The organism is Bradyrhizobium sp. ma5 (assembly GCF_042258955.1).
In the GTDB taxonomy this organism is placed as follows: Bacteria; Pseudomonadota; Alphaproteobacteria; order Rhizobiales; family Xanthobacteraceae; genus Bradyrhizobium.
The window spans coordinates 8,758,137-8,871,063 of the sequence record NZ_CP170156.1 but is presented as its reverse complement, the minus strand read 5'-3'; the positions used below and the strand labels follow the sequence as shown (position 1 = coordinate 8,871,063).

Sequence of the window (112,927 nt, the reverse complement as noted above, 5' to 3'; positions counted from 1 at the left end):
ATCGAGTTGCTCGAGATCCGCATCGCGCTCGAATGCCACGCGTTGCGCTTGGCGATCCCCGCCATGGGCGAGATCGATCTCGAGGCGGCGACGAATATCCTCCGTGCCTACGACGCCGAACCCGATCCGGCGCAATGGGGCGCCTTCAACTGGAAATTCCACGCCACGCTCTATGCGCCGTGCAACCGACCGCGCCTGCTCGGCATGATCGAGGCGAATTACGGCCACGTCGGCCGCTTCACGCGGGCGCTGGTGTCGCAGGCGACCGGCAAGGAGCGTCCGCAGCGCGAGCATTATCGGTTGCTGGAATTCTGCCGCGACGGCGAGGTCAAGAAGGCCGTCCGCCTGCTGCGCGATCACATCGAGGAGACGCAGAAGACGCTGCGCTCGGCGCAGCGCCAGGCGTTGCGCGATGCGGGCCCCGAACGCCCGGTCTGATCGACATGAGACAGTTTGAATCATTGCGGGCTCCGGTGCGGGCCGCAGGAGAATGCGCGTGAAGACCAATGACGTCGAAATCCTGGTAATCGGTGCGGGCATCGTCGGCATCGCCACGGCCTACTACCTCGCCGTCCAGCACAAGCGGTCGCGCCTGCTGATCGTCGACGAAGGCCAGCCGATGGCGCTGACCTCGGCGCAATCAGGCGAGAACTACCGCAACTGGTGGCCGCATCCGACGATGGCGGACTTCACCAATCACTCTACCGATCTGATGGAAGAGATCGCGCGCCGCAGCGACAACCGCATCCACATGACGCGACGCGGATATCTGCTGGTCACGCGTGAGGAGAAGCCTGAGGAACTGCTGCAGCAGCTCTACGCCGGCTACGGCGAGCAGGCTGCAAAGCTGATCCGCCTGCATGAAGGTGCAAGCCGCGGCTACCTGCCGCCGCATTCGGCGGACTGGCAGAGCGCACCTGACGGCGTTGACGTCCTGCTCGGCCGCGATCTTATTCAGGAGCATTACCCGACCTTCGACAAGGAGGTCGCAACCGCGCTGCATATCCGCCGGGCCGGCGACATCAGCGGCCAGCAGCTCGGCCAGTACATGCTGGAGACCATGCGCCCGCTCGGCGCGCAGTTTCAGCAGGCGAGGGTGGTCGGCATCACGAAGACCGATCGCTTCGCCGTCGACGTGCTGGCCGATGGCGTGAGGCAGACCATCAAGGCCGACATCATCGTCAATGCCGCGGGGCCGTTCGCCGCGGATGTCGCGGCGATGCATGGCGAGCAGCTTCCGATCGTCAATGTGCTGCAGCAGAAGATCGCGTTCGCCGATCGCAACCGCGCGGTCGATCGCAAGATGCCGTTTGCGATCGATCTCGACGGCCAGACGCTGGCTTGGTCCGATGACGAGCGCGAGGCACTGTCGGCGGCACCGGAATTCGCGCAGCTGCTGGCGCCGATGCCGGGCAGCATCCATTGCCGGCCCGATGGCGGCGATCATGGCGAATGGATCAAGCTCGGCTGGGCCTTCAATGCCGAGCAGACCACGGCACCGGTGCGCGAGCCGGAGCTCAACCCATATTTCCCCGAGGTGGTGCTGCGCGCTGCGAGCCGGCTGCAACCACGGCTCGCGCAGTATCTCGGCGCGTTGCCGCGCGACCGCGTGCATTACGGCGGCTACTATCCGATGACGAAAGAGAACTGGCCACTGATCGGCGCGGCGAAGACATCGGGCGTCTTCCTCGCCACCGCGCTGTCGGGTTACGGCACGATGGGCGCCTGCGCCACCGGCGACCTCTGCGCTCGCGCCGTGGTCGGCGCGCCGGCGCCCGGATTCGCCCCGAGCCTCTCGCTCGCGCGCTATCAGGACAAGGCGCTGATGGACGAGCTCGCGGCGAGCGCCAGCGGCTTGCTCTAGAGCATTTTCGGTTCTGATTGAATCAGAACCGAAGCTCTAGATTCTTGTTTTGACGCGTTTTCTTCACGCGAACCGGCGTCCACTTCGCTCGAAAACGCTCTAGCCGAGGCCGTCCATGAACGCACGCAGCCGCGGCGCCCATTTGTGCGCGTCGCGGCCCGACGCGGAGTGGCCGTAGTCGCGGTCGAGCAGAAAATAATCGGCGTCGACGCCGGCGGCTTTCAGCGCCGGCATCACCTGGGGCGCGAGCTCCGGCGGGAACAGTCTGTCGGTCCGTGACAGGACATAGAGCACCTTGGCCTTGATCCGTCCGAACTGCGCCGTGACGTCGAAGCCGCGCAGCGCCCTGGCCAACGTCAACAGCGAATTGGCGTCAAACCCCCTGGCCCATTCCGCCGCCTCGGCGCGGATCGCGGCCTCGATGTCAGCGGGGTCGGTCAGCGTGTCACGCAGCCGCGTTTCGATGCCGTAGGTCTTCAGCGTCGCGGTGCGGATCTGGATCATGCTTTCGAGCACGCCGCCGTGATCGTAATAGTCGCCGCCGTTCCAGTTCGGGTCCTGCGACAGCGCTGCCATCAGCCGCGCGACATTGCTCTCGGCGCGCTCGCGCGGCACCAGCGGCGCGGTGACGACAGCGGCGATGCCGCGCATCGCGTCCGGATAGTTCACCGCCCATTGCAGTGCCTGGAAGCCGCCATAGGACGGACCGACGATGGCAACGAGCTTGTCGATGCCGAGTTCATCGAGCAGTGCCCGTTGGGTGGCGACGATGTCGCCGACGGTGATATCAGGGAAGCGCGGCCCGTAACGCCGGCCGGTCCGCGGGTCGATGCTCGCCGCATTGGTCGAGCCGTAGGACGAGCCCAGCATGTTCGGGCAGATCGCGAAGTAGCGGTTGGTGTCGAGCGCCTTGCCGGGGCCGACGATCTCGTTCCAGCTGCCTTCGCCGGTCGATCCGCCCGGATCGATCATCTGCGGCCCGCTGGTGTTGCCGTGGGTGATCAGCACGACATTGTCGCGGTTGGGCGCCAGCGTGCCGACGGCGCCGTACGCGATGGTGACTTCGCCCAGCACGCTGCCGTTCTCCAGGCGGAAATCGGATGTGGTGAATGTCTTCAGCTCGGTTGCGATTGATTGTGCAGGCATCGGTCTTCTTTCGGAATGGTGCGACAGCTCAGCACGCCGGCGCCGGGAACGCAAAGGCAGGCGCTGCGCGTCTACCCGTTCCCGCCCTCGTTGCCGAAGGCGCCGTGGCGGCCGACGCCCGAAGCAAAGCGCGTCGCACCCGCCAGCGTTTCGCCCGACCCGATCACCTCGAGCCCGCCGCGCATCTCGTTCTTGATCGCTTCTTCTTCCTCCAGATCCCATTGCCGCAACGCCGACAGGCGGTCGGCGCGCATGCAGTTCTGCGGGAATTTCGCGATGTCCTTGGCGAGCGCGATGGCGTGCGCGCGCGTCTCGCCTTTCGGCACCAAGCGGTTTGCGAGCCCCATGCGAAGCGCCTCGGGCCCTGCGACCGGGCGTCCGGTGAGGATCAGATCGATCGCCTGCGAGTGACCGATCAGCCGCGGCAGGCGGATGGTGCCGAGATCAATGAGCGGCACGCCGAAGCGGCGGCAGTATACGCCGAAGGTGGCGTCCTCGGCGACGACGCGCATGTCGGCCCACAGCGCAAGCTCCATGCCGCCGGCGACCGCAAAGCCCTCGATCGCAGCGATCACCGGCTTCGACAGCCGCAGCCGGCTCGGTCCCATCGGCGCGATGGTGTTGTGGCCGCCGACCTCGCGCTTCTTCTCGGGATCGCCTGATGCCACCGCCTTCAGGTCGGCGCCGGCGCAGAAATATCCGCCGGTCCCGGTGAACACCGCAACCGATGCGCTTGCGTCGGCGTCGAAGGCGAGGAACGCATCATACAGCTTGCGTGCGGTGGCGCCGTCGACGGCGTTGCGGTTGTGCGGACGGTTGATGGAGATGATGGTGACCGGACCATCGCGCTCGACGAGCACGGTATCGGCATCGGACATGGGTCGCTCCCTGGCTTGTTGCTTGGCGCCAGCGTAACGTTGCCCGTCAGGCAACGCCATCACGAACGAAGGCGACTCGGATGGTCGGATCCCCAATCGCCTCGTGCGCATCCTCGAAACGAACGCGGCGGGTGATCACCTCTTCGGGGTGGAAATGTCCTGCCGTCACATGCGCGACGCAGTCGGGCAGTTCGGCGCGAACGTTGACGCGGCTGACCTTCAACGTGATGCCGACTCCATACATATGCCGCAGCGGCACCGGCGTGGTCTCGGCAAAGTCGCCATACATGCGCTGGCAGATGCCGTTGGGTTCCGTCGCGCGGAATGCCAGCAGGATGCTGGCGTCGGTCGCGGCTGCATCGATCACAATCGAAAACAGGCCGGGCGGCTCCATCGACAGGCCGCTTGGTGCTTCGATGATGTCGGCGCCGAGCGACTTCGCCTTGGCGAGGCGCGGCGCGTGGTCGTCGAGATAGACGACACGTCCCGCACCGCGCGCCACCGCCGCCTGCACTGCGAACAGCGCGAGCGACTGCGCGAAGCCGCCGATCACGAGCACGTCGGCACCGGGCTGTTGCGCGAGCCAGCGCGCCACCGCGCTGAACCCGTCGGTCGCGCCGTCGGCCAGTCCCGCCGTCTGCGACAGGGCATGGCCGTTCGGCTGGCGGACCAGCATGTGATCGGCAAACGGCACGCGGATCAGGTCCGACAGGCCGCCGCCATATTCCACGCCGCAGACCGGCTTCAACCCGTAGGAGGAGCGGAACGGCACCGCCGTGCAGGCACTGGTGTGGCCGCGCCGGCAGCGGTCGCAGACCCCGCAACTGATCTGGAACGGAACGATGACGAGATCGCCGGGCGCGAAATTCCTCACCGCGCCGCCGATGTCGACGATGCGGCCCGCTGTCTCATGTCCGAGCGCAAACGGACCTGCGAGACCTGATCGGCCATGCACGATCGCAAGGTCGAGATCGCAGCGCGTCACCGCGAGCGGCTGCACCAGCGCGTCGCGGTCATCTTGTAGCCTCGGTGGCGGAACGTCCCACCATTCAACCTTGTTGCCGCCGACATAAGTCAATTGCCGCATCGCGCACCCTCCGCTTTGCGTCGAGAGTGCAGCGCAGCTGATGCGCCGACAAAAGGTATGTCTTCAACAGGGGTGAATTGGATTCACCTAGTCTGGGTGGGATGCTGCAGCCGCCGCGCGTTCTCTCTCCGTCATCCTGAGGAGCCGCGAAGCGGCGTCTCGAAGGATGCACGGCCCCGCTGGTGGCCGTCGACCCTTCGAGACGGCCGCGTTGCGGCCTCCTCAGGGTGACGGTGATAGAGTGATCTCACCGACGATGACGCTAGACCTTCAGCTCGCTGCCCGTCACGCGGCGGTACGCCTCAAGGTACCGCTTGCTGGTCGCATCCACCACGCTGGCGGGCAGCGGCGGGGGTGGGGCGTCGCCGTTCCAGCGGCCGGCGTGGCGTTCGACGTCGAGATAGTCGCGCAGCGGCTGCTTGTCGAAGCTCGGCTGCGGCTGGCCGGGCTTGTAGGCGTCGACCGCCCAGAACCGCGACGAATCCGGCGTCATCACCTCGTCGATCAGGATGATGCGGCCGTCTCTGTCGCGGCCGAATTCGAACTTGGTGTCGGCGATGATGATACCGCGGGCGCGGCTGGTCTGTTCGCCATAGCCGTAGACGTCGCGCGCCATCTTCTCGAGCGTCGCGGCAACGTCGTCGCCCAGGATCTCGCGCACCCGCTTAACCGTGATGTTCTCGTCATGGCCGGCCTCGGCCTTGGTCGCCGGGCTGAAGATCGCGGGTTCGAGCTTCTGGCTCTCGACCAGGCCCGCCGCCAGCTTCTCACCGGCAAGGGTGCCTTCAGCCGCGTATTCCTTCCAGGCCGAGCCGGAGATGTAGCCGCGGATCACGCATTCGATCGGAAACACGGTGGTGTGCTTGCACAGCATCGCGCGGCCGAGAATGTCGGCGCGATGGTTCTTGAGCTCAGGCACCGCGCGGATGATCTCGTCGGCATCGGCGCTGATCATGTGATGCGGCACGGTGCCTTCGAGCTGCCGGAACCACCAGGCGCTGATCTGGGTCAGCACCGCGCCCTTCATCGGAATGGTTTCGGCCATCACCACGTCGAATGCCGAGATGCGGTCGGTGGTGAGCAGCAGCACGCGATCGTCGCCGACGGCGTAGATATCGCGCACCTTGCCGCGGCCGATCCGGGGCAGAGGCAAATCGCTGGATAGCATCGCGGTCATGGGCGTGGTCTTTCCGGGCTCGTGTCTCAACGCGGTGTTCAAAGACGTGCGCCCGCACGAGGCGTGCGGGCGCCGAAGATTATCACAGGAAATAGCTCACTCCGGCAGCGGAATGAACTCGTGTTCGTGCGGAACTTGCGCGAAACGCCCGGTTTTCCAGTCCTGTTTGGCCTGCTCGATCCGCTCCTTCGAGGAGGAGACGAAATTCCACCAGATGTGGCGCGGCCCCTCCAGCGCGTCGCCGCCGAGGAACATCATGCGGGTCGGCCGCAGCGTCTTCACGGTGATGCGGTCGCCAGGCCGGAAGATCAGCAGTCGCGGTCCCTCGTGCCGGTCGCCCGCGATCTCGACCTCGCCGTCGACGAGATAGATCGCGCGCTCCTCGTGATCAGGGTCGAGCGGCACCGAGGTGCCGGACTGCGCGGTGACTTCCGTGTAGAACCACGGCGAGACCATGCTGACCGGCGAGCTGATTCCGAACGCCGAGCCGGCGATGACGCGCGCGGTGAAATCGCGCTCCGAGATCATCGGCAGGTCGCCGGCGCCATAATGCTGGAACGACGGCGCGATCTCCTCTTTGCCTGCCGGCAGTGCGATCCAGCTCTGTAGCCCGAGCATCTTCTGGCCGTCGCGGCGCTGCACGTCGGGGGTGCGCTCGGAATGCGCGATGCCGGCGCCCGCGGTCATCAGGTTCATCGCACCGGGCTGGATCTCCTGGATGTTGCCCTCGCTGTCGCGGTGCATGATGCTGCCGTCGAACAGATAGGTGACGGTCGCGAGCCCGATATGCGGATGCGGCCGCACATCCATGCCCTTGCCGGCGAGATATTGCACCGGGCCGAAATGGTCGAAGAAGATGAAGGGCCCGACCATCTGCCGCTTGCCATGCGGCAGCGCGCGGCGCACGGCAAAACCGTCGCCGAGATCACGGGTGCGCGGCACGATGATCAGATCCAGCGCGTCGCAGGTCTGGGGATCGCCGAGTTCGGGATCGGTCGAGGGCTGCCAACTCATGGAAAGTCTCCTTCTCTCTTCTGTCGCGATCATACTCCAATCGTCGTCCCGGCCAAGCGAAGCGCGAGCCGGGACCCATAACCACCGATGCCGATGTTACGAAGGCTGCGGCCCCAGCCCTGCTCACCAAATGATATCGGCGGTTATGGGTCCCTGCTTTCGCAGGGATGACGAATTTATTTGTGGCTTGCACCTGTTCTCGATGGCAGCAGTACAATCCTGGAAACTGGAGCATGTGATGGTTTCTCTGATCAAGCCGGGCGCAAAGCTGTTGCAGATCGATGGCCCCGTGATCGTGACCGCGCGCCTCATCCTGCGGCCGTGGCGCGCGTCCGACATCGCGGACAACACGAAAATGCTGTCCGATCCCGAGACGGCGCGCTTTATCACGCCGGATCATCAGCCGGTCACCTCGGAGCTGAAAGGCTGGCGCAACGCCGCCGTCATCTCCGGCCATTGGGCGCTGCACGGCTTCGGCATGTTCGCGGTCGAGGAGAAATCCTCCAGCCGTTACATCGGCCGCGTCGGGCCGTATTGTCCGCCGGAATGGCCGGGCTTCGAGGTCGGCTGGGGCATCGCCAAGGAGTGTCGCGGCAAGGGTTATGCGGTGGAAGCCGCACGCGCAGCGATCGACTTTGTGTTCGCGAACTTCACCGTCGACCGCATCATCCATTGCATCGATCCCGCCAATTTCGCCTCGCAGGCCGTGGCGCGGCGGCTCGGTGCGGTGAACGAGGGCCCGGGCAAGCTCGAGGGCGATGTCGTCGATATCTGGGTCACGCAGCGCAGCCGCTGGCCGCGCGATGGTTCTTGAAAAAGCCGGCGTGACGGCCGATGTTCGAGCCGTTGCCGTTTCGAGCCCGAAGCAAACCGACCGATGACCTTTGCCGCGACCGAACTGTGCCTGCGCGCCGCCACCGTGACGCTGCTGCTGGTGCTTGCGGCCTCGATGTTCGCAGATTTCCGCAAGGTGCTGGCCGGGCGGCTCGCGATCGCCTTCGCGCTTGGCGCGGCCGCGCATGCGGTGACCGCGTCGTTTGGTGCCGGGCCGCCGGTCTCGGACTGGCATGCGCCACTGATCGCGCTCTCGACCGGCGCTATCGTGGTGTTCTGGCTGTTCACGCGCGCGCTGTTCGATGACGCGTTTGTGCTGCGCTGGTGGCACGGCCTGATCTGGGCCGCGGTCGTGGCCTACAGTTTCGTCAGTTGCATGTGGATCGCACCCGCCGGACACGCGCAGATCGCGATCACCATGGTCAATTCGCTCTCGCTCGTCTTCATTGTGCTTGCGGTGGCGCAAACCATCGGATCGTGGTCGGCAGATCTGGTCGAGCGCCGCCGCCGTGTCCGCGTCTTCATCGTCGCCGCGTCTGCGCTGTACGGCGGCATGAACGCGCTGCTTCAGATCGCCTATGCCGGCAGCCGCGTGACCGTGGAATGGGCCAATTTGCTGAACGCGGCCGTGCTCACCGCCGTCGTGGCCGCAATCACCTGGGCGATGATGCGCGTCGACGGCGCCGACCTGTTCACGGTGCCGGCGGAGGCCGTCGTGCTGACGAAGCCCGCCGCGGTCGAGGAGGCGGCGGACCAGAGACTGGTCGATGCCCTGATGCGGCTGATGGCGGACGAGCGCATCTATCGCCACGACAACGTTACGATCGGCACCTTGGCGTCCCGGTTGAAGATCCCCGAATATCGTCTCCGGCGGCTGATCAACCAGCGGCTCGGCTACCGCAATTTCAACGTCTTCCTCAACAACCACCGGATCGAGGAGGCCAAGGCCGCGCTCGCCGATCCAACCCAGGCCGAAGTCCCCGTCATCACCATCGCGATGGACGCCGGTTTCCAGTCGCTCGGCCCCTTCAACCGCGCCTTCAAGGCGACCACAGGCGTGACCCCGACCGAGTACCGGCGGCTGAAGGCGAGCGCGGCGTGATCAGGTTGCCGCGGGCTCCGCTGCACCCTCCCCCTTGTGGGAGGGTGGCTTCAATGCGGAAGCATCGAAGCCGGGTGAGGGGTCTCTCTCCGCGGATGCAGACCCCTCATCCGGCGCGGATTTCATCCGCGCCACCTTCTCCCACAAGGGGAGAAGGGAAGGGGCGTTGCGATTACAGAGCCTTGTAATCACTTCACAATTCCAGAATCGGCGAGCCTCGCGCAATCCTCGGCCAGCCCGATTCCAAATCCGGCGAGCGCTTCCCCACCCGCTGCAGCCTGATCCGCGCCACGCACTCAATGCGCCATGCCGGAGGATCCCGTGACCCGTCGAAAGCTCGCCTTCATTCTCATAGCAACCACCGCGTTCGGTGCGCTGGCGCTGTCCGCCGCCCGCGCCCGCGATGTGCCCAGGGTCGCGACCGGCTTTGTTGCGAATATCGTCTGCTCGGAGACCTTCGTCAGCGGGCTCGACCCCAGGCGAAACCTGGCCGAGACCACGGATGCAATGCCGGGGGCCGGCCTGATCACCTGGGCGATGGATACCGAGGTCGACCTCGATCGCCGCGACGTCACCGTGACGCTGTTCGGGCTCGGCCGCAGCCACGCGGTCTATCGCGAGGGGCTCGGCTGCACGCTCGACCATGGCGAGACGCTGGCCGGAATTGGGTTGCCGGCTGCGAAGCCGCAGGCCGCGCTGCTGCCCGAGATCGCCGGTCCCGCGCTCGTCGCGCCGCAGAGCCCGCAGCTTGCGGCCGCGCTCGATCGCGCCTTTGTTGAGCCGGCCGAGCCGCCGTTCCGGCGCACCCGCGCGGTCGTCGTCATGAAGGACGGCCGCATCGTCGCCGAGCGCTACGCCGATGGCATCGGCATCGACACCCCATTGCTCGGCTTCTCCGCGACCAAATCGGTGATCTCGGCCCTGATCGGAATTCTGGTGCGCGACGGCAAGCTCACGGTCGACCGGCCGGTGCCGATCGCGGCCTGGCAGGATCCGAAGGATCAGCGCCACGCGATCACGGTCGACGAGCTGCTGCGCCACACCGCGGGCCTTGCGCTCGGCAGCTCGCTGCAGGCGTCGCTGGCATCCGTGCTCGAGCCGGTCAACCGGATGAAGTTCATGGAGCCGGACATGGCCGCGTACGCCGAGAGCATTCCGCTCGAGACCGCCCCGGGCGCGGCGTGGAATTATCACGACGGAAATTTCATCATCCTCTCGCATCTGATCCGCAACGCAGCCGGCGGCCACGCCGCCGACGTGATGCGATTTGCGCGCCGCGAATTGTTCGATCCGCTCGGCATGCGCAATGTCGTGATGCAGTTCGATGCTGCGGACACGCCGGAAGGCTCGGGCTCGATGATGGCGAGCGCGCGCGACTGGGCGCGTCTCGGCCAGCTCTACCTCAATGACGGCATGGCCGGCGACAAGCGCATCCTGCCCGAAGGCTGGGTCAAGTACTCCGCATCGCCGACGCCGAACGCCTGGGTCGGCATCGGCGCCGGCTTCTGGACCAATCTCGGCGACAGCTTTGGCGCCAACTTCCGTGTCAAGCACGGCTGGCCGCGCGACGCCTTCTTCGCCAAGGGCACGATCGGGCAATATGTGATCATCGTGCCGTCGCAGCACCTCGTCATCGTGCGGCTTGGCCGCTCGCCGAACATGCCGCCCGACGCGGACGGTGTGTTCGATCTGGTTCGCGATGCCGTCGCGGCGACCTCGACCGGCGCGCGGCTCGCGGGCGGCAATTGACCGGCACGTCACACACCACCCGCGCGATCGTGAATTGAATCTCGGTTTCCGGAATTTTCTGATGTCGTGGCGTATCTCGCAGGAGGTGCGCCACGTTCTCTAAGATCGCTCAGCCGGAGACCATCATGCCGAAAGCCTACTGGATCGTGCACGTCACGGTGCACGTTGAAGCCCGCTATCCCGAATATCTCGCCGCCGCAATGCCGGTATTCGCCAGATACGGCGCCAACTTCATCGTGCGCAACGGCCCCTACGAGGTGATGGAGGGCGCGACACGCCAGCGCAACTTCGTCATCGAGTTCAAGGATCGCGCCACCGCGATGGAATGCTACACCTGCCCCGACTATCAGGCCGCCAAGGCGATCCGGCAGAGATATTCGGACGGGGATTTCGTGATCATCGATGGAGCGGAGTAGGCGTTCCGTCATTCCGGGGCATGCGAAGCTGTGCCCTCATCCTCACTTGTCATCGCCCGGCTCGACCGGGCGATCCAGTACGCCGCGGCCTCTCGGCTCAAGCATTGCTTTCTCTGGAATACTGGATCACCCGCTTTCGCGCGTGATGTCACCGCGCTGTTTGACGTCTTGAATTGCGCCCCATCCCCATCGTCGTCCTGGCGAATGCCAAGACCCATTACCCCAGATGTGGATCGTTGCGCGAGGCTGGGGCCGCGATCCCGTTCATGAGTCAATGCGGTGGTTATGGGTACCTGCTTTCGCTGGGACGACAGCGGTGGGTGTGGCGCGCGCAGCCTGCGCAGGAACGAAGGATCCGCTTACTGCCGCCCCAACTGCGTCGCCTTCGCCACGCGGTCAAACCGTTCCAGCGTCAGGATCGCGTCGGCAAGCTGGTCGGCGCGCTTGTCTAGCACCGGGCGGGCCAGCGTCAAAAACTTCTGCTGCATCGCCTGCGCATCGGGGAACGAGGTCGGTTCGCCGGAGGGATCGGCATAGAGGCGCTCATGGGTGCCGTCATCGGTGGTGATCGAGACGCGGGCGCCGAACGGATGGGTGCGGCCGATCTCGAGGCGGTCGTCCTGCACCACATCGAACTTGTCGGCGAGCGCGTCGATTGCCGCATCACCGAGCCGGTCGTAATCGTCCCACCCGAAATGGCCCTGGTCGAGCGCAATCGCACCGGTGAAGAACATTGAGAACTGGCCGCCGACCACCGAGGTCGGATGGCGCTTGGTGGCAGCGTCGCCGGTCAGCGTGATGCCGTTGCGGTGCAGGCCAATCTCGACCTTCCTGATCTGGTCCGGCGTCAGATTGTGCTCGCGCCGCATCGCGATCAGCGCGTCGATCGCGGCGTGGGTGTAGCGGCAGCTCGGATACGGCTTCACGCCGATCTTCAGCGTCTCGTAGGTGCTGCCGAGTCCGGCTACTGCCTTGTCCGGATGCGCGTCATCGGTATAGCCGACCAGCAGGCCGTGCTTGCCTTCGACCGATTCGCTCGAACCGATGAAGTCGTTGCGCGCCAGGGTCGCTGCGATCACGCCGTTCATCGCGGCGGCGCCGACCTGGTAGCGCTTGTTCCAAGCGCCATTGACCAGGAATTGCAGCGAGCCGGCGGCCTGGCTGCCGGAGACGCCGAACGCGGAGATAATCTGCTCCTTCGACAGCCCGAACAGCTTGGCCGCCGCCGCGGCGGCGCCATAGGTGCCGGCCGTCGCGGTCGGGTGGAAACCCTTGGCATAATGCGAAGTCGGGTCGAGCGCGTTGCCGAGCCGGCAGCACACTTCATAGCCGGCGACGATCGCGGTCAGCACGTCGCGGCCGGAGGCGCCGACCATCTCGCCGATCGCGAAGGCGGCGGGCACCACGGGCGCGCTCGGATGCAGCGAGGAATCGGCGTGGGTGTCGTCGAAGTCGAGCGAATGGCCGAGCGCGCCGTTGAGCAGCGCCGCCACCGCCGGCGTCCAGGTCTTGGTGTCGCCGAACACCGTGGCCTCGCCCTTGCCGTCCAGCGCCAGCGCCTCCAGCATCTTCATCAGGGAGGGGGTCGATTCCGCATCGCGGCGGGCGCGGATGGTGCTGCCCAGGAAATCCAGCGTCAAAACCTTGGCGCGCGCCAGCACCTCCGGCGGGATATCGGAGTATTTCAGGTCGGCGACATAAGCGGCGAGCGTTGCGGTTTCGTGGGCCATCGTGTTTCCTCAATTTTGCGGCGCAGGGTAGGCGGGCAGGTTTGGCCTTTCAAGCCACCTTGCCGCCGCGGGCAGCAGCCATGCTCCAGATCGGTTAGCTTCGAGTCATGTAACACGGGCCTTTCCATTGATTGCGGATCAGGGTGCATGAGGACCTTCGCAAAACGCATGTTTGCCAAGCTTTGGACCCGCAAGACGCAGCTGGCGCTGGCGGTCCGGATCGCCTCCGCCGGCGTGGCGGCCTATACCATCGCATTGGCGCTCAACCTCATGCTGCCGCTGTGGGCGGTGCTGACCTCGCTGATCGTCACGCAGATGAGCGTCGGCCGTTCGCTGAAGGCAACCCGCGACTACATGCTCGGCACCATCGGCGGCGCCATCTATGGCGGCGCGATCGCGGTGCTGATCCCGCATTCCGGCGAGGGCAGCCTGCTGGCGCTGCTGGTGCTGGCGATCGTGCCGCTGGCGTTCATCGCCGCGCTCAATCCCAGCCTGAACTCGGCGACGGTGACGGCGGTGATCGTGCTGCTGCTGCCGACGATGCATCACTCCAATCCGCTGGACTCCGCGATCGACCGCGTGCTCGAGGTCACGGTCGGCGCGCTCACCGGCCTTGTGATCTCGTTCCTGGTGCTGCCGTCGCGCGCGGTCAGCCAGATCAGGGTCAATGCGTCGAAGCTGCTGGAACTGCTCTCGGCGGCATTCGCCGAATTGCTCGCCGGCCTGACCCGCGGGCTCGACAACGATGCACTGCACCGGATCCAGGATGGCATCGGCACCGCGGTGACCAATTTGCACGCGACCGGCCTCGAGGCCGAGCGTGAACGCACCATGCATCTGTCATCCGGGCCGGACACCGGTCCGCTGCTGCGGACGGTCCAGCGGCTGCGGCACGACGTCGTGATGATCGGGCGCGCCTGCGTCGTGCCGCTGCCGGCCGATATCCAGGCCAGGCTGGCGCGGCCGTTGGCCGACGTCAGCAATGCCATCGTGACTTACATGGTGGCGGTCGCGACCGCCCTGCGCGCCGGCAGCGGTCCGGCCGACATGGCACCTGTCGATGCCGCGCTGCATGCCTATAGCGAGGAGGTTGCCGCTGTTCGTAGCCAGGGCCTGACCCGGGGCCTTCCGGTCGATGCCATGGAGCGGTTCTTCGCGCTTGGATTTTCGCTCGACCAGATGCGGCAGAATCTGAACGACCTCAAGCGCTGCCACGGCAATTGGTGCACCAACGAAGATGCTGCCGAAAAGATCGTTACCGAAACATCGGAGAAGAGCGCGGCATGACCTTCGGCTATGCCGTGCGGCGCGTCAGGCCCTTGCTCTCCATGCGCCAGATCAGGAGGTCGATACGGTCCTGACCGAAGAACGGCTCGTTCTCGAACACGAAGGTCGGCACGCCCCAATGGCCGGAGGCGGCGTGCGCATCCTCGTTGCCCTTGATGACTGATTCATAGCGATCGGGATCGGCGGCGATCGCCGTGTCCATCGCGGCGAGATCGAAGCCGGCGGCATCGGCCGCTCGCGCCAGATGATCGCCCTCGTGCCAGCCCTTCACCGAGCCGTCCCACAGCACGCGGCTGATCGCCGCTGTGAAGGCGAGCGACCGACTCTCAAGCTGGGCGGCAGCGCCGAGCCGGGTCAGGCGGTGGATGTAGGGTTGATGCGCGGCGACGTCGAGCGTCGTCATGTCCTGCACGATCGGGTCCGGTCGCGGAAAGCGGAACGGGATGTTCTCATGCTTGGCGACGCGGCTGGAATCGAGCACGACATAGCGGGCGAATTGCGGATTGGTCTTCTTGAAGAAGCCGGGCACGCGCACCGCGAGCGGATAGACCGGCCGCAAATTCACCGCAACATCGTAGTCGGCGACCATCTGCAACGTCTTCGGCAGCGCCAGATAGCTGTACGGACTGCGGAACGAGAAGAACAGGTCGACCGACAAGGTCATGCGCTAGCCTCCGCTCGGTGTGATCTCATCGACCTTCATGCGGCAACCTTCATCCGACCAGTCTGCGGGCCAGCAGGCGGAAACGCAAGATCAGGAGGGTCGCATAGACCGCGGTGCCGAGCGACAGCCCGATCCAGACACCGGGGGCGTTGAGCCCGGCCCAGAAGGCCAGCGCAGAGGCCGACGCGAAGCCGATCAGCCAGTAGCTGATGACGGCGAACAGCAGCGGCACCTGGGTGTCGTTCATGCCGCGCAGCGCGCCGGCGGTGGTGGTCTGCACGCCATCGGCGATGAAGAAGGTCGCGCCGATCAAGAGCAGCATCGCGGTGAGCTGCGCGGTGGCGTCGGAGGCCTCGCCAAGGAACAGGGCCGCGATCTCGAAGCGCGCCAGGATCACCGCGAGCGTCATGACGCTCATGAAGACGCCGGCGAGCGCGACCGCGACGAAGCCGGCGCGCTGCACCGCCTCGGTGTCGCGGCGGCCGACCGCCTGACCGACCCGCACGGTGGCGGCCATGCTGACGCCGAACGGCACCATGAACAGAATCGCCGCGATCTGCAGCGCGATCTGGTGCGCCGCCAGCGCCGTGGTGCTGATCAGCCCCATCAGCAGGCCGGCCGCGCCGAACAGACCGTACTCCAGCAGGAAGGCGATCGAGATCGGCGCGCCGACGGCGACAAGCTTGCCCATCAGCGGCCAGTCGATGCGCCAGACGCGGCTGAACACGTGATACTTGCGGAACGGGCGGCGCCGCGCCGCAAACCACACGCCGGCGAGGAAGGTGGCGAGATTGACGATCGTGGTCGCAAGTCCGGCGCCGAACATGCCGAGTTCGGGCATGCCCCATTTGCCGTAGAGCAGAAGATAGACCATCAGCGCATTGGCCGGGATCGCCGCGAGCGTGATCCACAGCACCGGCTCCGGCCGGTTCACCGCGCTCATGAAGCCGCGCATCGCGATGAACCACAGCGCCGGCAGGATGCCCCAGGCGAGCCCGAACAGATATTGCTGCGCCAGATGCGCGGTGGCCTGGGTCTGGCCGAGCGCGAGCAGGATGCGCTCGCCGTGGAACGGCAGCGCCATCAGCGGCAGCACCATGAAGAATCCCGCCCATAGGCCGACGCGGAGTGCCCGCCGCATCACGCGCGGGTTGCGGGCGCCGAACGCCTGCGCGGCCAATGGCGAGACCGCGGACATCATGCCCATGCCGATGGTGAAGCTGACGAAATACACGGTGTGCGCCAGCGCCGCCGCGGCGACATTCTCGCTGCCGAGCCGGCCGATGAAGGCGAGATCGGTCGTCATCATCGCGATCTGCCCTAGCTGCGTCAGCGCAAGCGGCACGGCGAGCTTCAGCGTTTCGGCGAGCTCAGCCGTGAGCAGCTTGCGAGGTGGGACGACGGCCGCGCGCACCGCGGCCGGGTCGATCTTGTCGATGCAGGTCATGACGGCACGCTTAGCACGGCAAACCGGCCGGAAGGATGGCCAAGCTGCCGCAGGGAGCTACGATCGCGCAGGTATCCGCTTGATCTTGGCGCCGAGCGCGTTGAGCCGCTCGTCGATCCGCTCATAGCCGCGCTCGATCTGGTCGGCATTGTTGATGGTGGAGGTGCCGTTGGCGCACACCGCGGCGAGCAGCATCGCCATGCCGGCGCGGATGTCGGGCGAGTTCATCGGCGCGCCGCGCAGCCGGCTCGGTCCGGCCACGATCGCGCGATGCGGGTCGCAGAGCACGATGCGGCCGCCCATCGCGATCAAATTGTCGACGAAGAACATCCGCGACTCGAACATCTTCTCGTGCATCAGGATGACGCCATCGCACTGCGTGGCGGTGACGATCGCGATCGACATCAGGTCGGCCGGGAAGGCCGGCCAGGGCTGGTCCTCGAGCTTCGGCACATGGCCGCCGAAATCATCCTGGATCTTCATGGTCTGGTTCGACGGCACGACGAGGTCGTCGCCCTCGACGCCGCAGACGATGCCGAGCCGCTCAAAGCCCATCCGGATCGAGCGCAAATGCTCGACGCCGGCGCGCGCGATGCGCAGCGGCGAGCGGGTCACCGCGGCAAGGCCGATCAGCGATCCGACCTCGATATGGTCGGGCTGGATCGCGTAGGTCGTGCCGCCGAGCGTCGCCTGGCCGTGCACGACGATGGTGTTGGTGCCGATGCCTTCGATCTTCGCGCCAAGCGCGACCAGGAAATTGGCGAGGTCCTGCACATGCGGCTCGGAGGCCGCGTTGCGCAGATAGGTGGTGCCGCGGGCGGCGACGGCGGCGACCAGCGCGTTCTCCGTCGCGGTGACGCTGGGCTCGTCGAGGAACACATCAGCGCCCTTCAGGCGCGCAGCGCGGAATTCTAGACGGTGCGTCGCGGTGACCGTGGCGCCGAGTTGCTCGAAGGCCAGAAAATGCGTGTCGAGCCGGCGGCGGCCGATCACGTCGCCGCCGGGCGGCGGCAACGCGACCTCGCCGCAGCGGGCGAGCAGCGGACCCGCCAGCAGGATCGAGGCGCGGATGCGCGCGCACAGCGCCGGATCGAGATCGGCGGCGCGGATCTCCTTGGCATGGATCTGCAGCGTGTTGCGCTCGGTCCATTCGGCGCTGGCGCCGACCGAACGACACAGCTCGACCAGCGTTTCGGTGTCGCGAATGCGCGGCACGTTGGTCAGCGTGACCGGATGCTCGGTGAGCAGGGCAGCTGCAATGATCGGCAGCGCGGAGTTCTTGTTGCCCGACGGCTCGATGGTGCCCGAAAGGCGGCGGCCGCCTTCGACGATGTATTGGATCGGCGGCACGCGGAATGTCCCCTAACGCATCATCCAGACTTGGATGCAGACTTGGATTTGAACTTGGCCATGCGAAATTCCGCAACGGAATCAATGGCTGTCCGGCACCGTAACACAACTCCCGGCGCAGCTTCCACACGAAAGGTAGCCGCGCGACGGTGCCGATCGCCTTGTCACGGACACGTCACTCTCGCCGAGCCATCGCGTCGGAAGCCGCATGGCCGCCGGGAGCAGGTCGTCAGATGTCGATGGTGGCGCTGAGCGAATTTTCCTGGATGAAGTCGCGGCGCGGCTCGACCACGTCGCCCATCAGCTTGGTGAAGATGTCGTCGGCCTCGTCGACCTCCTTGATCTTCACCTGGAGCAGCGAGCGCGCCTCGGTATCCAGCGTGGTCTCCCACAGTTGCTCCGGATTCATCTCGCCGAGACCTTTGTAGCGCTGCAGCGAGACACCCTTGCGGGCGGCATCCGTCACCGCCTCGAACAGGTCGATCGGGCCGTGAATGGTCTGCTCGGCATCCTTGCGCCGGAGCTTGCCGGCCCGCACGTAGATCTCCTGCAGCCTGGTCGCATACTCGTCGAGCTTGCGTGCATCGGCCGAGCCGAGAAACGCGTCGTCGATCACAGCCACTTCCTTGACGCCGCGCACGGTGCGCTCGAACTGGAAGCCCTGGCCTTCCGTGAACGTGCCGATCCAGCCGCGCTCGACTTCGTCGGCAACCGCGTCCAGCCGCTTGGCGATGTAATCGGCCGCGGAGTTGGCAGTCGCGATATCGCTGGTGATTTTCGGGGTCAGCACGCCCGCGATCGCGGCCTGCTCGATCACCGCGCGGTTATAGCGGCTGTGCAGGTTGCGCAGCACGGAGCGGATCGTCCGGGCGTCTTCGACCAGCGACAGCAAGTCACGGCCCGAGCGGTCTTCGCCGGAGGCCGGCTTGAAGACACATTCGTCGAGCCCGGTCGAGATCAGATAATCCTCGAGCGCGCGCTCGTCCTTCAGATATTGCTCGGACTTGCCGCGCGAGACCTTATAGAGCGGCGGCTGGGCGATATAGAGAAAGCCGCCGTCGATGATCGAGCGCATCTGGCGATAGAAGAAGGTCAGCAGCAGCGTGCGGATATGGGCGCCGTCGACGTCGGCGTCGGTCATCACGATGATCTTGTGATAGCGCAGCTTTTCGACCGAGAAATCGTCGCTGATGCCGGTGCCGAGCGCGGTGATCAGCGTGCCGATCTGCTCCGACGACAGCATCTTGTCGGGGCGCACGCGCTCGACATTGAGGATCTTGCCGCGCAGCGGCAGCACCGCCTGGAATTCGCGGTTGCGGCCCTGCTTGGCGCTGCCGCCTGCCGAGTCACCCTCGACGATGAACAGTTCGGACTTCGCCGGATCCTTCTCCTGGCAGTCGGCGAGCTTGCCGGGCAGCGAGGAGACGCTGAGCGGGTTCTTGCGGGTCAGCTCGCGCGCCTTGCGCGCAGCCTCGCGGGCTGCGGCCGCCTGGATCACCTTGCCGACGATTTCCTTGGCTTCCTTCGGATTCTCTTCGAACCAGGCTGCCAGCGCCTCGTTGAGGACGTTCTCGACCACCGGTCGAACCTCCGAGGACACCAGCTTGTCCTTGGTCTGCGACGAGAACTTCGGATCGGGCACCTTCACCGACAGCACCGCGGTGAGGCCTTCGCGGCAATCGTCACCGGTCAGCGCGATCTTTTCCTTCTTCGCATTGGCCTCGGCATAGCCGTTGACCTGGCGCGTCAGCGCGCCGCGGAAGCCGGCCAGATGGGTGCCGCCGTCGCGCTGCGGGATGTTGTTGGTGAAGCACAGCACGTTCTCGTGGTAGCTGTCGTTCCACCACAGCGCGGCTTCGACGCCGATGCCGTTGGCTTCCGCGCGCACCATGATCGGCGCCGGCACGATCGCCTTCTTGTTGCGGTCGAGATATTTGACGAATTCCTCGACGCCGCCGGAATAGTACATCTCCTCGCGCTTCTCGACCGCATGGCGCATGTCGGACAGCACGATGTGGACGCCGGAATTGAGGAAGGCGAGCTCGCGCAGCCGATGCTCGAGCGTCGCGAAATCATATTCGATGTTCTTGAAGGTCTCGGGCGAGGCGAGGAAGGTGACCTCGGTGCCGCGTTTGCCCGGGGCATCGCCGACCACCTTGAGCGGCGCCACGGCATCGCCGTGCGCGAATTCGATGTAGTGCTCCTTGTCGTCGCGCCAAATCCGCAAGCCCAGCTTGCTCGACAGCGCGTTGACCACGGAGACGCCGACGCCGTGCAGACCTCCGGAGACCTTGTAGGAGTTCTGGTCGAACTTTCCGCCGGCGTGCAGCTGGGTCATGATGACCTCGGCCGCGGAGACGCCTTCGCCCTTGTGGATGTCGACCGGAATGCCGCGGCCGTCGTCGTAGACGGTGACGGAATTGTCGGCATTGAGGGTGACCAGGACGCGGCTCGCATGGCCCGCCAGCGCCTCGTCGATCGCGTTGTCGACGACCTCGTAGACCATGTGATGCAGGCCGGACCCGTCATCGGTGTCGCCGATATACATGCCGGGCCGCTTGCGGACAGCGTCAAGGCCCTTCAGCACCCGGATCGATTCCGCACCATATTCGGCCGGAACGGGATGCTCAGATTCGGCAGGGGTCTGCCGGGCAGGTTCAGTCATGTGAGGCCTTCGAGGATGTCCCGAATCAGCTGCACAAAATGAGGCGCTGATTCCGCTATTTGTGCCATGAAAGAGCAGTTGCGCCTAGCGCAAAGTCTCCGTCTACAAACTATTGAATAAATAGGATTTTTTCGGCCTGTTTCAAGGCGCTCAAAGGCCGATTCCGGAGGCTCTGAAAAGCCCGATTCGAAGGCGGATTCGAGGCCCTTTCGGAGACGATTCCGCGTGCTTAGCCGCGCCGTGTGGCGCGGCCGGATTCGACGTCGAAAATCTCTCCCGTCGGGCCGATATCGACGAAGGCAGCAGGGTCGGCGCCGGTCATCCAGACCTGTGCGCCGAGCTTGGCGAGCTCCTCGAACAGCGCCCTGCGCCTATTGGGGTCGAGATGGGCGACAACCTCGTCGAGCAGCAGCAGCGGCACGATGCCGGTCATCTCCGCGACCATCGTGGCATGCGCCAGCACCAGCCCGATCAAGAGCGCCTTCTGCTCGCCGGTCGAGGCGTCGCGCGCCGGCATGCTCTTCGGCGCGTAGATCACCTGCAGATCGGTCAGATGAGGGCCGTCGAGCGTGCGCCCGGCGGCGGCGTCGCGCGGCCGGCTGGCGCGCAGGATCTCGCGGTAGCGGTCCTCCACCGCGGTCGCGGGCTCATGCAGCAGCGCGCTCTCCATCCAGCCGTCGAGCATGATCTCGGCGGACGGGAAGGCCGACGCCGCGCCGCGCTCGCGCAGCATCGCGGCGAGCTTGGCGGCGGTCTGGCCGCGCGATGCGGCGACCGCGACCGCAAGCTCGGCGGTCTCGCGCTCGATCGCATCACACCAATGGTCGTCGTAGTTGCGCACCTCGAGCAGCCGGTTGCGCGAGCGCAGCGAGCGCTCCAGCGCCGAGACCCGGCTGGAATGCTCGGAATCGATCGCCAGCACCAGGCGGTCGAAGAAGCGCCGCCGTTCGGACGCTGCGCCCATGAACAGGCCGTCCATCGCCGGCGTCAGCCACACCATGCGCAGATGGTCGCCGAACGCGGTCGCGGAGCCCACCGGTTCGCGATCGATGCGGCAGCGCCGGCTGTTGCTCGCCTCGCCGGTCGGCGGATCGATGCCGGTGCCGAGTGTGGCGAGGCCGAGCGCGCCCTCGACTTCGGCCGAGACCGCCCAGGAGCCGTCGCCTTGGTTGTCGGCGATGTCCTCCAGGGTCGCGCGGCGCAGCCCGCGGCCCGGCGACAGGAACGAGACCGCCTCCATGCAATTGGTCTTGCCGGCGCCGTTCGGCCCGACCAGCACCACCATGTCGCCCGCGACCTGCAGCGTCGCCGCCCGGTAATTGCGGAAATGCGTCAGCGACAGGCGATGAATGCGGGACGGGGTCATCTCAGCTCGTCATTGCCGGGCAGTCGTGCCCAGCCACGACGCAATCTAGTGCCAATGCGCGCCAAGAGAAGTGCGTCACACCCGCATTGGCATCAGCACGTAGAGCGCGCCTTTGCTGTCGCGGTCCTGCACCAGGGTCGGCGAGCCGGGATCGGCGAGCTTCAGCACCGCGACCTCGCCCTCGATCTGGGCGGCGATGTCGAGCAGATAGCGCGAGTTGAAACCGATATCGAGTGCATCGGAGGCGTACTCGACCTCGATCTCTTCGGTGGCGCTGCCGGAATCCGGGTTGGTGACCGAGAGCACCAGCTTGCCGGCGGACAGAGCCAGCTTCACCGCGCGGCCGCGTTCGCTGGAAATGGTCGAGACGCGGTCGACGGCGGCCTCGAAATCCTTCTTGTCGACCACCAGTTCCTTGTCGTTGTTCTGCGGAATGACGCGGCCATAGTCCGGGAAGGTGCCGTCGATCAGCTTCGAGGTCAGCACCACATTGCCGAGCGTGAAGCGGATCTTGCCGTCCGACAGTTCGATCGAGATCTCTGCGTCGTCACCCTCGATCAGCCGCTGCACCTCGCCGACGGTCTTGCGCGGGACGATCACGCCGGGCATGCCGGTCGCGCCCTTGGGCAGCGCGAGGTCGATCTGCGCCAGACGATGGCCGTCGGTCGCAACCCCGCGCAGGGTCGCCGCCTTGGCGTTGCCGGCGGCGTGCAGATAGATGCCGTTGAGGTAATAGCGGGTCTCTTCGGTCGAGATCGCAAACTGGGTGCGGTCGATCAGCCGCTTGATGTCGGAGGCCGGCAGCGAGAACGAATGCGTCATATCGCCGGCGGCAAGGCCCGGGAAATCGCTTTCGGGCAGCGTCTGTAACGTGAAGCGCGAGCGGCCGGCGCGCACCGCGAGCACCGAGCGGTCGCCGTCGGCCTCCAGCACGATCTGCGAGCCGTCGGGCAGCTTGCGGACGATGTCATAGAACATGTGCGCCGGCACCGTGGTCGAGCCGGCGGTTCCGGTCTCGGCCGGCAGCGTCTCCGTCACCTCGAGATCGAGGTCGGTCGCCTTCAGCGACAATTTGGCGCCCTCGGCGCGGATCAGCACGTTGCCGAGGATCGGGATGGTGTTGCGGCGCTCGACCACGCGGTGAACGTGACCCAGCGATTTCAGGAGTTGCGCGCGCTCGACGGTGACCTTCATTGCAATACCCGCCAGATCCCTCAGATGGAAAAGCCGGGCGGCCGTTCAGGGCAGCACCGCGGCATTGGAAACCCGATAAGCCGGATCAATACCGGATTTGATCAAACCCACGGGGGGACCGCAAGGTGGCGCGGATGGGCGGCCGGTGCAAGGGATACGGGCGCGAAACCGGCCCCGTTCCCCACGTTTTGGGCCGGAAAAAAGTTTAGCCCTCCCCTCTTGATAAAGGGGAGGGCTATGGAACGAGCCGGCCAGATGAGGCGGTCTTATACCTGCAGTCCTATTCCTGCAGCTGACGCTTCAGCGATTCGACTTCCTCCGACAGCGTCGTGTCCTTGGCGACCAGTGCCTCAATCTTGCGCACCGCGTGCAACACTGTGGTGTGGTCGCGGCCGCCGAAGCGCCGGCCGATCTCCGGCAGCGAGCGCAGGGTCAGCGTCTTGGCCAGATACATCGCAACCTGGCGCGGACGCACCACGTTGGCGGTGCGACGCGACGACAGGAGGTCGGAGCGGCTGACATTGTACTGCCGGGCGACGACGCGCTGGATGTCCTCGATCTTGATCCGCTTCGGCTCCTGCGGGCGGATCAGGTCGCGCACCTCGCGCTCGGCCATCTCCAGCGTCACCGGCTGGTTGTTGAGCTTGGAGTGCGCCAGCAGGCGGTTGATCGCGCCTTCGAGGTCGCGGCCGTTATGGGTGATGGTGCGCGCCAGATAGTCGAGCACTTCCTCCGGCACATCGAAGGTCGCATGGTGAGCGCGGGCCGCGGCGACGCGCGACTTCAGGATGCCGAGCCGCAGTTCCTCGCCGAGCGAACCCATCTCGACCACCAGGCCACCGGCGAGCCGCGAGCGCACGCGGTCGTCGAGGCTTTCGAGGTCGGACGGCGGACGGTCGGCCGCGATCACGACCTGACGGCCGGCGTCGATCAGCGCGTTCAGCGTGTGGCAGAACTCGGCCTGCGTCGACTTGCCCTGCAGGAACTGCAGATCGTCGATCACCAGCACGTCGATGCCGCGCAGCGCCTCCTTGAACGCCAGCGCCGTCTGCGTCTTCAGCGCCGCGACGAAGCCGTACATGAACTTCTCGGCGGTGAGATACAGCACCTTGCGCTCGCCGCCGGAATTGCCGGCCCAGGTCACGGCCTGCAGCAGGTGCGTCTTGCCGAGGCCGACGCCGGCATGGATGTAGAGCGGGTTGAACATCACGGGATCGCCGCGGCGACCTTCCGCGACCTGGCGCGCAGCCGCATGGGCCAGCGTGTTGGAGCGGCCGACGACGAAGCTTGCAAAGGTCAGGCGCGGATCGAGCGGCGAGCCGCCGAGCGCGTCATGGCTGGCGGACACCGGCGCGGTCGCGAACGAGCGCAGTTCAGGCGCGGGGCGGCCGTCATGGCGCTCGACACGGCGCACTTCGACCGGCGCAGCCGCTTCCTTCACTGGAGCCACCGCGCGGATCGCCGAACGCACGGTGAGGTCGATGCGATGCACTTCGGGCATCTCGGCCTGCCAGCAGGTGAGCACGCGTTCGGCGTAATGCGCCTGGATCCAGCTCTTGAGGAACCGGGTCGGAACCGACAGGTGCACGCTCTCGTCGTGCACGCTCTCCAGATCCATCCGCGCGAACCAACTCGTGTAAACGTCCTCGCCAACACTCGTCCGCAAACGTCCCTTCACCCGCGACCAGCGATCCTGTTCCGTGTTCGTCATTGCTTTCGTACTTTTCCAAATCTGAGAGATGATGATTGCGAAAGCGCCGTGCAGGGGGCCTGCAACGACGCGACCTCTAGCGGGCGCGGTCTGCTCTGGACAAAGCTCTCCCGTGTGGCGGCCATGCGCCACGCGACAGGTCAGCTGTTTGGAGAAGATGCGTCCCGCGAGGTCAGCGCGTACTCGACGGTCTCTGCGGGTAAGAGCCAGCGTCCGAGGGGTTGATTACGGCACCACAGGAAGTCTGCACTTGGGCTGTCGTTGGTTCGACTGTAGTGATGATACCGTAAGGCATAAGTCCTCCCCCTCCCACCGCGACGTATCGCGGCAAGTTGTCAGCTTGCTGGTGTCTTCAAAATCGAACTGCTGCTACCGAACACCGAAATGCCCGGCGCTTCGCCGCCGCGTGTCGTCGTCAACCTGTTCGCTTGCGCCGCGTTCCCGCTGCCAGATTCCGACTGACGCCCTGGTCTCTCTTGTTCGATCCCCCAAATTGCCGGGGACACCGCCGGAGATATTTTGACACAGGTCGACCGTCCCCATATCGCTATGAGCCGTCAATCTAGCTTCGCTTGGAAAGCGTCGCTAACGCACACACCGCCGCCGATTTGTGCGTCCGCCCTTGGGTCTCAAACCGCGCTGATCTGGAGAGCCGTGGGCGTCGCGAACAAGAAATAAATACACCAAGCGTATTTTCTGACAATCCGTGGATTCGACGGGGATCGAGACTCTTCGCGACTGTTGCGGCGGTGCCGACGCTGAGTTGCGAAAGCAAGGTTTTGAATCAGCGCGCAGATTCACGCGCGTCACAAACGACGGTGCAATACCAAAAATTTTTCATAGAAAATTTACATTTGGTCTCGCGCCGGTCATTTTTCCAATCGCTGTCCAGCGCTATGTGCATAAGTAACTCGCGAAGCGTGAGTTTTCTCGATTACTTTTGCAGGGTAACCCGCGCCGCAATTTCCGACGCGCGATGCCGCGCCTTATTCCATTTATCGCGCTTAGCGCAGAACAATCTGCACGAGTGCGGCGCGTTAAGCATATTGGGCCGGTAGAACTACGGACGCGACGAAACATGACACGCGGTTCGTCGCGCGGCAACGCCGACTCTTCTCGCGCTATGAAACTTCCACGACAAAATGTGAGACCAAAACAAAAAGCCCGGCGCGAGCCGGGCTTCGTGACAAACGTGTTCCTCAGTCAGCTCGCGCGGCGAGCTCTACTCGCTGAGCTTACGTGTTGAGCTTACTTGGCGAGCTTGGCGATGCTCTGCGTAAGGCGCGACACCTTCCGGCTCGCGAGGTTCTTGTGAATGATGTTGCGCTGCGCTGCCTTCATCAGTTCGGGCTCGGCCTTGCTCATCGCCTTGAGTGCCGCCTCGCGGTCGCCGCTCTTGATCGCTTCCTCGACGGTGCGCACCGCGCCACGCATCTGCGTGCGACGCGACTTGTTGACGATGGTGCGGCGAGCAATCTTGCGGGTCGCCTTCTTGGCGGAGGTGGTGTTGGCCATGGTTCTCTAACTGTCCTTCGGCGGTGATCGCTCGGTGGTCGGGCTGGCGCGCACCGGCCGGTTCAAATCTCAACTCTGATGTATTTGTCCAAGGTGTTGTCTTGGGTGTCCTTGAGGCGGCCATACGAAGAGCGCAAAATGCTGCCCCGGCATGCGGCACTGTCCAAAGAACAGCGGCGGCAGGATTGCACCCGCCGCCATCGGCCGGTCTTATAGATGGCGCGGCCTTAACCGTCAACGCTTTCGGGACCGAAAAAGGACCGGAAATCGGCCTCGCAAGGGCCGGATAAGCCGCTGAAGAGGTTGAATCTCCGGGGAGCGCCCGGTAAGGCCTGTCGACGCGTGGGGCGCGACTGGGAGTTAGGGTGACGCATGATCCGCGGCTTTTTCCGCCTGATCGGCCTTTTGCTGCTGGCCGGCAGTTTCATCTTCATGGTCTATGACGGGGCCCGCTACGTCGCCGACCAGAGCCTGCGGTTCACCCAATTCGGCCAGTTCTGGAACGATATCCACCAGTCGAGCCAGCAGGCGTTCCATGCCTGGGTGGATCGTTTCGCGCCCTGGCTGTGGAACGACGTGATCCGCGTGCTTCTGGAGCAGCCGGTTTTCGCGGTGCTCGGCATTGCTGGCATCCTGCTGATGATCCTGTTCCGGCCGCGCAAGCCGCTGATCGGCTACGCGCGCGACTGAGCCGGCTGCAGCCCGCTTGAGCTTCTCTTGGCCGCAGCCGTCGGTAACGGGGCTGCCATCATCCGCGTAAGGACATATATAGGTGACAGCTGGCCCGCAGGCCCAGCCCGCGTCGGCCGATGTTCCGCCCGGAGGTATCCATGTTGTTCATGCGCAAGACCACCGCGTTGCCAAGCGCCGCCGAGGCGCTGCCTGGCCGCGCGACGCCGATCCCGACCGCGACCACCCATTTCGTCAATGGCAGCAAATTGACGCCGCCCTATCCGCAAGGCCTCGAGCAGGCCGTGTTCGGGCTCGGCTGCTTCTGGGGCGCGGAACGGAAGTTCTGGGAACTCGGTGACGGGATCTACACCACGGCGGTCGGCTATGCAGGCGGCCACACGCCGAACCCGACCTATGAAGAGGTGTGCTCGGGACGCACCGGCCACACCGAGGTCGTGCTCGTCGTGTTCGACCCGAAGAAGATCTCTTACGAGAAACTCCTGAAGACGTTCTGGGAGAACCACAACCCGACGCAGGGCATGCGCCAGGGCAACGACATCGGCACGCAGTATCGTTCTGCGATCTACACGTTCAGCGATGCGCAGCACAAAGCCGCCGATGCTTCGCAGGCGATGTATCAGAAGGCGCTTGCCGCCAAGGGCCTCGGCGCGATCACGACGGAAGTGGCGCCGGCCGGCGAGTTCTACTTCGCCGAGGACTACCATCAGCAATACCTCGCCAAGAATCCGGCGGGCTATTGCGGGCTTGGCGGCACCGGCGTGTCCTGCCCGATCGGCGTCGGCGTCACCGCCTAATCGCCGTGTCGTGCGCCAAATCGAGGGGGAGGCGGGCTTTCCGGCTCCCCGCTCGGTCCTCGAAAACCCTTTATTAACCATAAGTGGTGCAAGACTGGGCTTGTCTCGCCGTTGAGGGATAGGTCCGGTGCCGGTTGCACACGCGTTACGATTGCCGATCACTGCCGTTGTGGCTGCGCTCGCGCTGTCTGGCTGCATGAGCACGTCCGGCCCCATTGCCGTCGGCCCGCAAGGTGTCGATGCCGTCACCTATGGACCGGCCTACGCACCCGCTCCGGTTGCCGACGCAGGCGGTGGTGGTGCGATCAGCGCATTGCGGTCCGCCTTCGCCAGCACTTCTCCCGGTTATGGCTATGCCGCGCCCGGCGCCGCCCCGGTGGTTTATGCCGCCGCGCCGGGTGGGCCCGCTGGCTACGACAACTCCTATCATCTCGGCCCTGGCGACAAGCTCCGCGTCGTGGTCTACGGCCAGGAAGGCCTGACCAACTCCTACGCGATCGACGCTGCCGGCTCGATCACCATGCCGCTGATCGGCTCGGTGCCGGCACGCGGCCGCACGCCGGCCGGGCTTGCCGGTGAAATCTCGGCACGCTTGCGCAACGGCTTCATCCGCGATCCTTCAGTCGCGGTCGAGATCGAATCCTACCGGCCGTTCTTCATCCTCGGCGAAGTCCAGGCTCCCGGCCAATATCCCTACGTGCCGAACATGACCGTCGAAAGCGCGGTCGCGATCGCCGGCGGCTTCGCGCCACGTGCCCGCCGCGACAGCGTGACGCTGACCCATACCGATGCATCCGGTTCCGGCCGCTTCGTGGTGCCGCTGGGCACGCCGATGAGCCCGGGCGATACGGTGTTCGTCGGCGAGCGCTGGTTCTGAGCAACATCTCTCCGCTGTCATTCCGGGATGCGCCGCAAGGCGCAGGCCCGGAATCCATTTTGCCGCAGCGTCTATTGAGAGATGGATTCCGGGCTCGCGCTTCGCGCGCCCCGGAATGACGAGTTTGGGAAAGCGGCGCCCTATTTCTTCAGATGCTTCCCGAAAAATTCCATGCTGCGCGGCCAGGCGATGTCGGCGCTTGCCTTGTCGTAGCTTGCGCGCTCGTCGCAATGGAAGCCGTGCTGCGCGCCCGGATAGATGAAGACCTCGACCTCGGGCCGCTTCGATTTGATGGTCTCGACATCGCTCAAGGGAATGCCGGCATCCTTCTCGCCGAAATGCAGCTGCGTCGGCACGGTCGGCTTGTCGTCGGCGAAGCGGATGATGGCGCCGCCGTAATAGCCGATGGCGGCCGAGAGCCCGGTCAGCTTGGTGGCCGCCGCATAGGCGATGCTGCCGCCGAGGCAGAAGCCGATGATGCCGACCGGTCCGACCGACTTCACCGCGTCGATCGCCGCCTGGCTGTCGCGCAGCATCGCGGCAAAGTCCGGATTGGCGACGAATTTCCGCGCCTCGGCCACCTCATCCGGAGAGTAGCCGCTCTGGAAGTTCGGCGTGATGCGGTCGAAGATCGCCGGCGCAACCGCGACATAGCCTTCCTTCGCCAGCCGGTCGCAAACCGAGCGGATGTGGTGGTTGACGCCAAAGATCTCCTGGATCACCACGATCGCGCCCTTCGGCGCGCCGGCGGGATCGGTGCGATAGGCACCGAGTTCAAATCCGTCCGAAGCCTTGAGCTTGATGTCTTGTCCCATGGTCCATCCTTGTCACGTTGGGGGTTGCATGAAGGTCATCGATGATGAGGGCGCCTCATATTTTGAGCATGATCTCCGCGCAAACGCGTTCGCGTTTGTCGCGAGGGAAAACCGCTTCGCACTTTTCCGGATCATGCTCTAGCGCCACATCCAGTTCTCGCCCCAGTCGCCCTTCCAGCCGGCGAGCCGGCCCTTGCGGAATTGCAGATAGAGACGGTCATGGTGCGGGAACAGCCCGCTGCCGCCGAGGTCGCGGAAGGTCAGGAAGATCTCATTGCCGGGCCGCCCGCTGACATGGGTGAAGGGGGTGCCAAGCGCGCGCTGCGCGTCCGCGACGCCCATGCCGAACACCAGCGGTGTGTTGTTCGATAGCGTCGCGGTGAAGGTCGGCGTGGCCGGGTCGGCGAACGGCCGTAGCTTCTGGGCGTTCGCTGCGGTCGCTGCCGCCGTCAGCGACAAGGCGACGACAATCGTCTTCATGAGGCGGCCTTTCCCGGCGCGCCGGCTTCAAGGCTATCCAGGAACGGCAGCACGGCGGCAATGAACGCCTGCGGCTGATCGATGTTGACGGCATGGCCGGCGTTCGGAATCACCGCCTTCTGCGCACCCGGGATTTTCGCGGCCATGTAGTCGGACGCCGCCAGGAACGGCGTGTCGTCGGCGCCGACCACAACCAGCGATGGCACCTTGATCCCGGGCAATGACTCGATCACCCGCGCATCGCGTTGCGCCAGCATGCCGCGCGCGGCGAGCGCCAGACCCTTGGCATTGCGATGCGTGACCGACGCGCGCTCGGCACTCGCCGACTTCAGCACCTCGAGCCCCTCGCGATCGAAGCGGTCGCCGGTGTCGCGGGCACGCGTGTTCCAGACCTCGCGGGCGTCGTCCTTCTTGAATCCCGGGCCGGTGTCGATGATCAACAGCGCGCGCACCCGCTCCGGATGGGCGCGGTGGAAGGCGAGCGACATGTAGCCGCCGAGCGACAGACCGCCGACGATCGCCTTCTCGGCGCCGGCGGCGTCGAGCAGGGCGGCAATGTCGCCGACCGTCGCCGCCTCGCTATAAGCACCCGGACTGTCGGGATAGTCGGACTGGCCGTGCCCGCGCATGTCCCACAGGATCAGTTTGTGCCGCTTCGACAGCGCCTCGATCTGGCCCTGCCACATCGCAGACGTCGACGAATAGCCGTGGGTGAGGATCAGGGGCGGCCCGCTGCCGTGAATCTCGTAGTAGATATCGACGCCGCTGCGGTTGAGCTTGGCCATTGACGGGCTCCTTCTGTTGTCGATCTCAGGTCCGGCAGCGTTACCGACCTTGGTAGGAGGCATCGATACGGCATCAATACTGGCATTTCAAAAGCTTCATGCCGTTACCGCATTGCACAACGGGCAGTTTCCGAAATTTATTCCTTTCGAGCAATTCCAAATTGGATTGCCTCCAGCCGGGAACCGGATCATTGTTTCGGCAACTGTCGCTTACCCGGTGGGCGCCAGCCATGACCCAACAGTGAGTTGCCGCCGTAAGCGGCTGCCTACACCGGAAGGGGAGAGAGATGCCAAATCTCAATATCAACGGACGGAATATGTCCGTCGAGGCGGCCAATGACACGCCGCTGCTTTGGGTCATCCGCGAGCAATTGCAGATGACGGGCACCAAATTCGGTTGCGGCGCCGGTCTCTGTGGCGCCTGCACGGTTCACCTCAACGGCGAAGCGGTGCGGTCCTGCCAGACCTCGCTCGCCGACGCCGTCGGCAAGAAGATCACCACCATCGAAGGCCTCTCCGCCAAGGGCGAACATCCCTTGCAGAAGGCTTGGGTCGCCGAGCAGGTGCCGCAATGCGGCTACTGCCAGTCCGGCCAGATCATGCAGGCGGCAGCGCTGCTGTCGAAGAACACCAACCCGACGAAGGAAGAAGTGGTCGCGCATATGGACGGCAATCTCTGCCGTTGCATGACCTATTCACGAATCCAGAAGGCGATCATGCGCGCTGCGTCCGACATGCGCACCGCATCGGCCACCGGATCCGAGCGGAGGGCCACATGAACAAGCACGTGAAAGACCTCGCCCCCGAGACGACCGATCTCAGCCGCCGTTCCTTCCTGGTCGGCACCGCTGCAACCGGTCTCGTGCTCGGCTACGCCGCGTCCGGCATCGACCACGCGCTCGCGGCACCCGCGCCCGCTAACGTCGAGCCGAGCGTCTGGTACTCGATCGCGCCCGATGGTCTCGTCACCGTGACCTGCGGCAAGGCCGACATGGGCCAGCACGTCGCCTCGACGATGGCGCAGATCGTGGCCGAAGAGCTCGGCGCGAACTGGAAGGACATGCGGGTCCAGCTCGCATCCAACGATCCGAAGTTCAACGACCCCGTGCTGGGCGCGCAGATCACCGGCGGCAGCTGGTCGACGATGATGAACTTCGACGCCATGAGCCGCGCCGGCGCTGCCGGCCGTATCGCATTGACCGAGGCGGCGGCAGCCTCGATGGGCGTGCCGGCCAGCGAGCTGGTGGTGCGCGCGTCGACGATCAGCCATCCGAAGTCGAAGAAGTCGATGTCGTTTGCCGAGGTGGTGAAGAGCGGCAAGGCGACCAAGACCTTCACGGCGGATGATCTGAAGGCGATCAAGCTGAAGTCGGCCGACCAGTACACCATGATCGGCGTCTCGGTGCCGCAGCTCGACATTCCGTTGAAGGTCAACGGCACGGCCAAGTACGGCATCGACGTGATGCTGCCGGGCATGGTCTACGGCGCGCTGGTCACTCCGCCGGTCCGCTACGGCGCCACCGTGAAGTCGGTGGACGATAGCGCGGCCAAGAAGGTGCCGGGCTTCGTCAAGGCCGTCACCCTGGACGACAAGACCACAACCACGACCGGCTGGGTCGTCGCGGTCGCCAACACCTACGCCAACGCCAAGAAGGCGGCGGCGGCGCTGAAGATCGACTACGATGGCGGTCCGAACGCCAAACTGTCGAGCGAATCGCTGTTCGCCGAAGCCAAGCGGCTTCAGGGATTGAGCGATTCCGGTGAGTTCTTCGTCAAGGACGGCGATCCGAACGCGGCCTTCGGCACGGCGGCCAAGGTGCTCGAGGCGGAATACACCACCAACATCAACATCCACGCGCCGATGGAGCCGATGAACGCCACCGCGGAGTTCAAGGGCGACATCCTGCACATCTATTCCGGCAACCAGTTCGCGACGCGCTCCGGTGCGATCGCGGCCGGCGCCGCCGGGATCGATCCGAAGTTCGTGGTGATGCATCAGATGTGGCTGGGCGGCGGCTTCGGCCGGCGTCTCGACGCGGACATGATGGTGCCCGCGGTGCAGGCGGCCAAGGCCGTCGGCAAGCCGGTCAAGGTCATCTACACGCGCGAGAACGACATGACGATGGATTTCTCGCGTCCGCTGACCTACCAGAAAGTAAAGGCCGGCGTGGACGGCGACGGCAAGCTCGTCGCATTGAGCCACGATGTCGTCTCGGCCTGGCCGACCCAGCGTTGGGGCATCCCCGACTTCCTGTCGCCCTCGGTCGACAAGAAGGGACCGCTCGATGCGTTCACGGTGAACGGTTCGGACTTCTTCTACACCGTTCCCAACCACTATGTGCGGGCGATCAAGAACGAGATGGCCCACAACGCCACCCCGTCGGGTCAGCTCCGTTCGGTGGCGCCGGGCTGGACGTTCTGGGCGGTCGAAAGCATGGTCGACGAGATCGCGCATGCGACCGGCAAGGATCCGGCCCAGCTTCGCGTTGAACTGCTCGACGGCAAGGGCAAGAACGACGGCGGCGCGCAGCGTCTCCGTAACACCTTGCTCGCGGCGATGGGTCTCGCCGGCTACGGCACCAGGAAGCTGCCCAAGGGCGAAGGCATGGGCGTTGCCTGCGTGTCGTCGCAGGAGCGCGCCACGGCGAGCTGGACCGCCTGCGTCGCCCACGTCGCGGTCGCCCCCTCGGGCGAGGTGACGGTGAAGAAGCTGACGATTGCGACCGACGTTGGTACGCAAGTGAATCCCGACGGCATCCGGGCCCAGGTCGAGGGCGCGGCGCTGTGGGGCATGTCACTGGCGCTGTTCGAGAAGGCGACGTTGAAGGACGGCGGCATCGAGCAGACCAATTTCGACAGCTACACGCCGCTTCGGATGAGCCAGCTGCCGGAAGTCGCGGTCAACGTCATCGCCAATGGCGAGAAGGCGACCGGCGTCGGCGAGCCCGCAGTGACGGTGGTGGCGCCGGCGATCGGCAACGCCGTCTTCAACGCAGTCGGCGCCCGCGTCCGCGGCCTGCCGATCACCGCGGAGGCCGTCAAGGCTGCGATGAAGGCGTAACGGCCTGAACCAATGAAAACGCCGGAGAGCCTAACCGCTCTCCGGCGTTTTTCTTTGCTCCGGGCACCGGCCGGGTGGTGGCGGCGTCGACGCCTTTGACGCTGCAAAAATTCACGACTCGCCGACGCTGCAGCCGTCCGCTTGCATTTGCGGTGGGCCTGATTCTGCTGGCGGATTCCGCGGTTCCTCAAATTGTATCCATTGCGCTTAACCGCCGTTCAGCATCCCCATTAAGCCGGAGGGAACGCATCGTCAGGTAGCGTCCCGGCGTCGGTCGTTACCGCGACGGGGATTGCATGACAGCCTTAGCCAACAACCAGACTTCGAAGCGCCGCCTCCTGCTGGCGTCAGATCGAAGCGATCAGAGCAACGAACTCGCCAGCATCCTGCGCTCGGTGGGTGAGGTCGACACCGTTCCGACCTCGGATATTCCCGAGCAGCCGGCCCGCGATCTCTCCGGCATCGTGGTCGACATCAATCTGCGCTCGCCCGAAGCCGTGCAACTGGTCCGCGCCAAGCTGCAGACCGACGCCTATCGCGAGATGCCGCGGCTGTTCGTGTTGGCGGATGCGCTGCATCACGCCTCGATGCAGGCCTGGGCGCTCGGCGCCACCGACACGATCTCGCGGCCGTTCGACGCACGCGGCATCCTGCAGCGCATCCGCGCCGCGTTTCCCGACAACAGTGGCTATGACGAGACCGACCGCGGCAAGGCGCTCAATCGCGGCGTCGAGGCCGCGCATGGCGTGATGGTCAAGATGTTCGAGCGGATGCGCGCCGGCGAGCCGCTGAAGTTCGAGGACATCGTTGCCGCCGAAAACAAGATCCTGAAGGCGATCAAGCACAACTCGCTGCGTGAATGGTTGACCACGGTCGGCTGCCATCACCAGGAGACCTATCGCCACTGTCTGTTCGTGACCGGCTTTGCGGTGGCGTTCGCGCAGCATCTCGGCATGCGCGACGACGACCAGCGCCGGCTTGCCCGTGCCGCGCTGCTGCACGATGTCGGCAAGGCCTTCGTTCCGGTCGCGCTGCTCGACAAGCCCGGCGCTTTCACGGTCGAGGAAATGGCCGAGATGCGCGAGCATCCGCGCCGCGGCTATGAGGCGCTGTCGGCGCAGGGCGGCTTCCCGCCGGAAATGCTCGACGTGATCCTGCATCATCACGAATTCCTCGACGGCACCGGGTATCCGAACGGCCTCAGCGGCAACCAGATCAGCGATATCGTCCGTGTCACCACGATCGTCGATGTCTATGCCGCTCTGGTCGAGAAGCGCGCCTACCGGCTGCAATTCACCCACGCCAAGGCCTTCTCCATGATGGAGGAGATGGGCGGCAAGCTCGACCAGCAATTGCTGCAGGCGTTCCGCCCGGTGGCGTTCGGGCATTATTGAGCCTCGGCGTCATTGCTCCGCCACGCCGCGCAATAGCGTGTGTGGCGCGGCGTTTAGCCAATCAACGCAAGTCGCCCTCCTTACCTCCGCCTAGATTTCGGCGATCATCGGCGCGCGACCGGTGCTTGGGCAGGTGAGGACGATCATGGACACGGCAACGACCGGGGATTTTGATATCCCCGCCAATATCGCGGAAACCCTCGTCGATCCCGTCGCCTATGCCGACGACCGCATCCACGATAGCTATCGCTGGCTGCGCGCCAACAATCCGCTCGGCATCGCGCGCCCCGAGAAGTTCGACCCGTTCTGGGTGGTGACCAAGCACGCCCATATCCAGGCGATCAGCCGCCAGAACGATTTGTTCCACAATGCCGACCGGCCGACCACGCTGACGACGCAGGCGCTGGAGGAGCGGGTGCGCAAGATCACCGGCGGGCCCAATCTGGTGCGCTCGCTGGTCCAGATGGATGCGCCCGGCCATCCGAAATACCGCGCGCTGACGCAGGGCTGGTTCATGCCGGCCAATCTCGGCAAGTTCGAGGCCCGCGTCCGCGAGATCGCGCGCGCCACGGTGCAACGCATGCTCGACCGCGGCGGCGCCTGCGATTTTGTCGAGGACGTCGCGCTCGGCTATCCCCTGCATGTCATCATGGAGATCCTCGGCGTGCCCGAGGCGGACGAGCCGCGCATGCTCAAGCTGACGCAGGAGCTGTTCGGTCCGCAGGATCCCGACACCGCGCGCGTCCGCGACGCGCTGAGCGCCGAACAGGTCTCCGCGATGCTGCAGGCGATCATCGCCGACTTCTCCGCCTACTTCCGCAAGATCACCGAGGAACGTCGGCAGAACCCGCGCGACGATCTCGCCACCGTCATCGCCAATGCGAAGATCGGCGGCGACTACATGCCGGAGCACGATCAGACCAGCTACTACATGATCGTCGCGACCGCGGGCCACGACACCACCTCGTCCTCGACGGCGGGCGCGATCTGGGCATTGGCTCGGGACCCCGCCGAATTCGCCAAGGTGAAGGCCAACCCGGAATTGATCCCGGGCCTGGTCGACGAGTCGATCCGCTGGATGACGCCGGTCAAGCATTTCATGCGTTCGGCCACCGCGGATACCGAGCTCGGCGGCCGCAAGATCGCGAAGGGCGACTGGCTGATGCTGTGCTACGCCTCGGGCAATCGCGACGAGGACGTGTTCGAGGACCCCGATCGCTTCCGCAGCGACCGCAAGCCCAACCGCCACGTCGCGTTCGGTTACGGCGCGCATCTCTGCCTCGGCCAGTATCTCGCGAAGCTCGAGATGCGCATCCTGTTCGAGGAGCTGCTGCCGCACCTCAAATCGCTGTCGCTCGACGGCGAGGTGAAGATGACGCAGGCCTATTTTGTGAGTGGCCCAAAGAAGCTGCCGATCCGGTTTGAGGTGAATTGAGGTCTGCCCGTCATTGCGAGCGAAGCGAAGCAATCCATAGTTCCACACACGCGGCTGTATGGATTGCTTCGTCGCTTCGCTCCTCGCAATGACGGAGAAAGCCTCACTCCAGCATCTTCCTCAACTCGGCCTTCGCGACCTTCTCCAGCGTCGAGCGCGGCATCTCGTCGACGAAGCGGATCTCGCGCGGCACCTTAAAGTCGGCCAGCGCAGAGCGGCAGGCGGTCATGACCTTGTCGTGCAGGTCGGCGGGCAGTGCCGCGACGCCCGTTTGCGGGATGATGAAGACGACCGGCACCTCGTCCAGCATCGGATGCTTCTTCGCCACCACGGCGGCTTCGCGCACGCCCGGCACCACCGCGATCACCTGCTCGATCTCGGAGGCCGCGACGTTCTCGCCGCCGACCTTGAGCATGTCCTTGGAGCGATCGCCGAACTTGAGATAGCCGCGCTCCAGCATCGTGACGCGGTCGCCGGTGATGAAATAGCCGTGCTCGTCAAAGCTCTCGCGCGTCGCCTTCTCGTTGTGCAGATATTCGGCGAACAGCGACAGGCCGGGAATGCCCTTGATCAGGAGATTGCCGGTCTCGCCGACGGCGGTCGGCGCGCCGTCATCATTGGTGATGCGGATTTCGTATTCCGGCGCGGCGCGGCCGATCGACATCGGCGGGTTCGGCTGGTCGACCTCGCCGATGATGCCGTGGGTGATGGTCTCGGTCATGCCCCACCAGCCGATGATCTTGATGCCGAACACGGCGAATGCCGGCGGCTCGTTCACGGCAGTGCCCCAGAGGCGGAACTTGTGGTTCTTCGGAACCTCGTGCTCCAGCAGCGCCTTCATGCAGAACGGAATCGTCGAGGTCCACGTCGAGCCGTGCTCGAGCGCCACCGGCCAGAAGCGGCTCGCCGAGAAGCGCGGCTGGATCACGCAGGTCGAGCCGACCCACAGGCTCGCCAGCATCGAATAGGCCAGCGCGTTGGTGTGGAACAGCGGCAGATAGGTCTGGTGCACGTCCGTCGCGTGCAGGTCCTGATGCGCGGCGTTGATCTTGCCGCCCCACAGCGCGTTGGCATGCGTCCATAGTACCGCCTTTGGCCGCGACGTGGTCCCTGAGGTGTATTGCACGCTGCAGGGAGCGAGCGGATCGATCGGGCGCTTCGGCCGGTCGGCGCTGTCGGCGAACAGGGCGTCAAAGCTGTCGCCGCGGACGGGCGGCTGTGCCGGCGCTTGGCCCGCATCATGCGAGGTCACCGCGATCCAGCGCAGCCCCTTGCAGTTGGCAGATATCAGTTCGGCATAGGCCGGCTGGGTGATCGCGGCGACCGCGCCGCAATGGTCGGCAAAATATTCGATCTCGGCCGCAGCCGAGCGGGTGTTGGTGGTGACGGCAATGGCGCCGAGCTCGACACAGGCGAACCACGCCATGATCGCCTCGACGCAGTTGTCGAGATGGATCAGGACATAGTCGCCCTGCTTGATGCCGCGCCTGGCGAGGCCCGCCGCGAGCGCGCCGACGCGCTCATGGAATTCGCCGTAGCTCCAGCGCCGCGCCGGCGCATCGAACGGCGCCCAGATCAGGAACGGATGATCGCGGCGCACCTCGGCGCGCATCCTGAGCAGCCATGGCACGTCGAGCCCCGCAAACGGTCCCACGATGCCCGGCACTGGCTGTGAAGTCGTCATATGTCCTCCCGCGCAGCCTTGCCGGCCGCCATTGATCTTGGTTGAGATCAGTTCTGCCATCGGCGTGCGCCGAGAGCAAATCGGGATTTGCAAAGTGATCTTGCGCTGAAGCAATCCGTTCCGCCGCGCGGAACGGATGGATCTGTTCGCGCAGCCTGTCGTCGGGCGCGCATTCGCGCGAATGGTTCGCTCGCAGTGACGAACGACAGCTAGCTTGGATCCCTCTCATACGACGAGATCTCGATCAGGCTGCCGTCGGGGTCGCGGCAATAGACCGAGCGCAGCGTGCCGCGCGCGCCTTGCTTGGCGACGGGGCCTTCCTCGATCTTGACGCCATGGGCCTTCAGATGCGCGACCACCTGGTCAGGCGTGCTCGAGGTGAGGAAGCAGAGATCGTCGCTGCCGGCCGCTTCATGATCGGCGGTGAACCACTCCACCTTGTCGGCATCGCGCGGCCGCACATTGATCTTCTGGTTGCCGAACACCAGCGAGGTGCGCGGTGTCTTGCCCTTGCCGGGATCGAACACCTTCACCTCCATGCCGAGGATCCTGCTGTACCAGGCAACCGAGCGCACCACATCGGTGACATTGATCACGAGATGGTCGAGCCCATTCACCTTGACGGACATGATCGATCCTCTTCGGTCCGGAGCGTTGCAGCTTAGTCTTTCGTCGCGGTCGGTGTCGCACGTGTCGCACTGGCCGCTTCAGACATTGTTTGTTAAAACCGCGCCGCACGCAACGCAACAGAAACGGGCAGGGGTCAAACCCTGCGGGATTGGGAGAGACTTCATGATTTCACGCCGCGCCGCGCTGGGCCTGATCGGGTCGGGGATTTCGACATTCGCGATCGGCCGCGCTTCGGCTGCCGACTATCCGGCGCGACCGGTGCGCTGGATCGTGGGTTATCCGCCGGGCGGCGCCACCGACATCATTGCGCGGCTGATCGGGCAGCGGCTGTCGGAGAAGCTCGGCCAGCAGTTCGTGATCGAGAACAAGCCGGGCGCCGGCAACAATATCGGCACCGAAGCTGCGATCAATGCCGAGCCGGACGGCTACACCGTGCTGCTGGTCAATCCGGCGAACTACATCAACGCCTCGCTGTACGCCAATCTGAAGTTCAACTTCGTGCGCGACGTCGCGCCGGTTGCTTCCTTCAACCGCGTGCCGAACGTGATGACGGTCAACAAGGACGTGCCGGCGAAGAACGTCGCCGAGTTCATCGAGTATGTGAAGGCCAATCCCGGCAAGGTGAACATGGCCTCTTCCGGCAATGGCACCTCGGTGCACCTCTCCGGCGAGATGTTCATGTCGATGACCGGCTGCAAGATGCAGCACGTGCCATATCGCGGCGCCGCGCCTGCGATCACCGACATGCTCGGCGGCCAGGTGCAGGTGATCTTCGACAACATGCCTTCCATCATCCAGCACATCCGCTCCGGCTCGCTGCGCGCGCTCGGCGTGACGACGACGGAGCGCTCCTCGCAATTGCCTGATGTGCCGGCGATCGCCGAGACCGTGAAGGGCTATGAGGCGAGCGCGCTGTTCGGCATGGGCGCGCCGAAGAACACGCCGAAGGAGCTGATCGCCAGGCTCAACACCGAGATCAACGCCGTTCTCGCCGAACCCGATATGAGGAAGCGCCTGGTCGAGCTCGGCGGCGACTCGCTGATCCAGACGCCGGACGCCTTCGGCAACGACATCAAGGCCGAGACAGACAAGTGGAAGAAGGTGGTCGAGTTCGCCGGCCTCAAGGTCGAGTAGGGCCTTTGTATGTTCAGCTCCGCTGAACCGTGCTGGGCAGGTCTGATCCACGCAGCGATGCCTGTCCTGTGAGGCAATTGCCGGGCCTTGACGCGGAATAAAATGACCTTCAGGAACCTTACCCAAGATGCCGCGCTTTAACTGCGGCATCTGAGGAGGCGGATCATGCGCGCATCACAAATGGCAATGCTTTTCTTGGGAGCGATGACGCTTGCCGGTGCGGCGAGCATCAGGCCTGCTGCCGCCGATCCCTATGATTACCCGTGGTGCGCACAGGGCCCGAGCCTGGGCTATCCCGGTGAATGCGCCTATCAGACCTACGATCAGTGCCTTGCGAGCGTGTCCGGACGCTTTCTTGCTTGCGGAGAAAATCCGCGATTCCTGTTTCGCGAGCAGCTCGAGCCGGAGCAGCCTCGGCCGCATCGTCACCGGCATCGGCACCACCGGCAGTAGCCTCCGCTGGAAGGGCGCTGCTGCCGTCCGCCTGCGATCGTCCCAATCATCCGGCGTCGTGACGCCCCGGCTTTAACGTGATCGTGATGCCGGGCGCTTGACGCCGCGCCGTTTGCGTCTATACTAAACCACATGGTTAAGTATCAAGACGAGACGCTGGACCGTACCTTCGCGGCGCTTTCCGACCCCACCCGCCGCGCGCTGCTGGCGCGGCTCGGCGAGCAGGAAAGCCTGTCGGTGAGCGAACTGGCGCAGCCATTTGCGATGTCGTTGCCGGCGATCATGAAGCATCTCGACGTGCTCACGGATGCCGGCCTGGTCGCGCGCGAGAAGACCGGCCGCACGGTGGCCTGCCGGCTCACCGCGAGGCCAATGGAGCAAGCGATGAACTGGCTCAATCGCTATGCGCAATTCTGGTCCGACAATCTCGACCGCCTTGCCGCTTTTGTGGAGGAAGACCCATGGCAATCGAATCGGCAATTAAATCAGCAACCCAATCCGCAGCCGACGCCGGCCTTGCCGCGCGCCCAAGCCTCACCCTCACGCGGCGCCTCCGCGCCCGGCCGGAAAAAGTCTACGCCGCGTGGACCGAGCCGGAAAACCTAGTGCAGTGGTTCGGCCCGGGCCAGGTCAAGCCCGGCACGACACAGGCCGAGCTCGACGTCCGTGTCGGCGGACGCTACCGGATCAAGTTCACCGGCGCCAACGGCGAATATCACGAGGTCGGCGGCATCTATCGCGAGGTGGTGCCGAACGAGAGACTGGTGTTCAGCTGGGCCTGGCATTCGACGCCGGAGCGCGAGTCCGAGGTGACGGTGTCGATCAAGCCCGACGCCGGCGGCACGTTGCTCACCTTCCATCACGCGCAGTTCGTCGACGAGACCGCGCGCGACAACCACCAGCGCGGCTGGAACGAATTCCTCGGCAATCTCGTACAGTACGTCGACGCCTGAACCGCAAGGGAGCATCTCATGCAACAGCACAAGATCGTTTCACGCGACGAATGGATCGCGGCCCGCAAGGCGCTGATGGCCCGCGAGAAGGAACTCACCCAGGCCCGCGAAGCGCTGAGCCGGCAACGCCGCGAGCTGCCGTGGGTGAAGGTCGACAAGGACTATGTGTTCGACGGACCTGGTGGCAAGGTGACGCTCGGCGATCTCTTCAAGGGCAAGCCGCAGCTCGTGGTGCAACACGTGATGTTCGCGCCGGAGTGGGACGCAGCCTGCAAGAGCTGCTCGTTCTGGGTCGACGGCTTCGACCGCATGGCCCCGCATCTGGCGGCACGGGACACCACGATGATAGCGATTTCGCTTGCGCCGTTGGCCAAGCTCGAGGCGTTCAAGCAGCGGATGGGCTGGACCTTCGACTGGGTGTCGTCGGGCGCCAACGACTTCAACTACGACTACGGTGTGTCGTTCACGCAAGGCCAGATCGATGCCGGGGACGCGAAATACAATTATGGAACGACCCCGCTCTATGGTCCCGAACTGCCCGGCATCAGCGTGTTCTTCCGCGACGAGAAGGGCAGTGTGTTCCACACCTATTCGACCTTCGCGCGCGGCCTCGACATGATGAATGCGGCCTATCACTATCTCGATCTGACGCCGCTCGGCCGCCACGAGGAGGGGTTGCCCTATCCGATGGATTGGGTGCGGCTACGTGACCAGTACCAACCGGCGCCGGTTCAGGCATCCTGCTGTCATAGCTGATGCAGCATGTCATTCCGGGGCACGCGAAGCGTGAACCCGGAATCTCGAGGTTCCGGGTCTGGTCCTTCGGACCATCCCGGAACGACGGCAAGTCGTCGGCGCAAATTGCAACGACAGCAGGAATCTCTCCATGCCTTACGTCGATGGTTTCGTCGTCGCCGTGCCGAAGAAGAAACTCAAGGCCTATGCGCAGCTCTCGAAGATGGCCGGCAAGGTCTGGCGCGAACACGGCGCGCTGGATTATCGCGAATGGGTTGCCGACGACGTCAAGCCGGGCAAGCTGACGTCGTTTCCGCAGAGTGTGAAGCTGAAGGCCGGTGAAACGGTCGTGTTCGCCTGGATCACCTACAAGTCGCGCGCTCAGCGCGACAGGATCAATGCCAAGGTGATGGCCGACCCGCGCCTGGCGTCGTCGATGGATCCGAAGACGGCGCCATTCGACGTCAAGCGGATGATCTATGGCGGCTTTACCAGCCTGGTGAAGGTCTGAGGCGGCACGGTTTCGCCGCAATCCGCGCAGTAACCGGCCATTAAGCATCGCGCGGCAAGCGGCGCGGTGCCGCTTGCGTTTGCTTGGTGATCCCGTATACTTTGCATTGCAAAGTGCGGACGAATCATGCGCGACCTCGACAAGGCGTTGGCCGATATTCTCGCGATCCGCAGCCAGATTGCGGCCGGAACCGCATTCCGCGGCTACGGTCCGGCGACCGTCGCCGCCACCAGCGGTATCGCGCTCGTCACGGCGCTTGTGCAATATCTCTGGCTTGCCGATCCCACCGGTCATCCGATCGCATTCCTTGCGGGCTGGGCGGCCGCCGCGTTGCTGTCCGCGTTGCTGATCTGGATCGAGATGCAGGCGCGCTCGCGGCGGCATCATTCCGGCCTTGCGGACGCGATGGTCCAGCAGGCGATCGAGCAATTCGTTCCCGCTGTTATCGCCGGCGTGCTGCTCGCGATCCTGCAATGGAAATTCGCGCCCGAGACGCTGTGGATGCTGCCCGGCCTGTGGCAGGTGCTGGTCAGCCTCGGCGTGTTTGCCTCGGTTCGCCTGCTGCCGCGCACGATCGCGCTCGGCGGCGCCTGGTATTTCCTGTCGGGCTTCACGGTGCTGCTGATCGCAAGCCAGAGCCACGCCCTGTCGCCCTGGACCATGGGCCTGCCATTCGCGATCGGCCAGTTGCTGCTCGCAGCACTGTTGTATTTCGCTTCCGGAGGCAATGATGTCGAAGACTGACGTGACCACCGCGCCATTCGCCTATGATGGCCTCGACCGCGTCATCCACGAGAAGGCGCGGCTTGGATTATTGACCTCGTTGATGGCGCATCCGAAGGGGCTCGCCTTCGCCGATCTCAAGCAGCTTTGCGGCCTGACCGACGGTAATCTCAGCCGGCATCTGCAGGTGCTGCAGGAGGCCGGCCTCGTCGACGTCATCAAGGGCTATGAAGGCAATCGCCCGCACACCACCTGCCGTTTGACCAAGAGCGGTCGCCGCCGCTTCCTCGATTATCTCGCCGTGCTCGAGCAGCTGGTGCGCGACGCCGCCAAAGCCGCCGGCAAGCACGAAGGTGCGCCCGGACGGCTCGGCGTTCAGACGATTTGATTATGCCATTTTTTACCCGGAGACTTTGTGATGCAAAGTAATGTTGCGCTCAAGCCGATAGCCGCCGCGCGGCTCCATGTCGGTATCATCATGGACGGCAACGGCCGCTGGGCGACACGGCGCGGCCTGTCGCGTCTGCGCGGACATGAGGCGGGCGTCGAGGCGATCCGCCGCATTGTCGAGGCCGCGCCGGACCAGGGCGTCGGCACGCTGACGCTCTACGCGTTCTCGAGCGACAATTGGCGCCGTCCGAAGGCCGAAGTCACGGCGCTGATGGGGCTGCTGCGGTTCTACCTCGCCAACGAGATCGCAGCCCTGGTGCGCAACGGTGTTCGCCTCACCGTGATCGGTCGCCGCGACCGGTTGCCCGACGGCATCGCCGCCGCGATCACGCGCGCCGAGGCCGAGACCGCCGACGGCGCCACGCTGCATCTGCGCATCGCGATCGACTATTCGGCGCGCGACGCCATCCTGAACGCCGCCGCGCGCGCCGCCGGCGCAGGCCCGCTGGACCGCGAGGCTTTTGCCGATCTCATCACCGGCGAGCCCGGCCTGCGCGATGTCGACCTGATCATCCGCACCTCGGGCGAGAAACGGCTGTCGGACTTCCTGCTCTGGGAAGGCGCCTATGCCGAGCTGCATTTCACCGAACGGATGTGGCCCGAATTCGAGGCCGATGATCTCGCCGACGCGCTCGCTTCCTTCCATCGCCGCGAGCGCCGCTTCGGCGGGCTGACTGCGAGCGCACCGGCGGAGGTGCCGACTTTCTAGCGCACAGTTGCGCTTCCAATGGTTCCTAAAGCCCGGCCGGGGGGGTGGGCTCTCCTTACACAAGATGCGGGGACGAACGATCACGCCAACCAAAGCGGGAGCGATCATCCATGCGCATACCTCTCATCAACGTGCCGCATCCGGCGATCGGCAGCCGGATTCCCGACGACCATTTGCCGCCGCTCGGGCTGCTGTCGATCGGAGGTCCCCTGATCGATGACGGACATGAAGTCCGTCTTCTCGATGCCGAGTTCGGGCCGATGCCGCTTGCGGCGATCCTGGCGGAGGCATCGCGGTTTGCGCCGGATGCCGTGTTGTTCGGCCATTCCGGCTCGACCTCGGGCCATCCGGTCATCGCGCAAGTGGCGCAAGCGATCGTCAGGGCTGTGCCTGGGGCGCTGATCGTCTACGGCGGCGTATTCCCGACCTATCACTGGCGCGAGATCCTGCGCGAGGAGCCTTACGTCACCGCGATCGTGCGCGGCGAGGGCGAGGAGACCGCGCGCCGCCTGATGCGGGCGCTGGAATATGGCGGCGACCTCGGCGGCATCGACGGCATCGCATTTCGCGACGATGACGGACCGCGCGCCACGCGGCCCGCGCCTGTCATCCGCGATCTCGATGCCTATCGCGTCGGCTGGGAGTTGATCGATCACGCGCGCTACAGCTACTGGGGTGGACTGCGCGCCGTCGTGGTGCAGTTCTCACGCGGCTGTCCGCATCTGTGCAATTATTGCGGCCAGCGCGGCTTCTGGACGCGATGGCGGCACCGCGATCCCGCGCGGTTCGCCAGGGAGCTGGCACGGCTCCATCGCGAGCACGGCGTCAAGGTGATCAATTTCGCCGACGAGAATCCGACCGTCTCGAAGAAAGCCTGGCGCACGTTCCTCGAGGCCCTGATCGCTGAGAATGTCGATTTGATCCTGGTCGGCTCGACCCGCGCCGACGACATCGTCCGCGATGCCGACATCCTGCATCTCTACAAGAAGGCGGGCTGGCAGCGCTTCCTGCTCGGCATGGAGAACACCGACGAGAAGACGCTGGAGCTGATCCGCAAGGGCGCGACCACCACCATCGATCGCGACGCGATCCGCCTGTTGCGCCAGCACGGCATCCTGTCGATGGCGACCTGGGTGGTCGGCTTCGAGGAGGAGACCGATCGCGATCACTGGCGCGGCCTGCGGCAGTTGCTGTCCTACGATCCCGATCAGATCCAGATGCTCTACGTCACGCCGCATCGCTGGACGCCGTATTTCCGTCTCGCGGCAGAACGGCGCGTCATTCAGACCGATCGCAGGCTCTGGGACTACAAGCATCAGGTGCTGGCGACGCGGCATATGCCGCCATGGCGGGTACTGCTCTGGTTCAAGTTCACCGAGATGGTGCTGCAATGTCGCCCGAAGGCCTTGCTCCGCGTGCTGTTTCATCGCGACGCCGGGCTTCGTCATGCGATGCGCTGGTACACGCAGATGGGACGCCGGGTCTGGCCGCACGAGATTCTCGGCTTCCTGCGCGCCCGCAGATTGAAGCACGGGCCGACGGTGCGGGAATTTTTGGGCGCGCCGCAGGATATGGAAGAGGAATCGATGTCGTCGCAGCGGCCCGAGCGCCGCGTCGGCACATCACACGCAGCGTAAATCGATACCGTCGTGCCGTCTTCTGGATAACTGGCGCTGATGACTGGACGCCTGAGTCATCAGCGCGATAATTTCCAGATCGGCTGCGCAGAACAAAAAGAACCGTGGCGGTCGAGGCTTTGAGTTGAGCATACAGGTTGCGATTCTAAAAATATTGGCCAGTCACGTCAGCGGCAGGGCCACGCTCGATTCACTCAAGCATGACCTCGCTATCCTTGCGTCGAGCGGCGACGATTGGCATACGCGGATCAAGCGTTTGGCGTCGCGGGTTCCCGAACTCGACATCTTTAGCAATCGCTATGTGCTGCGTGACGTCGAAGGCTGGGAGATCACAGCGGCCGGCCGCGAGTTCCTGTGTACGCTGGAGGCCGTCACGCAAGACAATCTGCCGCCTGCGCCATTGGCCGAGTCTGCGATCCGCGAAGAAGGCAAGCTGATCGTGGTCGGTCACCGCTTCAGGAACAAGGCGCGGCCGCAGCGTGACCCGGAGCCGAGTGCATCGGTGCGCCGCCGGCCGTTCCGCGAGCCGCGTTGAACCTCATGGCCCTGCGCGCGACCTAACTTCGGGACGTGGCTCTGGAGGTCGCAAATGACTGCTTTGGCTCAATCGATCGCACGCGTGTTTCCGGCCAATTCGCTTCGGAGCAATATCGCCCGGCATGTCCTGCTGTTCGCCTTTGCGATCCTGTTCGTCGCGGTGCTCAGGGCGAGCTATGGCCTCGATCTCAGCGCGGGTTTCTTCTGATTTTTCCGGCGGCGCGTCACACTGGGTTAACCGGACCGGGATAGCTAGGTGCACGCTTCCTTGCATCTCGAACCCGGGCCGACCCTCCATGGACAAGCCGATGCGCTGCCAATGCGGCAGGACGCGCACCATTGTGCTCGACAAGCATTTTCGGACCGCGCTGGTTTGCCCCAAATGCGATGAGATCGAGCTGGCCCGGCCGGCCGAGCCGGAGGAAGAGGTATTGACCGAGCGATAGCGCGATGGGGTTCGACCTACATCGCGCTCCAGCTCGTTGTTTAAGCATGATCTTCCGGAAAGCCGCTTCGCACTTTTCCGGATCATGCTCGACCGCGGTCGTTTTCGGCGCCGAAACACGCTAGGTTCCGTCTGACGAAACGGACCCAAGCGAAACCCAATGCCGCATCCTTCCAATACACCCGCCGTTACCCTTGCTGACGTAACTCTCGCCGACGTGCGCCGTGCCGCCGACGTGATCCGGGATTCGGTCATGGTTACGGCGTGCAACGAGAGCCGTACGCTGGGCGAGATTTGCGGCTGCCGCCTGTTCCTCAAATTCGAGAACCTGCAGTTCACCTCGACCTTCAAGGAGCGCGGGGCGCTGAACCGGCTGCAGGCGCTTTCCCCCGAGGAGCGCAAGCGCGGGGTGATCGCGATGTCGGCCGGCAATCACGCCCAGGGCGTCGCCTATCACGCCAAGCGGCTCGGTATCCCCGCCACCATCGTGATGCCGGTGGGCACGCCGATGGTGAAGATCGAGAACACCAGGCGGCACGGCGCCGAGGTCATCATCACCGGGCAGACGCTGGAAGAGTGCTTCGCGTTCGTCGGCGCGCATGCCGGAGAGCGCGGCCTGATCCTGGTCCATCCCTATGACGATCCGCTGATCATTGCCGGACAAGGCACGATCGGGCTCGAAATGCTTGAGGCGGTGCCGGAGCTCGATATCCTGGTGGTGCCGATCGGTGGCGGCGGGCTGATCTCGGGCATCGCCACCGCCGCGAAGGCGATCAAGCCGTCGGTGCAGGTGATCGGCGTGCAGGCCCAGCTCTATCCGTCGATGTACAATGCCGTCAAAGGCGCGCAGCTGCCGATGCGGGGCGATACGCTCGCCGAGGGCATCGCCGTCAAGGCGCCGGGGCGGATCACCACCAAAATTGTTCGCGAACTCGTCGACGACATCGTCCTGGTCAGCGAGGATCAGATCGAGCGCGCGGTCGCGACCCTGATCTCGATCGAGAAGACGGTGGTCGAGGGCGCCGGCGCCGCCGGCCTTGCGGCGGTGCTCGCGGCACCCGGGCGCTTTGCTGGCCGCAATGTCGGCCTCGTGCTGACCGGCGGCAATATCGACACCAGGCTGATCGCTTCGGTGCTGACCCGCGAACTGGCGCGCGAGGGACGGCTGACGCAGCTGGCGCTCGACATTGTCGACCGGCCCGGCCAGCTCGCGGCGGTGTCGATCCTGCTGGCGGATGCCGGCGCCAACATCATCGAGGTCTCGCACCAGCGCACCTTCTCCGACCTGCCGGCCAAGGCGACGCTGCTCGAACTCGTGATCGAAACCCGCGACCGCGCGCATCTGGAAGAGGTGCTGACGAGGCTCGGCGCCGAAGGATTTGTCGTGCACGAGAGGTAATCGACGCCGTACCCACCCGCGATCGAAGCATGTAATCCGTCATCCTGAGGAGCGCCAACGGGTCCGCGCGAAGCGCGGCCCGATGACAGGCTCCGCGCGTCTCGAAGGATGCACGGCCACCAGCCGGGCCCGTCGATCCTTCGAGACGGCCGCTTCGCGGCCTCCTCAGGATGACGGGTGGTAGGCCGGCGAGCTACGATTAGTCATCGCCCGCCGCCAGCTCGGCGAGCTTCGTGATCGTGTTGATATTCCGCGCGGTGCCGTTGGCTGCGGCGGGGATCTTCAGCTTCGAGCGGCCCATGCCGCTGCCATAGGCGACATAGATCTCGCGCTTGCCGAGCCGCATCTGCTCGTCCTGCTGGCCCTTGACGTCCTTCAAGGCATCCTTGGGCGGCGGCTCGTCGAGGAAGATCGCGACCGTCGTGTTCGGCGGCGCTTTCGGAAACGGATTGGCCTTCAGCACCGCGGCGATCTCGTCCGCGCTCCGCACCGCGACGCCCACCGGCTTGCCGGCATAGGCGTGCAGCCGCTGCTCCAGCGCGGCCTTGACCTTGGGCGCGCCGAGCTTCGAGGAGAACACGACATTGCCGCTGGCGATATAGGTCTGCACGTCGGCAAATCCCGCATCGACGCACATCGCCTTCAACTCGGTCATCGGCAGCTTGCCGGTGCCGCCGACATTGACCGCGCGCAACAAGGCGACGTAACGCGGCATCACGACCTCACGTCAGCAGCAGCGCCATGCCCGGATCGCCCTTCTGCATCGCGCGCTGATAGGCCGGGCGCGCCGCGATGCGGCCGAGATAATTCCTGATGTTGGGGCGGTGGCCGAGATCGTAGGGCAGGAAATAGCGCATCGTCGTCAGCGAGAAGCCGATCATGATATCGGCCGTCGTGAACACCTCGCCCGCAAGATATGTCGCGTCGCGCACCCGTGCCTCGATCAGATCGAATGAGCGGTCGACCCGCGCCCGGGTCGCAGCCAGCACCGGATTGTCGGCGGCGAGGTTGAGCCGATTCAGGATCATGCTGCGGCCCATCTGCGCCTGCAGCGTGCCGTTGGCGAAGTGAAACCAGTACAGGAACTGCGCGAAGTCGGGATGGTCCGATGTCGGCGTCAGCCGTCCATTGCCATATTTGGCGACGATGTATTCGACGACCGCGCCGGATTCGGCCAGCACCAGCGCGCCGTCGGTGATGACGGGCGCGGCGCCGATCGGGTGCAGCGCCTTGTAGTCGGCCGGCGCGAGCATCGTGACCGGATCGCGCGTGGTGCACTTCAGCTCGTACGGGATCGCAAGCTCCTCACACAGCCAGACGATCCGCTCCGATTGCGACTTGCCGAGATGGTGAACGGTGAGCATGCGTGCTCCTTAGCTAAGCGTCCTCTTTCTTCTTCGCAGGCTTCTTGGCCGGCGGCGGCTCTTCCATCGCCTTCTTCATGGCGCGGGCATAGGCGTCGGCGGCGTTCTCCGCCGAATTCTGCAATCGCTTGGCGGTCGCGGTCGCGTTCAGGATCGTGCTCTTTGCCAGGAAGCGGAAGCGCGCCTTGGTCTCCTTGTCCTTGGCCTTGGCGGCGCGCGCGACCCAGACGGCCTGGCGCTTCTTGGCAGCCGCCATCACGGCCTTGGTCTGCGCTCTTGCGGTTTGCCGGATGACGGCGTCGAGGTCGGCTTCGGCCATTCAGATACACTCATTGACTGGACGTACGCCGGGTGGGCGCACGGTGGGAGGAGGGGGAACTACCACTAGCGTAACCCGCGCCGTTTGAACATGCGATCCTTGGCGTTGCCCCCGAGGCCGCGGCCCGGCGGATGGTTGCGCGCTCTCTATCCAGGCAAGGCGTATGGCTTCGACTTTGCGGACAACGGTCCAATGACCGCCGATGCAGTTAACCGTGTCGCCGGTTTCTGCCAGGTTCGTCTGAACGCGGCCTGAGTCTCAGTCCGCGGACGGACCCGGCGGCACCTTGGCGCCGGCGAGCAGTCCGGCCAATTCAACCTGTCGGCCGAGCCCGGTCTTCGCCAGCACGGCCTTGAGCTGGTTGCGCACCGTTTCGCGGGAGATGCCGAATGCGCCGGCGATGGCCTCGACGGTGCGTCCCTCGCCGATGCCGCGCGCGACGCGGGCCTCGGCCGGCGTCAGGTCGAACAGGCCTTGCAGCACTTCCGCGGTAGGCACTTCTGCCGGCACCACCGGCGTCACGATCACGATCGCCAGCGCGCGATCGAACAGGTCGCGCGCTGCGCCCTGGATCGGGACCAGATGCACGATCAGCGGCGGGCGATCGTCCTGTGCCGCGATCGGGACCGAGCGGACCTCGGCGCTGATGAGACCCTGATCGAGTGCCGCCACTGCCTGTGCGAACAGCGCGTCGGCGGCGGCTGCCGCCAGCGTCAGGCGATCGGTGCGATCCTGCATCACATCGGGCACCAGGCGGTCGAACAGCGGGTTGGCCGCCATCAGACGGCCGCCGCGCCGCAGCACCGCCGCGGGCAGTCCGAGCATCGCCAGCGACTCGGTTGCCGCCCGGGCGCGCTCCATCCCGAGCCGCGCCGACAGCAGCGCCGCCCGCGCCAGATGCGGGCGCAGCGCGTCGAGCTGCTCGATCGCTTCCCTCTCGATCGGTCCGTGCCGGTATTCGCGCTCGACGCTGTAGATCAGTACGTCGCCGCTCGGCACCGGGATCGCGGTGCCGGCACCCCATCCGAGCCCGCGCGGGCGGAAGAACTCGCGGATCTGGAAATCCTGCTGCACGTCCTCGGGGGTGTCGAACACGTCGATGTCGCGCAGGAAGCCGGCATGGTTGGCCGCCAGCAGGCGCGGCAACCGCCCGTTGCGCTCGTGCCAGCCGCCCTCGACATAGGCAACCGTGTCGTCGTGCATGTCGGGGGATGCGACCCAGCGGACGTCGTGCGGGGCCGCCGTCAGCAGCACGATACCGCGGGCCCGCGCGATCCCGCCGACCTGATGCAGCACGTTCGGCCACAGCTCGGGGACGACCGCGGCCTCGTAGGCCAGGTCAATCAGATGCTCGTGCAGGTCGTTCGCCATCGGTCATTCCAGGAAATATTGCTGCCCAACAGATTAACCCCTCGACCGCGTAAGTATTGCGTAGAGCAATTCAGCCCAAGCCACGAGTCCGGGCTTTCCCGGTGCGCGTCAGCGCGCATCAAGGGGAATTGCGGCGTTTCGCCGGGCTCGTTCGGGATTTTCGCGCGGGCGCGGAGGGCCGTGCTCGTTTGGCTGCGACCCGGCGCGCGGCGGCCAGCGCGGCCTGCGCCCAGACGACGAGTTCGTCGGGCTCGTCAAACAGCCGTTCCGGCACCCGCCAGAAGGCGAGATCGATGGTCGCGCCCTGCTTGGCGTAGTTGAGCGGCGGGCTCGCCGCCGCCTCCTTGAAGGTCTCGCGGTTCTGATCGTCGACCCGCACGTAGAGTGTATTGTCGGTGACCATCCCGAGCATCACGCCGTCGCAGAACACGCCGGTTTTGCCGAACATGCGCCGCAGCGTGATGCGGCCGAGCGGCGCGAGTTGCTCGCGCAGGAATTCGGCAAAGGCAGGACTGGCAACCATTCCCGGTCTCGCAGGGCAATCAGGCCCGCGGAATGATGACTGGAACCTCAGCGTCCGACAACTGCCGTGACGCGATCCGGAGTCTGGGAAGGATATTACCTGGATGCTTGGGAGCGGGTGGATTGGTCGAATGGCGAGGCGTGCAGGAGCTCTCGGCCAGAGCTGTTGGGAGGACACCTCGGTGCCCTCCCGACATCGGCACTTGGTTGCAGCCGCAGCCGTGCGAGCGGCCGCCGCCTTGACGGTCAAGACCTGACGATCATCGCCGCGTGTGGCGAAATTGAACCTGCGAGACAGTCAGACATATTTCCGAAGCGTCTCGAAACGTATCCGGCATGAATTGCTGCGGCGCGAGGCTCGCCAGCGTCACACGTTTGCAACGCTGTGCGCGATCCTTCGACCATGAACATCCTTTAATTTGTATCCGCGCGACTTGTCGCGCCTGCTAAGCGGCGACATGCAGTCGAGCCTTCGCCGGCTCGGGGGAGGGCCGATGATCAGCCGCAGGGCGCTTTCCGGATTGTTGATGACGCTGGTCGGACCCTCGTCGGTCACCGGCAACACGCTGACGCTGAGTCATTGCCAGGGATCGTGCGCGAATGTCGATCTGCCGGCGCTGGGCTACGATACGTTCTGCCGGTCGTTCTTCGACATCGCGACCAGAGGAAAGCTGCGCGCAGTCGCCACCGGCCCGGACATTCGAAGGGAGATGCATTCGTTGTTCCGTGCGCGCCGGCTGTATCGGCCATCGCGCGACGAGATCCGGATTCTCTGGCGCGGCACGGCGGATGGATTCTCGGTCGTGAAGGTCGAGTTCGATCTGGAATGCGGCGTGCCGGTGCGTGGATGTCTCGGGATTCCCGACAGCGCGTTCAAGGGATTGATCCTGCTCGGCCATGGCATGGCGAGCACGCCGGAGCGGTGCTTCGATGATGCCGACAGGGACTATATGAACGCGCTCGGCAAGCAGCTTTGCCAGGACGGCTATGTCGTCTGGTGTCCCTACATCGTCCAGATCGGAAATCAGGAAAGCCAGAACAACATCGCCGCGATGCTGGCATCCCATGGCGTCTCCGCGCACAACGTGTCGTGCGCATCGATCGACGCCGGCGAGACCGTCTGCCGGAAGCTGACCGGCGCGTCCGGTCTGAATGTCGGCGTCTATGGGGTGTCCTCGGGCGCCTTCCTCGCGCTGCACCTGGAAGCCGCGACGGGGCGGATGCGGCCGACCATCGCCTCCGGATATATGCGTGACGAGAAGAAGTTTCTGATGTCGTCCGCCATCAGCAAGAACCTCGGCATTGAACTTGCGGCCTACATTCATTTCGCCAACAGCCGCGCCAAATACACCGGTGCAGAGCTGGCGTATCTGCTCCGTCCGTGTCCGCTGTTCGTCGAGATCGGCAACCGTGATGCTGCAAACGCGATCGAGCTCGGGCGGGACGAGAAGTTCGCGGAGATGCGATCCGTCTATGCATCATCGGCTCATCCGGATCTGATCGACATGGATGTCTTCGACGGCGTGCACGAGGCCAGCGGCAAGCGCGCAAGGCCATGGCTGTACGGCCATCTGGCGTCGCCCGCCTATCAAGAGACGTCGCGCTTGAAGAACGCCATCGCGTTGTGAGCGGCACGGGCCGTTGCGTCCGCTTTCAAGACGCCGTCATACAGGCGCCACGTCTGACTTCGACCATACATAGCTCGAAGCGCCTGTTGCCGGGATCAGCGAAGCAGGCGATCGGGTTACAGGATTGTCGGATTGGTCGCGTTGTGATCTCCTGTCATGCATCTTGCCCATCCTGACCCTCCCGGTCTGAGGGAACTCGACGTCATATCCGTCTCGTAGAGCTTGTTGGTAGCCGAAGGGTTGGACAGCATGAGTGGTACGGAACGAATGCTCGGTGGATTGGCAGGGCTTCTGGTATCGGCGGGATTGGCGGCACTCGGGATGTCGGCGGCCCATGCTCAGGCGGGGCCGCCCGGACCTCCTGCCGTGGGCGTGTTCGAGGCGGTGAAGCGGCCGGTCACCGAGACCAGTGAATTCCTGGGACGCATCGAGGCCCCCAACCGTGTCAACGTGGTGGCGCGCGTCACGGCGTTTCTTGAGAAGCGGAACTTCGTCGAGGGCGCCGAGGTCAAGGCCGGCGACCTCTTGTATCAACTCGAGCGCGGTCCGTTCGAGGCCGACCTGGCATCGAAGAAGGCGCAAGTCGCCCAGTTGCAGGCGACGCTGGTCAACGCCAAGCTGACCACCGATCGGGCCAAGGCCTTGATGGGCGGACCGGCCGGCCAGCAATCGAACGTCGACGCGGCGGTCGCCAACCAGCAGAGCCTCGAGGCGCAGGTGCAGGCCGCGCAGGCGCAGGTCGACTTGTCCCAGATCAATCTCGACTACACTGTGATCCGCTCGCCGATCGACGGCCGGATCGGACGCACCGCCGTCACCGAGGGCAATGTCGTGACGCCGAGCTCGGGAACCCTGACGACCATCGTCAGCCAGGACCCGATGTATGTCACGTTCCCCGTACCGGTGCGCGAGGCGCTCGATCTGCGCGAACGCTATGCGACGCGCGGTGGCTTCAAGGCCGTCGTGATCCGGGTGCGCCTGACGGATGGCCGGCTCTACGATCAGGTCGGCGAGCTGAACTTCGTCAACAACACGATCACTCAGAACACCGACACCATCTCGTTGCGCGGTACTATCCCCAACCCGTCGACGTACACATCGGTCGCAGCCGGCGGTGCGGTCCGCGAACTGACCGACAATGAGTTCGTGACCGTGCTGCTGGAGGGCGTGCAGCCGGTCGAGGTGTTGGCGATCCCGCGCTCGGCGGTGCTGTCGGACCAGCAGGGCGAATATGTCTATGTCGTCGGCGCGGACAACAAGGCCGAGCAAAAGAGGATCCAGCTGGGGCAATCGACATCGACGATCGCCGCGGTGACGAGCGGCATCGCGCTTGGCGACAAGGTCGTGGTCGAGGGATTGCAGAAAGTCAGGCCGGGCGAGGTGGTTGCGCCAGGACCCGCCAGCGCGCTGATCCAGTCCAGCATGAAGGTTTCTGCAGACGGCAGCGCTGGCAGCACGCCGAAAGCAACGGGCAACAACCCATGATTTCCGCTGTCTTCGTCGATCGTCCGCGGCTTGCGATCGTCATCGCGTTCGTGATCACGATCGCGGGCGCGCTGGCGCTGATGCAAATCCCGGTCGCCCAGTTTCCTGACATCGTGCCGCCGCAAGTCACGGTCTCGGCCGTATTCCCCGGCGCTTCAGCCGAAGTCGTCGAATCGAGCGTCGCCCAGCCGCTGGAAGCGCAGGTCGTCGGCGTCGACAAGATGCTCTACATGAAGTCGACCAGCGGCAATGACGGCAGCTATACGCTGACGGTCTCGTTCGCGCTCGGCACCGACCCCGATATCAACACCGTCAACGTCAACAACCGGGTGCAGAGCGCGCTCGCGCAATTGCCGACCGAGGTGCAGGCGCAGGGCCTGACCGTGCAGAAGAAATCCTCGGCCGTGCTGCAGTTCATCGTGCTCTACAGCAAGAGCGGCGAGCAGGATCCGCTGTTCATTACCAACTACGCGATCATCAACGTTCTGGATGCGATCTCGCGCACGCCCGGCGTCGGACAGGCCTCGCTGTTCGCCAAGCTGAACTATTCGATGCGGATCTGGTTCGACACCCAGCGCCTGACCAGCCTCAATTTGGCGCCGTCGGACGTGATCGCCGCGATCCGCGCCCAAAGCGTGCAGGCGCCGGTCGGCCGCATCGGCGCGCGCCCGATCAGCGACGACCAGCAGTTCCAGTTCAACGTGCAGACCCAGGGCCGCCTGACGACATCCAAGCAGTTCGGCGACATCGTGCTGCGGGCCAATCCCGACGGCTCGGTGCTGCGGATCAGGGACGTCGCAACCGTCGAGATCGGCGCGCAGAACTCGGACTCGGAGTCGCGGATCGACGGCAATCCCGGCGTACCGATGGGCATCTATCTTGCGCCCGGCGCCAACGCCGTGACCACGGCCAAGGCCGTGCAGGCCACGCTTGCGAAGTTGTCGGAGCGGTTCCCGCCGGGGCTGACCTACCTCGTGCAGTACGACTCCACGACCTTCGTCTCCGATACGATCAAGGAAGTGATGAAGACGCTCGGCGAGGCCTTCGTGCTCGTCGTGATCGTGGTGTTCCTGTTCCTCGGCAATCTGCGCGCCACGGTGATCCCGGCGGTCGCGGTTCCGGTCAGCCTGATCGGCGCCTTCGCGGTGCTGCTGGCACTCGGCTATTCCGCCAACACGGTTTCGCTGCTGGCGATGGTGCTTGCGATCGGCATCGTGGTCGACGACGCCATCGTCGTGGTCGAGAACGTCGAGCGCGTCATGGAGGAGGAGCCGGAGCTGTCGCCGGCGGATGCCACCAAGAAGGCGATGGAGCAGATCACGGCGCCGATCATCGCGATCTCGCTGGTGCTGCTCTCGGTGTTCGTGCCGATCGCGTTCATTCCCGGCATCTCAGGCACGCTGTTCCGCCAGTTCGCGGTGACGATCAGCGCCGCGATGGTGATCTCGGCGCTGAACGCGCTGACATTGTCGCCGGCGTTGTGCGCCGTGTTCCTGCGTCACGGCGGGCCGCGCCGCGGCATCATGGGACGGGTGCTCGACGGTATCGACTGGGTCCGCGACGGCTATGCCGGCATCGTGCAGCGGCTGGTCCGCGTGGCGGTGTTGTCACTGGTTGCGGTGCTGGTGTTTGCCGGCGCAGTGTTCGGCGTGTCGAAGATCACGCCGACCGGCTTCTTGCCCGAGGAAGACCAGGGCGCGTTCTTCATCGCGGTGCAGCTGCCTGACGGCGCTTCGGTGGCGCGCACCAGCGAGGTCACCAAGCAGGTTGAAGCGATCCTGAAGAAGAACCCGGCGGTCGACCACGTGCTGTCGATCATCGGCTTCTCGCTGCTCGACGGCGCCAGCGAGCCCAATTCGACATTCATGGTGGCGCGCATGAAGGCGTTCGCCGACCGCAAGGCCGTCACCGACTCGGTGCAGGCCGCGATCCGGCAGACCTTCATCGCGGGATCGCAGATCCGTTCAGCCTCGGTGCTGCCGTTCAACCTGCCGCCGATCATCGGGCTCTCGACCTCCGGCGGCTTCGAATATCAGCTCGAGGCGCTGGAGGGGCAGGATCCGGCATCGCTCAGCAGCGTGATGGGCGGGTTGATCGGCGCTGCGAACCGCAATCCAAATCTGGCCCGCGTGTTCTCGACCTTCACCGCGACCAACCCGTCGGTCTTTCTCGATATCGACCGCACCAAGGCGCAGGCGCTCGGCCTCAACATGGCCGACGTGTTCACCGCGCTGCAGGCCACGCTCGGCGGCATCTATGTCAACAATTTCAACCTGTTTGGCCGCACCTGGCAGGTCAACGTGCAGGGCGATGCGGCCAACCGGCGCGACATCCCCGACATCTGGCAGATCTATGTGCGCAACACCGGCGGCGAGATGGTGCCGATCCGCTCGATCGCAAGCCTGCGCATCGTGACCGGCCCGCAGGTGATCACGCGCTACAACAATTATCGCTCGGTAACGGTGAACGGCAGCCCGGCGGCGGGCGTGTCCTCGGGCACCGCGATCGCGACGATGGCCGACCTGTCCAAGACGACGCTGCCTTCCGGCTATTCCTATGAATGGACCGGCACCGCCTATCAGGAGCAGGCGGCATCCGGCCAGACCGGCATCATCCTCGCGCTCGCGGTGCTGTTTGCCTATCTGTTCCTGGTGGCGCTGTATGAGAGCTGGACGATCCCGATTCCCGTGCTGCTATCGGTCACGGTCGGCGTGCTGGGCTCCTATCTCGGCATCAAGCTCGCAGGTCTCAACCTCGATCTGTACGGCCAGATCGGCCTCGTGGTGCTGATCGCGCTCGCCGCCAAGAACGGCATCCTGATCGTCGAATTCGCCAAGGAGCAGCGCGAGGCCGGCCGGCCGATCGCGGAGGCCGCGACAATGGGCGCGCAGATGCGTTTCCGTGCCGTCATGATGACCTCGATCGCCTTCATCCTCGGCCTGGTGCCGCTGGTGGTCGCGACCGGAGCCGCGGAAATCAGCCGCCGTGCGGTCGGCACCGCGGTGTTCGGCGGCATGCTGGCCGCCAGCTCGATCGGCATCTTCCTGGTGCCGATGCTGTTCGTCACCTTCCAGGGCTGGCGCGAGGGTGTGAAGAGCCGCTTCGGTCGTCGCGGCAAGACGGAACAGCCGACGTCGCATTAGCGCATGATCCGGAAGGATCATGCGTGAACAACGAGCTAATCTGCGATGACGATCCAGCGTAACCCCATCGGGCATTAGCGGCGCGGGTCAGGCGGGGCTATACTGCCCGCTTGATCGATGGAGTTCCGGATTGAGCGTTGCCTTTACCAAGGAAGAAAGTGCCGAGACCGCGTCCGAAACGCTGTTGCCGGACCGCCCCATATCGCCGCATCCCAATCTGGTGACCGAGGCAGGACGGAAAGCACTGGAGCGCCAGCTCCTGGAGGCGCGCGAGGCCTACAAGGCCGCGCAGCAGCTGGATGACGTCAACGAACGGCGACGGCAGTCGGCGGTGCCGTTGCGCGACACACGCTATCTCACGGAAAGGCTCCGCACCGCGCAGGTCGTCCCCGACCCCGCCTCGACCGAAACCGTTGCCTTCGGCAGCACCGTGACGTTCAGCCGCGCCGATGGCCGCGTGCAGACCTACCGTATCGTCGGCGAGGACGAAGCCGATCCCAAGGCCGGCTCGATCTCGTTTGTGTCGCCGGTGGCGAGATCGTTAATGGGGAAAGCCGTGGGCGACGTCGCAGGCTCGGGCGCCCAGGAGCTGGAGATCGTCGCGATCGCCTAGAGCATTTTCGGTTCTGATCGAATCAGAACCGAAGCTCTCAAGTCTTGTCTTGACGCGTTTTCTTTACGCGAACCGGTGTCCATTTCGCTCGACGACGCGCTAGCGCAACCAACGAACTCAAGCGCGATGATGATTCAACTCAATCTTGTCGCGCGGTCGTTGCAGACGGTGATCGTTAGTCGGTCGAGATGAAGCGCAGTGTGCCTGCGCGACGCGTCGGCCTGCCGGTGTCGTTGGTATGATTTACGCCGTCCATCACAGGTACTTCCGGGAAATCGAACGGGCTTACCCCGTCGAGGCAAGCTACGTTGACGGCATAGAGACTCTGGTCGGATCGCCGTTGATGATGCGTGTATATTCCGCAGCGAGAGCAGAAGAAGTGCTGCGCTGATCCGGTATGGAAGCGGTAGGTCGTCAACACGTCCTCACCTTGCAGGAACTTGATCCCGCCCATTTCTGCCATGGCAACGACGGCGCCGCGCATTCGGCAATAGGAACAGGTGCAGCGGCGAATCGAATTGAAGTCGTCGCTGAGCATCACCTCGAAACGCACCGCGCCACAGTGGCACTGGCCCGCTCGTACCTTCATGTCGTCCACCATGCTGCCCGTGTCTCCCGTTCAGAGTGAACGTATCTCTCGGTTGCGAGCCGGACAATCTTCAAGAACTCGCCCATGGTGTGAGAAAAACTAACGTAGAGCGGATCGCTGCTCCAATCACGCCGCCGGCAGGGCAAGCCGCTCGATCGTCTGAATATGCCGCGCGAGCAGGCTGCAGGCCTGCTCGATGTTGCGCGCGCGCAGCGCCTGTAGGATCACGCGATGATCCTGGCTCGGCCGCGGTCGCCAGCCGGCGTTGCGCGCCATCGCAAACACCAACCGTGAATTTGCGAGCTGCAATCCGTCGAGGCTGGCGAGCAGCCGCGGCATCGCGCAAGGCGCCACCAGCGCGTAATGAAAGGCGCGATTGGCCAGTTCGAATTCCTGAACCGTCTCGGCATTGTCGCCTTCGATCAGCGCGACCTCGATCCGTGCCAGATGGGCGGATGTGTACCTGGGAGCGGCATTGCGCAACGCCACCACCTCGAGCGCGGCGCGCATCTCGGCGATCTCCTTCACCGACTTGGTGTCGAGCGGAGCAACCCGCACCCCACGACGGGGCACCGCAACGACGAGATGTTGCGCCTCCAATTGCCTGAAGGCCTCGCGCACCGGGACATGGCTGGAATGGAATTCCCGCGCGACATGGTCCTGCCGGAGCGGCGCATCCGGCGGCAATGCGCCGCCGATGATCCGTTCGCCGATCGCCTCGGCAATGCGCCCGGCGGTCGTCATGTTCTCGCCTTCGCTGCTCATAGATTATCTATCGCAAAAAGGAGTGCGCTCTTGTTTGGCCTCGGCTAGCATCATTCTAAGTCCAATATCATAGATAATATACAGAATTATCTATGATCTGCACAAGCAAGAAGGCAAGCCCGATGGTTGATGTCGTTGAGATCGAACGGACCGAAAGCCACAACAGCGCACCGCTGCGCAAGAACTGGGAGCGTGCCGAGGCCGAGGCGCTCTATAACCTGCCGTTCGCGGACCTGATGTTTCAGGCGCAAGGCATCCACCGCGCCAATTTCAATCCGAACCACGTCGAAACCGCGAGCCTGCTCAGCATCAAGACCGGCGGCTGTCCGGAAGACTGCGGCTACTGCTCGCAAAGCGCCCATTACGACACCGGCCTGAAGGCCACCCGCCTGATGCCGCGGGACGAGGTTGTTGCGGTCGCGCAGCGCGCCAAGGATGCCGGCGCAACCCGCTTCTGCATGGCCGCCGCCTGGCGCAGCCCCAAGGACCGCGATCTCGATCAGGTCTGCGACATGGTCAGTGCGGTCAAGGGTCTCGGCATGGAAACCTGCGTCACGCTCGGCATGCTGACGCCTGACCAGGCCGGACGCCTCTCCGATGCCGGACTCGATTTCTACAACCACAACGTCGATACCTCGCCGGAGTATTACGACAAGATCATCACCACCCGCACCTTGCAGGACCGCGTCGATACGCTTGCGCATGTGCGCGACGCCGGCATCAAGGTCTGCTGCGGCGGCATTATCGGCATGGGTGAACAGGTCGAAGACCGGCTCGGCATGCTGATGCTGCTCGCCAATCTCCCCAGCCATCCGGAGAGTGTGCCGATCAATCTGTGGAACGAGGTGAAGGGCGTGCCGGTCAACGACACCGCCGAGCGGCCCGATCCGATCGCGCTGGTGCGGCTGGTTGCCACGGCACGGATCATGATGCCGAACAGCGTGGTGCGGCTGTCGGCCGGACGGCAATACATGACCGATGAGCTGCAGGCGATGTGCTTCCTCGCCGGCGCCAATTCGATCTTCATCGGCGACGTGCTGCTGACCACCAAGAACCCGCAGCGGGATCGCGATGCCGATCTGCTGGATCGGCTCGGCATCACATCCCGTCTCGCCTGACCGTAATCTCCGGCACGCGCGTGGCGTCGTTCGGCACGCGACCAACCACCATCCTGAGAGTGAATCATGAGCGCAATCCAGGCGGCCAAGGCCGCTGATTACGCCGCGGCCTTGCACGCCCTGAGCAAGGACGATCGGTTGCGCGGTCTCAAGCCGCGCGCGGGCATCGATTTCGTATCGAACGACTATCTGGCGCTCGCGAGCGCGCCGCGCATCAAGCGGGCCGTTTCGGCCGCGATCGAGGCCGGCACGCCGATCGGCGCCGGCGGGTCGCGGCTGTTGCGCGGCAATTGCGAGGAGCACGAGAGGCTGGAAGCCGAGGCCGCCGCGTTCTTCCGCGCCGAGACCGCGCTGTTCTTCGGCGGCGGCTATGTCGCCAACTTCGCCGTGCTGACGACGCTGCCGCAGCGCGGCGATCTGCTCGTGCTCGATGCGCTGGTGCACGCCAGCATCCACGAAGGCGCGCGGGCCGGCCGCGCCGAGTTCCGGTTCAGCGCGCACAATGACCCTGGGTCGGTCGAGGGCACTATCCGCGGCTGGCGCGCCGAGGGCGGAATGGGCCGGGTCTGGATCGTGGTCGAGAGCGTCTACAGCATGGACGGCGACGTTGCGCCGCTCGACGACCTCATAGCCCTCGTCGAACGGCACGACGCGTTCCTGATGGTGGACGAAGCGCACGGCACCGGCGTCTACGGCGAACAGGGGCGCGGGCTGACGGCGCCCTATGAAGGGCGCGAGAATCTCGTGATCGTTCATACCTGCGGCAAGGCGCTGGGCGCCGCAGGCGCGCTGGTCACGGCGTCCACCGTGCTGCGCGACTTCATGGTCAATCGGTCCCGCCCGTTCATCTTCGCCACCGCGCCGTCGCCGCTCGTGGCCGTCGCCGTGCGTGAGGCGCTGCTGATCCTGCAGCAGGAGCCCGAGCGCCAGCAGCGCCTTGCTGAACTGGTTGCGTTCACCCATCGCGAGCTCGATCTGCGCGGCTGGCGCAGTCCGTCGCGTTCGCAGATCGTGCCCTATATCGTCGGCGACAATGCGCGCGCGATGCGGCTTGCCTCTGCGCTGCAGGCGCGCGGCTTCGACGTCAGAGGCATCAGACCGCCGACCGTGCCGGCGGGCACCGCGCGGCTGCGCATTGCGCTGACCCTTAATGTCGACGAGGACGACGTGCGTGCACTGCTCGATGCGCTCGTCGCGGAGACGCAGGGTTGGTCGCAATGACCAGCCGCATCGTGGTGACCGGCACCGATACCGGGATCGGAAAGACGATCTTCTCCGCCGGCCTCGCGGGTTTCCTCGGTGCGAGCTACTGGAAGCCAGTTCAGTCCGGTCTTGAGGAAGAGACCGATGCGCAACTGGTGGCGCGGCTTGCGGGTGTTGCGGCCGATCGCATCGTGCCGGAGCGCTATCGCCTTCGGACGCCGGCGTCGCCGCATCAATCTGCGGGGATCGACGGCGTGCGCATCGAGCCTGACGCGCTCGACGTGCCCGATATCGCCGGCCGGCCGCTGGTGATCGAGGGCGCCGGCGGGCTGATGGTGCCGCTGAACGGCGACACGCTCTTTATCGACATGTTCGCGCGATGGCGGCTTCCGGTGGTGCTCTGCGCCCGCACCGCGCTCGGCACCATCAATCATTCGCTGTTGTCGGTCGAGGCGCTGCGCAAGCGCAACATCGACATTCTCGGGATCGCCTTCATCGGTGAAAGCAATCCCGAGAGCGAGCGTGCCATCTGCGAAATCGGGCAGGTCCGCCGGCTGGGCCGGTTGCCCTGGCTGCCTCGGCTCGCCGCAGACACGCTGCAAACGGCTTTCAACGCCTCGTTCCGGCGCGACGATTTCAACCCATGACATCAACTCGGAAATCGTCGATCTGGCACCCCTTCACCCAGCACGCGCTGCACGACCGGATGACCAGGATCGTGCGCGGGGAGGGCGCCTATCTCTACACCGCGGATGATCGCCGCATCATCGATGCGATCTCATCCTGGTGGGTCGTGACCCACGGCCATTGCCACCCGCATATCGTGCGCGCGATCCAGAACCAGGCGGAACAGCTCAACCAGATCATCTTTGCCGGCCATACCCATGATCCGGCCGAAGAGGTTGCCGCGCAGCTGCTGACGCTTGCGCCGCGCGGCCTGGAGTATGTGTTCTTCTCCGACTCCGGCTCGACCAGCGTGGAAGTGGCGCTGAAGATGGCGCTCGGCTACTGGCACAATATCGGCGTGCCGCGCACGCGGATCATCGTGATGCAGCACTCCTACCACGGCGACACCGTGGGGACGATGTCGGTCGGCGCACGCGGCGTCTTCAACAAGGCCTACGAGCCGCTGCTGTTCGACGTCGAATCGATCCCGTTTCCGGCTGCAGGTTGCGAGCAGGCGACACTCGATGCGCTCGAAACTGCATGCAAGACGGAAACCGCGGCTGCCTTCATCGTCGAGCCGCTGATCCTCGGCGCGGGCGGGATGCTGATGTATCCGCCCTCGGTGCTGAAGGAGATGAACCGGATCTGCGAAGCCCATGATGTGCTGTTCATTGCCGATGAGGTGATGACTGGCTGGGGCCGCACCGGCACATTGTTCGCGTGCGAGCAGGCCGAGGTCACGCCGGACATCGCCTGCTATTCGAAGGGTCTCACCGGCGGATCGCTGCCGCTCGCGGTGACGCTCTGCCGTGCTGAGATCTACGACGCGCATTATTCCAGCGATCGTTCGCGGATGTTCTTCCACTCCAGTTCTTATACGGCAAACCCGGTCGCCTGCGCTGCGGCAAGGGCAAACCTCGAGCTCTGGCAACATGGCGCGGGCGAGCGCGCCACATCGCTCCCCGCGATGCAGGAGTGTCTGATCGCACCATTCCGCGCCGACGCCCGCTTCGAGAACGTCCGCCGCACCGGCACCATCACCGCGCTTGACCTGAAGGCAAGCGATGCCGGTTATCTCGCCGGCATAGGTCCCAGACTTCAGGCCTTCTTCGCGCGTCGAAACCTGCTGCTGCGGCCGCTCGGCAACACGATCTACGTCATGCCGCCTTACTGTGTGACGGAGGCGGACCTCAAGGAAATCTACGCCGCGATCGGGGATGCGGCCGACGAACTGGTCTGACGTCGCGCCTCGCGTGCCTCTGTGCAGCGATGGGTTTGATACGAAATCGGCGTGCCCTTGCAGGCACGCCGATGAACTGGATCGTCAGTGCTTGTGTGGCGCCGGATGCGGCCTCGCAGCAGGATGCGGTCGTGGCGCAGGATGGGGCCGAGGTGCCGGCCGTGACACATGCGGCGGTGGCGCACGCCGGGGCGGCGGCGGAGGACGGTGCACGGCCGGCCGCGCGACGTGCGGCGCCGGCGGATGCACGACCGCACGTGGCGGCGGTGGTGCATGCTGTGCGAATTGCGGCCTCGGAGCATGCACCGCCGGCGCGGCGACATGCGGCGCCGGTGCAGGATGTTGGCCGGCGCCGGGCAGAGCATGCCCTGTCGGCGGCGCGTGGGCTGCTACCGGCAGAGCGTGTCCCGCAGGCAGGGCATGTCCTGCTGGCGGTGTGTGTACTGGCGGCAGCGCGCTTCCGTTCGGTAGAGCATGTGCCGCCGGCAAAGCGCTTCCTGTCGGCAATGCGTGTCCTGGCGGCAGGGCGTTTCCCGTCGGCAGAGCGTGGCCGGTCGCGGGCTGCGCATGCCGGGGCGGCGGCGCCGCGATTGGCTTGCCTGGATGCGCGGCGATCACGCCGGCGCCGCTGAACCGTGCCGCGTGCGCGGTCGCGGCGATCGCCGGACGACCGTGATTGTTGGCAAGCGTCAGCGCCGGATCCTTCATCGCCGCTTCCGCGTGCCGCGTCTGCTCGCCGGTCGCGGCCACATGGTGCTCGCTCGCGGCAGCGAGCTGCTGCGGCGTCGGTCTCACCGTGGTGCCACCGGTGCCGCCGTTGTAACTGACATTGGTCGTGTTGTTGATGACGGTCTTGCTGTAGACGTTGGTGACCGAGACATTCGTGATGTTGGTGACGGAGCGGTTGTAGAAGAAGCTGCCGCCGCGCCAATAGCCGCCGTCATAGCCGAGACCGGTGTAGCCGAAGCCGTATGCGATGCCGCCGTAGAAGCCGACGCTCGCTCCCCAATATCCGGCGTGGAAGCCGTAGGCGCCATCGTTCCAGCCCCAGTAGCCGGGCGTCCATAGCAATTCAGGCGCGGGCGGCAGCACCCACGTGCCGGGCACCCAGTAGTAACCGATATCGTCGCTCCACGCCCAATAGCCGGGAGTCCAGATGTAGCCATCGCCTGGGATCGGCGGCTGCTCGTACACCGGCAACGGCGGCGGTGCCGCATCGACGGTGATGCTGATGGCGAGCTGCGCGCGCGCTGGCGTAGGTGGCGAAAGACAGCAGAGGCTGAGAGCCAGGGCGAGAGGCAGTCCGGCGATGCGGCGCATGGCAGATACTCCAATCTTGCTTCCCCAGCTTCAGACTCGAATAGTCGCGCCGGCATGAACCCGTTGTGAATATGTGCGCTGACGTGCGATCACGTGATCGCGCGACGATGGGATCGTTAACGACGACAGATGCAAGTCAGCTCGGTGTCAGGATGGAACGCGAGCGTGCGCTCGCGCCGGCTTCATCACTGCGCCAAATAGTCGAATTTTCGTTTTGAATTGGACGACGACCCCCTGCGCGTCATCAATCGATGATCGGAACATCCGGCTCGCATAAGGCCGGGCAGGGAGGTTTGGAATGGCGCGATCCGCCGACATCGACATCAACGCGGGCGCACGCCTCGACAGGCTGCCGATCTGTGGTTTCCACTGGCGTATCCTGGCCCTGATCGGCGCCGGCATGTTCCTCGATGCATTCGACATCTATCTGGCCGGCGGCGTGCTGGGCGCTGTGCTCAAGGAAGGCTGGTCCACGCTCGAGCTCAACGCGGCCTTCGTCTCCGCGACCTTCGTCGGCATGACGATCGGGGCCTGGTTCTCCGGCATCCTTGGCGACCGCTTCGGTCGCCGCTTCTCCTACCAGATGAACCTCGCGATCTTCGGTCTGGCGTCGATCGCGGCGGCCTTCGCACCCAGCATGACCGTCCTGATCGGCCTGCGTTTCATCATCGGCATCGGGCTCGGCGCGGAGATCGTGGTCGGCTACGCGACGTTGACCGAGTTCGTGCCGGCCGCTTCGCGCGGCCGCTGGATCGGACTGCTCGCCGTGATCACCAACTTCTCGCTGTTCGCATCGTCCATGATCGGCCTGTGGGTGATCCCGACGCTCGGATGGCGCTACATGTTCGCCCTCGTCGGCATCCTGGCGATGATCGTCTGGTTCTTGCGCAAGTCGATGCCGGAATCGCCGCGCTGGCTTGCCGCCAACGGACGCGCCGATGAGGCGGAGAAGATTCTATCGGCGATCGAAGCGGAAGCTACGCGCAAGGGAACGCTGGCTCCCGTCGCCGCGAGCGTGACGGCGCAAGAGCCTCCCGGTGCGGTCTGGCGCCTGTTCCAGCCGCCGTATCTCGCGCGCACGCTGCTCGGCAGCCTGCTGCACATCGTCGTCGGCTTCAGTCTCTACGGGTTCATCGGCTGGCTGCCGACCTTCATGGTCAAAGGCGGCCACAGCGTGGTCTCCTCGCTGGGCTACACCACCGTGATGGCGCTGGGCGGGCCGGTCGGATCGCTGATCGGGCTCGTGCTGGCGGACCGGCTCGGACGCCGGCTCTCGATCGTCTGCTCGTCGATTGCGGCCGCCGTGCTCGGCATCGCCTATCCGTACATGCCGGACGGTGCTGCGCTCGCGGGCATTGGCTTCCTGCTGGTCACCGCGATCTACGTCATGCTGGCGACCGGGTTCGCGATGCACGTCCCCGAACTGTTCCCGACGCGCTACCGGCTTCGCGGCACGGCGATCTGCGCCACGTCCGGACGCATCGCGACCGCGCTGGTGCAGTACGTCGTGGTCGCGATCTTCGCCTGGCAAGGCTTGACCGGCGTGCTGACGACGCTGGCCGGCATCCTCGTGTTCCAGGCGGTGGTGTTTCTTGTGTTCGGATTCGAGACCAAGGGACGCTCATTGGAGGACGCGTCGGCCGTCACCGACGCCGAGGCAGCAAGTCATTCGTCCATCGCGAGGAGGCCGGCGGACATCGGGGCCTAGCCCAGATCGGAGCATGCCGTCCTGAGGCGATCGCGGAGCCAGCCGTTGGCATTGCTCTGATCGTATCTGCGATGCCAGTACAACATCCAGTCGAACGGCGCTGACTCGAACGGCAGTTCTTCCATCCGCAGACCGTCGTCCATCAGCACGGCAGCGAGATGCCTCGGCATCACGGCGAGCAGATCGGCGCTCTTCAAGACATGAGGCACGACCAGCCAATGCGGCACATTCAGCGTGATGCGCCGTCGATGGCCGCGTTCGGCGAGCACATCGTCGACGAAGCGAAGATCGGTCGGGCTCATCGAGACCTTCATGTGCTCCTGCGCGATGAAGCGCTCGAAGGTCAGCCGCCCGCGCTTGATCGGGTGACCGCTCCGCATCAGGCAGACCATGCGGTCGCGCAGCAGCGTCTCGGAACGGATCGATGCGGAATGCTCGAGCCCCATGCTGACAGCGACGTCGATCTCGTCCCGCTCCAGCGCATCGATCGTGAGCGAAGGCGGCAGATGGATGATGTTGTAGGAGATCCGCGCGTCCGGCGGACGCGCCGCGGCAAGTCGCGGCAGCAGCAGACACGCAAGAATATCCGACATCCTGATCGTGAAGGCGCGTTCCGTTCGGCCTGGATCGAAGCCGGCATCGCTCGCCATCACCCGCTCGACCTGGCGCAGCACCTGGTGCAGCGGCTCCGCCAGTTCGGTGGCGCGGGGCGTGGGCTTCATCCCGCTTGTCGTCCGCACCAGAAGCTCGTCCTCGAACATCGCGCGCAGCCGGTTGAGCGCGTTGCTCATCGCAGGTTGACTGAGGCCGACGCGGTCGGCTGCCTTGGTGACATGACGCTCGGTCAGCAGTGCGTCCAGCGCGACGAGCAGATTGAGGTCGATGGATCGGAGGTTCATGTCGTCATTCATATCGTGAATAACGAGAGATCACAAATCCATTTCATTTATGGTGATGCGGCGCGTATCCATCGATCTGAACCAAGGAGGCACCAATGAATTCCGAGACGATCAAGCGCGAAGTGAAGATCTGCATGTTCGATCAGTACGGCACGGTCGTCGACATGCAGGGCGGCCTGACCAGGATCGCGACGCCGTTCCTTGCGAAGAAGGGCTGGAAGGGCGATCCGAATTCGTTCGTCACATGGTGGCGCCGCACCCATTTCGAGAATTCGATGATCGACGCGCTGCTGCATCGCGAGCACACGCCCTATCGCGAAATTGGCCATCGCGCGGTGTCCCACGTCATGGACCGCGCCAAGATCGACTACACGATGGACGAGGTGCGCTACCTCGTCGGCGAGATCGAGAAGCTGGTGCCGTTTCCGGAAGTGCCGGAAGCGCTGGCGCGGCTGCAAGCCAGATACAAACTGGTGGTGCTGTCGAACGGCGATCCGGACATGCTCGAGACCGCGAAGCAGTACCACAAGGTCCCGTTCGATCGCGTGATCTCGGTGGCGGAAGCCAATTCGTTCAAGCCGCATGTCGCGACCTATACGAAAGCGGCCGAGATCATGGGCGTGAAGCCTGCCGAGGTGCTGTTCGTGGCCAATCACGCCTTCGACTGCATCGGCGCCAAGTCCGCCGGCATGCGCACCGCCTTCATCGACCGGCGCAGCCGCCCGTTCGGCATCACGCCGCACCAGCCCGATATCCTGGTGCCGTCGATGAAGGACCTCGCGGATGCGATCGTCTGATCGCGAGCCGCTGTCGGGCATCAGGGTGCTAGATCTCTGCCGGGTGGTCTCCGGTCCCTTTGCCACGATGCAGCTCGGCGATCTCGGTGCCGACATCGTCAAGATCGAGGATCCCAGGCAGGGCGACGAAAGCCGCCGCTACGGGCCGCCCTTCGTCGGCGGCGAGAGCGCGTATTTCCTGTCGGTGAACCGCAACAAGCGTAGTTGCGCGATCGATCTGAAGTCGCCGGCGGGCCGCGACGCGGTGCTCGATCTCGCATCCGCGGCCGACGTCGTGATCGAGAATTTCCGCCCGGGCACGCTCGACAAATGGGGGCTCGGCTTCGACGCGCTGCGCGCCCGCAAGGGCGACATCATCCTGTGCAGCATCTCGGGATTCGGTCGCACCGGTACAGACGCATTGCGCCCCGGCTATGATCTGATCCTGCAGGGCGAATCCGGCGTGATGGACATCACCGGTGATCCCAAGGGGCCGCCGACCAAGGTCGGCACCTCGATCGCCGATCTCGTCACCGGCCTGTATGCGTCGCATTCGGTGCTCGCCGCGTTGATGCGGAAGAGCCGGACGGGCGAGGGCGGCCGGGTCGACGTCTCGATGCTCGACGCCATGGCGTCGCTGCTGACGTTCAACGCCGGCATGTACTTCGCGTCGGGACAAAGCCCCAAACGCCGGGGCAACGTCCATCCGACCATCAGCCCGTACGAACCGTTTGAGGCGAGTGACGGCTGGATCAATGTCGGGGTCGCGAACGACAAGTTCTGGGCGGCCTTTTGCGACGTCATCGGCCGTCCGGACCTGCGCGAAGATGCGCGTTTCGAAACCGCCCCGAAGCGCGCGGCGAGCCGCAACGAACTCTTCGCGATCCTCGCCCCGATCTTTGCCCGCAGGAGCCGCGCCGATTGGCTGCAGGCGCTCGCCGCGGCCGGCATTCCCTGCGGCGCGATCAAGTCGGTCGGCGAAGTCTGCGAGACGCCGCAACTCACACAGCGCGGCATGGTCCAGACCGTCAGCCATCCAGCGGCAGGGGGCGTCAAGTTCATCGCCCGGCCGACGCGGTTCGGCGACGAACCGCCGGCGCCTTCCACGCCGCCGCCGATGCTCGGCGAGCACACGCGCGAGGTGCTTGCGGAATGGCGCGGCTGGACCGACGATCGGCTCGAGAGATTCGCCCTCGAAGGCGCGTTCGGAGACTTTGGACGGACCTTGGTGCGATCGCCCATTTGAGTCGTCATGAGAGTGTCGTCATGAGAGATATCGCCGAGCAGATGATGCGCCGCGCCGTCGAAGACGAGCGGCAGGAATTCGGATCGTTCTTCCTGTCGCGCTTCTTCGGCCTCGATATCGTCTACCAAGGCGAGGCGTGCATCGTCTCCTTCGACGTCGAGAGGCCGCTGTTCAACCCGCAAGGCACGCTGCACGGCGGGGTTCTCGCGACCGCGCTCGACATCTCGATGGGGCATCTCGTCAACCACGTCGCGGGTGCCGGCACCACGCTCGAGATGAAGGTGCAATATCTCGCCGCGGTCCGCGAAGGGCGCGTGACCTGTCATGCGACCTTCCTGAAGCGCGGCCGCAAGACCTTCTTCGTGCAATCCCAGGCCTCCACCGCAGCCGGCGAGCCGATCGCGCACGCCACATCGACCTGGCAGCTGCTGAGCCGGAGCTGAGAAGCGCGGCCGGCTCGGGTCGGCCCGTTGTCTCGCTGCCAAAGCCGTGGGTATCGCGGCGGAGCAGACCCCTGACGCAAATCCCCGATGTCGTGAAAGCACGACCTGCTGAGGCTCGTTCCTTCGCACGAAACGGTCACGAGCGTTGCCAGGATCGTGATCCGGCTTCATACTCTGAAGCCGGAACTGCATCTCCACGGCGCGGCCGATGCGAAGATGCGAAGCGGCGATACCTCAAAAGCGGAAAGACGGCGATGCGGTTTCGTCTCGCATTTGCCCTTGTATCGATGGCGGCGCTGCTCGTTGATCCGATTGCCGCCATGTCGCAGGACATGTTGCGCGGCGTCGACCTCGAAAGTCCCGAGATGACGACGTCGGAGATGACACGCGCCGAAGTCGACGTGCTCCTCAAGGTCGCGCCTCAGGGGGACCGACGCGGCGCAGATTTGGAAGGAAAGCGGCTGTCGCACCTCGATCTCGCGGGCCTCGACTTCTCCGGCGGCAACCTTCATCTCGCAAAGCTCAACCGAACCAATTTGAAAGCAGCGCGCTTCGATCGGGCCATGCTGAACCAGGCTTGGCTCATCGACGCAGATCTGACGGGGGCGTCCCTCGTCAAGGCGACGCTGCTCGGCACGCAGATGCAGCGCGCCAAGCTTGGCGGCGCCGATTTGAGCGGCGCTCGCATCACCGCCGATCTATCCGGCGCCAGCCTGATCGGGGCCAAGCTCGCGGGCGCGGATTTGAGCGCCGATATGCGCAACCAATCGATGGGCCTGATGCGTGGCGTGCTCAAATCCGCCGATCTCCGGAATGCGGATCTGAGCGGCGCCAATCTCGCGCGCGCCGATCTCGAATTCGCGCAGTTGCAGAATGCCAATTTGGCGAACTGCAACCTCAACAAGGCTGACCTTGCGGGAGCAGATCTATCTGGCGCCAATCTCGCCGGCGCCGATTTCACCGGGACCGACCTTGCGTCGGCCGTCCTGCCGGGCGCGGCCGCCCTGGCAGAGGCCAGCAATCTGGACAAGGCCCGGAACCTGGACCTGGCACGGCGGCCAAATTAGGGATCGAATTGCGGCGCCCTGCTCGCTGCGCCTTGACCAAGGCGCAGCACGCATGCGGTCACGCCCGATCTGTCGTATAGTTGCGAGCGAGGGGGCTGCTGCCTTGCAAGGGAGGTCCTCCATGAAGGTCAAGGATGTGATGCACAAGGGCGTCGATTGGGTCAGCCCCGATACCCCGATCACTGAAATCGCGAAATTGATGCGAGGGCACGACGTCGGCTGCATTCCGGTCGGGCAAAACGATCGTCTGATCGGGATGGTGACGGATCGCGACCTCGTCTGCAAAGGTCTTGCGAGCAAGGACTTCAACTCTACGCGCACCACAGCGCGCGATGTGATGACCGAAGGAATCCACTGCTGCCGCGAAGACGACGATCTGGCGAAAGCGGTGCATCACATGGAGACGCTGAAGATCCGCAGGCTACCTGTCATCAACAAGAGCAAACGGATGGTCGGCATGGTCAGCCTGGGGGACGTAGGCCACTTTGCCGGTGCCGATCTGATGTCCCAATACATGAAGAGCGTGTCGGCTCATCATTGAGGCGAGGCCGGTCTGCTGAAACCCGGCAGATCGGCCGGCACCATGGCCGTACGACAAACCCGACAATGGAGTGGCGCACCCGACACGATTCGAACGTGTGACCTTTGCCTTCGGAGGGCAACGCTCTATCCAGCTGAGCTACGGGTGCGTACCGGCCACCATTTAGCTGATTGGCTCCGGGTCGGCAACGGCGTTGTCCGGCCGGTTAACGGCTGTAAACTGCCTACGCCAATATGACAGGCCTGCCGGAAACGGCCGTCTTTCGAGGGAGTTTGCCGATGCGTCCGCTGGAATTCGGCTGGTATCTGCCCACGCATGGCGACACCACGGCCTATGGGCTGATGGAAGCGCAAATCGCCGGGTCGCCGGAACTCTGCGAGCGCGTGGTCAAGGCAGCCGAGGACGCCGGGTTCGAATATCTCCTGATCCCGGTCGGCTCGGTGTGCTGGGAGGCCTGGATATCCGGCGCCTTCATGGCGGCGCGCTCGGCCCGGATCAAGCCGCTGATCGCAGCACGGCCCGGCTATATCAACCCGGTGCTGATGGCCAAGATGATCTCGACCTTCGACCAGATGTCGGGCGGGCGGATCTGCATCAATTTGATCGCCGGCCAGAACGAGAGCGAGGTCGAGGCCGAAGGCGTGCGCTACGCCAAGGAAGAACGCTACGCGCTGATGGAGGAGGAGGTCTCGATCCTGAAGGCGTTGTGGACCACGCGTGGTCCGGTGAATTTCCAGGGCAGGTTTCACACCATCTCGGGCGCACATATCCGCCCGCGTCCGCTGCAGCAGCCGTTTCCAAAATTCTATCTCGGCGGCGGCTCCCGGCAGGCCTGGGAGGTGTCGGCGAAGCATTCCGACGTCCATCTGTTCTGGGGCGATCTGCCGGAGCGCATCGCGGACAATATCGCCGAGATCAGGCGGATGGCGCGGGCGCATGACCGCGAGGACGCGATCGGCTTCGGCATGCGGCTGCAGGTGATCTGCCGCGAGAGCGAGGCGGACGCCTGGGAGGCCGCCGATCAGCTGGTGCGCCACGCCACCGAGCGGCAGAAGCAGGAGATGAAGACGCTCTACGTCCGCTCCGAGGCCAATCAGCGCGTGCAGCAGCTCGCGCGCGACTATGGCGATCTCCTGATGCCGCATCTGTGGACCGGGATCACCAAGGTGCGGCCCGGTGCCGGCATCGCGGTTGTCGGCAATCCCGAGCAATGTGCCGCGACCTTGCAGCAGTTCATCGACGCCGGCTGCCACTCGTTTTGCCTGTCCGGCTACCTGCACGACGAGGAGGCCGAGCGGTTCGGCCGCCTGATCCGTCCGATCCTCGTCGCGAATAACCGCGGGCGGCTCGCGGCGTGAGGTGTCTTGCCTTTCCGAAGTGTCCTGCCTTTCCGAAATTTCATGCGTGATCCGGCATCCAATGCGCGATGATCCCGCCGGATCGCATCGCCGCTCGCGGCACCAACGGAGAATGAACTATGCATCACCGAGCCTGGCTTGCGGCGTTGACACTGCTGATCGCGACAGCTCACGCACCGGTCGCGTCGGCAACGCAGGCACAGATCGAGCGTGACAAAAAGCCGGTCAAGGAGATCGCGAGCGGTCGCATTGCCGTCGGCGGCGCGATGTTTCCCGTCTACCTCTCGGCCGACTGGTCCAATCCGCTGCCGGACGTCACCCGCGCGGTGCTGGTGCTGCACGGCGTGCTGCGCAATGCCGACGACTATTTTCGCGCGGCGCTGAGCGCGCAGGCCGCGGCCGGCGATATCGGCAAGAGCACGCTGATGATCGCGCCGCAATTCTTGATCGAGCCCGATGTCGAGGCGTTCAAGCTGCCGGCGGAAACGCTGCGCTGGAGCCTCTATGGCTGGCAGGGCGGCGAGCCCGCGGTCGCGCCGAGTCCTGCAAGCTCGTTCGAGGCGCTCGACGCCATCCTGGCAAAACTCGGCGACCGCAAGCTGTTTCCGAACCTGAAGCAGGTCGTCGTGTTCGGCCATTCCGGTGGCGGCCAGGTGGTGCAGCGCTATGCGATCGCCGTGAAGGGCGACCAGGTGCTGCTGCACGAGGGCATCGGCGTGCGCTACGTCGTCGCCAATCCGTCCTCCTACGCCTATTTCACCAAGGAGCGACCGGAGCCCGCGATCGCCGCGAAGTGCGAAGGCTACAACAGCTGGAAGTTCGGCATGGACGACCGTCCGCCCTATCTCGCCGAGCCTTCGCCAACGGCGCTGGAGCAGGCCTATGTCGCGCGCCGCGTGATCTATCTATTGGGAACGCTCGACACTAACCCAAATCATCCCGCGCTCGACAAATCCTGCATGGCGGAAGCCGAAGGGCCGTATCGCTACGCGCGCGGGCATTCCTATGTCGCGGCGATGCAGGCCCGCGACCACGGCGCGCCGAACCACAGCCTGTGGGATGTGCCCGGCGTCGGCCACGAGGGCGGCAAGATGCTCAACTCGCCCTGCGGCCTGACTGCGGTGTTCGACATCCCCGGCTGCGAGGCGGCGCGCTGATACCGCACACCGGAATTTGTGCGTGAAATCGGTGGCAAGCGGCGTGGGGATTGCCTACGCTCGTCTCGCGAATGGAGTATCAGAACCGACAGCTCGATGGAGAACATCATGAGAGCAGGTTTGATCACGCTTCTGACAGCCAGCGCGTTCCTCAGCTTGACCCCCGCCAACGCCGCAGAGGGATGTGGCGACGGTTGCCACAGGACCTCACGAGGTGCCTGCGTGATCGACGGCTGGGCCACCAGCGCGCCGGTCAGGAACGAGTGCCCCGCCACCTCGCGCCCACGTCCCCCCTGTGGTGGCGGCGGCTTCATCTGGCGGCGCGACTACCAGGCTTGCGCCCAGACGACGAAGGATTGGCTCTAGGCACCGAGGCCGCCGGTGCGTATGTCGCGCGGCGACCCGGTCCACGCGCCTTAGGACTTCGCGGCCGACGCCTGCGCCGGCCGATAGGCGGCGGCGTCCGTCGTGAACTCGGCGTGGCCGTAGTCCTTCAGCAGACTTTCGATTCGCTTGACCAGCCGACGGTCGGCTGCCTCGCGCAGGCCGGGAATCCGCGACGCCAGCCGATAGAGCGCAAGCCGGGTGAACAGGAAGATCCCGACCAGTGCCGTCACAGTGCGATCCCTTGCTGTGATCGGCACGCCGATCGATGCGGCCCTGGCCCTGTCGCCGTTCATGAAGCTGTTCAGGAAGAACGTCTTCGCGAAGCTGCGCTCGAAGAATTCGAACAGGCGGCTGCCGAAGGACTCGTCGGAGCGCAAGGTTGCCGCCATCGTGGCCCGGACCAGTTCGCCGCAGGTCTTGTCGTCATAGCCGGCCCGCAGCGTCGCGGAACGCAGCAGCATGAGATCGACAATTCCCTTCGGCGTATCGGCGAGCAGGTCCTCCGGCAGGCCGAGCAGGACGCAGCGGTAGCGCGCAAGCTCGACGCGGGCCCGTTCCTCCGGCGTGAACTCCGTGCGACCGTCGGCCAGCACCTTCTGTGCCAGCAGGAAGATCGGGATCAGTCCGGCAGGCATTTGGTCGACCTGCGGAATCGGGATGCCGTAGACCGAAATTTCCCAGTTGTCGGCGCGGCGCATCACGTTGGCGCGCACCATCGAATGCATTAGCCGCACCATCGCCGCTGCCTTGAAGCCTGCGCCGAACCGGCCGAGCGCACCGGGCAGCACAGACGTCGCGAAGAATGTCGCGGTCTCCTTGACGCGCCGTGCCGACGAGCCGCTCGACAAGGCGTTGGTGATCGCCATCGGCAGCGCCGCATACTTGTTCATGAAGGTGGCGAAAAACGCGCCGCGGATGATGAAGGGGCTCAGATTGGCGGCCGCGTTGCGATCGATCCGAGCGCCTTCCTCGACCAGCTTCATATCGAGCCAGGCGGGCGTGCGCTCCATGTCGCGGATCAGCGCGATCAGCTCGGGCGGCGCATCGGCCACCGCCTCGACGCCGGCATCGCAGGCCTGAACCAGCATGGTGACCAGCCGGCGGAACCCGTATTCCCGCATCAGCGCCGCATAGGCGTCGGCGGGCGGATCGCCCATCATCGTGTAGCTGCGGATGAACGCCATGCGGTCGGCGTCGGCCAGCAACGCCGCGCGGGCGGCCGCGAATTTTTCGGGAAGCACGCTCGGCGTGCCGGCATCTTGGGCAAATCGTTCCGGGACGATGGAGAAATCGACCTTGCCGTAGATCCCGGGATTCCTCTCCTTTTGCGCGGCGACGCTGCTGCGCAGCTTTTCCAGCGTTCCGGCCTGCATCCGCGGCTCTCCCTGATCCTCATTGGCTGCCACCAATTTATATCAAGCGATAGGAAATACAATAAATAATATCGTGTGATATGATTTTCCGATGAGCGCACGAAACAGCCCCCTCCCGCCGCCGACGCGATCGGCCACGACCCCCTACAAGAAGGGTGACGAGACCCGCGACCGCATCCTCAACGCCGCACTCTTAGCGTTTGGCAACAGCGGCTTTGCGCGGGTGACGACCCGCCAGATCGCCGAGGAGGCGGGCATCAATCTGCCCGCGCTCAACTATTATTTCGGCAACAAGGAAGGCCTCTATCTCGCCTGCGCCCATGAAATCCTGGCGCGCTATCGCGAGAGCATGGCAGCGGTCGGCGAGGCCGCTCTCGCATCGCTAGAGGGACCACCCGATCCGGACGGCGCCCGCGCGCAGTTGAAGCTGCTGCTCACGGCGCTGGCGCGGTTCCTTCTGACATCGGCGAGCGAGCAGAATCGCTTGTTCGTCCAGCGCGAGCTGGCGGATCCCGGCCGGGCGTTCGAGGTTCTCTATGCCGGGCTGTGGCGGCCGGGAATCGAGCTCGTGGCCCAGCTGATCATCGCAGCGTCCAGCGCGCGATTGACGACGGCGCAGGCGCGTGTCCGCGCCGTGATGATGATTGCCGGGCTGACCGGTTTCCAATCCGGCGCGCCGATCATTTCGCGGACGATGGGCAAGGCGGCCTCGCTGACGATGGTGATCGAAGCGCTCGAAGCGCAGGTCGACGCGCTGGCGCGCTGACGAGCGCCTCGCGATCCGCCTCCAGACTGCGCCTTACGCCGGCACGATCACCTTGCCGATCGGCCACAGCGCGATGCCGGCAAGCTTGAGATGCGCCCAGGCGAAGGGGATGCCGATTGATGGTCACCGCAAGCAGGATCGCGGTGATCAGATGGCCGATCGCAAGCCACCAGCCGGCCAGGATGAACCAGATCAGATTGCCGATTACGCCGAGCGGTCCGGTTCCGATATCGGACATGCCGGTGACTTCATCGCGCCGTACCGCACGCGAGCCGAACGGCAGCAGCGTGTAGACCGCGATGTTGAACGCCGCGCGCGCCCAGGGCAGCCCGATAATGGTGACCGCCATGATGACGGCGGCGATCAGCCAGCCGAACGCCATCCACGCGCCGCCGATCAGGATCCAGAGGATATTGAGGAGGATAGACACAGGCTGCATGGCTGACACCTTCGCGCCGCTTCGGACGCCCTCAATATAGACTGATGTCGGCTGCGGCGGTAGGTGCGGCCCAAACGCGCGCCGACCTCGTTGCATCTCTTTTGATCGCGACTAAGCTCGCGCCGCCGCGCAGGACCCGAGAAGCCTGCATCGGAAAGGGAGAGCAACAATGAGAAAATTACTTGGGGCAACTATTCTGGCCGCACTGGCATTTTCAGTGCAGGCCGCGCGCAGCGAAGACGCCGTGCGTTTCGCGCCGCTCAAGGCCGAGGAACTGTCGCCGCCGCAAAAGGCCTGGGCCGACCTGATCAGCGCGCCGCCGCGCAATGCCAAATTCACCGTGCCGCCTTACCGCGCCTATATCCGCAATCCCGACCTGGCGCCGAAGCTGTCGAACCTGTCGGACTATCTGCGCTGGAACACCTCGCTGCCGCCGCGGCTGAGCGAAATGGCGATCCTGATCACGGCGCGGCACTGGACCGCGCAATATGAATGGTCCGCGCACTACCCGCTGGCGATGAAGGGTGGGCTCGATCCCAAGATCGCGGATGCGATCGCCAAGGGCACGCGGCCCGACGGCATGAAGGACGACGAGGCCGCGCTCTACGATCTCGGCATCGCGCTCTATCGCGACAGGAATGTCAGCGACGCCGTCTACAAGGCCGCGCAGGAGAAATTCGGCGAGCGCGGCATCATGGATATCATCGGCATCATGGGCTACTACGATTTGGTCTCGATGACGCTGATCACGATGCAGGCCGGCTCCGCCAATGACAGCGTGCCGCCGCTCCCGGTGCTGGAGAAGTAGCTGCGTCCGCAGCTGTCTCGCTATCCTACCTCGTCCGCTTGCGGGTAGGGCAATCGCATAAGAGTCTATGGGGCTATATCATTGTCCCCCGTCGTCATCGCCCGGCCTGTGCGCAATTGCGCACATGGACCGGGCGATCCGGTACGCCGCGGCCTCTCGGCTCAAGCACTGCTGCCTCTGGAATGCTGGATCACCCGCATGCGCGGGTGATGACACCGCGTGGTGATGCTGGAACGACGGGTCCCTTCAACAAGGTCCGCCGCGTCGAATACCGGCAGTCGCCGGCTACGTTGCATGGGGTTGTTTTCGATGTTTTGGCAGCGCGCCCCCGGGCAAGCCATCGCATCCGGTTGTCGGCCTCGATCCATGGCCCGGCCATGACGATATGGACACGTCAGTTGCGGGAGAGGGCGTGCAGTCCCGTCGCGATTGCCCTCTGACTCGCGTCAGCGCCGAAATCCGCTGGCGCGGGAGTAGCTCTGGCGGCCTTCCTGGGCCGGGCGCGCCGCCATACTGGCGCGGGTCTCGCTGGCGACCGGCGTCGCCGGCTTCAAATCCTCGAGGAAGATCGGCTTGGCGAAGTAGAAGCCCTGGGCGTAGCGGATCTTGGTCGCCGCCTGCAGATAGGTCAGCTCCTCGTAGGATTCGATGCCCTCGGCAATCACGGTCATGCCGAGCGCCTCGCTCAGCGATTCGATCGCGCGCAGGATGCCCTGGCTGCGCGGCCGCTGATGGATGTCGGTGATGAAGGAGCGGTCGATCTTGATCTCGTCGGCGGTGATGTCGGCGAGGGCCGACAGCGACGAATAGCCGATGCCGAAATCGTCGATCGAGATGCCGACGCCGATGCCGCGCAGGATCGGCAGGATCTGGTCCTGGAAATGCGACCGGGTCACGAACGCGTCCTCGGTCACCTCGATCATGAAGCGTTTCGGGAAGCCGGTCTCCTCGATCGCGCTCGCGAAGCGGCGCATGAACTCGAGGTTGGAGGCCTGCTTGGCGGCGACATTGATGCTGATCGTCGCCGTGGGGCCGAACGTGTCGTTGATCAGGTCGATCGACTTGACGATCTCCGCCAGCACCAGAAATGTCAGCTCGTCGATCAGGCCGAGCTCCACCGCGAGGTCGATAAAAGTGCCCGGCGCCTGGATCACGCCCTCGTCGTCGCGCAGCCGCACCAGAGCTTCGATGCCCTTGACCTCCAGGGTGCGGATATCGACCTTGGGCTGGAAGGCGCAGCAGAAGCGCTTTTCCAGGATCGCCAGCCGCAGCGACTGCTCGATCTTCATCCGCGCCAGCGCCTCGCGCTCCATGCTGTTGTCGAAGAACGCGATCGAGCCCTTGCCGTTGTTCTTGACGCGGTACATCGCGATGTCGGCGTTCTGGCGCAGCGCCTCGTAGCCCCGGCCATGCACCGGGTAGAGGCTGACGCCGATCGAGGTCGAGGCGAAGATCTCGGAGTCCTCGATGAAGAACGGCGCCTTCAGCCGCTCCTGCATGACATGGATGAATTCGGCAACCTCGTCATTGCCGCTGATCGGGTTCAGCAGCAGCAGAAACTCGTCGCCGGAGATCCGGGACAGGATATCGGTCTCGCGCAGCGCGTGGCCGAGCCGCTTGGATAGTTCGACCAGCAGTGCGTCGCCGATCGCGTGGCCGTAATAGTCGTTGATGTGCTTGAAGTTGTCGACGTCGAGGAAGGCGAGCGCGAATTGGCTCTGCGAGGAGTCGCGGATCAGGCCGTTGACGCGATGCTCGATCACCCGCCGGGTCGGCAGGCCGGTCAGTTCATCGTAGTAGGCCGAGCGAAACAGCTGGTCCTCGAATGCCTTCTGCTCGCTGATGTCGGTCGAGGTCGAAATCAGGAGATTGCGCCCGGCGATCTGCACCGGCCGGTGCGCGGTGAGGAACACGTATTTGGATGCGCCGCAGGCGAGGACTTCCTCGATCACCACCGGACGGCCGCTGCGCAACAGGTCCAGATTGGCGGCATGGCGCTCGTCGACCGGCGATGGCTGGCTCGCACCGGCCGCCAGCTGCAACTGGCTCGCCGCCGCTTCGTTCACCAGGATGAACTGGCCCTGCTCGTCCTGGACGGTGACGCCGGCCGGCAGCAGCTGGAGAAGATCGCGCAAGATGCGCAATTCATTGCTGGAAATATCGTCCTGGCCGGTCGCTGCCGTGCCCGTCTGAAAATCGTTTTTGGTGAAACTATGCATGTGCCGACCTTGGCAAAGTCCGTTGTAGTTTTGGTTAAGCGGACTTGCGAAATGCCGTGACAGAAAGAGACCCGGGCTGCTTTCGCAAGCCGTCGCGGCAATCGTCATTAACAGAGTATCAATGTCGGCATCGGCCGCCGGTGAAAGCGATTGCGCAGCGCGCGGTTGCATCGGCACGCGCAAATAAAGCAGATGTGCCGAAAAGCAGGCTTATCAACAGTTGGGAAGATTGCACTGCATGATGCAGTGAACGCCGGTCTTCAGGTAGCTGATCTCGGTCTTGCCGTCGAACGGCCGCAGCGCCGACTTCAACAGCTTGGTGCCGAAGCCGGCTTCGCCGATGACCTCGACCACCGGTCCCTCGGTTTCGTCCCAGATCACGTTGAGACGCCCATCGTCCACCGACCATGACACCTGGAGAAATCCGCGCGGCGAGGAGAAGGCGCCGTACTTTCCGGCATTGGTTGCGAGCTCATGGAAGATCAGCGCCAGCGAGACGGCGAGCTTGGCGGGCAGGAACAATTGCTCGCCATTGAGATTGAACCGCACATGGCCGTAGGGGCCGAGCTCCGAGCGCAGCAAATCCTTGATATCGCAGCCATAGCCGTCGACCCGCGCGATCAGATCGTCGGTCGCCGCGAGCGCGCGGATGCGATGGTCGATGCGCTGCCAGACGTCGGGCCGGTCCTGCAGCGCCTGATGCAGCACGGCGTGAATGGTCGAGGATTTGTTCTTCAGCCGGTGCTGCAATTCGTCGACCACGATCTTGCGGTACTGCTCCTCCTCAATCAGACGCTTGGAAACCTCGCGCTGCTGCGCGACCAGGGAACGGTAGCGCTCCACCCCCCAGATCGCGATGCCGCATACCACCCAGAAGATCATCAGCAGCGCAAAGCGCGCCGGGTCGGCGTGCGCGCTGCTGAAATTGAGCAGGACGCCGAGCAGGCCGCTGGCCAGCGCGGTCGCGATCCCGATCCGGAAGCCGCCAAGGGCGGTGGCGAAAAATACCGCCGGGAAATAGGGCGTGAAGAACACGTCTGGCCTGATCTGGGCGAGCCCGAACCGCGCGGCCGTGGCCAAAACGAGACACAGCACGGCGAAGGCCACCGCAAGGCGCAGCGATGGCTGCGTATCGCCCCGCCAACTCGCTCTGAAATCGTCGATCCACTTCGCCATCGGTCGCTCCAGTTCACGTGAACAGGCGACCCAAAATAAGGCCGCTGCGACCGAAAAACCGCAGTTGTGGCCTTCTGGCCACAGATGGACCTCGCCGGCCGTTAACCGCGCCTGCGCTTGCGTTGGCGGGAGCGGCTGGGGAATATCCGCAACATCAAACGCTAAAAGGGGGACCGGCATGGGACGGCTGGACGGCAAGGTCGCGATCATCACAGGCGCGACCAGCGGCATCGGATTGCGCACGGCCGAGATCTTTGTCGCGGAGGGCGCGAGGATCGTGATCGCCGGGCGCCGCGCGCCGGAGGGCGACGCACTGGCGCACCGGCTCGGCGGCAACTGCATCTTTCGCCAGACCGACGTCACGGTCGAGGAGCAGATGCAGGCGCTGATCGCGCTCGCGGTGGAGAAGTTCGGCCGGATCGACTGCCTGTTCAACAATGCCGGCGGCCCGGCGCAGACTGGCGGCATCGAGGGCCTCGACGTCGAGCGGTTCGACACGGCGATGGCGACCCTGGTGCGCAGCGTCATGCTCGGCATGAAGCATGTTGCGCCCATCATGCGCCAACAGGGATCCGGCAGCATCATCAACAATGGCAGCATCGCCGGCCGGCTTGCGGGCTTCTCCTCGTCGATGGTCTACGGCGCTGCGAAGGCCGCCGTGATTCATTTCACCAAATGCGTGGCGATGGAGCTCGGTGAGGCCGGCATTCGCGTCAACTCGATCTCGCCCGGCGCGATCGCCACCGGCATTTTCGGCAAGGCGCTGGGGTTGTCGACCGAAGCCGCCGAGCAGACCCCGGCCGTGATGCGCGAGGTCTACAAGGCGGCGCAGCCGATCCCGCGCGCGGGCCTGCCCGACGATATCGCGCATGCCGCGGTGTTCCTGGCGAGCGACGAATCGAGCTTCATCAACGGCCATGACCTCGTCGTCGACGGCGCCATGACCGGCGGCCGCAACTGGAGCCAGCAGCAGGCGGGCTACGTCGCGCTGCGCAAGGCGTTCGATCAGGGAGCGGGGTAGTAGCATCGGTCATTGCGAGCGAAGCGAAGCAATCCATCGTGCCGCCGGCCGGGAAGTGGATTGCTTCGTCGCTTCGCTCCTCGCAATGACGCGGGGGGAGCACACGATGGCATACGGAGTTGCGATCTGCTGTTGGCCGCGTTTCGCATGAATGCGCAGCTTGAACGCCGGCTGCGCTATCTCGTCGCCGTCATTGTTGCGGGCGCGGTGGCGAGCATCGGAATCAATCTCGTGCAGGGCCGTCACACGCTTGGGCCGCTGGTTGCGGGATTCGCTTATGCCTTCGTCACCTGTGTGGCGATCGGAGGGGTCGAACTATTCATCCTTCAGGGCCCGATGATGGAACGGCTCAATCGCCTGTCCTTCGTCGGGCTTCTTGCCGTACGCAGCACGATCTACGCCGTCATCATCATCGTCATACAATTGCTCCAGGTCGGCGAACGAGTTGCCGGGTTTCGGCTGCAGACCTCGATCGCGGATTTCGGCGTCAGCATCGCCTATTCCGCCGCGGTCTCGGTGCTGCTGAACCTGGGCTTCAGCATCGCCAATCTGATCGGCCCGCGCGTCTTCATGAACTTCGTCTCCGGCCGCTATCACTCGCCGGTCGAGGAGAACCGCTTCGTGCTGTTCGTCGACATAGCGGGGTCGACCGGGCTTGCCGAACGGCTCGGCGGCATCGGCATTCACCGCTTTCTCGACCGGACCTTTCGTTTGCTCACGGAATCTGTCGTGGATTATCGCGGTGAGGTGCTGAACTATGTCGGCGACGAAATCATCGTGACCTGGCAGGAACGCGTGGGAGCGATCGACTGCCGGTCGCTGCGCTGCTTCGTGGCGATGCGCGCAGCGCTGCAGAAGGCGGCGCCGCAGTTCGAGCGCGAGTTCGGCGCGGCCCCGCAGATCCGGGGCAGCCTGCATTTCGGGCCGGTGATCGTTGGTGAGATCGGCGACATCAAGCCGGCCATCGTGTTCAACGGCGATGTCATGAACACCGCGGCACGACTGGAGGAGCTGAGCCGCAAGGTCGACGGCGGCTTTCTCGCTTCACGGACTGCGATGGCGCGCTTTGCCGCGCCGCCGCCGTTTCCGGTGAACGATCTCGGCCGGCTTCCGATCCGCGGCCGCGTCGACGGCATCGACGTCGTCGGGATCGGGGCGGTGGCGTAACGCGTCTGGATTCGCGCGCTGCGACAGAGGAGGGCGGAACGAAGAGCAAAGCTCGGGCAAATCGTGTCGCGAGAACGCAGATGTTTGACTCACAAACCGCGCCACACATTCACTGTCGTCCCGGCGTAGGCCGGGACCCATAACCACGAATGCCGGTTGCTGCGCTACGTTGGAACGACGAGTCCCGTTCACGACATCCGCCGCGGCGTATGGGTCCCGGCCTTCGCCGGGACGACAGCGATGGATGCGGCGCGACATCGATTCCAGCTTTCGCGGTTACGACAACTGCGCGATGCTCACGCCGCAGGACGATCCTGTCCTCACACCTTCTGCTTCGCCGCTTCCTTCGCGAGATCGGGCGCATTCACGGCCGGGATCGCGACGCGGCCTGTGCCGGTTTGCTGGAGCGCTGCGGCGGCCTTGTCGTTCTGCATGATCTTGGCCATGACGGCCTGGCCGGCACGTTCGAACACCGCGCGGTTGTCGATCACGAACTGGCGCGACTTGCGCAGGCCGTCGATATAGCCGTTGATCTCCGGCACGACGTAGCGCGCGACCATGTCCCAGCTGCGGCGGGTGTTTTCGGGATTGGCCCAGTCATGGGCGAAGCCGATGATCGAGCCGACGCCGCCGGAGACGTCGACCAGGTTCTTGATCATCTTGATCAGATCATCCGGCGTGCCGATGGTGGAGGCAGCACCTTCGACGAACGCGGTCTTGTCGACGGCTTCATCCGGCGAGGCGAACGCGGTCAGGCCCGGCCGCATCAAGGTGCCGACGTTATATTCGTTGTGCCAGCGCAGCAGCCCGGCGCCGGCCTCGCGCCGCGCCTGCTCGCGGGTCTCGGCAATGTGCCAGGACAGCAGCACGCGCCAGTTGGCGCGGCTCACCGTGGTGCCCGCCTTCGCGGCGGCGTCCTCGGCGAATTGCCATTGCTGCGGCAGCGCCATCAGGCCCTGGGTCGACATCGAGCCCAGCGAGATGATGCCGATGCCGTACTTGCCGGCGAGCGTCATGCCCGACGGCGAGATCTGCGAGGCCACCACGAACGGCATGTCCTCCTGCAACGGCAGGATCTGCAACGCGGCGTCGTGCATCTCGAACCAGTCGGTCTTGGCGGTGACGCGCTCGCCGTTGAACAGGCGGCGGATCACCGCGATCGCCTCGTCCTGGCGGTCGCGCTGGGTCATCGGGTCGATGCCGAGCGTATGCGCGTCGGAGGCGAGCGCGCCGGGGCCGGAGCCGAAGATGGCGCGGCCGCCGGTCATGTGGTCGAGCTGCACCATGCGCTGCGCGACGTTGAAGGGATGGTGATAGGGCAGCGAGATCACGCCGGTGCCGAGCTTGATGCGCTTGGTGCGCTCGCCGGCTGCGGCCAGGAACATTTCCGGCGAGGCGATCGTCTCCCAGCCTGAGGAATGGTGCTCGCCGCACCAGAATTCGTCGTAACCGAGCGCGTCGAGCTGCTCGACGAAATCGAGGTCGCGGCGGAATTGCAGCATCGGATGCTCGCCGATCGGGTGATGCGGGGCGAGGAAGGCTCCGAACTTGAGGCGCGCCATTGGTCGTTCTCTCCGGATGATTGTTATCGGGGGCTTTCCGCCAACCTACGGGGTGGCCCGGGGCAAGGCAATGCTCCGGGGTTGCGGCGCCCGCATGGTTGTTGCGCGAATCGGCGGCGATTGCCGCCCTCCGGAATGTTTCCCAGCGCATCAACGCAAATTGGCGCCGGTTCGCGCGTCCGTGATCCCAGGCCTACCTCGCAGGTAATCGAAGCGATGACGGGAATCTGCTGATGTCGGTCACGACGTCATTTCGGGCAGGACAGGGCATGCACCAGATCGTTTCGACGCGCGCGGAGACCTCCCGCCGCTGGTGGGTGCTTGCGATCGTGGTGTCGGCGCAGTTCATGTTCGGCGTCGATGCCTTCATCGTCAACGTCGCGATCCCGACGATCGCGGCGGAGCTGCACGCGTCGCCGGCGCAGATCGAGGCCGTGATCGCGATCTATCTGATCGCCTATGCCACGCTGGTGGTCACCGGCGGCCGGCTCGGCGACATCCATGGCACAAGGAACGTGTTCATCGCCGGCGTCGCGGGCTTTTCGGTGACCTCGCTGTGGTGCGGTCTCGCGCAATCCGGACCCGAGCTGATCATCGCCCGGCTGGCGCAGGGCGCGACGGCGGCGCTGATGGTACCGCAGGTGCTCGCGACGCTGCATCTGCTGTTCTCCGATGCCGCCCGCGCTCGGGCCTTCGGCATCTACGGCATCGTGCTGGGGCTCGCCGGCGCGGCCGGCTTCATGCTCGGCGGTGTGCTGGTGACGCTCGATCTCGCCGGCCTCGGCTGGCGCGCGGTGTTCTTCGTCAACGTGCCGTTCGGCGTCATCATCATCGCGGCCGCGCTGAAGATCATGCCGACGGTGCCGCGCCGATCCGGCACGCGGCTCGATATCCCGGGCGCGATCGTGCTGTTTGTGGGCCTGCTGTGCCTGATCGGGCCGCTGCTGTTCGGTCACGATCTCGACTGGACGGCGTGGGTGTGGCTGGTGATGGCCGCAGGTGTTGCGATCATTGCGGCCTTCGTGAGGCTCGAGCGCCGCGTCGCGCGCCGCGGCGGCATGCCGCTGATCGATCTGTCGCTGCTGTCGGATCGCGCCTTCATGCGCGGCCTGGTCGCGGTGTTTTTCTTCTTCTTTGCGAACCTGTCCTTCTATCTGATCATGACCATGTTCATGCAGAAGGGCTTGCAGATCCCGCCGTTGCAAGCAGGGCTCGTGTTCGTGCCGCTGGCGCTGACCTTCGTGATCGCCTCGCGGCACAGCGGCATGCGTGCGAGGCATCGCGGCACGCTGGTGCTGATCGAGGGCTGCGCGCTGCAGGTCGTCGGACTCGGTGTGCTGGTCGTGACGGTTCAGGCGATCGCAGCGCCATCGGCACTGCTGCTCGCACTGGTGCTTGTGATCTTCGGCTACGGCCAGGGTCTGGTGATGGCGCCGCTGTCGAGCGCGGTGCTGTCGAGCGTGAAGCCTGCGAGCGCCGGCGCCGGCTCCGGCATGTATGGCACGACGACGCAGATCGGCAACGCGGCCGGCGTCGCAGCGATCGGCGCGGTGTTCTTCGCCGTTGAGAGTGCGACGTCAGCGCATCTGGCGCTGTATGCGGCATGCGCATTGTTTGTGCTGTCGATCATTATTTCAGCCGCATTTCTGTCATGGATGCGCCGCGCCACAGCGTGAATCCGCAGGAATCTGGCGCGCATTCTTGAAAAGTTGATGCCCAAACAAAGTTGATGCCCAAACAAGGTGCTAAGGCAACTGTTTCGACCAGCCCGCCGCGCGATCACGCGTTAACGCCGATTCTCACATTTCCGCAGGGAAAGACAGCGCACGGCCTTTTCATTTTGCAGTGCAGCAATTATCTGATCGGGTGACACAGAAGAATGAATCACCTCAGGAGTTGCGGTTGTCCCTGGTCAACAACGTCGAATTCTTGCGTCATCTGCCCAAGATGAACGCGTTCAGCGGTCTCGGCGCGCTTGCGCCGGCCGTGCCGACGCCGCTCGTCGAGACGACCGAATTCGGCGTCAACCCCGGCGATCTGAAGATGTTCTCGTTCGTGCCCGCGCAGCTTGCGCGGTCGCCCGCGCTCGTCGTGGTGCTGCATGGCTGCGGCCAGACGGCTGCGTCCTATGATCTCGGCGCCGGCTGGTCGACATTGGCGAAGCACTACGGCTTTGCGCTGCTGATGCCCGAGCAGCAGGCGATCAACAACGGCAACACCTGCTTCAACTGGTTCAATCCGCAGGACATCGCGCGCGGGCAGGGTGAAGCCTGTTCGATCCGGCAGATGATCGCGCAGATGGTCGGCGCGCATCAGATCGATCCGCAGCGCATCTATGTGACGGGACTGTCCGCCGGCGGCGCGATGGCCTCGGTCATGCTCGCGACCTACCCGGATGTGTTCGCGGCGGGCGCCATCATTGCCGGCCTGCCGTTCGGCGTCGCCACCGATCTGCGCGAGGCGCTCAATGCGATGATGCATGCGAGCGCACTGTCCGCGCCCGAGCTCGGCGGTCTGGTCCGCAACGCGTCCACGCATGACGGCGCCTGGCCGAGGATTTCGGTGTGGCACGGCAGCGCCGACCGCACCGTGCATCCCGGCAATGCCGATGCGATCGTCCGGCAGTGGCTCGATGTTCACGGCCTGCCGCCGGCTGCGATGTCGAAGGCGGATGTCGACGGCTATCCGCGCGAGGTCTGGTGGAATGCCGACGGCGAAACGCTGGTCGAATCGTTCAGCATCACCGACATGGCGCATGGGACGCCGCTCGGGTTGGCCGACAATGACGAGCGCTATGGCGTGGAGGGCGCGTTCCTGATCGAGGCCGGAATCTCCTCGTCGTATCACATCGCGAGCTTCTTCGGCCTGACCGACGAGGTCCGTCAGCCGCATATCGCGCCGACCGGAATCCCGCGCGAGCGCGCCGACACGATCTCGATGACGATCCCGGTGCCTGCGGCCGAGCCCGAGCCTGAGCCCGCATCCGGCCGCAAGAGCGACCGGCCGCGCAAGCGACGGAGCAAGGGTGTCGACGTCGGCGGCGTCATCACGCGGGCGCTGACCGCCGCAGGCCTGATGAAGTAACGGCGGATGAAGTAGCTAGAGGTTCGGTTCTGATTGAATCAGAACCGAACCTCCAGATTCTTGTTTTGACGCGTTTTCTTCACGCTAACCGGTTTCCACTTCGCTCGAAAACGCTCTACATCTCGCCGGTCAGGAACGGGTTCGTCATCCGCTCCTGGCCGATGCTCGATCCGGCGCCGTGGCCGCAGATGAAGCCGACGTCGTCGCCGAGCGGCAGCAGCTTATCCTTGATCGACTTGATCAGTTCCGGATGGCTGCCGCCGGGCAGGTCGGTACGCCCGACCGAGCCGGCGAACAGCACGTCGCCGACATGAGCGAAGCGCAGCTCGTTGTTGAAGAACACCACACTGCCAGGTGAATGGCCGGGGCAGTGCAGGATGTCGAAGGTGAGGTCGCCGATCGAGACTTGATCGCCCTCGTCGAGCCAGCGGTCCGGCCCGAAATTGCGCACCCCGGTCATGCCGAAGCGCTCGCCGCTCGAGACCACGTTGTCGAGCAGATATTTGTCCGCGATATGCGGGCCCTCAATCTTGACCTGCAGCGCATCGCGCAATTCGGCGGCGCCGCCGACATGATCGATATGGCCGTGGGTCAGCCAGATCTTCTCGACCGTCACGCCGGTCTGCTTGATCGCTGCCTGGATCTTCGCCACGTCGCCGCCGGGGTCGATCACCACGGCCTTCTTGGTCGGCTCGTGCCAGATGATGGTGCAGTTCTGCTCGAACAGCGTCACCGGCACGATGATTGCGCCGGCCTTCGGTTTGGTGTCGGTTGTCTCGTTCATGGGCGCACCATAGGCTACCGGGAAATGCCGTCAACACGCACGGGAAATGCACCTGCCCCGGCGTGTGATCCCAAAACGGACCGTGATAAGGTCGCCTCCAGCAGAACAGGTTCGTGAGCAGGCCGGTATATGGTGCTCTCGATCATGCGTTAAGTCCTCGCAGTCCGGAACTTGATGACCCAGGCCCCCAACTCACCGCTCGGCGGACCCCGGACCACCGCCCGCGCCTTCTTCGTCGCGGACCGCATCAACACGTCCGGCCTCGAGCGCGGCGACGTGCTGGCCACGACGCCGCTGGCGTTTCGCGTCAATGACAATGGTGTGGCGATCCTGTTCCGCTACGGCGTTGTCGTTCTGATCGGTCTCAACGCGCTGGAGGAGGATGAATTCCTGCGCAGCCTGCAGTCGCGCATGACCGGTCTGTTCACACGGCGCGAGGAGGAAATCGCGATCATCGAGGTCGCGACTGACAGGGAAGACCAGATTCCGCCGGGCGGTCCGATCTATCTGCAAAGCCTGTCGCCGGAGCGGCTGATCCTGGTCGGCGAGGCGCTGGCGAAAAGCGTGGTGCTGGCGCGGCATGAGCGCGAGGTCCGGGCGGTCTTCGACACCACCGAGCCGCTGGCGCGCGAGCTCGCCAAGGGTGGCCAGGTCCGAGGCGGCCGGGTCGCGATCCTCAAGCACATCGGCAACGCGCTGTTGGTGCGGCATCGCGTGGCCGGCCCGGTCGAAGTGTCGGAGAAGCCCGACATCCTCTGGGACAAGCCGCATCTCGAGCGGCTCTATGCCCGGCTCGAGGACGAGTACGAATTGAAGGAGCGCGCGGAATCGCTGAACCGCAAGCTCGCTGTCGTGGCCGAGACCGCGCAGGTGCTGACCGACATCATCGACACCAGCCGCTCGCTGCGGCTGGAGCTGATCATCGTCTTCCTGATCCTGTTCGAGGTGCTGATCACGATCTATCAGCTCGCGATCGCCCGCCACTGACGCATTGCAGCCATTTTTCCGTCCCGAATTGTGCGTCATCCCTGAACCAACAGACCGCCCCGGGGCGCGGGGCGGCCTGGACCGGGCTGCGAGCTTGGGGGACGGGATGGATCGGGACGACAGGGACTGGTGGCGGCGTGGCATCTTCTATCAGGTCTATCCGCGCTCGTTCGGGGATAGCGACGGCGATGGCGTCGGCGATCTCAGAGGGATCATCGCGCGGCTGCCCTATCTGACGCGGCTTGGCGTCGACGCGGTCTGGCTGTCGCCGATCTTCCCGTCGCCGATGGCCGATTTCGGTTACGACATCTCCGACTACACCGGCATCGACCCGCTGTTCGGGACGATGGAGGATTTCGATGCGCTGGTCGCGACTGCGCACGATTCCGGCCTCAAGCTGATCCTCGATTTGGTGCCGAACCACACATCGGATCAGCATCCCTGGTTCATCGAGGCGAAGAGCTCGCGCGATAGCCCGAAGCGCGACTGGTACATCTGGCGCGACCCGGCGCCGGATGGCGGTCCACCCAACAACTGGCTGTCGGAGTTCGGCGGCAGCGCCTGGGCGTATGACGAGGCCTCCGGCCAATATTACTATCACGCCTTCCTCGCGCAGCAGCCTGATCTGAACTGGCGCAATCGCGAGGTCCGGGACGCGATCTATGACGCGATGCGCTTCTGGCTGCGCAAGGGCGTCGACGGCTTTCGTGTCGACGTGATCTGGCACCTGATCAAGGATGCCGAATTCCGCGACAATCCGCCGAACCCGCATTATCGCGAAGGACGACCGCCGCACGAGAAGGTGCTGACGCAATATTCGACCGATCAGCTCGAAGTCCATGCGGTCATCACCGAGATGCGCCGCGTCACCGAGGAGTTCGACAACCGCGTGCTGATCGGCGAGATCTATCTGCCGCTGCACCGGCTGGTCGCCTATTACGGCAACGATCTGCGCGGCGCGCAGATGCCGTTCAATTTCGCGCTGCTGTCGACCTTGTGGAGCGCGCGCTCGGTCGAGATGATCATCGCCGACTACGAAAAGGCGCTGCCGCCGGGCGCGTGGCCGAACTGGGTGCTCGGCAATCATGACCGGCCGCGGGTGGCGAGCCGGGTGGGGCCCGCGCAGGCGCCGGTCGCCGCGATGCTGCTGCTGACGCTGCGCGGCACGCCGACGCTGTATTACGGCGACGAAATCGGGATGCGTCAGGTTGCGATCGCCCCTAGCGAGGTGCGCGATCCCTTCGAGAAGAACGTGCCTGATATCGGCGTCGGTCGCGATGGCTGCCGCACGCCGATGCAATGGAGTGCCGAGCGTTATGCCAGCTTCTCGACGGTCAGGCCGTGGCTGCCGCTCGCGCAGGATTTTGCGAGCGATAATGTCGCAAGCCTCGAGGCGGAGCGGGCGTCGATCCTCAACCTCTACAAGGCGCTGATCGCGTTGCGGCGAAAGCTGCCGCAGCTGGTCCATGGCAGCTATGAGCCGGCGACGGCGCACGGCGACGTTCTGCTCTACAGACGGCGCAGCGCCGAGGGCGTGGTCGTGATCGCGCTGAATTTCGGCGCCGCCCCCGCGTCGGTCTCTTCCAGCGCCATTGGTTTCAGCAACGAAGTTCTGCTCTCGACCTTCATGGACCGGCAGAGCGAGAAGGTCGAAGGCGTCCTCGACCTGCGCGGCAATGAAGGCGTGATTCTCGGTCCGCCTCATGGCGACTAACGGGGCTTGCGGGGCTCGTTGGTATCGATATCGCTGCGCTTGAGCAGGTAGTCGAGCCCGCCGACCCTGTACCAGCGATAGCCATAGGCCTCGATCAGAAACTTGTGACGGCCGCCATCGTCGGCGCGGCTGTGATCCTCGGTCAGAAGGTTGACGAGGTGATTGCCGGCGTCGTCGGGCAGCCCAACGTCGAACGATATCTCGAGCAGCTTTTCCGCGAAATTGTGTACGAACAGCACCGAGTTGTTGCGCCAGTCGTAGCGCATGATCAGGACGGCAGGATTTCGGGTTGCAATGATCTTGAAATCCCCCCAGCCGACCTCGGGGACTTCCTTGCGCATACGAATGATGCGCTCGGTCCAGTTCAACATCGAATTGGGGTCGCGCCGCTGCTTGGCGGCGTTGACGTGCTCATAGCCGTAGGGTCCCTTTTCGATCACGGGTACGCATGGCCGATCGCTCTCGGTAAAGCCGCCGTGCGGTTCGGTCGACCATTGCATCGGCGTGCGGGCGCAAGTGCGCTCGGGCAGGTCGAGATCATCGCCCATGCCGAGCTCATCGCCGTAGCGGATCACGGGCGTGCCGGGCAGCGTGCACATCAAGCTATAGGCGAGCTCCAGGCGCCGCCGGTCGCCGCCCAGCATCGGCGCAAGGCGCCGACGGATGCCGCGATTGTAGAGCTGCATGCTCTTGTCGGGACCGAATGCCTTGAACACCGCCTCACGCTGCGCCTTGGTGAGGCGGCCGAGGTCGAGTTCATCGTGATTGCGCAGGAACAGGCCCCATTGCGCGGTCGCGGGCCGTGGCTTGGTCGCCGTCAAGGCTTTCGCCAATGGCTTCGAATCGGCTGACGCCAGCGCGTAAAACAGATGCTGATTGACGTGGAAATTGAACATCATCTGCATGCGGTCGCCGTCGCGCCCGAAATACTCCATGTCTGTTTCGGGCAAGACATTGGCTTCGGCGAGGATGATCGCGTTGCCCTGGCGCCATTGCAGGAATTCGCGGAACGATCGCAGCATGTCGTATTGCTCGACCGGCTTGCGCACGGAGGCGCCCTTGGTTGCGATCACGAAGGGCACCGCATCCATGCGGAATCCCGAGACGCCGAGCTGTATCCAGAATCCCATGATCTTGAGGATTTCGGCCTGTACGTGCGGGTTCGACGTGTTGAGGTCCGGCTGGAAATCGTAGAAGCGATGAAAGTACCAGGCGCCTGCCTGCTTGTCGCGCGTCCAGGTCGATTTCTGGACCCCGGGAAACACCATGCCCGTGTTGGCATTGGCGGGCTTCTTGTCCGACCAGACGTACCAGTCGCGAAAGGGCGAGTCCTTCGAGCTGCGTGCGGATTTGAACCAGGCGTGCTGGTCCGACGTGTGATTGACGACGAGATCGATGATCACGCGGATGCCGCGTTGCCGGCAGCCATGGGTGAATTCGACGAAATCGCCCAGCGTGCCGTAGCGCGGATCGACGCCGTAATAGTCCGAAATGTCGTAGCCGTCGTCCCTGCAGGGTGAAGGCTGAAACGGCATCAGCCAGATCGCGGTGATGCCGAGCCCGTGCAGATAGTCCAAGCGCCGCAGCAGGCCTCTGAAATCGCCGATGCCGTCGCCGCTGGCATCCATGTAGGTGCCGACGGACAGGCAGTAGATCACGCCATTCTTGTACCAGAGGTCGTCGATCACCAGGCAGCCCTCATCGGTCCGCCCATGGTGGCGGCCATGGGATAAGCGGCGAGGCGGCGGCGGGTTCCTGCCCGGAGCGCCGTCCCACTTTTCCGGATCATGCTCTCGCGGAATCGGCTATCCTTGAGCGATGGAATCGCCCGCCCGCCAGATCGCGCTTGTGCCCGCGCCCGACCGACGCCAGTCGGAGACCGCGCTTGCGATCGCGCGCGGCACCGCGAGACTTCTGAGGTCGCTGGGATTTTCCTGCATCAGCGAATTGCCGCTGCCGTCCGGCCGCCGGGCGGATCTGGTCGCGCTGAACGAGCGCGGCGAGATCTGGATCGTCGAGATCAAGTCATCGCTCGAGGATCTGCGTGCCGACCAGAAATGGCAGGACTACCGGATGCATTGCGACCGGCTGTTCTTCGCCTTCACGCAAGATCTGCCGTGCGAGATTTTCCCGGTCGACACCGGCCTGATCATCGCCGACGCCTATGGGGCACACCTTCACTGCGAGGCGCCGGAGCATCGGCTGCCGGCGGCCACCCGCAAGGCGATGACGGTGCGCTTTGCGATGGCGGCAGCGCAGCGGATCAATCGCCTGATCGATCCGCAAGGGCATGAGGAGCTTTAGGCAAGGGCGCGATGTTGACCCGTCATCCTGAGGAGCCGCGAAGCGGCGTCTCGAAGGATGCACGGCCCGGCTAGTGGCCGTCGACCCTTCGAGACGCGCGCAAGCGCGCGCTCCTCAGGGTGACGGTGATAGCGCTCTACCCATCCTACGAAACGACAAAAGCAAATGGCCGGGACGAGCCCGGCCATCGTCAAAACAAAAGTGATGCGATCGCTTAGCGCGGCGCGCGCTTGGCGAGGATACGCTGCAACGTGCGGCGGTGCATGTTGAGGCGGCGCGCGGTCTCCGAGACGTTGCGGTTGCACATCTCGTAGATGCGTTGGATGTGTTCCCAGCGCACGCGGTCCGCCGACATCGGATTGGCCGGCAGCTCGGACTTCTCGGTGCCCGTTGCGAGCAACGCAGCGACGACGTCATCGGCGTCGGCGGGTTTCGACAGATAGTCGACGGCGCCCATCTTCACCGCGGTCACGGCGGTGGCGATGTTGCCATAGCCGGTCAGCACGATCGCGCGCGCCTCGGGGCGCTTGCGCTTCAACGCCGAGACGACGTCGAGGCCGTTGCCGTCGCCGAGGCGGAGGTCGACGACCGCGAAAGCGGGTGCGGAACGGCCGATCTCGGCGAGACCATCAGACACCGTGTCGCATGACTTCACTGCGAAACCGCGCGTCTCCATCGCGCGCGACAGGCGTTCCAGGAACGGCTTGTCGTCCTCGACGATGAGGAGCGAGCGGTCGGCATGGTCATTCAGTTCAGTGATGGCGTTCACGGTCCATTTTTCCCTGTGGCAGACATCTAATATATGGGGTCCTACTGCGGCGCTGCCAAGGCAGCCGAAAGTCGCGTGCCATTCCGGAAAGAGTGCTGCATCCGGTATGCCAGAGGTGCGATTAAGAATCGTTCTCAGGCTTCGGTTTCATCGGTCGGCGCGGCTTCCTCGAAGCGCTCGCGGGGCCAGACGATCTGCACCACGGCGCCGTGATCGGGGAAGGTGCGATTGGTAAACGACACCTTGGCTCCGGTGCGTTCCAGCAGCGTTCTTGCGATGAAAACGCCCAAGCCCAGGCCGCCACGGGCATTTTGGGCCTCATCTGCGCCGCGGCGGCGCGACAAATACGGCTCGCCGATCCGTTTCAGCATGTCAGGCGCGATGCCGGGGCCGTCGTCGGAGACGACGATTTCGATGGTTTCGGCGTTCCACCACGCATTCACCTCGACCGTCTGGTGCGCGAAATCGACCGCATTTTCCAAAATGTTTCCGACGCCATAAAGGATCGCGGGATTGCGCGCGGCGACCGGTTCACGCGTTGCTGCGACAGCAAGCCGCACCTTGATGTTGATGCCGAAATCACGATGCGGCGCCACCGCCTCCTCGATCAAGGTCGACAGCTTCATGGTGTCGAACGGCGCGCCGCTTGATGACAATTGCGCAATCTTGCTCAGGATGTCGCGGCAGCGCTGCGCCTGCTCGCGCACCGTCTTGAGGTCGTCGGTAATCGCCGGGTCGTGCACCGTCTTCTCGAGCTCGCGCGAGATCAGGAAGATCGTCGACAGCGGCGTGCCGAGTTCATGCGCGGCGGCGGCGGCGAGGCCGTCGAGCTGGGTCAGATGCTGCTCGCGCGTCAAGATCAGCTCGGTTGCGGCAAGCGCATCGGAGAGCTGGCGCGCCTCCTCCGTCACCTGGAATGCGTAAAGGCTGGTGACGCCGATCGCGAGCAGGATCGAGAGCCAGACGCCGATCAGATAGATCGGCGGCAGCACCAGCGGATCGTCGCCGTCCCAGGGCAGCGGAAGATGGTAGAAGAACAGCGCCGAGGCGCAGGCGACCGCAAGGCAGCCGAGCGCGATCGTCAGCCGGATCGGCAGCACGGTGGCCGAGATCAGCACCGGTGCCAGGAACAGGAACGAGAACGGATTCTGCAAGCCCCCGGTGAAGTACAGCAGACCGCCGAGCTCGACGATGTTGAACGCGAGCAGGGCCGCGGCATAGACTGGCTCCAGCCGCTGCATCGGGTTGAACGCGATCTGCAGGGCCAGATTGAGCAGCGCCGAGAACGTCACGATGATGACGCAGGGGACGATCGGAACGTCGAATTCCAGTCCCTGGGCCACGATGAAGATCGCGACAAGCTGGCCGAGCGCAGCGAGCCAGCGCAGCCGCAGGATCGTATCCAGGCGGACATAGCGGCGGGGTTGGCGGAAATCGGAAGCGAAGTCGGTCATCTCTGGACTTTAGCTGTGCCGTGGGCGGCGCACAAATTCGCGACTTAGCGCAAGCACGCCGGGCAAGCCTTGCGCTTATTGTCGCAATGCCCCAATGACGGCCATATGCAACAGCGCGGGACAGGTCAGGCGCAAGCGCCTGCGGCCGATCAGCCGCCCGCGGCCGATCAGGGCGGGTCGGCCGCGATCGACGTTGCGCATCTGGTCAAGGTCTACAAGACCACCCGTGCGGTCGACGATATCTCCTTCCGTATCGCGCGCGGCAGCATCACCGGCCTGCTCGGCGGCAACGGCGCCGGCAAGACCACGACGATCGCGATGATCATGGGGCTGGTGCTGCCGACCTCGGGCAGCGTCGCGGTGCTCGGCGCGAAAATTCCCGAGCAGCGCTATGAGGTGCTCGGCCGGATGAATTTCGAGAGCCCCTATGTCGACATGCCGATGCGGCTCACGGTGCGGCAGAACCTGACCATCTTCGGCCGCCTCTATGCCGTGAAGCATCTGCGCGAGCGGATCGACCAGCTCGCGGCCGATCTCGATCTGAAGGAATTTTTGGACCGTTCCAACGGCAAGCTCTCCGCCGGGCAGAAGACCCGCGTCGCGTTGGCGAAGGCGCTGATCAACGAGCCGGACCTGCTGCTGCTCGACGAGCCGACCGCCTCGCTCGACCCGGATACGGCCGACTGGGTGCGGCAGCATCTCGAGACCTACCGCAAGACCCATAACGCGACCATCCTGCTGGCCTCGCACAACATGCTGGAGGTCGAGCGCCTCTGCGACCGCGTCATCATCATGAAGCGCGGCAAGATCGAGGATGATGACAGCCCCGAGGGGATCATGGCGCGCTACAACCGCGACACGCTGGAAGAGGTGTTCCTCGACGTGGCGCGCGGCCGCCTTCGGGAGGGCGCGCCGGAGGGCACATCATGAGCGAGATCGTCAGCCATCAGCCGCGCGGCATTTCACTGCAACGCATCAACGCGATGGTGCTGCGCTATTGGTATCTGCTGATGTCGTCATGGCCGAGGCTGCTGGAACTGGTCTACTGGCCGGCCTTGCAGATCATCACCTGGGGCTTCCTGCAGAATTACATCTCGCAGGCGTCCGGCTTCTTCGCCAAGGCGGGCGGTACGCTGATCGGCGCCGTGATCCTGTGGGACATCCTGTTTCGCGGCCAGCTCGGCTTCTCCATCTCGTTCCTGGAAGAGATGTGGGCGCGCAATCTCGGCAACCTGATGATGAGCCCGCTGAAGCCGATCGAATTCCTGCTCTCGCTGATGATCATGAGCCTGATCCGGCTCGCCATCGGCGTGATCCCGATGACGCTGCTGGCGCTGTTCTTCTTCGGCTTCAATTTCTACGCCATCGGGCTGCCGCTGATCGCGTTCTTCTGCAATCTGATCTTCACGAGCTGGTCGGTCGGCGTGTTCGCCTCGGGCCTTGTGCTGCGCAACGGGTTAGGAGCGGAAAGCATCGTCTGGACGCTGATGTTCGCGGTGATGCCGCTCGCCTGCATCTACTATCCGGTCGAGGTGCTGCCGAGCTGGCTGCAATATGTCGCCTGGACGTTGCCGCCGACCTACGTGTTCGAAGGCATGCGGTCGCTGCTGATCGATCACGTCTTCCGCGCCGACCTGATGGCCTGGGCGCTGGTCATCAACGCCATCCTGTTCACTGCCTCTTTTGCGGTCTTCCTTGCCCTTTTGCAGAGCGCCAAACGCAACGGATCGCTGCTCGGGGGTGGTGAATAAATGTCACTTTCCCGTGGATTCTCGGTGTTTTAGCCCGATATCGCCCCCAGATTCGGCTCGCGGCGCATTGACGCATTGTTACGCATTGGTCAGTATGCTGCGGCGCAAAACAGGGGTCTGAAAATACTATGCCCATCGGTGAATTTGGCGGTGCCCCGCCACTAGCGGCGGAAGGCAGCCCGGCACTCACGACGCCGATGTACTGGATGTACGAGATGGCGCATGCGTCGCTCAATCCGGTACGCGCCGTGACCGACGCCACCAAGATCCTGTTTCAGAACCCGCTCAATCCGTGGACGCACACCGAGTTCGGCAAGTCGATCGCCGCCGGCTGCGAATTGTTCGAGCGCACCACGCGCCGCTACGGCAAGCCCGAATGGAACCTGCCGACGACCGAGGTCAACGGTATCCGCACGGCGGTCGAGGTTCGCACGGTCTGGGAAAAGCCGTTCTGCCGCCTGCTGCATTTCGATCGCAAGCTGACGCGTCCGCTGCGCTCGCCGCAGCCGCGCGTGCTGATCGTGGCGCCGATGTCGGGCCATTATGCGACGCTGCTGCGTGGCACGGTCGAAGCGTTCCTGCCGACCCATGAAGTCTACATCACCGACTGGGCCGATGCGCGCATGGTGCCGCTCGCGGCCGGGCGGTTCGATCTCGAGGATTACGTCGATTACCTGATCGAGATGCTGCACGCGCTCGGCGGCAACATGCACATCGTCGCGGTGTGCCAGCCTTCTGTGCCTGTTGTGGCAGCTGTTTCGGTGATGGAAGCCAGCAACGACCCGTTCGTGCCGCTGTCGATGACGCTGATGGGCGGTCCGATCGACACAAGGCGCAATCCGACCGCGGTCAACAACCTCGCGGAAGAGCGCGGCATCGAGTGGTTCCGCAACAATGTCATCACCAAGGTGCCGTTCCCGCATCCGGGCGTGATGCGCGACGTCTATCCGGGCTTCCTGCAGCTCAACGGCTTCATCAGCATGAACCTGGATCGGCACATGGACGCGCACAAGGCGCTGTTTGCCAATCTGGTGAAGGGTGACGGCGATCTCGTCGACAAGCACCGTGAGTTCTACGACGAATATCTCGCGGTGATGGACCTCACCGCCGAGTATTACCTGCAGACCGTCGACCTCGTCTTCGTCAAGCACGCGCTGCCGAAGGGCGAGATGACCCATCGCGGCAATCCGGTCGATCCGTCGAAGATCCGCCGCGTCGCGCTGATGACGGTCGAAGGCGAGAAGGACGACATCTCCGGTCTCGGCCAGACCGAGGCAACGCACGCGCTCTGCACCGCGATTCCGAACCATCGCCGCGTGCACTACGTGCAGAAGGGCGTCGGCCACTACGGCGTGTTCAACGGCTCGCGGTTCCGCTCCGAAATCGTGCCGCGGATCTCCGATTTCATGGTTTCGGCGGCCAATACGCGGCTTTCGCTGGTCGCCGCGGCCGAATAGGTATCACCCCGGCCGCGATTATCGCAGTCGCGCAAGTCACTGATTTAACTAAAAGAATCTCAAATCGGCCAAGGCTCAAGTGGTGAATTTAATTTCATCCCTTGGGCCTTTTTCGTGACTCAGATTCATCAGAAAAAATCCGGTTCCGCCCCCTGCCGGTAGAGGTCAATTAACGGCCAACCCCTGTATATTGGGCAAATGATTTGTTTTTGCGCCGAGCGCTTTCCCTGGCGGCGGATATGGCAAAGTTCGGGCGAACTCCTGCTCCCCGGACTCTCAGAAATGGCTACTCGCGCGCTCCTCTATCGGCGGCCTGCCGAACCCGCGACCGTATTGGTCAGACACGGCTCCCAGTTCTTCACTGTCAGGCTGCGCCGGCATCGGCGCGCGCGCCGCTATACGCTCAGGATTCACCCAACCGACCGCGAAGCGATCCTGACGATGCCGCCGCGCGGCACGATCGTGGAAGCCAAGGAGTTCGCCAATATCCATGGCGGCTGGATTGCCGCCCGTCTTGGCCGTTTGCCGAAGGCGGCGCCGTTCCAGCCCGGCACCGTGGTGCCGTTGCGCGGCGTACCGCATCGGCTGGTGCACCGCTCGGGCGAACGCGGCACCGTCTGGACCGAGACGCGCGACAGCGGCGAGAAGATCATTTGCGTCGCCGGCGGCGTCGAGCACATGGATCGCCGGGTGCATGACTTCCTCAAGCGCGAGGCGCGCAAGGATCTGCAGAAGGCGGCGCAGCTGCACGCCGCGGAACTCGGCGTGCGGGTGCGGCGGATTTCGATCCGCGACCAGTCCAGCCGCTGGGGCTCGTGCACCTCGGCGGGTTCGCTGTCGTTCTCGTGGCGGCTGATCCTGGCGCCGCCCTTCGTGCTCGATTACCTCGCCGCCCATGAGGTCGCGCATCTGGTCGAGATGAATCACTCTGCGCGGTTCTGGCGGGTGGTCGACAAGGTCTGCGCGTCGGTCACGCGCGCCAAGAACTGGCTCGACACCTACGGCAACGACCTGCACCGCTACGGGATTCAGGAGTAGGCGAGCTCTTCGCCCCGGCCTCTGCTGTCATCGTCCGCGAAAGCGGGCGATCCAGTATTCCAGAGGCATTCGTGTTCAACTGACAAGCCGCGGCGTACTGGATCCCCCCGCATTCGCGGGGGATGACAGTTGGAGTTGCGGCGCGACCTTCGGCCTAACGCCTACCGAAACAGCCGATCCGCCAACCATCCATCCAGCCCCGCCGCTGCTTCTGGCCGCGCGTTCGGGTTCGGCGGCGCCGAGGCGCGGGCCGGCGTCGGCGGTGGCTGGCGGTAATAGCCGCCGCCGGACGGGACCGGCGCGGGCGGCGGTGCCTGCATCGGCGGCTGAATCTGCAGCGGTGCCGCCGGTGCTGACGGCGCTGATATCTGCGACGAGATCTGCATCAGGTTCGCCGGCGCCCAGCTGCCCTGCGAGTTCGGGATCGCCGCGACCGGCACGCCCTGATGCGCGGCCTTCATGAAGCGGGTCCACACTTCCACCGGCAGTCCGCCACCGGTCGCCTTCTTGGTCGGCGAATTGTCGTCATTGCCGAGCCAGACGCCGGTGACGAGCTTGGCGGTGTAGCCGATGAACCAGGCGTCGCGATAATCCTGGCTGGTGCCGGTCTTGCCGGCGGCGGTCCAGCCGGGGATTTCCGCCTTGCGCGCGGTGCCCGAGATCAGCGTCTCGCGCATCATGCTGTTCATCATCGCGTCATAGCGCGGCTCGATCACCTGGTTGGGTGGGTCCGTCGGGCGGTCATACAGCAGCTTGCCGGAGCTGGTCTTGATCTTGGTCACCACATGCGGCGACACGGCGTAGCCGCCATTGGCGAACGGCGCATAGGCGCCGACCAACTCGAGCACGGACACTTCCGAGGTGCCGAGTGCGATCGAGACGTTGGGTTCCAACTTGGAGGAGATGCCGAGCCGGTGCGCGGTGCGCACCACGTTCTTGGCGCCGACCTCGACGCCGAGCCGCACCGCCACCGTGTTCAGCGACATCGCCAGCGCCTGGGTCAATGTCACCGAGCCGAAATATTCGTGGGTGTAGTTCTCCGGCTTCCAGCCCTTGATATCGAGCGGCGCGTCGGTGCGGATGGTGTCCGGCGTCAGCCCGGATTCGACTGCGGTAAGATAGACGAACGGCTTGAACGACGAGCCCGGCTGCCGTTTCGCGGTGACGGCGCGATTATACTGGCTCTCGGCATAGTTCCGGCCGCCGACCATGGTGCGCACCGCGCCGTCGGGCGTCATCGCCACCAGCGCGCCCTGGCTAACATTGAACTTCACGCTCTTGGCGGCGAGCTCGTCGATGACGGCGGCTTCGGCGACGTTCTGCAGCTTCGGATCGATCGTGGTCTGCACCACGATGTCCTGGTCGATCTGGCCGACCAGATCGTCGAGCACTTCGCCGATCCAATCGGCGACATAGTTCACGGTGCCGGCGCCGGCCGGCTTCACGGCAATCGAGGGTTGCCCGATCGAGGCCTTTGCCTGCGCTTCGGTGATGAACTTGGCATCGGCCATCGCCGCGAGCACGACCTGCGCGCGCTGCTCGGCGCCCTCGGGGTTCCGGTTCGGCGCCAGCCGCGACGGCGACTTGACGAGGCCCGCGAGCATCGCGGCTTCCGGCAAGGTCACGTTCTTCGCCGACTTGCCGAAATAGCGCTGCGCGGCGGCCTCGACGCCATAGGCGCCGGAACCGAAATAGACGCGGTTGAGATAGAGCTCGAGGATCTCGTCCTTGGAATGCTTGCGTTCCAGCCACAGCGCGAGCTCGGCCTCCTGCAGCTTGCGCTGCATGGTGCGTTCCTGGGTCAGGAACAGGTTCTTGGCGAGCTGCTGGGTCAAGGTCGAGCCGCCCTGCGACACACCCCGATGCAGCACGTTGGTGACGGCTGCGCGTAAAATGCCGACCGGGTCGACGCCGAAGTGCGAATAGAAGCGGCGGTCTTCGATGGCGATGAACGCCTTCGGCAGATAGGGCGGCAGTTCCTTCAACGCGATGTTGGCGCCGGCCATTTCGCCGCGCTGCGCCAGCACGCTGCCGTCCATGCCGACGATCTGGATCGTCGGCGGACGCTTGGGAATTTCCAGGGACTGGATTGGCGGCAGATGCGCGCCGACCCACACCACGACACCGATCACCGCAATGCCCGCCCACAGGCCGAGCACCGCGGTCCAATAGAACAGGCGGCCGATGCCGAAGCCGCGCGATTTGCTCCGCCGCTTGCTGCCGCTGCGCGACGGGCGCGGTTTCTCGCTGCCGGAATCGCTGCTTTTGGGTTTGGATTTGGCGGGTTTGTCGTCGCCGCCGCCTGGAACGCGATCGGAGGGCGACAGGCGGAGGTCGGCAAGCGCAGCCGGAAGCCCGAACAGCGGCTCCTTGCGCGCACCGCCTTTTTTACGTCCCCACGCCATCCGCAACGCTCACACCCTGACAGGGGCGCACGCTAGCGTTCCCGGTTTAAGGGGCGGTTACGCAAAGCTTAACGGGGGATTAGGAGGTGAGGCGGCGCGTGCTAGATATAGTCGGAACAACAAAACAAAGGAGCACCGCATGGGCCATATCGATCCGACGAAGGACGTGTTTGCGCAATTCCGGGACAACAACCGGCCGGGCCCGATCCACATGCTCAATCTGGTGCGCTTGCGCGAATGGGCCGCCTATCCCGACGGCCGCAAGGCGACCGGTGCGGAGGCCTATGCCGCCTATGGCCGCGAGAGCGGGCCGGTGTTCGAACGGCTCGGCGGCCGCATCGTCTGGCAGGGCCGCTTCGAGCTGATGCTGATCGGTCCGCAAGACGAGCGCTGGGATCACTGTTTCATCGCCGAGTATCCAAGCGTCGCCGCCTTCGTCGAAATGATCCGCGATCCCGTCTATCGCGAGGCGGTGAAGCACCGCCAGGCCGGCGTCGAGGATTCGCGGCTGATCCGGCACGCGGTGCTGCCGGTCGGGAAGAATTTTGGTGAGATACCGAAGTGAGGTCGCGTTAGCGCGAGACGAATCTCCATCACCGTCACCCTTGTAAGTCTCGAATCGCCGGATCGGATAGAATGTCCGGTGCGGTAGCGGACGGGAGACCGTTTCATCCAAGGGCTTTGAAGCCCGTGCCTCAGCGCGGCGCCCCGTCCGTTGTTCCATTGAACCCGAACAGTCGCGAGGGCCGCCTGGCGAGCCCGGTTGCGCAAGGAGGGGTGCAGATGGACGCGATCTACGTTGGCATTGATGTGTCGAAGGACCGGCTGGACGTGCATGTGCGTCCGAGCGGGGAAGCCTTTGCCGTGGCGCGTGACGGCAAAGGCTTGGAAGAGCTCGTTGCGCGCTTGCAGGTGATCTCGCCAGCGCTGATTGCGGTGGAGGCAACCGGCGGCTTCGAGACCATCGTCGCTGCTGCGCTGGCGGGCGCTCAGCTGCCGCTGGTGGTGGTCAATCCGGCCCAGATCCGGCACTTCGCGCAGGCGGTTGGTCAGCGTGCCAAGACGGACCCGATCGATGCGGCAGTCATCGCGCGGTTTGTCGAGGCCGTAAAGCCGGAGCCACGTGCCATGCCGGATCAGGAAGCTCGGCTGCTGGCTGAACTGGTCAGTCGCCGACGGCAGATCATCGAGATGATCGTTGCCGAGCGTCAGCGCGAGAAGCGGGCCGAGAACGTCCGCGTCCGCAAGAGCCTTGCCCGCCATATCAAGGTCCTCGAGAAGGAGCTGCCGGAGATCGACAACGACATCGACACGCTGGTGCGCGGCTCGCCAGTCTGGCGCGCCAAGGAGGAACTGCTGGTCAGCTTTCCTGGCGTGAGCAACACCCTCGCGCGGACCTTCCTTGCCGAGGTGCCGGAGCTCGGCGCACTCAATCGGCGCCAGATCGCGAGCCTCGCCGGTCTTGCCCCGTTCACCCGCCAGTCGGGCCGCTGGAAGGGCAAGAGCATGATCGGCGGCGGAAGAGCCAAGCTGCGCGCCGGGCTCTACATGGCCGCTCTGTCGGCCAGCCGATACCATCCGCAGCTCAAGGTCTTCTATCGGCGCCTGGTGACCGCTGGAAAGCCCAAGATGGTCGCCCTCATCGCCGTTGCGCGCAAAGTTCTCACCACCCTCAACGCCATGCTCAGGGACCAAAAACCATGGCAACCCGCTTGACGAAGAACACAGTCGCTGAGGAGCGCGCAGCGCGTCTCGAAGGATGCACGGCCCGGCTGGTGGCCGTCGACCCTTCGAGACGGCCGCGTTGCGGCCTCCTCAGGGTGACGGAGTGCATCGTTCCATCGACGTCATTGCGAGCGAAGCGAAGCAATCCATGTCTCGGCTTGCGGAGCGATGGATCGCTTCGTCGCTATCGCTCCTCGCAATGACGGTGACAGGGCGAAGCCCCAAAACAAAATCGGCGGCCCGCAGGCCGCCGATTGCATCTCAACTCTGCGCGAACGACTAGCCCGCCGGGCCGGCATCCTCGAGGATCGGGCCGAACAGCTCCCAGCGTTCGCCGTTGAACTTCATCATCTGCAGCTGCTTGTTGACGCGATAGTCGTTCGGCGTGGTGTTGCCCTTGATGCCGGGCAGCGCCATGTCGAGGTCGACGTTCTTCAGGTTGGTGGCCTGCTTCAGCACGTTCTCGCGCGTCAGCTCGTCGCCGCACTGCTTCAGCACATGCACCATCAGCTGGGCGGTGGAGTAGCCGTAGGTGTTGAAGTTCGAGTTCTTGTCACCGTCGGGATAGTACTTGGCCATGAAGTCGAAATAGCGCTTCATGCCCGGATCGTCCTTCCACTGCGGGTCGGCGGGATCCTTGCCGTAGTTGGTCGAGATCAGGCCCTTGGAGGCCTCCAGACCCGCCGGCTGCAGCACGGCGCCGACCGAGGTGGCGTTGATGTCGACGATGTGGACCGGATGCCAGCCGAGCTCGGCGATCTTCTTGATCGCCTGCGCGGCCTGCTTCGGCGTCGAGGCCGAGAAGAACAGGTCGGCGCCGGCGTCCTTGATCTTGATCACCTGGGAATCGATGGTCGGGTCGGAGACCTCATACGAGGCTTCGGCCACGATCATCTTGGCCGCCTTGTCGCCGAGGCCGGCCTTGATGCCGTTCAGATAATCCTTGCCGAGGTCGTCGTTCTGATAGAGCACGCCGATCTTGGCGTTCGGATGCTCCTTCAGGATGTACTGGCCGTAGATGCGGCCTTCGACGAAGTAGTTCGGATTGAAGCCGAGCGTCCACGGGAAGTTCTTCGGATCGGTGAACTTCGAGGCGCCGGTGGCCGCGAACAGCTGCGGCACCTTCTTGGCGTTGAGATATTTCTGCACGGCGGCGTTCGACGGCGTGCCGACGATCTGGAAGGTCAACAGCACCTCGTCGCTCTCGACGAGCTTGCGCACCTGCTCGACGGCCTTGGGCGGCGAATAGGCGTCGTCATACTGGATCAGGTTGATCTTGCGGCCGTTGATGCCGCCCTGATCGTTGATCATCTTGAAATAGGCCGCCTGGGTCTTGCCGATCGAGGCATAGGCGGAAGCCGGTCCGGAGAAGGGGACGGTCTGGCCGATCTTGATCTCGGTGTCGCTCGCGCCGGGATCGTACTTCTTCTGCGCGGAGGCCGACGTTGCAGACAGCGCGATCGCGAGCGCCGTTGCCGTGACCAGGTGGAAAATCCCATTCCTCATAATGCTGTTTCCCTCACGTGACTGATGGTTGGCCGATGATCTTGTCCGCGGGTTCAAGGTCCCGCGGTCGCCATCGCTGGGCCGGATACTGGAGGAACCGTTGCTGCGATGCAAGGCGACGGATGCCGAAAAGGTGAGCGATTTCAGTCAACCAAAGTAGGGGGCGGCGCAAAAAGGAACGGCGCAGCGGGGATGCGCTGCGCCGGCTTTCGTGGCCGGAGATGGCTGCGAGCCGCTAGCCCGCCGGTCCGGTGTCCTCGATGATCGGGCCGAACAGCTCCCAGCGCTCGCCGTTGAACTTCATCATCTGCATCTGCTTGTTGATGCGATAGTCGTTCGGTCCGGTCGTGATCGACATGCCCGGCAGCGCGAGGCTCGGCACGAACTTCTTCAGGCTGGTCACCTGCTTCATCAGGTTCTCGCGGGTGAGGTCGTCGCCGCACTGCTTGAGCACCTGGATCAAAAGCTCGGCCGTCGAATAGCCGTAGGTGTTGACGGTGTTGAGCTTGTCGCCCTCCGGGTAATACTTGTCCATGAAGGCGAAGTAGGCCTTCAGGCCGGGATCGTCCTTCCACTGCGGATCGGCGGGGTCTTTGCCGTAATTGGTCGAGATGATGCCCTTGGAGATGTCGAGGCCGGCCGGCTTCAGCGTCGCCGACACCGGGCTCGCATTGATGTCGAGAATGTGCACCGGGTGCCAGTCAAGGTCCGCGACCTTGCGGATCGCCTGCGCGGCGAATTTCGGCGTCGACGCGTTATAGAGCAGGTCGACGCCGGCGGCCTTCAGCTTGACGATCTGGGAATCGACGGTCGGGTCGGTCAGTTCATAGGACACCTCGGCAACGATCATGCTCGCGGCCTTGTCGCCGAGCCCGCTCTTCAGGCCGGTGATGTAGTCGCGGCCGAGATCGTCGTTCTGGTAGAAGATGCCGATCTTGGCGTTCGGGTGATTGGCCAGGATGTATTTGGCGTAGATGCGTCCTTCGGACTGGTAGTTCGGGTTGAAGGCGATCGTCCACGGCGCGTTCTGCGGATCGGAGAAGCGCGAGGCGCCGGTGGAGGCGAGCAGCTGCGGCACCTTCCTGGCATTCAGATATTTCTGCACGGCGGCATTTGAGGGCGTGCCGATGATCTGGAAGGTGAACAGCACCTCGTCGCCTTCGACCAGCTTGCGCACCTGCTCGACGGCTTTGGGCGGCGAATAGGCATCGTCATACTGGATCAGGTTCAGCTTGCGGCCGTTGATGCCGCCCTGATCGTTGATCATCTTGAGGTAGGCCGCCTGGGTCTTGCCAATGCCGGCATAGGCGGATGCGGGGCCCGAGAACGGCACGGTTTGGCCAATCTTGATCTCGGTGTCGGTCGCGCCGACGTCGTATTTCTTCTGCGCGGTGGCCGATGTAACCGACAACGCGATGGCAAGCGCTGTCGCAGCGAGCAATTGCACGCTCCTCATGTCCGTGACCTCCCATGTTGCCGGTGATCTTGTCCGCAAGCGTCAAGCCGGCGGATGTCACCGTTGAACGGGATGATGGAGGAACGGTGAGGGCATTGCAAGGCGATGGCCCTGCGCGCAGTGTCGCGTCAGGCCAGCCAGAGCAGGATCAGCGCGAGCGCCGCGGGTGCCGCCTGCACATAAAGAATGCGGCGGCTGACGGTGGCGGCACCGTAAGCGCCGGCGACGATCACGCAGAGCAGGAAGAATGTCTTGATCTGGAATGCGAAGGCGGCATTGCCGTGCGCCAGGCCCCAGATCAGTCCGGCGGCAAGGAAGCCGTTATAGAGCCCCTGATTGGCGGCAAGCACGGCCGAATCATTGGCCTTCTCGATCGAGTTGCGGAAGGTCTTCAGCCCGAGCGGCTTGGTCCAGAGAAACATCTCGAGCACGAGGAAGTAGATGTGCAGCGCAGCCACCACTGCGACCAGAAAATTGGCTATCCAAAGCATGCTCGGTCCCCCCCAGAGCTCTGGTTCTGATTGAATCAGAACCAAAGCTCAAGATTCTTGTTTTGACGCGTTTTCTTCACGCGAACCGGTGTCCATCCCGGATCAAGTCCGGGACAGTCTTTCGCTCGAAAACACTCCAGCCGGAATTCGGGTGGACGCTAGCACGCGCACGGTGAATTGTATGCCAAGCGACCTGTTTCCAGCGCAATGATTGTCCAGAGTGACTGATATGACCGACCGCAAGACCGCACAGATCTTCAACCTCGACCGCCTCAAGACGCCGATCGGCACCGCGCTGCTGGTGACCGATGACGACGGCGTGCTGCGAGCACTGGACTGGGACGATTATGAAGGGCGCATGCTCGACCTGCTGCGGCTGCACTATGGCGCCGTGACGCTGCGGGACGGCCGTGCACCGGCTGCGATGCGCAAGGCGCTTGGCGATTACTTCAACGGCGATCTTGATCGGCTGACCGATGTCGAATGGCGCGTCGCCGGCACCCCGTTCCAGCAGAAGGTCTGGCACGCGCTGCCGAAGATTCCGCCGGGCACCACGATGAGCTACGGCGCGCTGGCGGCAAGACTGAAAGTGCCGAACGCGATGCGTGCGGTCGGCCACGCCAACGGCTCCAACCCGATCAGCGTCGTCGTGCCGTGCCATCGCCTGATCGGCGCCAACGGCTCGCTGGTCAAATATGGCGGCGGGTTGGAGCGCAAGCGCTGGCTGCTGCGCCACGAGGGCGTTGAGGTGTAGCGGCCGAACCCAGCCGCAGCGAGACGATCAATCGAGATCCTCGCGCGGCATGTTTCGCAGGTCACGCACGATGTAGAGGAATACAATCAGCGAAGGCACCCACGCGAGGATCGCTCCTACCAGCATCGCATCGACCGTCGTCATCGGATCTCCTTGAGCGCGTCAGATCAGCTTCTTCGATGGGCCACCGGTTCTCGGGAGGGGATAGAGCCACTTCCAGTAGACCTTGTTGCGCTCCAACTGCCGCCTGTAGATCTCGCGGCACTTCGTCGAGCAGAATTGCTCGAAGTACCAGCTATGCCGGATCAGCCCGAACGGCCGCCGACAACCTGGATTCCCGCAACGGCCCGTCATGATGTCGCCTCCGCATTCGCTCGCCCAAGCCAGCGAATGAAGTCCTCTTGACCCTTGTGAAGACAGAGCCGTCCGCAGTAGCGTTCGCACGCCGGATTTCGCAGGCAGATGATCTTGGCATCTTCACTGTCACACTCGGCGCAGCGCGGTTCCGTACGCATGGCGACTTCCCTCCAAGGAACTGCCATTGGCCAATCAAGAATGTCTGATGCTGTCGTTGCCGCCGGTCTTCCTGAGGGGCGGCGCCGCGAAATCTTGCGCTGCCACCGTCGATACGCAACTTGTCCAAATGTTTCCCGGCATCATCCTTGCGTATATTGATTTGAACTCACGCGCTCGTCGCTGTGCCCTGCCGTGCGAGCGCGGCATCGAGGCATTTGACCAGCGCATCTCCGTCAAACGGCTTGATCAGAAAGCAGATCGCTCCCGCCTCCATGGCGCGGGCCCGGTCGGTTTCGACGGAGAAGGCCGTGATGAAAATGAACGGAACGCGCCGGCCGTCGGCAATCAGCCGGGCCTGCAGGTCGAGCCCGCTCATGGCCGGCATCCTGACATCGGCGATCACGCAGGAGGTGTCGTCCAGTTGCGGTGAGTGCAGGAATTCTTCGGCCGACGCATAGGTCTGGACCGCGTAGCCAAGCGACCTGACCAGATTGTCGGTTGCGGTGCGGACCGACATGTCATCGTCGACGATTGATATCACCGGGTTGGACAAGAAGGGTTTCCTGGAACGGCCAGAGGGGCCTCTGGTGTCTGCTCTCACGGCGCCACAGTGCGTCGTCAGCCGCGGCCGGAGAATCATACTTAGGTTTGCGCGCCGTCGGATGCCTGCTTGACCCCGAGGATCTGCGCCATCCTGACCAGGTCAGGCAACGACTTCGCCGCCATTTTCCGCATGATGTGCCCGCGGTGTATCTTGACCGTGATCTCGGCGACGCCGATTTCGGCGGCGACCTGCTTGTTCATCAGTCCCGCGGTGACGAGGCTCATGATCTGGCGCTCACGCGGGGTCAGGGTCGCGAAGGCTGCGCGCAGGTTCGCGAGCGCCCTGGCCTCATTGCGGCGCGTTCTGTCGCGTTCGATCGCGGTCGTGACGGCATCCAGCATGTCCTGATCGCGGAACGGCTTGGTCAGGAAGTCGACGGCTCCGGCCTTCATGGCTCTGACCGTCATCGGGATATCGCCATGGCCGGTCATGAAGATGATCGGAATATGAATGTCGGCCTTGGCCAGCTCAGCCTGGAAGTCCAGGCCGCTCAGCCGGGGCAGCCTGATGTCCAGGATCAGGCAGCTCGGAACATCGGGGAGCTTGTGCTGGAGAAATTCATGGGCCGACCCGAACGCGGCGGTGCGCAGGCCGACCGACCGGAAAAGATTGCCCAGCGAGTCTCGCACGGACGCGTCGTCGTCGACGACGAACACGATCGGCTCGTTGTTCGCGAGAGCGGGAGACGATGCCGCGTGTCCAATCACCATGCATGATCCTCCTGACGCAGCGGCAGGGTGAACTGGAACGTCGTGCCGGGGCCGATATTTCTGGACATGGACAGGCGCCCCCGGTGGGCTTCGACGATCGAGCGACAGATCGACAACCCCATTCCCATGCCGCTGGCTTTGGTGGTGTAGAAGGCGTCAAACAGCCGCTCGGCATGCTCTGTCGCAACCCCGACACCACAGTCGGTGACCGTGACCAGGATCTGCCCGGCATCGTCCTGGCGGGTCCGGACCACGAGCTCCCGTGGCCTGTCCGAGACCGGCTGCATGGCCTCGATGCCGTTGACGACGAGGTTGAGGATGACCTGCTGCAGCTGGACGCGGTCGGCGACAACGGGCGGGAGCGCGGGAGCGAGGTCGAGCTGCAGGGATACAAGGTGGCTCTGTAGCTCGTGCTGCACCAGGCCGATCACCTGGTTGATGGCTTCATTGATGTCGAGCGGCGCCATCTGACCGGTTGTCTTGTTCACTAGCGCGCGGACGCGCTGGATGACCTCGCCCGCCCGGTTGCCGTCGCTGATGATCGACCTGACCGCTCCGCGCGCTTCATTCAGATCGGGAGCCGCACGGTTGAGCCAGCGCAGGCATGCCGCGGCGTTGGCGACCACGGCGGCGAGCGGCTGGTTCACTTCATGGGCGATCGATGCAGCGAGCTCGCCGAGTGCGGTCACGCGCGTGACGTGCGCGAGGTTGGTCTGTGCTTCATGCAATTCTGCCTCGGCGCGCTTGCGGGCGGTCACGTCGGTGACCGCTCCGATGAATTCGGTGTCGCCCGAGGGGGTGGTCACCGCGTGCGCCCTGGCGTGAACATATTTGATCGCGCCGTCCAGCATCTGCAACCGGTAGCCGTGCTCGAAGTCCTTGCCGTCGAGCGAGACGCGGTCGATGGTCCGTTGCACGCGGGTGCGATCATCCGGATGGATGCGTTGAAGGACCGTGGCATGCTTGATGGAAGGCGCCCTGTCGAATCCGAAGATCCTGAACGTCTCTTCCGACCAGATCACCTCACCGCTGGCGACGTGCCAGCCAAAGCTGCCGGTGTGGCTCAATCGCTGGGCTTCGCTCAGGTACATTTCGCTCTGCAGCAGCGCGTTTTCGGCCTGTTTGCGCTCGGTGATATCCTCGCATGCGATCAGCACGATCAATCGATCGTCCTGCCGCCGCACGGCCTTGGCATTTTCACGAACCCAAAGTCCTGAGCCGTCCTTGCGGACCTTCCGGATCTCCCAATTGTGGGTCTGGCCGATGTTGTCGAGGCACGCCGCGACGTTGCGCTGCACCGCTTGATGGTCTTCGGCGGCAAAGACCCGCAGCACGGATTGCCCGAGCAATTCGTCGACGGTGTAGCCGAGTTGCGCCGCGCCGAACGTGTTGACCGACAGCACGAGACCCGTCGCGTCGACCATGAAGT

The 112,927-nt window shown here is 64.6% G+C and carries 105 protein-coding genes, 1 tRNA gene and 1 pseudogene (2 of these 107 only partly in view); 61 read left to right on the top strand and 46 right to left on the bottom strand.

The window, feature by feature from the left end:
* Together ACE103_RS41920 and ACE103_RS41915 are read left to right on the top strand one after the other, a co-directional pair.
* Positions 1–438, top strand: partial view of a GntR family transcriptional regulator gene (locus tag ACE103_RS41920; RefSeq protein WP_375777706.1) — the 3' portion only. It extends 264 nt beyond the left edge of the window; only the last 438 of its 702 coding nucleotides appear in the window; its start codon lies off the left edge, out of view; its stop codon occupies positions 436–438.
* A 52-nt stretch (positions 439–490) separates the two neighbouring features.
* The gene (locus ACE103_RS41915; RefSeq protein ID WP_375777705.1) at positions 491–1,864 is read left to right on the top strand and encodes an NAD(P)/FAD-dependent oxidoreductase; all 1,374 of its coding nucleotides are present in this window, start codon (positions 491–493) and stop codon (positions 1,862–1,864) included.
* A 99-nt stretch (positions 1,865–1,963) separates the two neighbouring features.
* Here the strand turns inward: ACE103_RS41915 and ACE103_RS41910 are convergent, their stop codons facing one another.
* The 5 genes from ACE103_RS41910 to ACE103_RS41890 form a co-directional block, all read right to left on the bottom strand.
* Positions 1,964–3,010, bottom strand: a complete 1,047-nt coding sequence (locus ACE103_RS41910; protein ID WP_375777704.1) for an alpha/beta fold hydrolase — start codon at positions 3,008–3,010, stop codon at positions 1,964–1,966.
* 71 nt (positions 3,011–3,081) lie between these two features.
* Positions 3,082–3,888, bottom strand: a complete 807-nt coding sequence (locus tag ACE103_RS41905) for a crotonase/enoyl-CoA hydratase family protein (protein WP_375777703.1) — start codon at positions 3,886–3,888, stop codon at positions 3,082–3,084.
* A gap of 46 nt (positions 3,889–3,934) precedes the next feature.
* Complete coding sequence (locus ACE103_RS41900; RefSeq protein ID WP_375777702.1) at positions 3,935–4,975, bottom strand: zinc-binding dehydrogenase; 1,041 nt, start codon at positions 4,973–4,975, stop codon at positions 3,935–3,937.
* Between the two features lie 262 nt (positions 4,976–5,237).
* Positions 5,238–6,152: a phosphoribosylaminoimidazolesuccinocarboxamide synthase gene (locus ACE103_RS41895; RefSeq protein WP_375777701.1), complete on the bottom strand. Its 915-nt coding sequence runs from the start codon at positions 6,150–6,152 to the stop codon at positions 5,238–5,240.
* A gap of 96 nt (positions 6,153–6,248) precedes the next feature.
* Entirely contained in the window at positions 6,249–7,166 is a 918-nt protein-coding gene (locus ACE103_RS41890) for a pirin family protein (protein WP_375777700.1), read from the bottom strand.
* 238 nt (positions 7,167–7,404) lie between these two features.
* On the opposite strand from ACE103_RS41890, the gene ACE103_RS41885 reads away from it, so the two are divergent.
* From ACE103_RS41885 to ACE103_RS41870, 4 genes are all read left to right on the top strand, one after another.
* The gene (locus ACE103_RS41885; protein ID WP_375777699.1) at positions 7,405–7,980 is read left to right on the top strand and encodes a GNAT family N-acetyltransferase; all 576 of its coding nucleotides are present in this window, start codon (positions 7,405–7,407) and stop codon (positions 7,978–7,980) included.
* A 63-nt stretch (positions 7,981–8,043) separates the two neighbouring features.
* Positions 8,044–9,102 carry a helix-turn-helix domain-containing protein gene (locus tag ACE103_RS41880; protein WP_375777698.1) on the top strand — a complete coding sequence of 353 codons (1,059 nt, stop codon included), beginning with the start codon at positions 8,044–8,046 and terminating at the stop codon, positions 9,100–9,102.
* Between the two features lie 321 nt (positions 9,103–9,423).
* Complete coding sequence (locus ACE103_RS41875; protein ID WP_375777697.1) at positions 9,424–10,851, top strand: serine hydrolase domain-containing protein; 1,428 nt, start codon at positions 9,424–9,426, stop codon at positions 10,849–10,851.
* A 125-nt stretch (positions 10,852–10,976) separates the two neighbouring features.
* Positions 10,977–11,267, top strand: coding sequence for a DUF1330 domain-containing protein (locus ACE103_RS41870; protein WP_375777696.1), 291 nt, complete (start codon positions 10,977–10,979; stop codon positions 11,265–11,267).
* A gap of 359 nt (positions 11,268–11,626) precedes the next feature.
* On the opposite strand, the gene ACE103_RS41865 is transcribed toward ACE103_RS41870, so the two are convergent.
* The gene (locus tag ACE103_RS41865) at positions 11,627–12,997 is read right to left on the bottom strand and encodes an MmgE/PrpD family protein (RefSeq protein ID WP_375777695.1); all 1,371 of its coding nucleotides are present in this window, start codon (positions 12,995–12,997) and stop codon (positions 11,627–11,629) included.
* A 147-nt stretch (positions 12,998–13,144) separates the two neighbouring features.
* On the opposite strand from ACE103_RS41865, the gene ACE103_RS41860 reads away from it, so the two are divergent.
* A complete protein-coding gene (locus ACE103_RS41860; protein ID WP_375777694.1) occupies positions 13,145–14,284 on the top strand; it encodes an aromatic acid exporter family protein in 1,140 nt (379 codons plus the stop codon).
* A 7-nt stretch (positions 14,285–14,291) separates the two neighbouring features.
* Here ACE103_RS41860 and ACE103_RS41855 read toward each other — a convergent pair whose 3' ends face one another.
* The 8 genes from ACE103_RS41855 to rpsT all read right to left on the bottom strand — a co-directional run bounded on the left by ACE103_RS41855 (position 14,292) and on the right by rpsT (position 26,196).
* Positions 14,292–14,948 carry a 2-hydroxychromene-2-carboxylate isomerase gene (locus tag ACE103_RS41855; RefSeq protein ID WP_375777693.1) on the bottom strand — a complete coding sequence of 219 codons (657 nt, stop codon included), beginning with the start codon at positions 14,946–14,948 and terminating at the stop codon, positions 14,292–14,294.
* Positions 14,949–14,997: 49 nt separating this feature from the next.
* Positions 14,998–16,395: an MATE family efflux transporter gene (locus ACE103_RS41850; RefSeq protein WP_375777692.1), complete on the bottom strand. Its 1,398-nt coding sequence runs from the start codon at positions 16,393–16,395 to the stop codon at positions 14,998–15,000.
* Positions 16,396–16,452: 57 nt separating this feature from the next.
* Positions 16,453–17,745: a UDP-N-acetylglucosamine 1-carboxyvinyltransferase gene (gene murA / locus ACE103_RS41845; protein WP_223971699.1), complete on the bottom strand. Its 1,293-nt coding sequence runs from the start codon at positions 17,743–17,745 to the stop codon at positions 16,453–16,455.
* Positions 17,746–17,974: 229 nt separating this feature from the next.
* Positions 17,975–20,410: a DNA topoisomerase (ATP-hydrolyzing) subunit B gene (gyrB, locus tag ACE103_RS41840; protein WP_375777691.1), complete on the bottom strand. Its 2,436-nt coding sequence runs from the start codon at positions 20,408–20,410 to the stop codon at positions 17,975–17,977.
* A 229-nt stretch (positions 20,411–20,639) separates the two neighbouring features.
* Positions 20,640–21,776 (bottom strand): DNA replication/repair protein RecF, encoded by a 1,137-nt coding sequence (gene recF / locus ACE103_RS41835; RefSeq protein ID WP_375777690.1) that lies wholly within the window; start codon positions 21,774–21,776, stop codon positions 20,640–20,642.
* A gap of 75 nt (positions 21,777–21,851) precedes the next feature.
* A complete protein-coding gene (dnaN, locus tag ACE103_RS41830; RefSeq protein ID WP_223971707.1) occupies positions 21,852–22,970 on the bottom strand; it encodes a DNA polymerase III subunit beta in 1,119 nt (372 codons plus the stop codon).
* Positions 22,971–23,250: 280 nt separating this feature from the next.
* Positions 23,251–24,681, bottom strand: coding sequence for a chromosomal replication initiator protein DnaA (dnaA, locus tag ACE103_RS41825; protein WP_223971709.1), 1,431 nt, complete (start codon positions 24,679–24,681; stop codon positions 23,251–23,253).
* A 1,248-nt stretch (positions 24,682–25,929) separates the two neighbouring features.
* Positions 25,930–26,196 carry a 30S ribosomal protein S20 gene (gene rpsT, locus ACE103_RS41820; protein ID WP_029079417.1) on the bottom strand — a complete coding sequence of 89 codons (267 nt, stop codon included), beginning with the start codon at positions 26,194–26,196 and terminating at the stop codon, positions 25,930–25,932.
* Positions 26,197–26,568: 372 nt separating this feature from the next.
* Here rpsT and ACE103_RS41815 point away from each other — a divergent pair, with 372 nt between their 5' ends.
* The 3 genes from ACE103_RS41815 to ACE103_RS41805 all read left to right on the top strand — a co-directional run bounded on the left by ACE103_RS41815 (position 26,569) and on the right by ACE103_RS41805 (position 28,560).
* The gene (locus ACE103_RS41815) at positions 26,569–26,886 is read left to right on the top strand and encodes a hypothetical protein (protein WP_223971711.1); all 318 of its coding nucleotides are present in this window, start codon (positions 26,569–26,571) and stop codon (positions 26,884–26,886) included.
* Between the two features lie 140 nt (positions 26,887–27,026).
* Positions 27,027–27,683, top strand: coding sequence for a peptide-methionine (S)-S-oxide reductase MsrA (gene msrA / locus ACE103_RS41810; protein WP_092120552.1), 657 nt, complete (start codon positions 27,027–27,029; stop codon positions 27,681–27,683).
* Between the two features lie 127 nt (positions 27,684–27,810).
* Positions 27,811–28,560 (top strand): polysaccharide biosynthesis/export family protein, encoded by a 750-nt coding sequence (locus tag ACE103_RS41805; protein ID WP_374708034.1) that lies wholly within the window; start codon positions 27,811–27,813, stop codon positions 28,558–28,560.
* A gap of 140 nt (positions 28,561–28,700) precedes the next feature.
* On the opposite strand, the gene ACE103_RS41800 is transcribed toward ACE103_RS41805, so the two are convergent.
* The 3 genes from ACE103_RS41800 to ACE103_RS41790 form a co-directional block, all read right to left on the bottom strand.
* Positions 28,701–29,375: a dienelactone hydrolase family protein gene (locus ACE103_RS41800; protein ID WP_375777689.1), complete on the bottom strand. Its 675-nt coding sequence runs from the start codon at positions 29,373–29,375 to the stop codon at positions 28,701–28,703.
* Between the two features lie 138 nt (positions 29,376–29,513).
* Positions 29,514–29,855: a hypothetical protein gene (locus ACE103_RS41795; RefSeq protein WP_375777688.1), complete on the bottom strand. Its 342-nt coding sequence runs from the start codon at positions 29,853–29,855 to the stop codon at positions 29,514–29,516.
* Entirely contained in the window at positions 29,852–30,640 is a 789-nt protein-coding gene (locus tag ACE103_RS41790; RefSeq protein ID WP_375777687.1) for an alpha/beta fold hydrolase, read from the bottom strand. Before ACE103_RS41790 ends, ACE103_RS41795 begins: the two co-directional genes overlap by 4 nt.
* A 287-nt stretch (positions 30,641–30,927) precedes the next feature.
* Between ACE103_RS41790 and ACE103_RS41785 the strand changes: the two genes are divergently transcribed.
* The 4 genes from ACE103_RS41785 to ACE103_RS41770 all read left to right on the top strand — a co-directional run bounded on the left by ACE103_RS41785 (position 30,928) and on the right by ACE103_RS41770 (position 36,530).
* Positions 30,928–31,419: a (2Fe-2S)-binding protein gene (locus ACE103_RS41785; protein ID WP_050425001.1), complete on the top strand. Its 492-nt coding sequence runs from the start codon at positions 30,928–30,930 to the stop codon at positions 31,417–31,419.
* On the top strand, positions 31,416–33,701 hold the full coding sequence (locus ACE103_RS41780) for a molybdopterin cofactor-binding domain-containing protein (protein ID WP_375777686.1): 2,286 nt from the start codon (positions 31,416–31,418) through the stop codon (positions 33,699–33,701). Before ACE103_RS41785 ends, ACE103_RS41780 begins: the two co-directional genes overlap by 4 nt.
* Positions 33,702–33,997: 296 nt before the next feature.
* The gene (locus ACE103_RS41775; RefSeq protein WP_223971722.1) at positions 33,998–35,095 is read left to right on the top strand and encodes an HD domain-containing protein; all 1,098 of its coding nucleotides are present in this window, start codon (positions 33,998–34,000) and stop codon (positions 35,093–35,095) included.
* 145 nt (positions 35,096–35,240) lie between these two features.
* Complete coding sequence (locus ACE103_RS41770) at positions 35,241–36,530, top strand: cytochrome P450 (RefSeq protein ID WP_375777685.1); 1,290 nt, start codon at positions 35,241–35,243, stop codon at positions 36,528–36,530.
* A gap of 103 nt (positions 36,531–36,633) precedes the next feature.
* Here the strand turns inward: ACE103_RS41770 and ACE103_RS41765 are convergent, their stop codons facing one another.
* The gene (locus tag ACE103_RS41765) at positions 36,634–38,214 is read right to left on the bottom strand and encodes an AMP-binding protein (RefSeq protein WP_375777684.1); all 1,581 of its coding nucleotides are present in this window, start codon (positions 38,212–38,214) and stop codon (positions 36,634–36,636) included.
* A gap of 209 nt (positions 38,215–38,423) precedes the next feature.
* A complete protein-coding gene (locus ACE103_RS41760; protein ID WP_223971732.1) occupies positions 38,424–38,843 on the bottom strand; it encodes a VOC family protein in 420 nt (139 codons plus the stop codon).
* Between the two features lie 163 nt (positions 38,844–39,006).
* On the opposite strand from ACE103_RS41760, the gene ACE103_RS41755 reads away from it, so the two are divergent.
* From ACE103_RS41755 to ACE103_RS41690, 14 genes are all read left to right on the top strand, one after another.
* Complete coding sequence (locus tag ACE103_RS41755; RefSeq protein WP_375777683.1) at positions 39,007–39,978, top strand: Bug family tripartite tricarboxylate transporter substrate binding protein; 972 nt, start codon at positions 39,007–39,009, stop codon at positions 39,976–39,978.
* A gap of 165 nt (positions 39,979–40,143) precedes the next feature.
* The gene (locus ACE103_RS41750; protein WP_375777682.1) at positions 40,144–40,431 is read left to right on the top strand and encodes a DUF3551 domain-containing protein; all 288 of its coding nucleotides are present in this window, start codon (positions 40,144–40,146) and stop codon (positions 40,429–40,431) included.
* Positions 40,432–40,563: 132 nt separating this feature from the next.
* Positions 40,564–41,037, top strand: a complete 474-nt coding sequence (locus tag ACE103_RS41745) for a helix-turn-helix transcriptional regulator (RefSeq protein WP_223971738.1) — start codon at positions 40,564–40,566, stop codon at positions 41,035–41,037.
* Positions 41,037–41,384, top strand: coding sequence for an SRPBCC domain-containing protein (locus tag ACE103_RS41740; protein WP_223971740.1), 348 nt, complete (start codon positions 41,037–41,039; stop codon positions 41,382–41,384). The genes ACE103_RS41745 and ACE103_RS41740 overlap by 1 nt, the downstream gene beginning before the upstream one ends.
* An 18-nt stretch (positions 41,385–41,402) precedes the next feature.
* Entirely contained in the window at positions 41,403–42,140 is a 738-nt protein-coding gene (locus tag ACE103_RS41735) for a DUF899 domain-containing protein (RefSeq protein ID WP_375777681.1), read from the top strand.
* Between the two features lie 130 nt (positions 42,141–42,270).
* Complete coding sequence (locus ACE103_RS41730; protein ID WP_298370426.1) at positions 42,271–42,630, top strand: DUF1428 domain-containing protein; 360 nt, start codon at positions 42,271–42,273, stop codon at positions 42,628–42,630.
* Positions 42,631–42,756: 126 nt separating this feature from the next.
* A complete protein-coding gene (locus ACE103_RS41725; RefSeq protein ID WP_375777680.1) occupies positions 42,757–43,374 on the top strand; it encodes a hypothetical protein in 618 nt (205 codons plus the stop codon).
* Positions 43,361–43,741 carry a transcriptional regulator gene (locus ACE103_RS41720; protein WP_223971751.1) on the top strand — a complete coding sequence of 127 codons (381 nt, stop codon included), beginning with the start codon at positions 43,361–43,363 and terminating at the stop codon, positions 43,739–43,741. The genes ACE103_RS41725 and ACE103_RS41720 overlap by 14 nt, the downstream gene beginning before the upstream one ends.
* A gap of 30 nt (positions 43,742–43,771) precedes the next feature.
* Complete coding sequence (locus tag ACE103_RS41715; protein ID WP_223971754.1) at positions 43,772–44,512, top strand: di-trans,poly-cis-decaprenylcistransferase; 741 nt, start codon at positions 43,772–43,774, stop codon at positions 44,510–44,512.
* Between the two features lie 110 nt (positions 44,513–44,622).
* Positions 44,623–46,149, top strand: a complete 1,527-nt coding sequence (gene bchE, locus ACE103_RS41710; RefSeq protein ID WP_375777679.1) for a magnesium-protoporphyrin IX monomethyl ester anaerobic oxidative cyclase — start codon at positions 44,623–44,625, stop codon at positions 46,147–46,149.
* A gap of 124 nt (positions 46,150–46,273) precedes the next feature.
* On the top strand, positions 46,274–46,684 hold the full coding sequence (locus ACE103_RS41705) for an aminoacyl-tRNA deacylase (RefSeq protein ID WP_375777678.1): 411 nt from the start codon (positions 46,274–46,276) through the stop codon (positions 46,682–46,684).
* 54 nt (positions 46,685–46,738) lie between these two features.
* On the top strand, positions 46,739–46,894 hold the full coding sequence (locus ACE103_RS41700) for a response regulator (protein WP_223971763.1): 156 nt from the start codon (positions 46,739–46,741) through the stop codon (positions 46,892–46,894).
* Positions 46,895–46,982: 88 nt separating this feature from the next.
* The gene (locus ACE103_RS41695) at positions 46,983–47,132 is read left to right on the top strand and encodes a hypothetical protein (RefSeq protein ID WP_375777677.1); all 150 of its coding nucleotides are present in this window, start codon (positions 46,983–46,985) and stop codon (positions 47,130–47,132) included.
* Positions 47,133–47,291: 159 nt separating this feature from the next.
* Positions 47,292–48,530 carry a threonine ammonia-lyase gene (locus ACE103_RS41690; protein WP_375777676.1) on the top strand — a complete coding sequence of 413 codons (1,239 nt, stop codon included), beginning with the start codon at positions 47,292–47,294 and terminating at the stop codon, positions 48,528–48,530.
* A 199-nt stretch (positions 48,531–48,729) separates the two neighbouring features.
* Here ACE103_RS41690 and ACE103_RS41685 read toward each other — a convergent pair whose 3' ends face one another.
* The 5 genes from ACE103_RS41685 to ACE103_RS41665 all read right to left on the bottom strand — a co-directional run bounded on the left by ACE103_RS41685 (position 48,730) and on the right by ACE103_RS41665 (position 52,107).
* The gene (locus ACE103_RS41685; RefSeq protein ID WP_375777675.1) at positions 48,730–49,245 is read right to left on the bottom strand and encodes a DUF1697 domain-containing protein; all 516 of its coding nucleotides are present in this window, start codon (positions 49,243–49,245) and stop codon (positions 48,730–48,732) included.
* A 7-nt stretch (positions 49,246–49,252) separates the two neighbouring features.
* Positions 49,253–49,894 (bottom strand): glutathione S-transferase family protein, encoded by a 642-nt coding sequence (locus tag ACE103_RS41680; protein ID WP_223971774.1) that lies wholly within the window; start codon positions 49,892–49,894, stop codon positions 49,253–49,255.
* A gap of 13 nt (positions 49,895–49,907) precedes the next feature.
* Positions 49,908–50,213, bottom strand: coding sequence for a hypothetical protein (locus tag ACE103_RS41675; protein ID WP_223971777.1), 306 nt, complete (start codon positions 50,211–50,213; stop codon positions 49,908–49,910).
* Positions 50,214–50,471: 258 nt separating this feature from the next.
* On the bottom strand, positions 50,472–51,584 hold the full coding sequence (locus tag ACE103_RS41670) for a helix-turn-helix transcriptional regulator (protein ID WP_223971779.1): 1,113 nt from the start codon (positions 51,582–51,584) through the stop codon (positions 50,472–50,474).
* Positions 51,585–51,702: 118 nt separating this feature from the next.
* Positions 51,703–52,107, bottom strand: a complete 405-nt coding sequence (locus ACE103_RS41665; RefSeq protein ID WP_223971781.1) for a TfoX/Sxy family protein — start codon at positions 52,105–52,107, stop codon at positions 51,703–51,705.
* A 493-nt stretch (positions 52,108–52,600) separates the two neighbouring features.
* Between ACE103_RS41665 and ACE103_RS41660 the strand changes: the two genes are divergently transcribed.
* The 4 genes from ACE103_RS41660 (at position 52,601) to greA (ending at position 58,975) form a co-directional block, all read left to right on the top strand.
* Positions 52,601–53,734: a hypothetical protein gene (locus tag ACE103_RS41660; protein ID WP_223971784.1), complete on the top strand. Its 1,134-nt coding sequence runs from the start codon at positions 52,601–52,603 to the stop codon at positions 53,732–53,734.
* A gap of 249 nt (positions 53,735–53,983) precedes the next feature.
* Positions 53,984–55,219, top strand: coding sequence for an efflux RND transporter periplasmic adaptor subunit (locus tag ACE103_RS41655; protein ID WP_374708035.1), 1,236 nt, complete (start codon positions 53,984–53,986; stop codon positions 55,217–55,219).
* The gene (locus ACE103_RS41650) at positions 55,216–58,362 is read left to right on the top strand and encodes an efflux RND transporter permease subunit (protein ID WP_375777674.1); all 3,147 of its coding nucleotides are present in this window, start codon (positions 55,216–55,218) and stop codon (positions 58,360–58,362) included. Before ACE103_RS41655 ends, ACE103_RS41650 begins: the two co-directional genes overlap by 4 nt.
* Before the next feature lie 130 nt (positions 58,363–58,492).
* Positions 58,493–58,975, top strand: a complete 483-nt coding sequence (gene greA / locus ACE103_RS41645) for a transcription elongation factor GreA (RefSeq protein ID WP_375777673.1) — start codon at positions 58,493–58,495, stop codon at positions 58,973–58,975.
* Positions 58,976–59,150: 175 nt separating this feature from the next.
* On the opposite strand, the gene ACE103_RS41640 is transcribed toward greA, so the two are convergent.
* Both ACE103_RS41640 and ACE103_RS41635 read right to left on the bottom strand, forming a co-directional pair.
* Positions 59,151–59,576: a GFA family protein gene (locus ACE103_RS41640; RefSeq protein ID WP_223971789.1), complete on the bottom strand. Its 426-nt coding sequence runs from the start codon at positions 59,574–59,576 to the stop codon at positions 59,151–59,153.
* 114 nt (positions 59,577–59,690) lie between these two features.
* Complete coding sequence (locus ACE103_RS41635; RefSeq protein WP_375777672.1) at positions 59,691–60,329, bottom strand: GntR family transcriptional regulator; 639 nt, start codon at positions 60,327–60,329, stop codon at positions 59,691–59,693.
* Positions 60,330–60,451: 122 nt separating this feature from the next.
* Between ACE103_RS41635 and bioB the strand changes: the two genes are divergently transcribed.
* From bioB to ACE103_RS41615, 4 genes are all read left to right on the top strand, one after another.
* Positions 60,452–61,447 (top strand): biotin synthase BioB, encoded by a 996-nt coding sequence (gene bioB, locus ACE103_RS41630; protein WP_375777671.1) that lies wholly within the window; start codon positions 60,452–60,454, stop codon positions 61,445–61,447.
* 66 nt (positions 61,448–61,513) lie between these two features.
* Positions 61,514–62,668, top strand: coding sequence for an 8-amino-7-oxononanoate synthase (locus tag ACE103_RS41625; RefSeq protein WP_375777670.1), 1,155 nt, complete (start codon positions 61,514–61,516; stop codon positions 62,666–62,668).
* Entirely contained in the window at positions 62,665–63,297 is a 633-nt protein-coding gene (gene bioD / locus ACE103_RS41620; RefSeq protein ID WP_375777669.1) for a dethiobiotin synthase, read from the top strand. Before ACE103_RS41625 ends, bioD begins: the two co-directional genes overlap by 4 nt.
* A complete protein-coding gene (locus tag ACE103_RS41615) occupies positions 63,294–64,556 on the top strand; it encodes an adenosylmethionine--8-amino-7-oxononanoate transaminase (protein WP_375777668.1) in 1,263 nt (420 codons plus the stop codon). The genes bioD and ACE103_RS41615 overlap by 4 nt, the downstream gene beginning before the upstream one ends.
* Positions 64,557–64,640: 84 nt before the next feature.
* Here ACE103_RS41615 and ACE103_RS41610 read toward each other — a convergent pair whose 3' ends face one another.
* Complete coding sequence (locus tag ACE103_RS41610; RefSeq protein WP_375777667.1) at positions 64,641–65,876, bottom strand: hypothetical protein; 1,236 nt, start codon at positions 65,874–65,876, stop codon at positions 64,641–64,643.
* Positions 65,877–66,174: 298 nt separating this feature from the next.
* Between ACE103_RS41610 and ACE103_RS41605 the strand changes: the two genes are divergently transcribed.
* On the top strand, positions 66,175–67,584 hold the full coding sequence (locus tag ACE103_RS41605) for an MFS transporter (RefSeq protein ID WP_375777666.1): 1,410 nt from the start codon (positions 66,175–66,177) through the stop codon (positions 67,582–67,584).
* On the opposite strand, the gene ACE103_RS41600 is transcribed toward ACE103_RS41605, so the two are convergent.
* Positions 67,581–68,483 carry a LysR family transcriptional regulator gene (locus ACE103_RS41600; protein WP_375777665.1) on the bottom strand — a complete coding sequence of 301 codons (903 nt, stop codon included), beginning with the start codon at positions 68,481–68,483 and terminating at the stop codon, positions 67,581–67,583. The genes ACE103_RS41605 and ACE103_RS41600 overlap by 4 nt on opposite strands.
* A 95-nt stretch (positions 68,484–68,578) precedes the next feature.
* Between ACE103_RS41600 and ACE103_RS41595 the strand changes: the two genes are divergently transcribed.
* The 5 genes from ACE103_RS41595 (at position 68,579) to ACE103_RS41575 (ending at position 72,556) form a co-directional block, all read left to right on the top strand.
* Positions 68,579–69,280, top strand: a complete 702-nt coding sequence (locus tag ACE103_RS41595; RefSeq protein ID WP_375777664.1) for a haloacid dehalogenase type II — start codon at positions 68,579–68,581, stop codon at positions 69,278–69,280.
* Positions 69,267–70,505: a CaiB/BaiF CoA transferase family protein gene (locus ACE103_RS41590; RefSeq protein ID WP_375777663.1), complete on the top strand. Its 1,239-nt coding sequence runs from the start codon at positions 69,267–69,269 to the stop codon at positions 70,503–70,505. Before ACE103_RS41595 ends, ACE103_RS41590 begins: the two co-directional genes overlap by 14 nt.
* A gap of 20 nt (positions 70,506–70,525) precedes the next feature.
* Positions 70,526–70,948 carry a PaaI family thioesterase gene (locus ACE103_RS41585; RefSeq protein WP_375777662.1) on the top strand — a complete coding sequence of 141 codons (423 nt, stop codon included), beginning with the start codon at positions 70,526–70,528 and terminating at the stop codon, positions 70,946–70,948.
* Between the two features lie 254 nt (positions 70,949–71,202).
* Positions 71,203–72,015 carry a pentapeptide repeat-containing protein gene (locus tag ACE103_RS41580; RefSeq protein ID WP_375781293.1) on the top strand — a complete coding sequence of 271 codons (813 nt, stop codon included), beginning with the start codon at positions 71,203–71,205 and terminating at the stop codon, positions 72,013–72,015.
* Positions 72,016–72,136: 121 nt separating this feature from the next.
* On the top strand, positions 72,137–72,556 hold the full coding sequence (locus ACE103_RS41575; RefSeq protein WP_375777661.1) for a CBS domain-containing protein: 420 nt from the start codon (positions 72,137–72,139) through the stop codon (positions 72,554–72,556).
* Positions 72,557–72,627: 71 nt separating this feature from the next.
* Here the strand turns inward: ACE103_RS41575 and ACE103_RS41570 are convergent.
* Positions 72,628–72,704: transfer RNA gene (locus ACE103_RS41570), tRNA-Arg, on the bottom strand.
* Between the two features lie 130 nt (positions 72,705–72,834).
* Between ACE103_RS41570 and ACE103_RS41565 the strand changes: the two genes are divergently transcribed.
* The 3 genes from ACE103_RS41565 to ACE103_RS41555 all read left to right on the top strand — a co-directional run bounded on the left by ACE103_RS41565 (position 72,835) and on the right by ACE103_RS41555 (position 75,437).
* On the top strand, positions 72,835–73,914 hold the full coding sequence (locus ACE103_RS41565) for an LLM class flavin-dependent oxidoreductase (RefSeq protein ID WP_375777660.1): 1,080 nt from the start codon (positions 72,835–72,837) through the stop codon (positions 73,912–73,914).
* A gap of 119 nt (positions 73,915–74,033) precedes the next feature.
* Complete coding sequence (locus ACE103_RS41560; protein WP_375777659.1) at positions 74,034–75,071, top strand: alpha/beta fold hydrolase; 1,038 nt, start codon at positions 74,034–74,036, stop codon at positions 75,069–75,071.
* 108 nt (positions 75,072–75,179) lie between these two features.
* Positions 75,180–75,437: a GCG_CRPN prefix-to-repeats domain-containing protein gene (locus ACE103_RS41555; RefSeq protein WP_374708036.1), complete on the top strand. Its 258-nt coding sequence runs from the start codon at positions 75,180–75,182 to the stop codon at positions 75,435–75,437.
* Positions 75,438–75,487: 50 nt separating this feature from the next.
* On the opposite strand, the gene ACE103_RS41550 is transcribed toward ACE103_RS41555, so the two are convergent.
* Positions 75,488–76,831: an oxygenase MpaB family protein gene (locus ACE103_RS41550; protein ID WP_375777658.1), complete on the bottom strand. Its 1,344-nt coding sequence runs from the start codon at positions 76,829–76,831 to the stop codon at positions 75,488–75,490.
* A 91-nt stretch (positions 76,832–76,922) separates the two neighbouring features.
* Between ACE103_RS41550 and ACE103_RS41545 the strand changes: the two genes are divergently transcribed.
* The gene (locus tag ACE103_RS41545) at positions 76,923–77,597 is read left to right on the top strand and encodes a CerR family C-terminal domain-containing protein (RefSeq protein WP_375777657.1); all 675 of its coding nucleotides are present in this window, start codon (positions 76,923–76,925) and stop codon (positions 77,595–77,597) included.
* Positions 77,598–77,630: 33 nt separating this feature from the next.
* Here ACE103_RS41545 and ACE103_RS41540 read toward each other — a convergent pair.
* Positions 77,631–78,036 (bottom strand): annotated as a pseudogene (locus ACE103_RS41540) (YccF domain-containing protein).
* Between the two features lie 169 nt (positions 78,037–78,205).
* Between ACE103_RS41540 and ACE103_RS41535 the strand changes: the two are divergent.
* The gene (locus tag ACE103_RS41535) at positions 78,206–78,844 is read left to right on the top strand and encodes a carboxymuconolactone decarboxylase family protein (RefSeq protein WP_375777656.1); all 639 of its coding nucleotides are present in this window, start codon (positions 78,206–78,208) and stop codon (positions 78,842–78,844) included.
* Positions 78,845–79,290: 446 nt separating this feature from the next.
* Here ACE103_RS41535 and ACE103_RS41530 read toward each other — a convergent pair whose 3' ends face one another.
* Together ACE103_RS41530 and ACE103_RS41525 are read right to left on the bottom strand one after the other, a co-directional pair.
* On the bottom strand, positions 79,291–81,063 hold the full coding sequence (locus ACE103_RS41530; RefSeq protein WP_375777655.1) for a putative bifunctional diguanylate cyclase/phosphodiesterase: 1,773 nt from the start codon (positions 81,061–81,063) through the stop codon (positions 79,291–79,293).
* A gap of 213 nt (positions 81,064–81,276) precedes the next feature.
* Positions 81,277–82,239, bottom strand: coding sequence for a sensor histidine kinase (locus ACE103_RS41525; protein WP_375777654.1), 963 nt, complete (start codon positions 82,237–82,239; stop codon positions 81,277–81,279).
* Between the two features lie 178 nt (positions 82,240–82,417).
* Between ACE103_RS41525 and ACE103_RS41520 the strand changes: the two genes are divergently transcribed.
* Complete coding sequence (locus ACE103_RS41520) at positions 82,418–83,260, top strand: SDR family NAD(P)-dependent oxidoreductase (protein ID WP_375777653.1); 843 nt, start codon at positions 82,418–82,420, stop codon at positions 83,258–83,260.
* A gap of 147 nt (positions 83,261–83,407) precedes the next feature.
* The gene (locus ACE103_RS41515) at positions 83,408–84,427 is read left to right on the top strand and encodes an adenylate/guanylate cyclase domain-containing protein (protein ID WP_375777652.1); all 1,020 of its coding nucleotides are present in this window, start codon (positions 83,408–83,410) and stop codon (positions 84,425–84,427) included.
* Positions 84,428–84,747: 320 nt separating this feature from the next.
* Here the strand turns inward: ACE103_RS41515 and ACE103_RS41510 are convergent, their stop codons facing one another.
* Positions 84,748–85,989, bottom strand: coding sequence for an LLM class flavin-dependent oxidoreductase (locus ACE103_RS41510; protein WP_223971882.1), 1,242 nt, complete (start codon positions 85,987–85,989; stop codon positions 84,748–84,750).
* A 269-nt stretch (positions 85,990–86,258) separates the two neighbouring features.
* On the opposite strand from ACE103_RS41510, the gene ACE103_RS41505 reads away from it, so the two are divergent.
* On the top strand, positions 86,259–87,665 hold the full coding sequence (locus tag ACE103_RS41505) for an MFS transporter (RefSeq protein ID WP_375777651.1): 1,407 nt from the start codon (positions 86,259–86,261) through the stop codon (positions 87,663–87,665).
* Between the two features lie 226 nt (positions 87,666–87,891).
* Complete coding sequence (locus ACE103_RS41500; protein WP_375777650.1) at positions 87,892–89,073, top strand: PHB depolymerase family esterase; 1,182 nt, start codon at positions 87,892–87,894, stop codon at positions 89,071–89,073.
* A 115-nt stretch (positions 89,074–89,188) separates the two neighbouring features.
* On the opposite strand, the gene ACE103_RS41495 is transcribed toward ACE103_RS41500, so the two are convergent.
* Positions 89,189–89,857 carry an MBL fold metallo-hydrolase gene (locus tag ACE103_RS41495; RefSeq protein ID WP_375777649.1) on the bottom strand — a complete coding sequence of 223 codons (669 nt, stop codon included), beginning with the start codon at positions 89,855–89,857 and terminating at the stop codon, positions 89,189–89,191.
* 174 nt (positions 89,858–90,031) lie between these two features.
* Here ACE103_RS41495 and ACE103_RS41490 point away from each other — a divergent pair, with 174 nt between their 5' ends.
* Both ACE103_RS41490 and ACE103_RS41485 read left to right on the top strand, forming a co-directional pair.
* Positions 90,032–90,844 (top strand): RMD1 family protein, encoded by an 813-nt coding sequence (locus ACE103_RS41490; protein WP_223971890.1) that lies wholly within the window; start codon positions 90,032–90,034, stop codon positions 90,842–90,844.
* Positions 90,845–90,950: 106 nt separating this feature from the next.
* On the top strand, positions 90,951–92,558 hold the full coding sequence (locus ACE103_RS41485) for an alpha-amylase family glycosyl hydrolase (protein WP_375777648.1): 1,608 nt from the start codon (positions 90,951–90,953) through the stop codon (positions 92,556–92,558).
* Here the strand turns inward: ACE103_RS41485 and ACE103_RS41480 are convergent.
* The gene (locus tag ACE103_RS41480; RefSeq protein WP_375777647.1) at positions 92,555–94,246 is read right to left on the bottom strand and encodes an alpha-amylase family protein; all 1,692 of its coding nucleotides are present in this window, start codon (positions 94,244–94,246) and stop codon (positions 92,555–92,557) included. The two genes, ACE103_RS41485 and ACE103_RS41480, sit on opposite strands and share 4 nt — an antisense overlap.
* Before the next feature lie 130 nt (positions 94,247–94,376).
* On the opposite strand from ACE103_RS41480, the gene ACE103_RS41475 reads away from it, so the two are divergent.
* On the top strand, positions 94,377–94,862 hold the full coding sequence (locus ACE103_RS41475; RefSeq protein WP_375777646.1) for an MmcB family DNA repair protein: 486 nt from the start codon (positions 94,377–94,379) through the stop codon (positions 94,860–94,862).
* Between the two features lie 214 nt (positions 94,863–95,076).
* Here ACE103_RS41475 and ACE103_RS41470 read toward each other — a convergent pair whose 3' ends face one another.
* Entirely contained in the window at positions 95,077–95,631 is a 555-nt protein-coding gene (locus ACE103_RS41470) for an ActR/PrrA/RegA family redox response regulator transcription factor (RefSeq protein WP_092120369.1), read from the bottom strand.
* 134 nt (positions 95,632–95,765) lie between these two features.
* Positions 95,766–97,085, bottom strand: a complete 1,320-nt coding sequence (locus ACE103_RS41465) for an ActS/PrrB/RegB family redox-sensitive histidine kinase (RefSeq protein ID WP_223971900.1) — start codon at positions 97,083–97,085, stop codon at positions 95,766–95,768.
* A gap of 105 nt (positions 97,086–97,190) precedes the next feature.
* On the opposite strand from ACE103_RS41465, the gene ACE103_RS41460 reads away from it, so the two are divergent.
* The 4 genes from ACE103_RS41460 to ACE103_RS41445 all read left to right on the top strand — a co-directional run bounded on the left by ACE103_RS41460 (position 97,191) and on the right by ACE103_RS41445 (position 101,331).
* A complete protein-coding gene (locus tag ACE103_RS41460; protein WP_375777645.1) occupies positions 97,191–98,015 on the top strand; it encodes an ABC transporter ATP-binding protein in 825 nt (274 codons plus the stop codon).
* Positions 98,012–98,836, top strand: coding sequence for an ABC transporter permease (locus ACE103_RS41455; RefSeq protein ID WP_223971905.1), 825 nt, complete (start codon positions 98,012–98,014; stop codon positions 98,834–98,836). The genes ACE103_RS41460 and ACE103_RS41455 overlap by 4 nt, the downstream gene beginning before the upstream one ends.
* A 128-nt stretch (positions 98,837–98,964) precedes the next feature.
* Positions 98,965–100,293 (top strand): polyhydroxyalkanoate depolymerase, encoded by a 1,329-nt coding sequence (locus ACE103_RS41450; protein ID WP_223971907.1) that lies wholly within the window; start codon positions 98,965–98,967, stop codon positions 100,291–100,293.
* A 198-nt stretch (positions 100,294–100,491) separates the two neighbouring features.
* Entirely contained in the window at positions 100,492–101,331 is an 840-nt protein-coding gene (locus tag ACE103_RS41445; protein WP_092120354.1) for a M48 family metallopeptidase, read from the top strand.
* Between the two features lie 161 nt (positions 101,332–101,492).
* Here the strand turns inward: ACE103_RS41445 and ACE103_RS41440 are convergent, their stop codons facing one another.
* Positions 101,493–103,736 carry a transglycosylase domain-containing protein gene (locus tag ACE103_RS41440; protein WP_375777644.1) on the bottom strand — a complete coding sequence of 748 codons (2,244 nt, stop codon included), beginning with the start codon at positions 103,734–103,736 and terminating at the stop codon, positions 101,493–101,495.
* A 139-nt stretch (positions 103,737–103,875) separates the two neighbouring features.
* Between ACE103_RS41440 and ACE103_RS41435 the strand changes: the two genes are divergently transcribed.
* Both ACE103_RS41435 and ACE103_RS41430 read left to right on the top strand, forming a co-directional pair.
* Positions 103,876–104,301: a DUF1330 domain-containing protein gene (locus tag ACE103_RS41435; protein WP_375777643.1), complete on the top strand. Its 426-nt coding sequence runs from the start codon at positions 103,876–103,878 to the stop codon at positions 104,299–104,301.
* A 218-nt stretch (positions 104,302–104,519) separates the two neighbouring features.
* Positions 104,520–105,452 carry an IS110 family transposase gene (locus ACE103_RS41430; protein ID WP_375777642.1) on the top strand — a complete coding sequence of 311 codons (933 nt, stop codon included), beginning with the start codon at positions 104,520–104,522 and terminating at the stop codon, positions 105,450–105,452.
* 288 nt (positions 105,453–105,740) lie between these two features.
* Here ACE103_RS41430 and ACE103_RS41425 read toward each other — a convergent pair whose 3' ends face one another.
* The 3 genes from ACE103_RS41425 to ACE103_RS41415 all read right to left on the bottom strand — a co-directional run bounded on the left by ACE103_RS41425 (position 105,741) and on the right by ACE103_RS41415 (position 108,914).
* Positions 105,741–106,967 carry an ABC transporter substrate-binding protein gene (locus ACE103_RS41425; protein ID WP_207834440.1) on the bottom strand — a complete coding sequence of 409 codons (1,227 nt, stop codon included), beginning with the start codon at positions 106,965–106,967 and terminating at the stop codon, positions 105,741–105,743.
* Between the two features lie 235 nt (positions 106,968–107,202).
* A complete protein-coding gene (locus ACE103_RS41420) occupies positions 107,203–108,423 on the bottom strand; it encodes an ABC transporter substrate-binding protein (RefSeq protein ID WP_375777641.1) in 1,221 nt (406 codons plus the stop codon).
* Positions 108,424–108,551: 128 nt separating this feature from the next.
* Positions 108,552–108,914, bottom strand: a complete 363-nt coding sequence (locus tag ACE103_RS41415; RefSeq protein WP_375777640.1) for a DUF1304 domain-containing protein — start codon at positions 108,912–108,914, stop codon at positions 108,552–108,554.
* A gap of 229 nt (positions 108,915–109,143) precedes the next feature.
* On the opposite strand from ACE103_RS41415, the gene ACE103_RS41410 reads away from it, so the two are divergent.
* Positions 109,144–109,668: a methylated-DNA--[protein]-cysteine S-methyltransferase gene (locus ACE103_RS41410; protein WP_375781292.1), complete on the top strand. Its 525-nt coding sequence runs from the start codon at positions 109,144–109,146 to the stop codon at positions 109,666–109,668.
* Between the two features lie 162 nt (positions 109,669–109,830).
* Here ACE103_RS41410 and ACE103_RS41405 read toward each other — a convergent pair whose 3' ends face one another.
* The 4 genes from ACE103_RS41405 to ACE103_RS41390 form a co-directional block, all read right to left on the bottom strand.
* Positions 109,831–110,022 carry a hypothetical protein gene (locus ACE103_RS41405; protein WP_223971921.1) on the bottom strand — a complete coding sequence of 64 codons (192 nt, stop codon included), beginning with the start codon at positions 110,020–110,022 and terminating at the stop codon, positions 109,831–109,833.
* 328 nt (positions 110,023–110,350) lie between these two features.
* The gene (locus ACE103_RS41400; RefSeq protein WP_375777639.1) at positions 110,351–110,737 is read right to left on the bottom strand and encodes a response regulator transcription factor; all 387 of its coding nucleotides are present in this window, start codon (positions 110,735–110,737) and stop codon (positions 110,351–110,353) included.
* A gap of 89 nt (positions 110,738–110,826) precedes the next feature.
* Positions 110,827–111,498, bottom strand: a complete 672-nt coding sequence (locus ACE103_RS41395) for a response regulator transcription factor (protein WP_375777638.1) — start codon at positions 111,496–111,498, stop codon at positions 110,827–110,829.
* Positions 111,492–112,927: the 3' portion of a PAS domain S-box protein gene (locus ACE103_RS41390; protein ID WP_375777637.1), read on the bottom strand. The gene runs 331 nt beyond the window's last position; 1,436 of the gene's 1,767 nt are visible here — the last part of the coding sequence; the start codon falls outside the window, past its right edge — the gene reads right to left on this strand; its stop codon occupies positions 111,492–111,494. The genes ACE103_RS41395 and ACE103_RS41390 overlap by 7 nt, the downstream gene beginning before the upstream one ends.

Excerpts from the sequence above, each read along its gene's own strand:
- ACE103_RS41765 (WP_375777684.1), bottom strand. The coding sequence starts at position 38,214 with ATGACGACTTCACAGCCAGTGCCGGGCATCGTGGGACCGTTTGCGGGG.
- ACE103_RS41420 (WP_375777641.1), bottom strand. The coding sequence starts at position 108,423 with ATGAGGAGCGTGCAATTGCTCGCTGCGACAGCGCTTGCCATCGCGTTG.
- ACE103_RS41640 (WP_223971789.1), bottom strand. The coding sequence starts at position 59,576 with ATGGTGGACGACATGAAGGTACGAGCGGGCCAGTGCCACTGTGGCGCG.
- ACE103_RS41650 (WP_375777674.1), top strand. The coding sequence starts at position 55,216 with ATGATTTCCGCTGTCTTCGTCGATCGTCCGCGGCTTGCGATCGTCATC.
- ACE103_RS41785 (WP_050425001.1), top strand. The coding sequence starts at position 30,928 with ATGCCAAATCTCAATATCAACGGACGGAATATGTCCGTCGAGGCGGCC.
- ACE103_RS41535 (WP_375777656.1), top strand. The coding sequence starts at position 78,206 with ATGAGAAAATTACTTGGGGCAACTATTCTGGCCGCACTGGCATTTTCA.
- ACE103_RS41585 (WP_375777662.1), top strand. The coding sequence starts at position 70,526 with ATGAGAGATATCGCCGAGCAGATGATGCGCCGCGCCGTCGAAGACGAG.
- ACE103_RS41430 (WP_375777642.1), top strand. The coding sequence starts at position 104,520 with ATGGACGCGATCTACGTTGGCATTGATGTGTCGAAGGACCGGCTGGAC.
- bioB (WP_375777671.1), top strand. The coding sequence starts at position 60,452 with ATGGTTGATGTCGTTGAGATCGAACGGACCGAAAGCCACAACAGCGCA.
- ACE103_RS41615 (WP_375777668.1), top strand. The coding sequence starts at position 63,294 with ATGACATCAACTCGGAAATCGTCGATCTGGCACCCCTTCACCCAGCAC.
- ACE103_RS41850 (WP_375777692.1), bottom strand. The coding sequence starts at position 16,395 with ATGACCTGCATCGACAAGATCGACCCGGCCGCGGTGCGCGCGGCCGTC.
- ACE103_RS41395 (WP_375777638.1), bottom strand. The coding sequence starts at position 111,498 with ATGGTGATTGGACACGCGGCATCGTCTCCCGCTCTCGCGAACAACGAG.
- ACE103_RS41465 (WP_223971900.1), bottom strand. The coding sequence starts at position 97,085 with ATGACCGACTTCGCTTCCGATTTCCGCCAACCCCGCCGCTATGTCCGC.
- ACE103_RS41730 (WP_298370426.1), top strand. The coding sequence starts at position 42,271 with ATGCCTTACGTCGATGGTTTCGTCGTCGCCGTGCCGAAGAAGAAACTC.
- ACE103_RS41455 (WP_223971905.1), top strand. The coding sequence starts at position 98,012 with ATGAGCGAGATCGTCAGCCATCAGCCGCGCGGCATTTCACTGCAACGC.
- ACE103_RS41700 (WP_223971763.1), top strand. The coding sequence starts at position 46,739 with ATGACTGCTTTGGCTCAATCGATCGCACGCGTGTTTCCGGCCAATTCG.
- ACE103_RS41425 (WP_207834440.1), bottom strand. The coding sequence starts at position 106,967 with ATGAGGAATGGGATTTTCCACCTGGTCACGGCAACGGCGCTCGCGATC.
- ACE103_RS41525 (WP_375777654.1), bottom strand. The coding sequence starts at position 82,239 with ATGGCGAAGTGGATCGACGATTTCAGAGCGAGTTGGCGGGGCGATACG.
- ACE103_RS41405 (WP_223971921.1), bottom strand. The coding sequence starts at position 110,022 with ATGACGGGCCGTTGCGGGAATCCAGGTTGTCGGCGGCCGTTCGGGCTG.
- ACE103_RS41410 (WP_375781292.1), top strand. The coding sequence starts at position 109,144 with ATGACCGACCGCAAGACCGCACAGATCTTCAACCTCGACCGCCTCAAG.
- ACE103_RS41460 (WP_375777645.1), top strand. The coding sequence starts at position 97,191 with ATGCAACAGCGCGGGACAGGTCAGGCGCAAGCGCCTGCGGCCGATCAG.
- ACE103_RS41505 (WP_375777651.1), top strand. The coding sequence starts at position 86,259 with ATGCACCAGATCGTTTCGACGCGCGCGGAGACCTCCCGCCGCTGGTGG.
- ACE103_RS41490 (WP_223971890.1), top strand. The coding sequence starts at position 90,032 with ATGACCCAGGCCCCCAACTCACCGCTCGGCGGACCCCGGACCACCGCC.
- ACE103_RS41600 (WP_375777665.1), bottom strand. The coding sequence starts at position 68,483 with ATGAACCTCCGATCCATCGACCTCAATCTGCTCGTCGCGCTGGACGCA.
- ACE103_RS41770 (WP_375777685.1), top strand. The coding sequence starts at position 35,241 with ATGGACACGGCAACGACCGGGGATTTTGATATCCCCGCCAATATCGCG.
- ACE103_RS41915 (WP_375777705.1), top strand. The coding sequence starts at position 491 with ATGCGCGTGAAGACCAATGACGTCGAAATCCTGGTAATCGGTGCGGGC.
- ACE103_RS41680 (WP_223971774.1), bottom strand. The coding sequence starts at position 49,894 with ATGCTCACCGTTCACCATCTCGGCAAGTCGCAATCGGAGCGGATCGTC.
- ACE103_RS41560 (WP_375777659.1), top strand. The coding sequence starts at position 74,034 with ATGCATCACCGAGCCTGGCTTGCGGCGTTGACACTGCTGATCGCGACA.
- ACE103_RS41670 (WP_223971779.1), bottom strand. The coding sequence starts at position 51,584 with ATGGCGAACGACCTGCACGAGCATCTGATTGACCTGGCCTACGAGGCC.
- ACE103_RS41555 (WP_374708036.1), top strand. The coding sequence starts at position 75,180 with ATGAGAGCAGGTTTGATCACGCTTCTGACAGCCAGCGCGTTCCTCAGC.
- gyrB (WP_375777691.1), bottom strand. The coding sequence starts at position 20,410 with ATGACTGAACCTGCCCGGCAGACCCCTGCCGAATCTGAGCATCCCGTT.
- ACE103_RS41475 (WP_375777646.1), top strand. The coding sequence starts at position 94,377 with ATGGAATCGCCCGCCCGCCAGATCGCGCTTGTGCCCGCGCCCGACCGA.
- ACE103_RS41795 (WP_375777688.1), bottom strand. The coding sequence starts at position 29,855 with ATGAAGACGATTGTCGTCGCCTTGTCGCTGACGGCGGCAGCGACCGCA.
- dnaA (WP_223971709.1), bottom strand. The coding sequence starts at position 24,681 with ATGACGAACACGGAACAGGATCGCTGGTCGCGGGTGAAGGGACGTTTG.
- ACE103_RS41565 (WP_375777660.1), top strand. The coding sequence starts at position 72,835 with ATGCGTCCGCTGGAATTCGGCTGGTATCTGCCCACGCATGGCGACACC.
- ACE103_RS41610 (WP_375777667.1), bottom strand. The coding sequence starts at position 65,876 with ATGCGCCGCATCGCCGGACTGCCTCTCGCCCTGGCTCTCAGCCTCTGC.
- ACE103_RS41790 (WP_375777687.1), bottom strand. The coding sequence starts at position 30,640 with ATGGCCAAGCTCAACCGCAGCGGCGTCGATATCTACTACGAGATTCAC.
- ACE103_RS41725 (WP_375777680.1), top strand. The coding sequence starts at position 42,757 with ATGCGCGACCTCGACAAGGCGTTGGCCGATATTCTCGCGATCCGCAGC.
- bchE (WP_375777679.1), top strand. The coding sequence starts at position 44,623 with ATGCGCATACCTCTCATCAACGTGCCGCATCCGGCGATCGGCAGCCGG.
- ACE103_RS41895 (WP_375777701.1), bottom strand. The coding sequence starts at position 6,152 with ATGACCGCGATGCTATCCAGCGATTTGCCTCTGCCCCGGATCGGCCGC.
- ACE103_RS41515 (WP_375777652.1), top strand. The coding sequence starts at position 83,408 with ATGAATGCGCAGCTTGAACGCCGGCTGCGCTATCTCGTCGCCGTCATT.
- ACE103_RS41905 (WP_375777703.1), bottom strand. The coding sequence starts at position 3,888 with ATGTCCGATGCCGATACCGTGCTCGTCGAGCGCGATGGTCCGGTCACC.
- ACE103_RS41815 (WP_223971711.1), top strand. The coding sequence starts at position 26,569 with ATGATCCGCGGCTTTTTCCGCCTGATCGGCCTTTTGCTGCTGGCCGGC.
- ACE103_RS41780 (WP_375777686.1), top strand. The coding sequence starts at position 31,416 with ATGAACAAGCACGTGAAAGACCTCGCCCCCGAGACGACCGATCTCAGC.
- ACE103_RS41415 (WP_375777640.1), bottom strand. The coding sequence starts at position 108,914 with ATGCTTTGGATAGCCAATTTTCTGGTCGCAGTGGTGGCTGCGCTGCAC.
- ACE103_RS41485 (WP_375777648.1), top strand. The coding sequence starts at position 90,951 with ATGGATCGGGACGACAGGGACTGGTGGCGGCGTGGCATCTTCTATCAG.
- ACE103_RS41520 (WP_375777653.1), top strand. The coding sequence starts at position 82,418 with ATGGGACGGCTGGACGGCAAGGTCGCGATCATCACAGGCGCGACCAGC.
- ACE103_RS41435 (WP_375777643.1), top strand. The coding sequence starts at position 103,876 with ATGGGCCATATCGATCCGACGAAGGACGTGTTTGCGCAATTCCGGGAC.
- ACE103_RS41530 (WP_375777655.1), bottom strand. The coding sequence starts at position 81,063 with ATGCATAGTTTCACCAAAAACGATTTTCAGACGGGCACGGCAGCGACC.
- ACE103_RS41870 (WP_375777696.1), top strand. The coding sequence starts at position 10,977 with ATGCCGAAAGCCTACTGGATCGTGCACGTCACGGTGCACGTTGAAGCC.
- ACE103_RS41595 (WP_375777664.1), top strand. The coding sequence starts at position 68,579 with ATGAATTCCGAGACGATCAAGCGCGAAGTGAAGATCTGCATGTTCGAT.
- ACE103_RS41865 (WP_375777695.1), bottom strand. The coding sequence starts at position 12,997 with ATGGCCCACGAAACCGCAACGCTCGCCGCTTATGTCGCCGACCTGAAA.
- ACE103_RS41545 (WP_375777657.1), top strand. The coding sequence starts at position 76,923 with ATGAGCGCACGAAACAGCCCCCTCCCGCCGCCGACGCGATCGGCCACG.
- ACE103_RS41675 (WP_223971777.1), bottom strand. The coding sequence starts at position 50,213 with ATGGCCGAAGCCGACCTCGACGCCGTCATCCGGCAAACCGCAAGAGCG.
- bioD (WP_375777669.1), top strand. The coding sequence starts at position 62,665 with ATGACCAGCCGCATCGTGGTGACCGGCACCGATACCGGGATCGGAAAG.
- ACE103_RS41715 (WP_223971754.1), top strand. The coding sequence starts at position 43,772 with ATGCAAAGTAATGTTGCGCTCAAGCCGATAGCCGCCGCGCGGCTCCAT.
- ACE103_RS41775 (WP_223971722.1), top strand. The coding sequence starts at position 33,998 with ATGACAGCCTTAGCCAACAACCAGACTTCGAAGCGCCGCCTCCTGCTG.
- ACE103_RS41605 (WP_375777666.1), top strand. The coding sequence starts at position 66,175 with ATGGCGCGATCCGCCGACATCGACATCAACGCGGGCGCACGCCTCGAC.
- ACE103_RS41550 (WP_375777658.1), bottom strand. The coding sequence starts at position 76,831 with ATGCAGGCCGGAACGCTGGAAAAGCTGCGCAGCAGCGTCGCCGCGCAA.
- ACE103_RS41665 (WP_223971781.1), bottom strand. The coding sequence starts at position 52,107 with ATGGTTGCCAGTCCTGCCTTTGCCGAATTCCTGCGCGAGCAACTCGCG.
- ACE103_RS41750 (WP_375777682.1), top strand. The coding sequence starts at position 40,144 with ATGCGCGCATCACAAATGGCAATGCTTTTCTTGGGAGCGATGACGCTT.
- ACE103_RS41720 (WP_223971751.1), top strand. The coding sequence starts at position 43,361 with ATGTCGAAGACTGACGTGACCACCGCGCCATTCGCCTATGATGGCCTC.
- ACE103_RS41625 (WP_375777670.1), top strand. The coding sequence starts at position 61,514 with ATGAGCGCAATCCAGGCGGCCAAGGCCGCTGATTACGCCGCGGCCTTG.
- ACE103_RS41655 (WP_374708035.1), top strand. The coding sequence starts at position 53,984 with ATGAGTGGTACGGAACGAATGCTCGGTGGATTGGCAGGGCTTCTGGTA.
- msrA (WP_092120552.1), top strand. The coding sequence starts at position 27,027 with ATGTTGTTCATGCGCAAGACCACCGCGTTGCCAAGCGCCGCCGAGGCG.
- ACE103_RS41860 (WP_375777694.1), top strand. The coding sequence starts at position 13,145 with ATGAGGACCTTCGCAAAACGCATGTTTGCCAAGCTTTGGACCCGCAAG.
- ACE103_RS41690 (WP_375777676.1), top strand. The coding sequence starts at position 47,292 with ATGCCGCATCCTTCCAATACACCCGCCGTTACCCTTGCTGACGTAACT.
- ACE103_RS41890 (WP_375777700.1), bottom strand. The coding sequence starts at position 7,166 with ATGAGTTGGCAGCCCTCGACCGATCCCGAACTCGGCGATCCCCAGACC.
- ACE103_RS41450 (WP_223971907.1), top strand. The coding sequence starts at position 98,965 with ATGCCCATCGGTGAATTTGGCGGTGCCCCGCCACTAGCGGCGGAAGGC.
- dnaN (WP_223971707.1), bottom strand. The coding sequence starts at position 22,970 with ATGAAGGTCACCGTCGAGCGCGCGCAACTCCTGAAATCGCTGGGTCAC.
- ACE103_RS41445 (WP_092120354.1), top strand. The coding sequence starts at position 100,492 with ATGATTTGTTTTTGCGCCGAGCGCTTTCCCTGGCGGCGGATATGGCAA.
- ACE103_RS41910 (WP_375777704.1), bottom strand. The coding sequence starts at position 3,010 with ATGCCTGCACAATCAATCGCAACCGAGCTGAAGACATTCACCACATCC.
- ACE103_RS41495 (WP_375777649.1), bottom strand. The coding sequence starts at position 89,857 with ATGAACGAGACAACCGACACCAAACCGAAGGCCGGCGCAATCATCGTG.
- ACE103_RS41885 (WP_375777699.1), top strand. The coding sequence starts at position 7,405 with ATGGTTTCTCTGATCAAGCCGGGCGCAAAGCTGTTGCAGATCGATGGC.
- ACE103_RS41735 (WP_375777681.1), top strand. The coding sequence starts at position 41,403 with ATGCAACAGCACAAGATCGTTTCACGCGACGAATGGATCGCGGCCCGC.
- ACE103_RS41510 (WP_223971882.1), bottom strand. The coding sequence starts at position 85,989 with ATGGCGCGCCTCAAGTTCGGAGCCTTCCTCGCCCCGCATCACCCGATC.
- ACE103_RS41900 (WP_375777702.1), bottom strand. The coding sequence starts at position 4,975 with ATGCGGCAATTGACTTATGTCGGCGGCAACAAGGTTGAATGGTGGGAC.
- recF (WP_375777690.1), bottom strand. The coding sequence starts at position 21,776 with ATGACCCCGTCCCGCATTCATCGCCTGTCGCTGACGCATTTCCGCAAT.
- ACE103_RS41855 (WP_375777693.1), bottom strand. The coding sequence starts at position 14,948 with ATGACCTTGTCGGTCGACCTGTTCTTCTCGTTCCGCAGTCCGTACAGC.
- rpsT (WP_029079417.1), bottom strand. The coding sequence starts at position 26,196 with ATGGCCAACACCACCTCCGCCAAGAAGGCGACCCGCAAGATTGCTCGC.
- ACE103_RS41695 (WP_375777677.1), top strand. The coding sequence starts at position 46,983 with ATGGACAAGCCGATGCGCTGCCAATGCGGCAGGACGCGCACCATTGTG.
- ACE103_RS41575 (WP_375777661.1), top strand. The coding sequence starts at position 72,137 with ATGAAGGTCAAGGATGTGATGCACAAGGGCGTCGATTGGGTCAGCCCC.
- ACE103_RS41440 (WP_375777644.1), bottom strand. The coding sequence starts at position 103,736 with ATGGCGTGGGGACGTAAAAAAGGCGGTGCGCGCAAGGAGCCGCTGTTC.
- ACE103_RS41590 (WP_375777663.1), top strand. The coding sequence starts at position 69,267 with ATGCGATCGTCTGATCGCGAGCCGCTGTCGGGCATCAGGGTGCTAGAT.
- ACE103_RS41660 (WP_223971784.1), top strand. The coding sequence starts at position 52,601 with ATGATCAGCCGCAGGGCGCTTTCCGGATTGTTGATGACGCTGGTCGGA.
- ACE103_RS41580 (WP_375781293.1), top strand. The coding sequence starts at position 71,203 with ATGCGGTTTCGTCTCGCATTTGCCCTTGTATCGATGGCGGCGCTGCTC.
- ACE103_RS41880 (WP_375777698.1), top strand. The coding sequence starts at position 8,044 with ATGACCTTTGCCGCGACCGAACTGTGCCTGCGCGCCGCCACCGTGACG.
- ACE103_RS41745 (WP_223971738.1), top strand. The coding sequence starts at position 40,564 with ATGGTTAAGTATCAAGACGAGACGCTGGACCGTACCTTCGCGGCGCTT.
- ACE103_RS41755 (WP_375777683.1), top strand. The coding sequence starts at position 39,007 with ATGATTTCACGCCGCGCCGCGCTGGGCCTGATCGGGTCGGGGATTTCG.
- ACE103_RS41635 (WP_375777672.1), bottom strand. The coding sequence starts at position 60,329 with ATGAGCAGCGAAGGCGAGAACATGACGACCGCCGGGCGCATTGCCGAG.
- ACE103_RS41685 (WP_375777675.1), bottom strand. The coding sequence starts at position 49,245 with ATGCCGCGTTACGTCGCCTTGTTGCGCGCGGTCAATGTCGGCGGCACC.
- ACE103_RS41760 (WP_223971732.1), bottom strand. The coding sequence starts at position 38,843 with ATGTCCGTCAAGGTGAATGGGCTCGACCATCTCGTGATCAATGTCACC.
- ACE103_RS41800 (WP_375777689.1), bottom strand. The coding sequence starts at position 29,375 with ATGGGACAAGACATCAAGCTCAAGGCTTCGGACGGATTTGAACTCGGT.